81 protein-coding genes and 1 tRNA gene (1 of these 82 running past the window's edge) are annotated in these 115,343 nt (G+C 39.4%); 30 read left to right on the plus strand and 52 right to left on the minus strand.

Annotation, left to right across the window (positions count from 1 at the left end):
• The 4 genes from WG906_RS01170 to WG906_RS01185 all read right to left on the minus strand — a co-directional run.
• Positions 1-246: the 5' end (the start) of a family 78 glycoside hydrolase catalytic domain gene (locus WG906_RS01170; RefSeq protein WP_339990681.1), read on the minus strand. It extends 2,469 nt beyond the left edge of the window; the window shows 246 of its 2,715 coding nt (coding positions 1-246); its start codon is at positions 244-246; its stop codon lies beyond the left edge, outside the window.
• A 61-nt stretch (positions 247-307) separates the two neighbouring features.
• Positions 308-442, minus strand: a complete 135-nt coding sequence (locus WG906_RS01175; RefSeq protein WP_339990682.1) for a hypothetical protein — start codon at positions 440-442, stop codon at positions 308-310.
• Between the two features lie 57 nt (positions 443-499).
• Entirely contained in the window at positions 500-1,030 is a 531-nt protein-coding gene (locus tag WG906_RS01180) for a hypothetical protein (RefSeq protein ID WP_339990683.1), read from the minus strand.
• Positions 1,031-1,040: 10 nt separating this feature from the next.
• Positions 1,041-2,195, minus strand: coding sequence for a zinc-dependent alcohol dehydrogenase (locus WG906_RS01185; RefSeq protein WP_339990684.1), 1,155 nt, complete (start codon positions 2,193-2,195; stop codon positions 1,041-1,043).
• A gap of 189 nt (positions 2,196-2,384) precedes the next feature.
• Between WG906_RS01185 and WG906_RS01190 the strand changes: the two genes are divergently transcribed.
• The 5 genes from WG906_RS01190 to WG906_RS01210 all read left to right on the plus strand — a co-directional run bounded on the left by WG906_RS01190 (position 2,385) and on the right by WG906_RS01210 (position 6,272).
• The gene (locus WG906_RS01190) at positions 2,385-3,005 is read left to right on the plus strand and encodes a hypothetical protein (RefSeq protein WP_339990685.1); all 621 of its coding nucleotides are present in this window, start codon (positions 2,385-2,387) and stop codon (positions 3,003-3,005) included.
• On the plus strand, positions 3,002-3,304 hold the full coding sequence (locus WG906_RS01195; protein WP_339990686.1) for a winged helix-turn-helix domain-containing protein: 303 nt from the start codon (positions 3,002-3,004) through the stop codon (positions 3,302-3,304). The genes WG906_RS01190 and WG906_RS01195 overlap by 4 nt, the downstream gene beginning before the upstream one ends.
• Positions 3,305-3,357: 53 nt before the next feature.
• A complete protein-coding gene (creD, locus tag WG906_RS01200) occupies positions 3,358-4,743 on the plus strand; it encodes a cell envelope integrity protein CreD (RefSeq protein ID WP_339990687.1) in 1,386 nt (461 codons plus the stop codon).
• A 318-nt stretch (positions 4,744-5,061) separates the two neighbouring features.
• Positions 5,062-5,484: a ribosomal maturation YjgA family protein gene (locus tag WG906_RS01205; protein ID WP_339990688.1), complete on the plus strand. Its 423-nt coding sequence runs from the start codon at positions 5,062-5,064 to the stop codon at positions 5,482-5,484.
• Between the two features lie 26 nt (positions 5,485-5,510).
• Positions 5,511-6,272, plus strand: coding sequence for an oxygenase MpaB family protein (locus WG906_RS01210; protein ID WP_339990689.1), 762 nt, complete (start codon positions 5,511-5,513; stop codon positions 6,270-6,272).
• 130 nt (positions 6,273-6,402) lie between these two features.
• Here the strand turns inward: WG906_RS01210 and WG906_RS01215 are convergent, their stop codons facing one another.
• Entirely contained in the window at positions 6,403-7,071 is a 669-nt protein-coding gene (locus tag WG906_RS01215) for a DedA family protein (RefSeq protein WP_339990690.1), read from the minus strand.
• 196 nt (positions 7,072-7,267) lie between these two features.
• On the opposite strand from WG906_RS01215, the gene WG906_RS01220 reads away from it, so the two are divergent.
• Entirely contained in the window at positions 7,268-7,753 is a 486-nt protein-coding gene (locus tag WG906_RS01220; RefSeq protein WP_339990691.1) for a CHRD domain-containing protein, read from the plus strand.
• A gap of 168 nt (positions 7,754-7,921) precedes the next feature.
• Here the strand turns inward: WG906_RS01220 and WG906_RS01225 are convergent, their stop codons facing one another.
• The 8 genes from WG906_RS01225 to WG906_RS01260 form a co-directional block, all read right to left on the minus strand.
• Positions 7,922-8,797: a PAS domain-containing protein gene (locus WG906_RS01225; protein WP_339990692.1), complete on the minus strand. Its 876-nt coding sequence runs from the start codon at positions 8,795-8,797 to the stop codon at positions 7,922-7,924.
• Positions 8,798-9,133: 336 nt separating this feature from the next.
• Entirely contained in the window at positions 9,134-10,525 is a 1,392-nt protein-coding gene (locus WG906_RS01230; RefSeq protein WP_339990693.1) for an NAD(P)(+) transhydrogenase (Re/Si-specific) subunit beta, read from the minus strand.
• 3 nt (positions 10,526-10,528) lie between these two features.
• The gene (locus WG906_RS01235; protein ID WP_339990694.1) at positions 10,529-10,816 is read right to left on the minus strand and encodes an NAD(P) transhydrogenase subunit alpha part 2; all 288 of its coding nucleotides are present in this window, start codon (positions 10,814-10,816) and stop codon (positions 10,529-10,531) included.
• On the minus strand, positions 10,813-11,949 hold the full coding sequence (locus tag WG906_RS01240; RefSeq protein ID WP_339990695.1) for a Re/Si-specific NAD(P)(+) transhydrogenase subunit alpha: 1,137 nt from the start codon (positions 11,947-11,949) through the stop codon (positions 10,813-10,815). Before WG906_RS01240 ends, WG906_RS01235 begins: the two co-directional genes overlap by 4 nt.
• 333 nt (positions 11,950-12,282) lie before the next feature.
• A complete protein-coding gene (locus WG906_RS01245) occupies positions 12,283-13,041 on the minus strand; it encodes a DUF72 domain-containing protein (protein WP_339990696.1) in 759 nt (252 codons plus the stop codon).
• Between the two features lie 130 nt (positions 13,042-13,171).
• Positions 13,172-14,146 carry an ABC transporter substrate-binding protein gene (locus WG906_RS01250; protein ID WP_339990697.1) on the minus strand — a complete coding sequence of 325 codons (975 nt, stop codon included), beginning with the start codon at positions 14,144-14,146 and terminating at the stop codon, positions 13,172-13,174.
• Positions 14,147-14,197: 51 nt separating this feature from the next.
• A complete protein-coding gene (locus WG906_RS01255) occupies positions 14,198-14,659 on the minus strand; it encodes a MaoC family dehydratase (protein WP_339990698.1) in 462 nt (153 codons plus the stop codon).
• Between the two features lie 271 nt (positions 14,660-14,930).
• Positions 14,931-15,299, minus strand: coding sequence for a PH domain-containing protein (locus WG906_RS01260; protein WP_339990699.1), 369 nt, complete (start codon positions 15,297-15,299; stop codon positions 14,931-14,933).
• Between the two features lie 404 nt (positions 15,300-15,703).
• Here WG906_RS01260 and WG906_RS01265 point away from each other — a divergent pair, with 404 nt between their 5' ends.
• Entirely contained in the window at positions 15,704-17,260 is a 1,557-nt protein-coding gene (locus tag WG906_RS01265; RefSeq protein ID WP_339990700.1) for a protein adenylyltransferase SelO, read from the plus strand.
• 204 nt (positions 17,261-17,464) lie between these two features.
• Here WG906_RS01265 and WG906_RS01270 read toward each other — a convergent pair whose 3' ends face one another.
• Together WG906_RS01270 and WG906_RS01275 are read right to left on the minus strand one after the other, a co-directional pair.
• Positions 17,465-18,430: an NAD(P)H-quinone oxidoreductase gene (locus tag WG906_RS01270; protein ID WP_339990701.1), complete on the minus strand. Its 966-nt coding sequence runs from the start codon at positions 18,428-18,430 to the stop codon at positions 17,465-17,467.
• Positions 18,431-18,759: 329 nt separating this feature from the next.
• Complete coding sequence (locus tag WG906_RS01275) at positions 18,760-20,685, minus strand: rhamnogalacturonan lyase (protein ID WP_339990702.1); 1,926 nt, start codon at positions 20,683-20,685, stop codon at positions 18,760-18,762.
• Between the two features lie 445 nt (positions 20,686-21,130).
• On the opposite strand from WG906_RS01275, the gene WG906_RS01280 reads away from it, so the two are divergent.
• Positions 21,131-21,204, plus strand: a tRNA-Ile gene (locus tag WG906_RS01280).
• Between the two features lie 596 nt (positions 21,205-21,800).
• Positions 21,801-22,361 (plus strand): TSUP family transporter, encoded by a 561-nt coding sequence (locus tag WG906_RS01285; RefSeq protein ID WP_339990703.1) that lies wholly within the window; start codon positions 21,801-21,803, stop codon positions 22,359-22,361.
• A gap of 135 nt (positions 22,362-22,496) precedes the next feature.
• On the opposite strand, the gene WG906_RS01290 is transcribed toward WG906_RS01285, so the two are convergent.
• From WG906_RS01290 to WG906_RS01340, 11 genes are all read right to left on the minus strand, one after another.
• The gene (locus WG906_RS01290) at positions 22,497-22,640 is read right to left on the minus strand and encodes a chromate transporter (RefSeq protein ID WP_339990704.1); all 144 of its coding nucleotides are present in this window, start codon (positions 22,638-22,640) and stop codon (positions 22,497-22,499) included.
• A gap of 6 nt (positions 22,641-22,646) precedes the next feature.
• Positions 22,647-23,183, minus strand: coding sequence for a hypothetical protein (locus tag WG906_RS01295; RefSeq protein ID WP_339990705.1), 537 nt, complete (start codon positions 23,181-23,183; stop codon positions 22,647-22,649).
• A gap of 71 nt (positions 23,184-23,254) precedes the next feature.
• Positions 23,255-24,115, minus strand: coding sequence for a chromate resistance protein ChrB domain-containing protein (locus WG906_RS01300; protein WP_339990706.1), 861 nt, complete (start codon positions 24,113-24,115; stop codon positions 23,255-23,257).
• A gap of 633 nt (positions 24,116-24,748) precedes the next feature.
• Entirely contained in the window at positions 24,749-27,583 is a 2,835-nt protein-coding gene (locus WG906_RS01305) for a glycoside hydrolase family 66 protein (protein ID WP_339990707.1), read from the minus strand.
• A gap of 435 nt (positions 27,584-28,018) precedes the next feature.
• Positions 28,019-30,163, minus strand: a complete 2,145-nt coding sequence (locus WG906_RS01310; RefSeq protein WP_339990708.1) for a glycoside hydrolase family 97 protein — start codon at positions 30,161-30,163, stop codon at positions 28,019-28,021.
• A gap of 29 nt (positions 30,164-30,192) precedes the next feature.
• Complete coding sequence (locus WG906_RS01315) at positions 30,193-32,703, minus strand: glycoside hydrolase family 31 protein (RefSeq protein ID WP_339990709.1); 2,511 nt, start codon at positions 32,701-32,703, stop codon at positions 30,193-30,195.
• A gap of 62 nt (positions 32,704-32,765) precedes the next feature.
• Entirely contained in the window at positions 32,766-35,453 is a 2,688-nt protein-coding gene (locus WG906_RS01320; protein ID WP_339990710.1) for an alpha-L-rhamnosidase-related protein, read from the minus strand.
• A gap of 57 nt (positions 35,454-35,510) precedes the next feature.
• On the minus strand, positions 35,511-37,289 hold the full coding sequence (locus tag WG906_RS01325; protein ID WP_339990711.1) for an endo-dextranase: 1,779 nt from the start codon (positions 37,287-37,289) through the stop codon (positions 35,511-35,513).
• A 63-nt stretch (positions 37,290-37,352) separates the two neighbouring features.
• Positions 37,353-38,822, minus strand: coding sequence for a SusF/SusE family carbohydrate-binding protein (locus tag WG906_RS01330; RefSeq protein WP_339990712.1), 1,470 nt, complete (start codon positions 38,820-38,822; stop codon positions 37,353-37,355).
• A gap of 29 nt (positions 38,823-38,851) precedes the next feature.
• The gene (locus tag WG906_RS01335) at positions 38,852-40,366 is read right to left on the minus strand and encodes a RagB/SusD family nutrient uptake outer membrane protein (protein ID WP_339990713.1); all 1,515 of its coding nucleotides are present in this window, start codon (positions 40,364-40,366) and stop codon (positions 38,852-38,854) included.
• A gap of 105 nt (positions 40,367-40,471) precedes the next feature.
• A complete protein-coding gene (locus WG906_RS01340) occupies positions 40,472-43,573 on the minus strand; it encodes a SusC/RagA family TonB-linked outer membrane protein (protein ID WP_339990714.1) in 3,102 nt (1,033 codons plus the stop codon).
• 453 nt (positions 43,574-44,026) lie between these two features.
• Between WG906_RS01340 and WG906_RS01345 the strand changes: the two genes are divergently transcribed.
• Positions 44,027-48,010, plus strand: a complete 3,984-nt coding sequence (locus WG906_RS01345; protein ID WP_339990715.1) for a hybrid sensor histidine kinase/response regulator transcription factor — start codon at positions 44,027-44,029, stop codon at positions 48,008-48,010.
• 451 nt (positions 48,011-48,461) lie between these two features.
• Here the strand turns inward: WG906_RS01345 and WG906_RS01350 are convergent, their stop codons facing one another.
• Together WG906_RS01350 and WG906_RS01355 are read right to left on the minus strand one after the other, a co-directional pair.
• Entirely contained in the window at positions 48,462-49,529 is a 1,068-nt protein-coding gene (locus WG906_RS01350) for an SDR family oxidoreductase (RefSeq protein ID WP_339990716.1), read from the minus strand.
• Positions 49,530-50,301: 772 nt separating this feature from the next.
• Positions 50,302-52,275 carry a TOL_0244 family TonB-dependent receptor gene (locus WG906_RS01355; protein ID WP_339990717.1) on the minus strand — a complete coding sequence of 658 codons (1,974 nt, stop codon included), beginning with the start codon at positions 52,273-52,275 and terminating at the stop codon, positions 50,302-50,304.
• 189 nt (positions 52,276-52,464) lie between these two features.
• Here WG906_RS01355 and WG906_RS01360 point away from each other — a divergent pair, with 189 nt between their 5' ends.
• The 3 genes from WG906_RS01360 to WG906_RS19380 all read left to right on the plus strand — a co-directional run bounded on the left by WG906_RS01360 (position 52,465) and on the right by WG906_RS19380 (position 55,612).
• Entirely contained in the window at positions 52,465-53,049 is a 585-nt protein-coding gene (locus WG906_RS01360; protein ID WP_339990718.1) for a TOL_0243 family YfiR-like periplasmic protein, read from the plus strand.
• Positions 53,050-55,203: a sensor histidine kinase, YfiR-like protein-associated gene (locus tag WG906_RS01365; protein ID WP_489737890.1), complete on the plus strand. Its 2,154-nt coding sequence runs from the start codon at positions 53,050-53,052 to the stop codon at positions 55,201-55,203.
• 256 nt (positions 55,204-55,459) lie between these two features.
• Positions 55,460-55,612, plus strand: coding sequence for a response regulator (locus WG906_RS19380; RefSeq protein WP_431844455.1), 153 nt, complete (start codon positions 55,460-55,462; stop codon positions 55,610-55,612).
• A 204-nt stretch (positions 55,613-55,816) separates the two neighbouring features.
• On the opposite strand, the gene WG906_RS01370 is transcribed toward WG906_RS19380, so the two are convergent.
• Positions 55,817-56,350 carry a YciE/YciF ferroxidase family protein gene (locus tag WG906_RS01370; protein WP_339990720.1) on the minus strand — a complete coding sequence of 178 codons (534 nt, stop codon included), beginning with the start codon at positions 56,348-56,350 and terminating at the stop codon, positions 55,817-55,819.
• A gap of 593 nt (positions 56,351-56,943) precedes the next feature.
• Between WG906_RS01370 and WG906_RS01375 the strand changes: the two genes are divergently transcribed.
• Positions 56,944-57,441: a PAS domain-containing protein gene (locus WG906_RS01375; RefSeq protein ID WP_431844442.1), complete on the plus strand. Its 498-nt coding sequence runs from the start codon at positions 56,944-56,946 to the stop codon at positions 57,439-57,441.
• Here the strand turns inward: WG906_RS01375 and WG906_RS01380 are convergent.
• Positions 57,412-58,533 (minus strand): PAS domain-containing sensor histidine kinase, encoded by a 1,122-nt coding sequence (locus WG906_RS01380; RefSeq protein ID WP_339990721.1) that lies wholly within the window; start codon positions 58,531-58,533, stop codon positions 57,412-57,414. The genes WG906_RS01375 and WG906_RS01380 overlap by 30 nt on opposite strands.
• A 577-nt stretch (positions 58,534-59,110) precedes the next feature.
• On the opposite strand from WG906_RS01380, the gene WG906_RS01385 reads away from it, so the two are divergent.
• The 3 genes from WG906_RS01385 (at position 59,111) to WG906_RS01395 (ending at position 62,435) form a co-directional block, all read left to right on the plus strand.
• On the plus strand, positions 59,111-59,416 hold the full coding sequence (locus WG906_RS01385; RefSeq protein ID WP_339990722.1) for a DUF6794 domain-containing protein: 306 nt from the start codon (positions 59,111-59,113) through the stop codon (positions 59,414-59,416).
• Positions 59,417-59,794: 378 nt separating this feature from the next.
• The gene (locus WG906_RS01390; protein ID WP_339990723.1) at positions 59,795-59,956 is read left to right on the plus strand and encodes a hypothetical protein; all 162 of its coding nucleotides are present in this window, start codon (positions 59,795-59,797) and stop codon (positions 59,954-59,956) included.
• Between the two features lie 1,231 nt (positions 59,957-61,187).
• Entirely contained in the window at positions 61,188-62,435 is a 1,248-nt protein-coding gene (locus WG906_RS01395; protein ID WP_339990724.1) for a tagaturonate epimerase family protein, read from the plus strand.
• Positions 62,436-62,838: 403 nt separating this feature from the next.
• Here the strand turns inward: WG906_RS01395 and WG906_RS19385 are convergent, their stop codons facing one another.
• From WG906_RS19385 to WG906_RS01465, 15 genes are all read right to left on the minus strand, one after another.
• Positions 62,839-62,985, minus strand: a complete 147-nt coding sequence (locus tag WG906_RS19385; protein ID WP_431844456.1) for a DUF559 domain-containing protein — start codon at positions 62,983-62,985, stop codon at positions 62,839-62,841.
• 197 nt (positions 62,986-63,182) lie between these two features.
• Positions 63,183-63,380, minus strand: coding sequence for a hypothetical protein (locus tag WG906_RS01400; protein WP_339990725.1), 198 nt, complete (start codon positions 63,378-63,380; stop codon positions 63,183-63,185).
• Positions 63,381-63,728: 348 nt separating this feature from the next.
• Complete coding sequence (locus WG906_RS01405) at positions 63,729-63,980, minus strand: hypothetical protein (RefSeq protein ID WP_339990726.1); 252 nt, start codon at positions 63,978-63,980, stop codon at positions 63,729-63,731.
• Between the two features lie 187 nt (positions 63,981-64,167).
• Positions 64,168-66,201, minus strand: coding sequence for a TonB-dependent receptor plug domain-containing protein (locus WG906_RS01410; protein ID WP_339990727.1), 2,034 nt, complete (start codon positions 66,199-66,201; stop codon positions 64,168-64,170).
• Positions 66,202-66,245: 44 nt separating this feature from the next.
• A complete protein-coding gene (locus tag WG906_RS01415; RefSeq protein WP_339990728.1) occupies positions 66,246-68,705 on the minus strand; it encodes a bifunctional YncE family protein/alkaline phosphatase family protein in 2,460 nt (819 codons plus the stop codon).
• Between the two features lie 191 nt (positions 68,706-68,896).
• Positions 68,897-69,715 (minus strand): tyrosine-protein phosphatase, encoded by an 819-nt coding sequence (locus WG906_RS01420; RefSeq protein WP_339990729.1) that lies wholly within the window; start codon positions 69,713-69,715, stop codon positions 68,897-68,899.
• A gap of 134 nt (positions 69,716-69,849) precedes the next feature.
• Positions 69,850-72,702, minus strand: coding sequence for a TonB-dependent receptor (locus WG906_RS01425; protein WP_339990730.1), 2,853 nt, complete (start codon positions 72,700-72,702; stop codon positions 69,850-69,852).
• Positions 72,703-72,858: 156 nt separating this feature from the next.
• The gene (locus tag WG906_RS01430; RefSeq protein WP_339990731.1) at positions 72,859-74,070 is read right to left on the minus strand and encodes a helix-turn-helix domain-containing protein; all 1,212 of its coding nucleotides are present in this window, start codon (positions 74,068-74,070) and stop codon (positions 72,859-72,861) included.
• A gap of 142 nt (positions 74,071-74,212) precedes the next feature.
• A complete protein-coding gene (locus WG906_RS01435) occupies positions 74,213-75,253 on the minus strand; it encodes a phytase (protein ID WP_339990732.1) in 1,041 nt (346 codons plus the stop codon).
• A gap of 59 nt (positions 75,254-75,312) precedes the next feature.
• Positions 75,313-76,749, minus strand: a complete 1,437-nt coding sequence (locus WG906_RS01440) for a purple acid phosphatase family protein (protein WP_339990733.1) — start codon at positions 76,747-76,749, stop codon at positions 75,313-75,315.
• A 1-nt stretch (position 76,750) separates the two neighbouring features.
• Positions 76,751-78,592: a cytochrome-c peroxidase gene (locus tag WG906_RS01445; protein WP_339990734.1), complete on the minus strand. Its 1,842-nt coding sequence runs from the start codon at positions 78,590-78,592 to the stop codon at positions 76,751-76,753.
• 170 nt (positions 78,593-78,762) lie between these two features.
• Entirely contained in the window at positions 78,763-81,786 is a 3,024-nt protein-coding gene (locus WG906_RS01450) for a TonB-dependent receptor (protein WP_339990735.1), read from the minus strand.
• A 462-nt stretch (positions 81,787-82,248) separates the two neighbouring features.
• Positions 82,249-83,874, minus strand: a complete 1,626-nt coding sequence (locus WG906_RS01455; protein WP_339990736.1) for a tetratricopeptide repeat protein — start codon at positions 83,872-83,874, stop codon at positions 82,249-82,251.
• A 393-nt stretch (positions 83,875-84,267) separates the two neighbouring features.
• On the minus strand, positions 84,268-85,002 hold the full coding sequence (locus tag WG906_RS01460; RefSeq protein ID WP_339990737.1) for a choice-of-anchor I domain-containing protein: 735 nt from the start codon (positions 85,000-85,002) through the stop codon (positions 84,268-84,270).
• Positions 84,944-85,792, minus strand: coding sequence for a choice-of-anchor I domain-containing protein (locus WG906_RS01465; RefSeq protein ID WP_339990738.1), 849 nt, complete (start codon positions 85,790-85,792; stop codon positions 84,944-84,946). Before WG906_RS01465 ends, WG906_RS01460 begins: the two co-directional genes overlap by 59 nt.
• A gap of 305 nt (positions 85,793-86,097) precedes the next feature.
• Between WG906_RS01465 and WG906_RS01470 the strand changes: the two genes are divergently transcribed.
• The 7 genes from WG906_RS01470 to WG906_RS01500 all read left to right on the plus strand — a co-directional run bounded on the left by WG906_RS01470 (position 86,098) and on the right by WG906_RS01500 (position 97,912).
• On the plus strand, positions 86,098-87,591 hold the full coding sequence (locus tag WG906_RS01470; RefSeq protein WP_339990739.1) for a calcineurin-like phosphoesterase C-terminal domain-containing protein: 1,494 nt from the start codon (positions 86,098-86,100) through the stop codon (positions 87,589-87,591).
• Between the two features lie 218 nt (positions 87,592-87,809).
• The gene (locus WG906_RS01475) at positions 87,810-88,385 is read left to right on the plus strand and encodes an RNA polymerase sigma factor (protein ID WP_339990740.1); all 576 of its coding nucleotides are present in this window, start codon (positions 87,810-87,812) and stop codon (positions 88,383-88,385) included.
• Positions 88,386-88,666: 281 nt separating this feature from the next.
• Positions 88,667-89,686, plus strand: coding sequence for a FecR family protein (locus tag WG906_RS01480; protein WP_339990741.1), 1,020 nt, complete (start codon positions 88,667-88,669; stop codon positions 89,684-89,686).
• Between the two features lie 236 nt (positions 89,687-89,922).
• Positions 89,923-93,366 (plus strand): SusC/RagA family TonB-linked outer membrane protein, encoded by a 3,444-nt coding sequence (locus WG906_RS01485; protein WP_431844457.1) that lies wholly within the window; start codon positions 89,923-89,925, stop codon positions 93,364-93,366.
• 205 nt (positions 93,367-93,571) lie between these two features.
• Positions 93,572-95,125 carry a SusD/RagB family nutrient-binding outer membrane lipoprotein gene (locus WG906_RS01490; RefSeq protein WP_339990743.1) on the plus strand — a complete coding sequence of 518 codons (1,554 nt, stop codon included), beginning with the start codon at positions 93,572-93,574 and terminating at the stop codon, positions 95,123-95,125.
• A gap of 140 nt (positions 95,126-95,265) precedes the next feature.
• A complete protein-coding gene (locus WG906_RS01495) occupies positions 95,266-96,822 on the plus strand; it encodes a DUF5689 domain-containing protein (protein ID WP_339990744.1) in 1,557 nt (518 codons plus the stop codon).
• Between the two features lie 199 nt (positions 96,823-97,021).
• The gene (locus WG906_RS01500) at positions 97,022-97,912 is read left to right on the plus strand and encodes a glycerophosphodiester phosphodiesterase family protein (RefSeq protein WP_339990745.1); all 891 of its coding nucleotides are present in this window, start codon (positions 97,022-97,024) and stop codon (positions 97,910-97,912) included.
• 228 nt (positions 97,913-98,140) lie between these two features.
• Here WG906_RS01500 and WG906_RS01505 read toward each other — a convergent pair whose 3' ends face one another.
• On the minus strand, positions 98,141-98,590 hold the full coding sequence (locus WG906_RS01505) for a hypothetical protein (protein ID WP_339990746.1): 450 nt from the start codon (positions 98,588-98,590) through the stop codon (positions 98,141-98,143).
• A gap of 232 nt (positions 98,591-98,822) precedes the next feature.
• Complete coding sequence (locus tag WG906_RS01510; RefSeq protein WP_339990747.1) at positions 98,823-99,182, minus strand: hypothetical protein; 360 nt, start codon at positions 99,180-99,182, stop codon at positions 98,823-98,825.
• A 138-nt stretch (positions 99,183-99,320) separates the two neighbouring features.
• On the opposite strand from WG906_RS01510, the gene WG906_RS01515 reads away from it, so the two are divergent.
• Positions 99,321-100,166: a UDP-2,3-diacylglucosamine diphosphatase gene (locus tag WG906_RS01515; RefSeq protein WP_339990748.1), complete on the plus strand. Its 846-nt coding sequence runs from the start codon at positions 99,321-99,323 to the stop codon at positions 100,164-100,166.
• A gap of 2 nt (positions 100,167-100,168) precedes the next feature.
• Here WG906_RS01515 and WG906_RS01520 read toward each other — a convergent pair whose 3' ends face one another.
• Positions 100,169-101,164, minus strand: a complete 996-nt coding sequence (locus WG906_RS01520; RefSeq protein WP_339990749.1) for a glycosyltransferase family protein — start codon at positions 101,162-101,164, stop codon at positions 100,169-100,171.
• Between the two features lie 400 nt (positions 101,165-101,564).
• Here WG906_RS01520 and WG906_RS01525 point away from each other — a divergent pair, with 400 nt between their 5' ends.
• Positions 101,565-102,740: a hypothetical protein gene (locus WG906_RS01525; RefSeq protein ID WP_339990750.1), complete on the plus strand. Its 1,176-nt coding sequence runs from the start codon at positions 101,565-101,567 to the stop codon at positions 102,738-102,740.
• 208 nt (positions 102,741-102,948) lie between these two features.
• On the opposite strand, the gene WG906_RS01530 is transcribed toward WG906_RS01525, so the two are convergent.
• Both WG906_RS01530 and WG906_RS01535 read right to left on the minus strand, forming a co-directional pair.
• On the minus strand, positions 102,949-104,304 hold the full coding sequence (locus tag WG906_RS01530) for a hypothetical protein (protein WP_339990751.1): 1,356 nt from the start codon (positions 104,302-104,304) through the stop codon (positions 102,949-102,951).
• An 83-nt stretch (positions 104,305-104,387) separates the two neighbouring features.
• Positions 104,388-107,246 carry a TonB-dependent receptor gene (locus WG906_RS01535; RefSeq protein ID WP_339990752.1) on the minus strand — a complete coding sequence of 953 codons (2,859 nt, stop codon included), beginning with the start codon at positions 107,244-107,246 and terminating at the stop codon, positions 104,388-104,390.
• A 273-nt stretch (positions 107,247-107,519) separates the two neighbouring features.
• Between WG906_RS01535 and WG906_RS01540 the strand changes: the two genes are divergently transcribed.
• From WG906_RS01540 to WG906_RS01550, 3 genes are all read left to right on the plus strand, one after another.
• A complete protein-coding gene (locus WG906_RS01540) occupies positions 107,520-108,989 on the plus strand; it encodes a PhoX family protein (RefSeq protein ID WP_339990753.1) in 1,470 nt (489 codons plus the stop codon).
• A 63-nt stretch (positions 108,990-109,052) separates the two neighbouring features.
• On the plus strand, positions 109,053-110,819 hold the full coding sequence (locus tag WG906_RS01545; protein WP_339990754.1) for a cytochrome-c peroxidase: 1,767 nt from the start codon (positions 109,053-109,055) through the stop codon (positions 110,817-110,819).
• 175 nt (positions 110,820-110,994) lie between these two features.
• Positions 110,995-113,340, plus strand: coding sequence for a response regulator (locus WG906_RS01550; protein ID WP_339990755.1), 2,346 nt, complete (start codon positions 110,995-110,997; stop codon positions 113,338-113,340).
• Positions 113,341-113,395: 55 nt separating this feature from the next.
• Here WG906_RS01550 and WG906_RS01555 read toward each other — a convergent pair whose 3' ends face one another.
• Positions 113,396-114,082, minus strand: coding sequence for a response regulator transcription factor (locus WG906_RS01555; protein ID WP_339990756.1), 687 nt, complete (start codon positions 114,080-114,082; stop codon positions 113,396-113,398).
• Between the two features lie 255 nt (positions 114,083-114,337).
• A complete protein-coding gene (locus WG906_RS01560) occupies positions 114,338-114,505 on the minus strand; it encodes a hypothetical protein (protein ID WP_339990757.1) in 168 nt (55 codons plus the stop codon).
• A gap of 358 nt (positions 114,506-114,863) precedes the next feature.
• Between WG906_RS01560 and WG906_RS01565 the strand changes: the two genes are divergently transcribed.
• Entirely contained in the window at positions 114,864-115,280 is a 417-nt protein-coding gene (locus WG906_RS01565) for a (R)-mandelonitrile lyase (protein WP_339990758.1), read from the plus strand.
• Positions 115,281-115,343: the final 63 nt, after the last annotated feature.

The following is a 115,343-nucleotide window of genomic DNA, read 5'->3' on the forward strand; positions in this document are numbered from 1 at the left end:
CTTCCCGCTGTCCCATATATCGCCTTTATTTGAATTAAGATTATTAGGGCTGGAGGCAACAATAACCTGGTAAGCGGTCTGTACCTCATTATTATCCGCATCGTTTATATACCAGCCGAAATAGGGATTGCTGTCGGTGCCAACCGGATTCACTTTATCGCAGCTACGTAAATTAGATGGTGCCTTCGGCGCAGCAGCGTTTACCAGAAAAGGAAGTGTGCCCACAAATAGACAGACTACGTTCATCTTTAAAACAAAAGAGAAAGATAATTTCATTGTGTCAGAAGATTAAGATTGGTTACAGCGGCTAAAATAGTACTTTAAGCTTATCCGTTCCAGGTGGTGCCGACATTGAGTGCTGTAACTTTTTAAGTACAAGAACTTCCCGGGCGGATATCCCGGGTACAAAAAGAGAAGAGTCTGCCTCAAAAGGCCATTTCATTCTGAATTAACTTTATCAGCTATGTAACTGTCCAGACTTTTGAGACAGACTCTGTAATCAAAGCCTCGTAAAAGATTTTTTATTGTTTCGTAAAATCATTGCCGTGGCTACGACCGCAGAAGTCATTAATGTTCCCACAGCTATTTTTTTAACAAACTCTTTCCTGTTATATTTCCATTCTGCCTTCCATCCGCGTTCGGCAAAAATATTGGGGATATAGCCTCTTTTAAGATCATCAAATATCCCTTCAAATACGTTGATTCGGTCGGCCAGTATTAAGGGTAACCAATGGCCATAACTTGACTCACTATACTTAAAAGCATATCGTCGGATTTTGCCGCTCAACCCTTTAGGTGGCGATGATGTGCCAAAAACCGCTGTCAGGTTGGAACGCTCATTTGAATGGAGAACCTCAACGGTTACCGCTTGCTGTGCAGGCCGCTCCCAGCTGTATCCGTCATGTTCTTCGTTGGTACGTTTCTTAATGGGATACGTCGGGTCGTTCTGAGGATTGGCATCAGATCCCCAACCTTTTATATCCGGATGATCTGTACCTCTTGTACTTCTGAAATCTATTTTATTTTCCATAACAATAAGTTTATATTCTGGCTGATGGTGGAATTAGAACTGTCTTTATACAATTGTCGCGTTTGGCAGAGAAAATATGATATCCTTCTGCCACCTCTTCCAAAGGAATTCTATGCGTGATAATTTCTTTTGGATTCAGATGTCCATTTCTGATATGCTCAATCAATCTTGGCACAAGGCGCTTAACGGAAGCCTGGTTGGCACGAATAGTTATGCCTTTATTTACCACATTTCCAATGGGGATCAATGTATCAATAGGTCCGTAAACGCCAACAATTGATACTATTCCTCCTTTTTTAACAGAATTGATAGCCCAATGCAAAGCGGTTGCTGATCCGCCCTGAAGCAGCATTTTTCTTCCGGTAATAGTTTGCATAGAATCTCCGGCGGCTTCTGCACCCACCGCATCAATACAAACATCAGCACCTAACGAATCTGTAGTCTTTTTTATAAACACAACCGGATCTTCAAGAGACTTAAAATTATAAGCTTCACATTTTGCAAACTTACGGACAAAGTCAAGGCGGTAATCAAGATGGTCTATCACGATTACCCGGCCGGCTCCAAACAGCCAGGCGCACTTGGCTGCCATAATTCCTATAGGCCCGGCACCAAAAACTACAACGGTGTCTCCGGTTTGTATGCCACCCATTTCGGCGGCCTGATACCCCGTTGGAACCACATCGGTTAATAAAACAGCATCATCCTGATCCATCCATTCCGGTATTATGGTTGGCCCCACATCGGCGTAAGGAACGCGTACGTATTCCGCCTGTCCCCCGTCATATCCACCTGCAGTGTGTGAATACCCGAAAATTCCGCCTACAGCCGTAGCCTGAGGATTTGATTCGTGGCAGTTGCCATAAAGCTCCTGTTTGCAAAAGGCGCATTTGCCGCATGCAATGTTAAAAGGCACCATCACATTATCGCCTACTTTTAACTTTTCTACAGAAGGCCCGATTTCTTCAACCACCCCAACAAATTCGTGACCGAAGGTCATACCGACACGTGTATCCGGTACAAGTCCATGATATAAATGAAGATCCGAACCGCAGATACAGGATCGGGTAACCCGCACAATCGCGTCATTGGGATGAAGGATCTTCGGGTAAGGTTTTTGGTCGATGCGCACTCTGAAAGGTCCGCGAAAGTTCATAGCTAGCATAAAAATTCCTTTCTTTTAAATGAGACATGTTTTCGTTAATAGATTATATCGAATATTAATGTTGCAAAAGATTGAAAGTTTTAAAAAAAGCAGAATAGAAACCAGGAGCTAGGATATTCTACTTTATAGAAAAAATATTTTGGAATAATCGTTTATTATAGTTTACTTTGAAATTCAAAGTTCTTTTAAATGAAAGAAAAAGATATTTACTCGGAGCTGAGTTCAATCAGAAATCTGATGGAGCGCTCTACCAAATTTATTTCCTTAAGCGGCCTTTCCGGCATTATGGCTGGAGTGTATGCGCTCATTGGTGCATTCTTAGGTTATAAAACAGTTTACCATGAGAATAGCGGACTGCGCTACAGGGAATATTTTATTAGTGATGATACAGTTTTATGGAAACTCGCGATTATCGCCATCGCAGTGCTAATTTTATCATTAGTAACAGGAGTTCTGCTTACTATTCGTCAGGCACGAAAAAAAGGAGAAAATTTCTGGAACCCGGTGAGTAAGCGCCTATTGATTAACCTGTCTATCCCTTTAATTACAGGAGGTCTATTTATTTTAATCCTTTTATATAGAGGCGACTATGGAATTATAGCATCAGCCTGTCTGGTATTTTACGGCCTGGCTCTGGTATCCGGAAGCCAATATACTTTTACAGATGTAAAATGGCTTGGCTTATGCGAAATCGTATTGGGATTACTAGCAGCCTTGCTACCGGGATTTGGCATTGTGTTCTGGGTGATCGGCTTTGGCTTACTGCATATACTTTACGGATCTATCATGCATTTTAAATATAATCAGTGAAGATATCATTAGACCAGTTCGATAAAGCATTTGAAAACCGGATACGCCTGCAAATTATGAGCGTGCTGGTTGCTAATGACACCTATGATTTTAATTCACTGAAAGAGCTGCTGAATGTGACTGATGGTAACCTTGCCTCTCATTTGAAAGCCCTGGAAAAAGAGGAATATATTATAGTAAATAAAAGTTTTATAGAACGAAAGCCGAATACCCGTTACTCGGCTTCAAAAACAGGTCGTGAGGCTTTTAAAAAGCACCTTGAAGCATTAGAAAATTTAATCAAGCAACAGAAACAATAATATTTTTTTATCTATCAACTTTGTAATTCAAAGCACTTTTAAACATTACAATTATGAATATTCAAATCAAAACAGAAAATGATGGATTTAAATCATGGTTCGGAGAATCAGTTTTAATCAAACTAATCCTTATCGGGATTTTAACTCTTTTATTGCTTATCCCCTTCAGCTGGATACAAGACCTCATAAGAGAACGTCAGGAGCGGCAAGTTGAGGTTATAAAAGAAATATCTGATAAATGGTCGGGAAGCCAGGTATTGGAGGGGCCTGTAATGGTTCTTCCCTACAAAACGCTTGTTAAACAGAAGGATACAACTGGTAAAATTTCCTATAAAGACCTTGTAACTAATATTTACATTTTACCTGAAACACTAAATATCATAAGCACGGTTGAGCCAGAAATACTACATCGGGGCATATTTGATGCTGTAGTGTATAATACCAAAATCCGGGTAAATGGAAGGTTTAGTCCTCTCGAATTAAAAAAATCCGGAATTGATCCGAAAATGATTCTGTGGGACAAAGTAAAATTAGATATAGGCTTAAGTGATTTAAAAGGCCTAAAAAACAATCCTGTTATTAAATTAGGGAACACCTCTTACCCTGTTGAACCAGATTTTACATCGCTCAACCTGTTTAAAAATAACTTAATAATCCTTCCTGATTTAAGTACTCAACAGAGTACCGCCCATAATTTCAGTTTCGACCTGGATCTTCGCGGTAGCAGTGAACTGAATTTCATGCATCTGGGCAAAACCACGACCGTGAAAATTGACGGAAAGTGGGACAATCCAAGCTTTACAGGACGTTATTTACCTGAGGATAGAAAAATCACAAAAAATCGCTTCACCGCAACCTGGAAAATGCCATATTTTAACAGGCCTTTTCCTCAACAATGGGTTGAAGAAAACGCTGTTATGCACACCCCTGCTGCTTTAAATACAAAAAATAGCGAAGCTACTTTTGGTGTGAAATTTATCTTACCTGTAGATCAATATCAAAAAACTATGCGCTCCGCAAAATATGCGATATTAATAATCCTTTTAACTTTTATATCACTATTCTTCACCGAACTTTTGAACAAACGCAAAGTTCACCTTCTTCAATATGTGCTTATCGGAGCAGCTATGAGCATTTATTATACTTTGCTTCTTTCTTTCAGCGAACAAGTTGGATTCAATGCGGCCTATCTTATTGCTTCAGTGGCAACGGTAGTCCTTGTAGGCATTTTTATGGGATCTCTGTTAAAGAATAAAAAAACGGCATTGATCTTTTCCGGGATCCTGAGTGTTTTTTACTGTTTCATATTTGTGATTATCCAATTACAAGATCTGGCTCTCCTTTTTGGAAGTGTGGGATTATTTATAATAGTTGCTGTAATGATGTATTTATCTGCAAAAATAGATTTAAACAAAAAACCTGCTGATGTACCGGGTTAACATTATTGTTTTACAAGCGGTTAATCTTTTGGAAAGAAAAATATAAGGAGGCATTGGGCGAGATACAGGCTACCCGCTTTGTCATTCCCACGATAGGAGGACCTCGAAGAAGCATTTGAGACCTTAAAAAAACAACAAGATCCAAATAATCTTAAAGCGCTTTGTCATGCATATTGCCCAGGATCTCTCCTGCCGTCGAGATGACAAAACGCTTTATTTAAAAATTAAACATATTGTTATAAGAAGATGAAATAGTTCAGAATGACGAGGACAACCTCCCATTCATCTTTTCCTGATATAATATTAATTAAATAGTGTATGCTGAGTTTTAAATTAAACTATTTCATAGCTTCAAATCTATTATTTCTCACAGAAGTATGTATTGCCGTCTTCGCCCACGATCAAATTATCGGGCCGTATTTCGGCGATCTTTTAGTAGTGATTCTGCTATATTGCCTGGTTAAAAGTTTCCTTGATTTGCCTGCAACGATTACAGCTCTTACAGTTCTTCTCTTTTCTTACATGCTCGAAACTTTGCAGTATTTCAACATTGTTCAGCTTCTCGGATTAGGGAACTCCGGAATTGCCAATATCATTATTGGAAATTACTTTGCATGGCTGGATATTCTGGCATACACATTGGGAATTATACTGGTACTTGCGATTGAAAATTTATGGCCTTCAAAAAAGTATAATCATGGCGAGATCAGAAATACTGAGAGGGTTAGATACTTTATTTGAACACGCTGGATACTAAGCAATAAAAAATGGCTGATTTTGTAAGCAAAGATTCAATAGTCCGCAGGATTTGGGGAAAGGGTGATACTATTCTCTTCATCTTTGCCGGAGCTTCTGCCGAATTCGCATTAAACAAGGCGGTGGACTGGCTGTACTATACCGGCAGACTTCCCGCAGATCCTCTGGGAAGATTATTTTCTACAGTATCTTATGCAAGGCTAATAGTTTTTTCCGAATATGATGAAGCTGTTTATGCTATTGATAAAATCACTTCGATTCATAAAGATGTTGAAAATAAGCGGGGCTCAGAAATACCAGACTGGGCCTATCGGGATGTTCTCTTTATGTTAATTGATTATTCTATCAGATCTTTTGAAGCATTGGAAAGAAAGCTTACACAGGATGAAAAAACTGAAATTTTCGATGTATTCAACCGCATCGGCCTAAGAATGGGACTAAAAGGCTTACCTGATAATTATAATGACTGGCTGATTATGCGTAGCGAACATATTCAAAGCAATCTTAGTCGTAGTAATTTCACAGGCGATCTGTATAAACAGTACCGGCGTCATCTTGGATGGATCAGATATCAGTTATTGAAGCAGGCGCAAATTCTGGTTGTTCCGCAAATAGTAAACTCTATGTTATCGTTAGGCAGTATTCCCTTACTGGATCCGGTGTTAAAATTGTATAAGCTTGCAAGGATTTTCAAATTAGAAGAATACCTTAAAAACACCATTCTACCCTCAGAATACAAAAAGCAAATCGCCGATCTGGATATAAAGGATTAATATTTAAGCAGAAATCAATCTACTTAACATCCCGGAGCTTAGTAGGTTTAGATTCCTAAATGATAAAGAAACAACATTGCGATAATACAGATGAATCAAGCGAAAAACGATTGACCGAATAAATTAAACGTTAGTACTTTATTGCCGCTAATGACTTACGTTTTCCGGTTCTGCTTTTTATTGCTGCAATGATGGGAGGAACCGTTGTGACTACAGTAATAATTAAAATTACAACACTGAAATTTTCTTTAATTATAGGGATGTTTCCGATAAAATATCCAAGAAAAAGTAAGCTCAGAACCCATAATAAAGCACCCAAAACATTATATAAAGAGAACATTCTAAACCTCATTTGCCCCACCCCTGCAACAAAAGGCACAAATGTTCGCAGAACCGGAAAAAACCGACTGAATATCACTGCCTTACCACCATGTTTCCTAAAGAAAACCTTGGTTTTTATATAATATTCCAGCTTCAATACTTTATTTTCCGGTTTAAAAATCTTTGACCCGCAAAATCCTCCGATAGTATAATTTAAAAAATTGCCTGATACCGCAGCAATGAATAAAATCAATGCGAGCAGATAAATATTTAAGCCGGTTCCACCAGCTGCCACTAGTGCCCCTGATGCAAAAAGTAATGGATCTCCGGGTAAAAACGGAGTAACCACCAGCCCGGTTTCAGCAAAAATTATTAAGAAAAGAATGAGGTAGGTCCATACACGATAATTTTTAACAATCTCGCTTAGGTGGGTATCTATGTGAAGCAAAAAATCCAAAAGTCCTGTAATAAATTCCATAATAAATAATAAATGTGCAAAATAGAATATCCAATTCAAACTTACCGGGCAGAATTTGTAAAATGACTAACCAGTGTTTGTCTTCTCAAGCTCTGCTCCTCTCATTCAGAACCTTAGCAACAAAAGAAAATTGACCCTTTAAATCAATCAGGCAACTCTATAGCTACCGGATTCGTACCTGCTAAAAACTATGATTATGAAACCTATGTTAAAAACACGTTTTGTCGCTGTTATAACAACGGCAATACTTTTACTGGTATTAAGTTCTTCATGTAAAAAAGACAAAAACCCGGTAGTTGATCAGACCAAGAAAGTTACTGTTCAACTTTCCGGATCGCAGGAAGTTCCGTCAAATAACAGTACCGGAACAGGCACGGCCCAAATAACATTTGATCCTGTCTCAAAAATCATTACCTATAATATGAGCTGGCAGCTTGGATCAACGACGGCAACTACTACTAATATGCATTTTCATGGCGCGGAAAACGGTTCAGACCTAATAAGTTCCGGGGTAGTAATTGGTATTACCGGTTTTACAACCGCCAGTTCCGGCACCATATCCGGCTCGACACGTGCACTTACCGACGTAGAAGTAAATCAATTACTTGCAGGTAAATGGTATTTGAACATTCATAGCTCAACTATTCAAGCGGGAGAACTGAGGGGTAATATTAAGTTTTAGGGTCCCGAATTGCAGCGTCTCTGGCATAGGCGCTGCTTTTTTTATTTTAATAATCCAAAAGCATCTGTAATAAAACTTGTCTGAATTAGTCCATAAAACATTATTGGTTCATACCTGATATGCTATGGCCAAACAAAGGAATATGAATTATCAGAAGTGGGAGATGGATTATTTTAAATTTGGAAAATAGGTTTTATCAGAAACAACCCTGATAATCTTATCCAATTCATGTGCAGAAACTAATAAATGACTTAGCAATTCGCCGTTATCGGAATTTGGAATAGATGGGTCTTGAATTAAGGTAATTAGTCCCATGAGCCTTGCCAGAGGTTCTCTTACCATATGCGATTGCATAAAGGCAATCTCTCGCAGTTTCTTGTTTTGATCTTCTATGGTTTTAATGTATCCTGACCGCTCTGTAACGTCTCTGAAATAAACAGATAGTCCATTTAACGAGGGATAGGCACTTACATCCAACCAGATATTTAATGTTTCATAATATGCTTCAAAATGCTGCGCCTTATTCTCTTCAACTGCTTTATAGTAAAACACATAAAAAGGTGTATCTACTGCATCGGCATACACTTCCCATAAAACTTTACCTGCAATTTCATTTTTGGACCGCCCTAATATTTTCTCTGCCTGATTATTCCAATAAGTTACCACCCAGTTTTTATCTACTGTAAAGAAGGCATCATCAATACTTTCCAGGATAATCTTTTTTTCTTCATATTGAAGGGCAAGGTCTTTGTTGGCGATGACTAACTCCGCTGCCCGGTTTTCTTTCTCCTGGTTTTGAAATACTAATTCTTTGTTAGCGATGATTAACTCCGCTGCCCGGTTTTCTTTCTCCTGGTTTTGAAATACTAATTCTTTGTTGGCGATGACTAATTCCGCTGCCCGGTTTTCTTTCTCCTGGTTTTGAAATACTAATTCTTTGTTAGCGATGATTAACTCCGCTGCCCGGTTTTCTTTCTCCTCGCGTAGAAGCAGAAGTTCCTTTTCAGCATTGATTAACTCATCCGATTTGATTCTTTTATCCATGTTTCATTTTCAATAGGAATGTTTCATTCTTGGAAAAAGTAAGAGCTATTTAATTAGCTTCAGCGAGAATAGTCTTTTAGAATTAAGACCTTATGTCACCTTATAGATGTCTGTACCTTTTATTATTTTTCAGCCTACTCAATCGTTGCTGATATCCTTTCATATTTTATCTTTTATAATTATCATCCCGGGCTTTTCGATATTAGAAAGGTACGTAAAAAGCAAATTATGTTTACATTAATACGTAAGCAAACCCAATAAAAAAATTACTGTTTTTCATAAGGCGATAACTATTTAATAACATCTCCGTATCTCATTTAACCATAAAACTCCCTTTCAGAGCTCTTTCAGCTCCCCTACTACTTTCGCCATGGTTGCCTTTGCATCACCAAATAGCATCAGGCAATTCGGATAACCAAACAACTCATTCTCAATACCTGCATAACCCGCGTTCATACTTCTTTTTGAAACTATAACGGTACGTGCTTTATCAACATTTAATACAGGCATCCCAAAAATCGGGCTTTGAGGATTATTCCTTGCCGCAGGGTTAACCACATCATTAGCCCCTATAATTAAAGCGATATCGGTATTGGCGAACTCCTCATTTATACTGTCCATTTCGATAAGCTTATCATAAGGAATATTGGCCTCCGCGAGAAGCACGTTCATATGTCCCGGCATCCGCCCGGCCACAGGGTGAATTGCAAATTTTACAGAAATGTTCTTCTTCTCCAAAAGGTCTGTAAGTTCCCTTACCACATGCTGAGCCTGAGCGACTGCCATGCCGTATCCGGGAACAATGATAACTGATGATGCGGAATCAAAAAGCATTGCGGTTTCTTCAACCCCCACTTCCTTAACAATTATATCTTCATCTGTACCCGATGATGTGCCAGCAGTTTGACCAAAGCCCCCCAATAATACATTGGTTAAGGAGCGGTTCATTGCCTTACACATGATCTGTGTTAAAATGATCCCGGATGTACCGACCAATGCGCCGGCTATAATAAGGACCTGATTATTTAGAATAAATCCCGTTGCACAAGCCGCGATACCTGAGTAGGAATTAAGAAGAGATATAACCACCGGCATATCCGCCCCGCCGATAGGAATTACAACCAGTATTCCAAGAAGTAAGCCAAGGAATAAAATCACAAGCATCCAGACTTCTGTATTGGGGTTCCGAACAATCAGCCCAGATATCGCTATAATAATTACCAGAATCAGCGCATTGATAAGATGCTGACCCTTAAATGTAATTGCTCTGCCATTTATCAATCCTTTCAGTTTACTAAAGGCGACCATAGATCCTGTAAAAGTTACCGCCCCAATAATCACACTCAGCACAACCGTTATCGCAACGATAGTATCCAGAGTTAATGCTGAATCATTTGCCTGGCGCCAATATTCGGATGTTGCAACCAGAACTGACGCTGCCCCTCCAAAACCATTTAAAATGGCGACCATCTCAGGCATTTGAGTCATTTCAACCTTACGGGCAACCAAAGTACCAACTGCGGATCCAATAATAATGGTGATGAATATTTCATAAAAACTTAAGACCTGCTTATCCAGCAGGGTTACTAATACGGCAATAAGCATTGCAACAGCACTAAGCATATTTCCACGGCGTGCGGTGGAGGTTCTGCCCAGCATTTTAATGCCTATAATAAACAGAATGGAGGCAATTAAGTACGCAATCTTTATTATTAAGTCTTTATCCATGAATTATTTTTTCTTTTTAAACATCCTCAGCATTCTATCGGTAACTACATAGCCTCCTACCACATTTAATGTAGCAAGAAACAAGGCTGCTATACCCATAACTTTACTTATAGAACCATCTGCGGAACCGGAGGCAATTATAGCTCCCACTATAGTTATTCCGGAGATAGCATTTGATCCTGACATCAAAGGTGTATGTAAGGTTGGAGGAATTTTGGCAATAAGCTCAAAGCCAACGAAACTGGCCAATACCAGTACGTAAAGCAACACTATTAAGGTCTCTGCATTCATATTTTATTTTTATTTAAAATTTCCTGTGTGAACTGATGCACGACTTTTCCCTGATGGGTAATAAGCGATCCTTTGGTTATCTCTTCTTCCATTTCCCATTTAAAACCATCTTTATTAGCCAGATGTAATAAGAGTGTGCTTATATTCACAGCATACAATTCGCTTGCGTTTACAGAAACCATCGACGGCAGATTTACCAGCCCGATGATGGTAACGCCATACTTCACCACAGTTCTGTTAAATTCACTAATAGAGCAATTTCCACCACTCTCAACTGCCATATCGACAATTACGGAGCCTGGTTTCATACTTTTGACCATTTCTTCATTAACTAAAACTGGAGCCTTTTTACCAATTACCAAGGCAGTGGTAATTACGATATCAGCCTCAGCAATATGTTTAGCAATTAATTCCTTTTGTTTTTGAAGATATGCTGCAGATACTTCTTTAGCATAGCCTCCTTCAGTTTGAACACCTTCAGCCTGTACCTCTACAAAGCGCCCGCCCAGAGATTCCACCTGTTCTTTTGTTTCGGCACGAACATCTGTAACTTCAACTACGGCACCAAGGCGTTTTGCCGTGGCCAAAGCTTGCAAACCGGCAACACCGGCACCAAAAATGAGCACCCTGGCAGGAGTAATAGTACCTGCGGCCGTCATCATCAAAGGGAAGATTTTGCCCAGGGCATTCGCTCCCAAAAGCACGGATTTATAGCCTGCCAGATTAGCTTGTGAACTTAAAGCATCCATTTTTTGCGCCCGTGAGATACGCGGGACCGAATCCATCGCAAATGTGGAAATATTCTTTTTCAGGCACGCTTCAACAAGCTCAGGAATTGTATAAGCATACATAAAGGAAATAATTACGGCACCCTCTTTTAACAGCAATACCTCATCAACATGTGGCGTGTTAACTTGAAGCAGAATATCTGTGCCGGATAATGCCTGAACCTTATCTGTAAAAACTGTTGCCCCTGCCACTTCGAATACCGAATCATAAAATCCACTTGCCATACCGGCGCCGGTTTCTATGCTGCATTCAAAGCCTGCTTTAACGAGCAATTTTACAACTGTTGGAGTTAGTGCGACCCTGTTTTCGGGTTCCTTTCGCTCTTTAAGTACGATTATTTTCAAGATAGTATCAGATTTAAATTCTATTGTAATTAAAAATTTCTTTAAACTGACGGGGACACTTTATTTTCCAGTGTATAAACACCCAAAATTTCAATAGCTGTTTTTCTAAGGTAGAATGAAAATAAGATTAAAAAATGATTTATAAGGTAAATCATTTAAATGTATGTCAAGATCTTTTAAATAAAAGAAGATATACCTCGCAAACACTGAAAAAGCTACTCAGAGCAGGCAGGTTTTTCTTTTCGTCCAGACCTGTAATCTCAGTATGTCAACCGAAAATTAAGATAAGTATTTTCAAACGGGTATTTTCTCTAAAGAGAAATATGGTTTATGTTAGGTAAGAAGCTGAACAAAATTCTTTAATGTGATCAGATTTCTGAGAGCTTCACCCATGGTATTGTTAAAATACACAAAAACTTCTTTGCCCTCACTTTGCCAGTCAAAAATATATCCGGCATATTCGGATAAAAATTCATCCGGATAGCTTCCTCTGTAACCGCCATTTGGTCCATGGAATCTAATATAAAGGAAATCAGCTGTTTCAATGAGTGGTGTTGCAGAGGCCGGCAAATCCTGAAAAACCAAAGCCGCATGATGATGAATAAGCATATCATAGATATCGTCTTCATACCATGAGCGGTGACGAAACTCTACCGCTACTTTCCATTGATGATCAGGATCTGATTGCCTGATACTAAAGAGAAGATTTTCCAGCTGATGTATTTCTGTAATGGTAAAGCTTGGGGGAAACTGAACTAAAAGACACCCTTTCTTAGTGTCAACATTTGAAATAATCTGAATGAAATGATTTAAATCTTCTTGTTTAAAGCCCGATCCTTTAGTATGAGTAATTTCTTTCCAGAGCTTAAAAGTGAACTTAAAATTATGAGGAACGCTTTCGGCCCACTTTCGCATGGTTGAAGCCATCGGAACTTTATAAAAAGAACTATTAATCTCAATACTATTAAACAACGACGCATAATACGTCAACCGGCTCTTATCCTGAAATTCTGCAGGAAATGACCGTTTAGGAATCAAAGTGGCTAAGCCACTGGTACCTGTATATAATGAGCCTGAAGATATAGGGTTCATTTATTAATAAGCTAAGACGGGCAGGTTTTTAATTAATTTATCCCGGCGTCATTTTTATTAATAAACCAATTCTGTTTATGTTTTAAAATTATCCTGTCGAACCGAACGACAGAAAGAAAAAAATATCCTTTTATTCTACATTTAGAAAATCGGGCGGAACAGCAATTTTGTATTTTCTTGCGGCCCGGGCATTATAGACCCGAATCCTTGTTTTAACAATTTCCCATTTTAAATCATCAGTATTACCAGTTTTTAAAAACCGGGCAGCCTGTATCCCTGACTGATACCCCCATTTATAAATATCAGCGCCAAATGCGACAAGTGCGCCGCGCCTGACAAGCCCGGACTCGCTGGTAAAAATGGGAACACCTTTTTGGTTACAATTTTTCAATATAGTTTCAAATGCTGCAAATACTGAATTGTCAGGATTGGCGAAAAAAGCATCAATATTCTTACTTAACAGCGATTGAGTCACTAATTGAGCATCGCCCGAGCTGTTTAAAGGAAGCGCTTCGATTTGAATGTTTAATGTTTGGGCAAGGGATTTAATTCGCGCTAAAGCATCAACCGATTGGGGTTCCGATTGATTGTAGATCATCCCAACCACTAGTTTATTGCCTTTAGGTTTTAGCAGTTTAGGTATGAAGGAGAATGATGTATCTATATACGATAACTCCTCTGCCACACCGTACAAATTAGCAGGCTCCTTTCCCATATTATCAATTACTTTCATCCGCTCCGGCGTTGGAGACACCATCATAAAAACAGGTATATCTTTTGACCTTTGCAAGGCAGTGATTGTTGAAAGAGTTGTACAGGTAGCCATCAAATCAACGTTTTCGGAAATAAAGTAATTTACGATCTGGGTTAAAGTCGGAATATCCCCCTGAGCATTGCGGTAAATAATTTTAACCGTTTTATCTTTTTCAGAAAATCCATTTTTCGCAAGTGCATCAGTAAAACCGGCGCGAGCCTGCGCTATTGTGGCATCTTCAAAAGCGTCTACAAATCCAACTTCCGGAATAGAGCTTTTCTGCTGGTTACAACCATAAACAAACAGAATTACCAGACATGCAGCGAGAAACTTTCCTATTTTGAATCGCATCTATTTTAATTATAATGCACCAGAATTGTCAATTGAGCCGTCATTTCCTGATCAATCGATAAAATGATATAAGAAAACTGTTTCAGCTATAAATGCTGGTTTTTTTTGATCCTTAATTTCCAGTTCGGCCCCAATAGTTGCCTTTGTTACACCGCGTAGATTTATAATGTTCGATAGCTTAACTTTCAGACGAACTTCGCTATTAACTACAACGGCTTGTGCGAATCTGAGGTTTTCTATCCCATAATTAATCTCCATTTTAAGATTTTGGATATTAATAACCTGCTTCCATAAGTATGGGATGAGAGACAAGGTGAGATAACCATGGGCTATCGTGGCATGAAAGGGGCTTTCAGTTTCGGCTCTTTTAGTATCTGTATGTATCCATTGATGATCCAGAGTCGCATCAGAAAACATATTTATTTGTTCCTGAGTGATGGTGTGCCAATTGGAAACTCCAATTTCCTTTCCAAGGTGCTCCGCAAATTCCTGGTGACTTCTGATTATTAACATTTCTATGTCGTGCTTTAATTATGAATGCATATTAAACATAATTCTTTAAGATCATAAAACTTAAATTAATAATCTTTGGAAAGCTGCCAGCGCGTTTCGAAATAAAGAGCTGAAATGATTTGACACATAGCAGCTTTGATCTAAAAAGGGATAAGATCTAAAAAAAGTAATCGATGGCTTAAGAAAGCACATCAATTACCCGATTGTCCATAAAATAAAACTTTTTTTTGCTGGTGTAATTACCGCAGCTGCTTAGAGATTTTGTGTTTATTTACAAAGTATACCTACTTAAAATCTGATATATTTCATTTACTCCTTCACAGTCCTTAAATTCTTTTTTGATCGGCAATGCCTCATCCTTCAACCAGATTCTGAGTTCAGAGTCCTTATCCATAGCATCCATCCCTTCTTTGGAGAACTTCCTGATACTTGAATACGGGATAGTCATATATTCTAATTTATTTCCCTTCCCGTAAGTAATGAGCAGCAATCGTTTATTGGTTAGAATAAATTTGTCTCTGTTTACTTTGTATGCTTTTTCCACATATTCATCGTCAATCAAAATAAACCCATACTCAAGTGAAATCTGCTTCAATGACACTTCTGCAGGATGACTTAAAAAACCATTAAAAAGTCCCATAAATAGATGTTTAGTAAAACTTAAAATAATCACTTTCCCCAATCAGTTAAACTAAAGCGCTTATAGACACAAGTTTACACACCTAAGATGAAGGCAACATGAAGATTTTCAATTATTTCAATGTATACGCATTCATCAACAAAAAAGATTTACTTATTAATTATTGGTAACAGGTCTACAATAAGTTTTATAACAGGTAAGCTTAAGTCTTGTTAGCATAAAAATTAATTGGTGAAGAACATTGTCATGCTGAAGACCGGAAAACATGTTTTTTTATAAGAGGTTAAAAAACCTAGCCAGGTTCGGAAGAATCATCAGAGAATTTTCCGCCGTGTTGTCCGTTTATATAATCTTAAAAAGATCGATTATTATCATGAAAATTTTCGTATATTCTTAACATCATTATGAAAAGTTTAAGCTCAAAACTATATAAAAACGATTTTGTATCCGCTTTCAAAGGCGATGAAAGCGGTGATAGACAACCAAGGCAAACTCCCGATGTCTTTTATAGTAAATCAATACCGACACCGGTAAAACAGCCTGTATTACTAGCATGGTCGGAAGATCTGGCAGAAGAAACCGGCATACAAAAACCGGCTGATCAAAATGATATATCTATCCTTGGCGGAAACCTGATTACTCCCAGCATGTATCCTTATGCCGCCAGATACGGCGGGCATCAGTTTGGCAACTGGGCGGGGCAGCTTGGCGACGGAAGAGCAATAACCTTAGGCGAATGGGAAAATAATGGAAAATCGTGGGAATTACAGTTAAAGGGCGCCGGACCAACCGCCTATTCACGCAGGGCGGATGGCAGGGCTGTTTTACGATCTTCTGTACGGGAATACCTGATGAGTGAAGCTATGTTTTACCTCGGAGTACCCACGACAAGAGCCTTAAGCCTGGTGTTAACTGGTGACCAGGTTGTCAGAGACATGTTTTACAATGGCAACCCAGAATATGAACCAGGAGCTATTGTAATGAGGGTCGCCCCGAGTTTCATGCGATTCGGAAATTTTGAATTTTTCACGTCTAAAGGCGAGATTTCAAACCTTAAAAACTTAACCGACTGGACCATTGAGCGGTTTTATCCGCACATTACCGGTGAAGACAAAATTCTTACATGGTTGAAAGAAGTTGTTGACAAAACAGCCTCTATGATAGTAGAATGGTTGAGAGTTGGATTCGTTCACGGAGTGATGAATACAGATAATATGTCGATTCTCGGACTCACTATCGATTATGGGCCTTATTCATTTCTTGACGATTACGATCCCGGATTTACTCCCAATACAACCGATTTACCTGGAAGAAGATATGCTTTTGGCCAGCAGGCCTCTATTGCTTACTGGAACCTCGGATGCCTTGCCAACGCCATCGCGCCTCTGATTGATGACAAAGATAAATTAAGGGAAGCAATAGAAAATTATGAAGATATTTTCTGGATTAAATATTATACAATGATGGGTAAAAAACTTGGTCTGGATATGGTGAACGATCAGGACATAGCTTTAATTGACAGCTTCGAAAATGCACTGACTGCGATAAAGCCAGACATGACTATATTTTATCAGTTGTTAGCTGACATCTCCCTTGATTTTGAAACCGAAGAATATATATTTAACCATTTTAAATACAGTTTTTACAAAGAACCCACTCCGGCAGAATTAAAAATACTTTCTGATTTAATTGAAATTTACTCAAAGCGAATAAAATTAAACAAGTGCAGCCGTGAAGAATCACGGGAAATGATGAAAAACAACAATCCCCGTTTTATTTTAAGAAATTATTTACTGCATGAGGCTATAGAAGAATTGGAACGCGGGGAAACACAATTATTCTTACAGTTACAGCAAGCTATCAAAGAACCATATTCTGATAAATTTGATAACTTCTTTCAAAAAAGACCCGATTGGGCGAATGAAAAAGCCGGTTGTTCTATGCTTTCCTGCAGCTCATAAAGCATATTGCTATAAACGAGAAAAGCACCAGTATTCTGGTGCCTTCTCGTTTCATAAGTAGATGAAAAAAAGATATATATGGAACAGTAAGCCGACAGTGTGTATCTCAGCTGATACTGTGTTATATTCTTTTTACACCCATGCAGATACTATGCCAATTTTCACAAAAACTGACGGACAGGCAAAATCTCAAAATATGGAAGACTATACTTCAAGAATGATCTTGCCTGTGTGAATACCGGATTCCATTAATTGATGGGCCTTAGCAGCTTCATAAAGAGGAAAAACTTTATATACTACCGGCTTTACCTTAGCCTCTTCTATTTTAGGCCAAACATGGGCAAGAACTTCAGAAGCCAATGCCGACTTAAACAACAAGTCCCTGGATCTCAGAGTACTACCTGTAATATTCAGTCTTTTTTGCATTATATTAAATACATTTCCCTGCAATTCTTTCGTCTTAGCATTAATTAATATCAGCCGCCCCTCCGGCCGCATTATATTGATTTCTTTGGTAATATAATCCCCTCCAATCATATCAAGAATTACATCCATACCAATGCTTTGGAGGTCCTTTTCAAAATCATGAGTTTTATAATTAATACATCGAGTTGCACCAAAATCAGTACAAGCATGGCATTTTTCATCGCTGCCTGCAGTCGAAAAAACATGCGCCCCGAATACTTTAGCAAGCTGAATAGCCATAACTCCTATCCCGCTTGTGCCACCATGTACTAAAAAATTTTCATCTGACTTTAATTGTCCCCTTTGAAAGACATTGTGCCATACAGTGAACGCAGCTTCAGGTAATGAAGCTGCCTGTATAAAACTCAGTCCTTTGGGAATTGGCAAACAGGAACCAGAATCAGCCACAACATATTCAGCGTAACCGCCTCCGCTTAGTAAAGCACATACACTCTCTCCAACTTTCCATTGTGTTACCTCTGTGCCACACTGTTCAATAATACCGGATACTTCAACTCCAGGGATATCTGCCGGAGCACCTGGAGGTGCAGGATAAAACCCTCTCCTCTGCGCTATGTCCAGACGATTTAATCCGGCTGCTTTTACACGAATCAGAACTTCATTCAAACCCGGGGCAGGTGGTCTTATTTCTACCAGCTTCAATACTTCCGGATTGCCCGGCTGTGATATGATGATTGCTTTCATAATTAACAATTCAGATGTCGGGTAAATTTGGCAAAAAATCTTTCAATCCGGCAGGAAGCAAAAAAGCCTCTCATTTAATAAAGAAGGAAAATAGAAAATTTTGTACATCCGTATTTATTTCCGCTTTACCCTTTTCGGTATATCAGCTATCGGGCAAAAATGGGCCGCCATATCAGCAGCAAGGAAATTAAAAATATCAGGTGCTTTAAAAACCAAAAACCGTGTTAATCTTGATATTCTATTTAGTCCCGAAAAAAAATGGATTTCAAGTCTGGCTGTCATAGCACACCTTCTGGGATAAAATAGCAAGGCTTATTCCTTCATAGATATTATTTACTGCCTGGCGACTGAATATTGATCTTTGACTCTCCGGGTGTTTTCATTCCTTCACCCAAATAAAAGCTGGTATGGGGAGGCTGGTTATAACTTACATTTTGCCACGCAACCCCTAAGCGGTACTGAGGATCATGCATTAACGTACACAATCTATAATCTGTTGGTATTGTTGTAGTATAAATACGAAGCTCTTTGTTATCAGTTGTGCGCCATATAACTTCTTCTCTCCAGTCTCCTAATAAATCGGCGCTCAGCGCCGGGGTAGCCTTCGTACCGTTATTCGAAACGCAGCCCTCCGCGGTTAACAGATTTATGGTCTTTTCATTTTTCCAATCCCATTTATCAATACGATTATTATCCAGAAGTTCGCGCGTAAGGTCAGCATCCCACCAAACTAAAAAGTTCTGAGAAGAGGGTACATTCTCAGTTATAGTTTTCCCATGCACGTCACGCAGCCCCCCGGGACCACCCCAATTTTCAAACCCGGGATGCCCCGGATCAATATCTGCTGCTACCCCCCTGCCGACATCAACTCCGGGCGATTGGCTCCATAGAATTTTGCCTGTCCGTGCATCGAACATAGCCACGCCGGGAGTTTTAAAAACCAGTGTTTTTTCCTCGCTTTCATGAATTCCAAAGACTTCCTGTCCGGGATTTGAAGGATCCATGTCCGACAAATGTATTGCGTCTCCATGACGAAGCCCGGTTGTATAAAGTCCTGTACCATTATCATCTACCGTCATCGCTCCAACGCAGATCTCATCTTTACCATCGTTATCTACATCGGCTACAGAAAGATTGTGATTAGCCATGCCTGAATAAGGATTATCCTTGTCTTTTGAATCAAAGATCCATCTCTGACTCAGCTTCCCGTTTCTGAAATCCCATGCAGAAAGCACCGTACGCCCATACCACCCTCTTACCATCACCGCGCTAGGCAATTTGCCATCCAGATAAGCAACACAAGCCGTAAAACGATCAGGGCGACCACCTGTTACATCATTTCCGCCGTTACCTCCTATTCCTCCCCATCCATCTAAAGGGTAACGTGAAGGGGTATAAACAGTGGTAGCCAATGCTGCGCCGGTTAAGCCGTCGAAAACAGTAATATATTCAGGACCATCCACAATTTTACCATAAAAAGGACTATTAGTTGCTGAAAGATTGCGCCAATCTTTATTGGAATCTCCAATTACTTTCCCCTTACCATCGATGGTTCCGTCGGCGGTTTTACAGATGAGTTCAGCTTTACCGTCACCATTAAAATCGTAAACTAAAAACTGTGTATATGCAGCTCCTGACCTGATATTCTTTCCGAGATCAATACGCCACAATAGTTTTCCCTTCAAAGTATATGCATCCAGAATTTGATTCCCTGTAACTCCCGTTTGCGGCGGATTTTTAGAATTCGAAGGGTCCCATTTTAATATTATTTCATAATTACCATCACCATCTAAATCGCCGACACTAACATCATTCGCACTATAGGAAAACTTCTGACCATTAATTTCTCCTCCTTCAGGCTGCTGAACAGCGATTGCAAGATATGGCAGTATCGCTGAATAAGGCTGTAGTGTAAATGATTTACCTGCGGATAATTCTTTTCCATTTTGTACAGGCTTAATGCTATACGTATTACTCTGAGACAGATCCGCCCCCGCATCCATATAGTTGGTCCCTTTTCCTAAAACCGACCGGTTGAGCTTAACCGGTACCTGATTTCCCGTTACACGATAAATATTAAAACCCGTTTCCTGGTGTTCATTAGCCAGTAATCGCCAGCTAATAAAAACCGTATTTGAATCTTTTCTAACTGCAATCAGCCCTCTGTCAAGGTATTCCATTTTCCGCTGAGAAAATGCCGTATTACAGACCAGAAACGATGTAAAAAACAACAGGATAGCAACCTTTTTTTTCATCAGAATATATTTGTCTTTTAATGGCTATGAAGTCCGCCTGGCTTCGTTCGGACAGGCTATCATGAGCACGTTCATTGCTGTCAGTGAGCGGTATCCCCGCCTGTTTTTCGGCCAGGCTCATGATGGTTTCATCTGGACCATACGCTGCAAACTACTTATTCTCAACAAAATGAATTGTAATTTTCTTGAAACAAGCCATGGTTTAATAATAAAAAGTAAAAAGCAGGTAAGCCTTATGAGATATTTCATATCTATCTGCCAACATCGAAGCCTTTGCGATTCAATTGCACAAGACACATCCTTGTTTTTGTGCTGAAATCCAATTTTTAAATAAAATAATGTTTTGATTGTCAGCAAGCTACTTACATTAAAACTATTTGTTGATAAGATATTTTTATAATTGGTTCAAATAGTTAAATTTGCAACGCAAAAAGAAATTTTAGCAGCGCTCATAGCTCAGTTGGTTAGAGTAGAAGACTCATAATCTTTTGGTCCCTGGTTCGAGCCCAGGTGGGCGCACGAAAAATAGATTACCTAGCCTGTAAATACTTGATTTACAGGCTTTTTTGCTTTTATTCTCCGCTACCATTCTCACTAAGACCAAAAGACTGTTGATCTTCACCTCTATTGAATTATTGCATTCATTATTGCCTGAATATCAATAATTTACACGATCAATAGGATATGATTTTTGTCTGTTTTATCTTATACGAATGGCGTTCCGGAATTCAAAGCGTCTCAAATACGTAACAGGATTCAGGTTGATTAAGGTCTTTTTGTCCCGCCGCCGGAGCAGCACCAGTTTCAAATCTGTAGACTATGGCCACTTGAAGCAATGCGGGCCGGGTTTGCAACCTTCAGATTTATGGGAGGGCTCCCGGGCTCCGTTATCATTATTGCTAATCGTTCAAATTGTCTACTGCGTTCATCACCTCTGAAAGTGCCTTTTCGGGCTATTATCTAAGCAGAAAAGCTGGAGAAATCAAACTCGCGGCACTTGCAACCTCTTACTCATTATTCATAATAGGTTGCGGCAGTTTTTCGGGAGCCATCCATTATCAAACAAAGCTCTAATCAATTTCAAAGCTGCGTTTTACTTCGCATTAAGCTCGGGTTTGGCAATATTTATAATCCGCAAGCTGGTGATTCCGCACTTGCTTAATATCACTGTTTCAGTAGGATCTGCCAGCCTGTCTGAAAAGAGTCTTACAATGATCGCTTTTGCCGTATTGATCATTATAGTATCCAGACAAATGATCACTAAAACGCCCCAGGTTGAAAGTACTGTCGAGCAATTAACTTCTAATTCCTTATCTGTTAAACTTCTTGCTTATGGTTTTCTCACGGGGTGTGTTTCTGGCTTATTAGGTACAGGCGGAGGTTTTTTAATAATTCCTGCGTTATTTTTGTTCTTCAAACTACCTATAAAAAAAGCTGTGGGAACTTCATTATTAATTATTTCAGTAAATTCTTTAATCGGTTTTGCTACCGACCTGGGGCATTTTAATCTGAATCTGATTTTTCTGTGCAAAGTCTCCCTATTAACTATTTCGGGAGTTTTTATTGGGCATTTTTCAGGAAAATATATTAACGGTTATCAATTAAAAAGAGGATTCGGATATCTCGCATTTGGTATTGGGCTGTTCATTCTGTTTAGTGAGCTTGCGAAATTATGATTCCAAGTATTTAGATAAAACATAAAATTTAAGCCACTGGACCAAAAAAACTTGCCAATAGATTTTATTGTCAGATTATACCCATCACTACCGCTCCTATACCGTGAAATACCGCTTGCATCGACGGAAAGCTCATTAAGGTTGCTCCCAATAATCTATATGAACAAAACCAATATAAATTCTTAATTGAACAGCCAAACTACCTGGAGCTAACTGGGCAAGAGCTAAACCTTCTTTATATTCTTCTTCTGTAAGCCATTTTTTATTTTCCACCACCATTGTTCTTTAAAAGCCTAATCCAAATTGAAAAGCAGCAGTAAATGTTGCGGGGTTATCGTTGCCAAATCGTACAGGGAAAGGTAATGCTACAAAATAATTGCTGTGTTTATTCTTTCTAACTACTTTATTTAAAATCGGAGTAAAGCCATATCTGCCAGAGGTTTCGAATGCAGCACGACCAACAAACGTATAACCTTTCCCTAATGCAGCAAGAATTCCGGGATGAAATACGATGTTGGTCATTTTACTAACTCCGTTTTCTGCTCTTATGAATGGAACAGCCTCAAAGGAAAAACCAAACCTGGGACTTTTCCAGATATTAATCCCTGTAGGCATACCTACAATATAACTTTCGTCAAAATTCGCATGTGTGCCATTACTACTAAAAGTAACAATAGGATGAATAATGCCAACATAACCAGCTATACTGGGATATATTTGAACAGGAGTTTGAGCCGGCTGTGGCAATGGTGTTTGACCATAAATACTGAAGGAAGAAACATTCAAAAAAGAAATCAATAATCCAATAAATAAAATTCTCATTTTAAGACCTAGTAAGCTTGAATAAAAGTCCACAATTTTACCAGGATATAATTTAGATAAATAGAATGGAATTAACTTTTGGTATCCTTTTTACTATTTGCCAGATTTTTCTTGTATTCCGATGGACTTTTGCCTGTATGTTTTTTAAATATCCTGGTAAAATGGCTTTGATCAGAGAAGCCAGTCAAGTATGCTATTTCAGATAGAGGGCGTTTTGATTCGATAAGATCTATAGCTTTTTCAATTCTCAGCTTTCTGATATAATCGCCAAAGGACAAATTATCAAAATACTTAGAAAATTCTCTTGATAGGTATGCAGGATGCACGTTGAGTTCCTGGGAAAGGTCTTTCAGACTAAGGCTTAAATTGGTGTCAATTTGATCCTGAATCATTTCCTTAAGCTCAACTGCCCAATCAGGATTTTTTTTCTTCGTATCCTTTTGCTCTTTGATGTATTTATTAAAGACCTCAATCAACAGATGTTCTATGGGGTTTTGCGTGTGTCTTTCCTTTTTAAGATGCTTTGCCCAGCTATATAATGCATCATAGATAACCATGCCTTTTTCCAATAATTCGGAATCATCAGAAGTGTTATATGCAAGCCCCGCTGAAATAGCCCACAAACCTGAAGCCTGGGAAGCAAGGTGGTGTGCATCGGTATCCGCACCTCTTACTATCGTAGCCATGAAAAATAATGCAGGGTCTTTCAGATTGTGTTTTTTCAGGAAGTAATCAAAAGTACATTTGTCTTCATAGTGGGTATATTCGACGTCAGGAATATCAAATGGGATTGCATTCAGTTCTTTAGCCTTCGCAATTACATCATTAAAAGGAACATAAATTATTTCAGCTTCCTGATCTATAAATCGCTGAATAAGCCAAGGGCAAGCAATTCGATCTATCTTAGGACGTTCTCTAGTAATCCACTTCATTGGAGCTCTTTTAACACAAAAATATGAATGCTGTCCCAAAATCAGCTTAATTATTAAAACACGATAATTTTATGATGACAATCTTGGGGATAATGAGGTTAAGGAACTTCAATGTCTTTATGCTATACTAATCAGGCTTGATGTATTTTTGTTCCCCACCATCATCATGTCGAGGTGGACCACTGTTAAAAATGCTCCGGAATAGCAGCCCTCTTTATCTTAATACAATTCAATACAGGACTGGCAGGACATTATCGTCACTAAATAAAATAGATAACAAATTTAGGCTTTGTGTACCCATCGTAAAGAGTCTTGAATAGCCTGCATTAACAAAATATGGATTATCTCCCTCTGATTTAAACCCTTGTAAATGTGAGTTGTTATCAACCAACACCAATGGGTTTTGGTTGAGCCCCCATCTGCTATTAGGATCCTTATTTTATAATAAGTAAGCAAACTTAGTGTAGGACACTAAGTTTGCTTTTTGATTTTTTTTTGAAAAATGTACAGTTTGATTTATAATGCCTTAATTCGGGGATATCCTTTAACTTTCTCCTGGTTATAAAGCAGTAATCATAAAGCTTATACAAAAAAATGCGTTAAGCTTTATTATAGCAACCCATTAAGGAATTCCTATTTTTTTATTAATAGCTTCATAACCTCAACAGTATTAGCTGACTGCACTTTTACAAGATATACACCCGGAGCAAAAGCAGATGTATTTACGTCTATCACTACCCCTCCGTTGGTTCTTTTTTTATATACTACTTTAGAGTCAGTTGTATAAATGCTTAATTCGACTTTCTCATCTGCCCTACCTATTATCCTGATATTTACAGAATTAACAGCTGGATTGGGGTAAATTAGCTGAGCAGAAACCTCTTCGGCTGGTGTAAAACCAACCATATCTAAAGTGTTTGCCTGTTCTGCCGACATTACACCAGGAATTGATGAAACCCCGGCAATAGAAAACTGCTGGTTTAAACCACCAGCATAAGTATACTGCTTAACCGGAGTTTCGTTAGCAGTTCCCGAACCATACACATCCAGAGATTTACCACTATTTCTGTTTACAATTTTAAAGTAGCCGGTACCAACACTGGTAATACTCCAATCCTGGCTGGGAATATCTAATGGAGACCATTGGTGAATTTCCGCTCCATCTAATGTACTAGCCCCAACCACATCCATGGCTTTTTCGCTGTGTAAAGCAATCAATTTATAAAATCCGTTACCGGGTGCGTCTATTCGCCATTTTTGGTTCTGAGCGCCGAGGTAATCATATTGATAGACAATGGTTCCGTCGGCTATTAACTGCTGTTTAACATCAAGAGCTTTTGAACTATGACGAGCCAGAACTTTATAGGTTCCTCCAGCGGTTACTCCTGCTGGAAGCGTGATGGTATAGCTTGCAGTTGAAACAGGTGAATCTACCATTCCGGCTTTTGAAGAATAGGTTTTAATTGTACAACTGCTTGAGATAGTAAACGGCCCAGTATACGTTGGAGAAATGGAAGTTGGAGTACTGCCATCTGTTGTATAACGGATTATTGCACCAGAGGTGGATGAGCTTAGGGTGATTGCAACCGGCGCTGTAAATGAGCTACCCGACACAGGGTTAAAGCCCGGAGCGGCGCAAGTAGACATAGCTGCACCTGTTTCTGCAACAACCATGGACCAGTATTTTAATGATGGCAAACTGAAGTTAACCACACCGTTAGACTGAGTGAAAGTAATCGTCTGTGGCTGTCCCTGATTAAAATCCGGTGATGCTACCCACATGCGTGTAATTGGGGTTGTATAGGGGAAATTTAAAGCAAGGTTGCTAATTATAGTTGGCACAGGCTGTACCTGGTTATCATCTCTCCAGTTAAGCGTTTGTGCATTCGAATAATTAAGCACATGAAAAACCTGGCTGCTGTCCCATTGCGTACCTGCAGTTGCAACTTTGCCTTGTACTGGCGGCCAATAACGCACATTGGTACCACCGGAAAGGGTAACATTATTAAATGTTCTGCCATCTCTTAAGATATTTTCATAAGCTACCGAGAAATCATAATACGCTAATAAATCTTTCTCTAAGGTTGCAGACATCTGCAAATTATTGTTGGGAAAATACTCATTGCCAAGCATGTGCTCGCCAAGCTCAATATGAGCTCCGCCAAAAGCGAAAATTACAGCATCGGCCATTAATACACTGGCGGGGTTAAATAAGCCGGGATTACCAGATTTACCTTTATTTACATAAGCGGCTAAAACCGTATTTACGTTTTTATACCCATTATTTTGCTGAATAACATTCCCAAGACTGTAATATTCTTCATTTCCGGTCCATAATTCTGAATAAGTAAAATCAACCGGAGACTGACCGATCTGCTGCTGGCCGTATTGATTTACAGCATTCATTACCAAAGATTTGCCGGGCTGTGCGGTTTTGGCCGAGCTTAAAAAATCATCAAATGTCTGGTCTGGATAAATTTGTGTGCCATTGTAGTTGTAAACCGTTCCAAAATCCCCTAACTGATCTGTGTGGTATCCGTCAAAATTGAGATTTGTGGCATTATATACTTCGTTATGCGCAGCATTTAAAAAACTCTGCCAATTGGTGTTTCCCGGATCATAAACGTTAATTGAACTTGTTTCCCATGATGCCGGTAAACCTGTATGGGCGTATTGATTAGTATGGGTATTATCGCGAAATAGCCCCCAGGTATCACTAACTCCGGTTGCTCCGGGATAAGCCCCGTAAAGCAGGTTATAAAACATAGCTTTCATTCCCTTATTATGTGCCCTGTCAATATATCCCTTTACCGAATTGAAATAACTTGGGCGATTTGCCAAATCATTCCATTGCGCAGATGGATTTGATGCTGTTCCGGCTAGTGGATCCTGATGCGTATCCATCCAATCATAGAATTGCAATCCATTAATCTGATAGCGCGTAAGCTTATTGATTACAACATCCATATCTCCATCTGTCAGATTCCCAAATTTTGATAAGAAGCCATAGCGTGGAAACTTAGTCCAGTTTGAAGATACGTCTAAGCCTATTGTGGAGAAATCTAAAACTGTATTTCCGTTTTTAAGCTCTGCTTTAACGAGATATCCCTTATAATCAGCATTGGGGGTTACCCAAGCCCATGTTGAACTGGTGCCACTAATTGTTTTCGACTGTGTGGAAATTGCAGTATTGTACTGATAATAGGTTATTTTAAGAGTACGATTAGAAACTGATTGTTTTAAATTTATAGTAAAATTTACCACCGACCCGGGGCTGTAAACAGCTTTATCTTTATCAATACCACTTATGTAATCGCCTATTGCAGCCATGGCATTTCCAGGAAGGATAAAGGCAGCTGAAAAATAGAGTAACGCTATCAGAATATACCGTAAAGAACAACGGGAATTAGTTTTTAAAACTTTGCCCTGTAATAAAGGAGCTTCAGAGATTGTAAAAAATTGGTTCATAATAAATGGGGTTTATAATTTGTATCTAATTAATTGAAAATCTAATCCCCGCATTTATAATTTTCATATTGCAGGGAGGAGGATTTAAATAGCTATAAAATGCTATTTGACTAAAAAAGAGTTAAAAAAGGGATATTGACCACTAAAGCATTCAGGCGTACCCGAACCTTAACAACTTTTCTCATATTATTTGAATTGGTTTTTTTATGAGATTTCAATATTCTTTGGATGAATATTGCAACCCGGTTAGTTTTAAACTAATTTGAGTTTTTAAGTTTAGAAGAGGCAATCGGTGGGAATCAATATAGATTCAAAACGTATCAAAACCACTGAAATACACACAACAGATATCAGGAACATAAAAACAAAAAAGGCAGACACGAACATCCTTGTTCGCATCTGCCTTTGCATTTAGTTAAAATATAATATCCGTATCTACAATTTTTCGATCCCCTTACTTTGAATTTTATCAGCTTCCACAATACTTATTGCATATCCGCCACCCGGGGCAACACCCTGGGACAGTTTCGATTTATTGTTTACCAGAACCTTACGAATAATATAGGCCTGTGGGTTTGTTTTATAATGAGCATCTTTCGCATCGGCATATATGGTGGCGATATAGGTTTTACCTGCGTCTAAAAAGTCAAATGACATTTTAGAAGTACGTGAATTCACCCCGCCTACACTTCCTACAAACCATTTGCCGGTACCTTTTGCCTTGCGGGCAACAGTAATATATTCTCCCGGTTCAGCTTCCAGGTATTTGCTGTCATCCCAATCCACGGCAACATCTTTAATAAACTGGAAAGCATCTGCAAATCTGTTATAATTTTCAGGGAGGTCTGCCGCCATTTGTAAAGGACTGTACATGGTTAAATATAAAGCCAGTTGATTAGCCAGCGTACTATTTACGTGCGAAGTATTACCCGGATTTAGTTTACTGATATTCATTTCGAAAATACCAGGGGTATAATCCATCGGACCACCAATTAAGCGGGTAAATGGAAGCACAGTTACATGGTTTGGTTTTGAGCCGCCAAAAGCCTGGTATTCTGTGCCACGTGCTGATTCATTACCTATCAGATTGGGATATGTGCGGGCAATACCGGTTGGCCTTATTGCTTCATGTGCGTTTACCATAACTTTATAATCAGCAGCTTTTTCAATGGCATATTGATAATGATTCACGATCCACTGGCTATAATGATTCTCACCGCGAGGAAGAATGGGCCCAACATATCCACTTTTCACGGCATCATAGCCATTATCCTTCATAAACTGGTAAGCTTTATCCATATGCCGCTCATAGTTACGTACCGAGCCTGATGTTTCATGATGCATAATCATTTTTACACCTTTTGATTTTGCATAATCTCTTACCTCCTGAACATTAAAATCGGGGTAAGGCGTAACGAAATCAAATACATAATCTTTAGAATTTCCAAACCAGTCTTCCCAGCCCACATTCCATCCCTCTACAAGTACTGCATTAAAACCATGTTCAGCGGCGAAGTCAATATGCTTTTTAACGTTGGCTGTTGTAGCGCCATGCTTCCCATTTGGTTTGGCTTTTCTATAATCGGTCACTCCTAAATGAACAGCCGGATATTCATCCGTATAAGCCCATGAACTTTTTCCGGTAATCATTTCCCACCAAACACCTACATATTTCACTGGCTTTATCCATGATGTATCCTCTATTTTACAAGGTTCATTTAAGTTATAAGTCATCTTCGAAGCCAGGATTTCCCGTGCATCATCACTTACTATTACTGTTCGCCATGGTGTGATCGACGGAACCTGCATATATCCTTTATCACCTCTTGCGTCAGGAGTTAACCACGATTCAAACACCATATTTTTATCGTCAAGGTTTAAATGCATACATGAATAATCAATCAGAGCAGCTTCATGCAGATTAATATATAAACCATTATCAGTCTTCATCATTAATGATGTTTGAACCCCTGTTGGAGAGAAAGACGTTTGTGACAAATTATCGGTTATGGATTTAGTCATTAAGCCTCTTATCTCCGACAGACGGGATTGGATATAATCGTATTCCTGGGTGTCATAGTCGCCCGGAATCCAGAAGGCTGTGTGATTGCCGGCCATAGCAAATTGTGTCCTTTCTTCTTTGATCACAAAATAAGTCAGGTTTTTTTGCGAAGGGAACTCATATCGAAAACCAAGTCCATCATCAAACAATCGAAATCGAATGATCAGTTGACGGTTAGTTTCCTTTTGATTGAGTGTAACTGCCAATTCATTATAGTTATTGCGAATGGCTTTTACTTCTCCCCACACCGGTTTCCAGGTTTCATTAAAAGATGATGTTTTGGAATCTATGCGTGTAAAATCATTCAGAAGAGATTTTTTATCATTCTTTAACTCGAAACCCAGTTTACTAGGTTTCACTACGTCTTTCCCTTTGTAGGTAAGACTGTAAACAGGTGTTCCATCGTTTTGCAATGAGAACTCCATTTTAAATTCCCCATTGGGGGATTGTATTTTTTGTGCATGAGCTAAAGCCGGAAAACTAAGCCACATGAAGGCAATTAATATATACTTGTTCATTTTTGAATATTTTTCTATAAAAAAGAGGATCAACGATTAATCTGAATTTCGCAAGCTGTCCCAGTATCAGGGACTTTCACATAAATAATCTCTGCTTTTTCATCCCAGCTCCATGATGAAGTTTTGAAATCAGAATCAACACTACTTACTAACTTTTCCGTTTTAACACCCTTCAATCTGGTTGAATTAACCGTAAGTGTTCTAGGTTTAAAAGAGGAATGAATTTTCAAAATGTAATTCCTTCCACCCTGGGGTTTATATCCTTTTGCTTCCCTTGCATTTACTTTTATCATTAAACCGTCTTTAGTGGTTTGAGCGCTAAATCTGGTTCGGCTGTAAATATCTTTTTCATAATCTCTGCTTTCGCCGTCATCTTCATATAAAGTAAAAGCAGCTTCCTTATTTAAAGCAGCAGGAAAAATCTCAAGACTAAGCGGATAAGAGGATTTTTCATGAATATACTGCATCACAGGCATGGTCGGAATGATTGAGCCCTTCTTAACAAAAAGAGGAATTACACTTAAAGGTGCATCAACCTTAATCCATTGTCCGCCTTTGTAAACAGTCTTACCGTCATTGAAATTTATCCATTCTCCTTCAGGAAGATAAACATCTTTGGTGACCGCTCCTTTTTCTACAACGGGAGCTACTAGCAACTCTTTGCCAAAAAGAAATTGCGCATTCAATTTATAGGTTTCTAAATCATTGGGGTATTCAAGCAGAAGCGCACGCATAAGAGGAATACCACTCTCATGTGCTTCGCGGGCATAGGTATAGATATAAGGGAATAGTTTGTACTTGAGTTGAATAGCCTCACGGGAGAGATTTTCAGCTTCTGTACCAAAGGCCCATGGTTCGGATGCGTTTCCTCCCTCGTGATGAGCCCGGCTCAGGGGGTTAAATACACCAAACTGCATCCAGCGAATGTAGAGTTCAGCCATGGCAGAAGGTTCTTTAATCTCACCACAATAACCCGAGATATCGCAGGCCCAGAATGGAATTAATCCCATGCCCGCAGACAGGCTTACTGGAATTTGATTAGCAAACTGAGTCCATCCTTCGACTACGTTATTCCCATTTCCAGAATCACCGGACCAACCAAAAGTATAACGCTGTAATCCGGCATAAGCAGCCCTCGTCATTTGAAATATGCGCTTATTCGGATTATGCTTGTTAAATTGTTCGGTTACCACTTTATCCCAGGTTAAACCGTACACATTATGGATTTCATCATGCTTTCCCAGGTGATGCTTCATATTCAGCCTGTCGGTAGCATCTTCATTGCTCCATGCAGGTTCACCCATATCTGTCCAAAACCCTTTCACGCCATCATTTAAAGGTTTTTGCTGGTAGCTACCCCACCAATCTGCAACAGCCGGCTTTGTAAAATCCACGACTCCGCAGTTTCCTCCCCAGGGCCAGGGCATGTCATACGATTTCCCGGTTCGAATATCTGTAGCAAAAAACTTTAATGAATCTGCCTCTTTCCATTGCACTTTGTTTGCCTGCGATATAACAGGATCCTGAGAAATAATCATTTTATAACCCATTTTACTAAGGTCATGAACCATTTGCTTAGGGTTAGTATAGTTATTCTTTTTCCAGTTAAAATCTTGCAATCCTTCTACCCAACCAATATCCTGGTAAATAATATCACAGGGAATCTGCCTTTTTCTAAATTCATCCGCAGTATTGCGGGCCAGAGTCTCACGGGTATAATCACCTCTGCATTGAGAAAAGCCGAAGGCCCACTTTGGAGGCATAATGGGCTTTCCTGTTAGCTGAGTATAGTTCTGAATGATTTGTTTATAGTCGTTACCAAAAATGAAATAGTAGATCATTTCACCGCCAGGCGCTTCAAAAGAATAATAATCGTTTGATTCTGTCCCGAATTTAAATTCTGATTTATACGTATTATCAAAGAAAACACCATACCGGTAACTGCTCATAAAAAAAGGAATGCTTTTGTAAAGCGGATCATCATTTACACCATAGCAGGGGTTATCGCTGTTCCACATTTTGTAGCTTCTTCCTCTCCTGTTTATAGGACCCGCTTTTTCTCCTAAACCGAAAAATTGCTCGTCCGAACGAAGAGTTTTGTATGCTGTGATGCGATTATTCTCTTTCACGAAGCCTCTTTCATTAAAATCGCTGAAAAGCAGCTTTTGATATTTGTCGAAAACTTGAAGCTTGAAAGGGATCTTATTTACGCGGATACGGAGCTGATCGGTAAAGATCTCATACGCTGCAGCTTCATCATTTAAGTTAATATTTCCCACATCGCTCAGCTTCTCATTTACTACGGCAAACGATTCGTTATTCCGCTTAAAATTCCCGTCGGCCGATACCCATACTTTAAGTACCTGCCCGCTGCATAACTGTAATAGCACCTTGACCTTATTCTCACAATTAAATACCACCTGATTACCAGTGATTTTATACGAGGAACAATTGCCTAAGGTCTGCGGTTGAGTCTTGTTCGTCTGCCCAAAAAGTTGAACAGACAGAAGTAAAAATATTGCTATTATATTTCCTTTCATGAGATGAGTTTACTATTGAAGAGGGAAAGCTAAATAGCCGTCCCCCTCCAAGCTTTAATCAATTAGTTTATTTTAATTATTCGCACATAATCAAGCATAGCCTGATTGATATCACCATTCATATTCTCATTAGACAACTCGTAAGTTAAGGCCAGTCTATGTAATCCTTTTTCAAGTTTAACTTTCCGGGCATTACTGAAACCCCAGTTTGACCATTCCCCTTTTCCCCTTTGTGGAAAAACAAGAGTTCCAACTACAGAGTTATTGATGGATAAAGTCCGGAAAGCACATTTATTTTCTGTGTTTGTAGGGCCATTACCATTGGCGTATCTGAAATCAATTGCATAAAATCCGGATTCCGTAACAGTGAAATTTATTGAAAGAGATTTATTTTTCCCGGTCGTGATTTCCGCAAAACCATTTCCTGAGAACCCTTTATAAGGAAGTTCGGCCTTTGCCACAATGTCTTCTATTTCAATAGCCTGGATCAAAGCTTTGGGATACACATCCAAAGGCTCACTTGCGAAAGACAACACACCCTTTGGGTCAATCGCTATTACCTGGTATTCTCCGGGATCAGGCGCTGGGAATTCTGTTTGTTTGGTTTTAGCATGAGGCGCCCCATTCCTGACGATTGCATATTCGACAGCACCTTCCACTTTATCCCATGACAACAAGTGGGTTGAGTAGTTTACAGCAGGAGCAGTTACTGAAGTATAATCAGGAAGGAGGTTAACTTTAGCTTTTTCTAAATCATTATTAGCAAGAATAATTTTCAGCGAATGCTTTCCAGTTAAACTGGAAGGAACTTCTGCATTTGCCAAAGGTTTTCCATCCAGAGTGATTGACTTAATTACATTTCCAAAACCCATCATCTCAATATCCAGTATAGAGTTGCGGTATTTGAAATTTTTAAGATTCCGGTTTCCATCAAACGCCTTTGGGACGAATGGAGTGAATATTAAACTGTTTGCCTTAAAATCCATTCCAAAAAACACTTTATAAATCATACTTATATTTCCCGAAAGGCTCCAAAGCATATTGCTAGAGTTGATCTGGGTTCCGGCAAAATCCCCACTGCTGGCTACAAAATTCTCCTTGTTGGTTAAGAATAGAGCAGCAGGACGGTAAATCGCACTGATGCTTTGAATTAAAGATTCTTCATTGCCAATTTTTGCAGCTGCTAATGCCCAATAGGATTGTACAAAAGGCCAAACTGCATTGTTATGGTAAGGAGGAATATTTGGAATTTGCGGATAAATACATGGGATACCAAAAGCATTCACCGGAGTATTGGCAACAACTTGCTTTGCTCTTTCCGCGTCAGCGATATTAAAAATTACTGCAAGCGCTTCACCTAATGCCTCCGATCTCGGAGAAAGCATTTTGTATTTTCTGCCATATAAAAACTGTCCGTAATACCCTTTTTCGGGCATCCATAAATAGTTGTTAATACCTGCTTTAATCCTGCCTGCAACTTTTAAATATTTCTCTGCAGAGTTTTTATCTCCCAGGAGTTTGGCCATCTCCGCTAAAACCGTATTAGTTTGGAAATGTACAGCGCTTGTTCCTAAACATTCCGACTCATAAATATCTGCTGATTGCATCCATTTCGGATAGGTTTGTTCCCGCCAGTCGAGAAATGATGACTCACCTTTAACAAGCCCGGTTTCTTCATCAAAAACAATTTTCAAATCATCATCCACCGAATTCTTAATAATTGCATAAGCTTTTCTAAGCCAGTCATGATTACCGGTGGTTTTATAAACTTCCCAGGCGGCAACCGCCCATATCATTCTGTCGGATGAAACCGGGTAAGAACCACCTGTTCCGGTATCCTGAATCACACGGTTGTTCTTTACTTTTCGTAAAAGACTATATTCTGCGACCTTAGGCTGTAAGGTCGCCATAGAAAGAATTATGCTGTAGCTGATATCTCTGGTCCACACACCAGCCCACTCCTTCCCGGTTCTGAAGGTACTATCCGGCTCGACTGCATTCTGCATTTCTTCCAGCGCCATATTATATAAAGCGTCTGCCAAAGGATAAGTGGATTTGTATTGCGGAAATGCAGAAACATCTTTAGATAATTTCCATGAAGATGCTGTTGACTTTTGTTCTTCCTGTTTGTTTAAAACAAGAGTTACTGAGTAAATTCCATCCCCATCTAAATCTTTGAGTTCTAAAGCAGGGTTGTTTACAAGATTGTCAAAATCCCAGATTAAAGGGCTTATACCTCCGGCCACATAAACCGATTTAAAGTCTTCTTTATATATTCTGTTTCCATTGAAGGCGGTATAAAAACCTTTCGTTCTAAACGCATCCAATACTTCTCTCATATCCAACCGGATTGTAACACGGGTATCAGGTTTTAGAAAAACATTAGCCGGAACTGCAGTTTTGTCTGTATAAAGCTGTCCGAATTTTATTACCGGACTTATAAATTCGCCACCCTCGGGTATAATAGTAAGCTGGTGATCTTTGCCAGAAACCATTTCATTATCTTTCCCATTAATACTGAATTTAAAAGATAAAGCAGGACTTTTGAATAAGTTAACCGGACTTTTATAATTAGAGAAAAGTTCAGTAGAAGATAAGGCTTTTGCACTGAACTCACCCTGTTTTACCTCATCTGAAGAGATGCTGTAGGCGCCAGATTTATATATAACTTTTTTGGTTGTTTGAGCCTTACAAGAATATGCAGTCAGAAAAGCCAGGCCGATAAATATCCTGATATGAATTGATTTCATAGTAATTTTTAAGTGTGTTATTATTATCTAATTGTTTTCTGTTGAATAGGCATTGTTTTAATATTCGACAACTATCATACTCCAATACTGCAGTTCGGGCAAGGTGAAACTTACTTTATCGCCACTTTGGGTAAAGTTTACCGATCTTGAAGCTCCCCCGATATTATCGGGGGATGCTACCCAAACTTTCTTAACAGGAGCTGTGCTGTTAAGCGCCAGTTTTGCATCCTTTATTTGTATTGGTGCTGGCTGAATACCTGTATTATCTCTCCAATTGGTCGTTTTAGAATTTTTAAAATTGATTAAATGTATTACCTGGGATGACCCAACTTTTTTGGCTACCACCGAAACAGCTCCCTGAATATTTGGCCATGGGCTCGGATTTACTTTACCATCAATTGATGTAAGACTTACCGTGTTAAATGTCCCTCCGTCTCTCAGTAAGTTTTGATAAGCAACCAGAAAATCATAATAAGAAACCATCGCTTTTTTAAGGTCTTCTTTCATTTCCAGGTTATCATTTGGAAAATATTCCTTGCCTAACATATGCTCTCCCATTTCAAGGTGTGAACCGCCAAAAGCAAAAATCACAGCATTTGTCATAACTACCGAGGCTGTATTAAAGACCCCCTTGTTGTTAGCAAGATCATAATTCATATAAGCCGCTAAAACTGTGTTTTTTGTATTGTTACTGTACGTGTTGTTCGCTTTTATAATATTGACCAGATCTGTATAACTATTATATGGATCCCAAACTTCGGTGTATAAAAAATCAGCGGCAGATTGAGCAATACCCGTTTGGCCATATTGTGAGACAGCATTCATAACAATATCCTTATTGGGTTCATCTGCCCTGATTGCATCAATAAAGGGTTTATATGTATCCGCTAAATTTAAAACTGAACCATTGTATTTATACTTAGTGCCCCGTCCACCTAACTGATCCATGTGAAAACCATCGAAAGCAAGATGTTGATACACCTTCTTGTTCTCGTTCTTAAGATATTGCTGCCAGGATGTATTTGACGGATCCAATAAATAGATATTACTCAAAAAAGGAGGTGAAGGCAGAGGATGGAAATCTTTACTCCCATGATTAGCATCATTATATACATACCATTCTTTTGCAACTCCATCCGCCTCGCCATCATCCCAGGCGCCATAAATGAGGTTATAAAACATAGCCTTCATGTTTCGGCCATGAGCACTGTTGATGTATTTTTCTACTGTGCTTAAATAAATATCACGGTTAAAAACATCTTTCCATGAACTCTCCGGTATTGAACCATTCATAGGAAGTGGTTTGTGATGCTTATTATGCCAGTCGTAAAACTGTAATCCGTTGATATGATACCTGTTAAGATTATTAATTATCCCGTTAACTTCAGCATCAGCCAGCTGGGGAAATTTCGAAAGAAAGCCATATCTCGGAAACTTCTTCCAGTCGGAAGATACATCCACTGCGATAACAGCATAAATAGTTTCTGTATTATTATTTATTGCATACACCTCTGCTATATAACCTCTGTAATCGGTAGCGGGAGCCTTCCATTTCCATGTAGCATTTGTTATAGGAGCATCTGAAAGGATAGTATTCAGATACTTATAACGCACTTTAGCACTTCCGGGAAGCGCTGAATTATCTATTGTAAATGTGACATCATCGCCGGGCGAATAAGCAGCCTTATCTGTAGAAATGCTTAGATTATTAAAAGAGGGAGTCGCCTGGTTGACCGGCGCATCTGGTGAAGTTGTTGAACCGGAATTATCTTTCCCTTTTTTACAACTTATGCAAACGCCCAATATCACCAGTAAATAAAGAGTTCTAAACTTCATATAAAAAAATTTGTGTAAAACCGGTCACCAATGGGGTAACCGGTTATATTATTTTACCAAAATCTATTGCTTTTCGAACTTGATAGTTTCACGCAATACATCAACAGTGATCTTATAACTGCCAGCTTGCGCAGCAGTAATTTTCCATTTTTTATCAGGACTACCTCCGGGAACAAACTTGATCTCTGTGCTTTCCGTTCCTTCATTTTCAATTACCGGCATGTAGAAATCTCCGCCCCAATCACCTTTGGCAACCGGCATCTTAAATTCTCCGGCTTTTAATGCTCCGGTATAAGTAAAGATGTTTGCGTTGCCGGCATCTTTTACCAGAAGTGTCGGGTTATTAATATCCCAGCCCGCAGGACTTGCATCACCCACTAAATAAAGCTGTGCTGGTGCTGTAAAGGGCTTAATATCAATTTTCATTGTTTCCAGATTCAGCCGGATCTTATATGCTCCCGCAGTAGTAATTTTCCATTTATTGTCAGGACTGCCTCCCGGAGTTAATTGAACTCCTGTAGAAGTTATTGCCGGATTATTTGTCAGCGGCATATAAAAATCAGTTCCCCAATTACCCTTCGCTGTTGGAATCTTGAATTCGCCTGCTTTTAGTAACTCGTTATAGGTGAAAACAAAAGGGTTTGACCGGTCAACACGCATTTGGTTGGGATTATCGATATTCCATCCGTTTGGTGTAGCATCCCCAACAACCCATAGCTTATCATATGGCGGGGCACTTCCTTCGGCAACAGAAATAGTCAGGTCAAGAAGATTTACAGAGATTACGTACCGGCCTGGGGTAGTTATGTTAAATTTATTATCCGGCTGGCTATCAGAAGTGCGCAGTACCAATTGGGCACCCGTTGCACCCTTATTATAAGAAGGCGAAAAAGATCCCTTAGTGGTAATAAACTTAAACTCTCCTGCATTTAATTTTCCTTCATAAGTAAATCTTCCCGGAATTGCATTATTTAAAATAAGCCCGGTTGCATTATCGGCGCTCCAACCGTTTGGAGCGGCATCACCAAGCAGATATAATGTGGTAGAAACAGGCTTGTATGGAGTTACTTTAAAAGTAGTGGTTGTTGAATCCCTTAGTGTTGTTCCTGATACATGAGAAACTATTTTTGCCTCTACTGTAGCTTCAACACCAGGAGTTAAATTTAAATCTGATAAAATGGTATTAAGCTCTCTTACATTATACTTTTTCTGAAAAATGGTTTTCCCGAGATCTTCAATCTTAGCATTTATAAAGTTATTGCCCTGTTTGTCGATATAAAGCTTATAAGAGATTGATGCATTGGTGCCATAATTCGATCCGCTTGTCCAGCTAAGTGTGAAAATATCTTTTGCAAACTCAGCTTCATTTAGTATCAGCGATTCATTACTTGCAGTTAATTCCAGGGGTTTATTTACACTTTGGTCAAACTCCTCATAAATATCTTTTTTACATGATGAGGCAAAGACAGTCGTTACCAGCAAAAGTATAACTGAAAACCAGCCCTTATTGTGCATTGTTAAAATTCGTTTCATATCTGTATTATATGTTAGTTAATACGTGATTAATATCCAGGATTTTGAACCAGGTTCTTGTTAGCATCCATTTCCTTCTGGGGAATTGGTAATAGCATATGTTTAGTACTTGCGTTTGTTCTTCCGATTGAGTGTAAAAACGAGACGAAATATTGTCCGTTATCATATCTGATAATATCAAACCAACGATGACCTTCAAAAGCCAGTTCTAAGCGACGCTCTTTACGAATTCTGTCTCTCAGGGCACTTTGATTTAAGCCGGTGATATTTCCTAGACCAGCCCTCAAACGTACACGATTCAACGGTCCGCCATTATTGATGCCGGTAGCCGGAGCCTGAGCTTCCGGTGTTCTGCCAAGTTCGTTTAACGCTTCTGCATGCATTAATAAAACATCCGAATAGCGCAGTACAGGAAAATTAGCAGGGCTTGTGTTATAATCGGGAGAAATTGATTTTGGGACGAGGAACTTCCGGAGATTAAATCCTGTATTTGAAAAAGACTTCTTGTAAGTTTTGCCATCAAAAGCAGGAGCTCCTTCATAAAGAATGGTTTTGTCCTTTCTTAAATCCCCAGATTCATACTGACTCACAAATTCCTGAGTAGGCTGATTCCATCCATAAGAACCTGCTACAAAATCAGAGTTTCTTGGACCCGTAAATGTGCTAACCCATGAAGCCATGTTGTCGTTATTCCCAAAGAAATCCACGTCACTTGCCTTCCCATAATATTGCACTTCAAATAGCGATTCTGCTCCGTTCTTCTTTAATGGATTAAAATTATCACTGTAATCAGGCAATAAGGTATATCCAAGAGAAGTTACCTGCTCGCACAGCTCAACTGTTTTCTGATAATTACCCAGAGTAAGGTATACCTTGGCCAGCAGACCCGCAGCAGAACCTTTTGAAGCTCTTCCAATATCACTTCCGCTGTAGGATTCTTTTTGAGGCAGCATTGCAAAGGCATCGGTAAGATCATGAACAATCGTTTCATAAACCTTTTCTTTAGAAGTTCTTACAGGATATAAAAAAGAATCATCGGGAGCTGAAGGAGCCTCAGTATACAATGGAACGTCACCAAATGCTCTAACCAGAATGAAATAATAGTTGGCTCTTAAAAATTTCGCTTCTCCAATAATTCTGTCTTTGATTCCTTGAGAAATTGCCATATTAGGAACCTCTCGTAATATCACATTACAACGAAGAATTCCCGGAAAAGGCCCTCTCCATAAATCTATGGCTGCTTCATTCGCTGTTGTGGTTAAAAAGTTTGAGACGTCTTGCGTTGCAATACCGTCATTAGCGCCGCCCGCTCCAACTATACTGTTTCCGGCCCAAATATCAGTTCCCCAAATCTGAAAGTTATAAAGCTTCGGCCATTGTAATGGCTGGTAAGCACCATTTATAGCGGCGAATGCATCGTCTTCGGTTTTGAAAAATGTTTGAGGGTTAATACTATCAAGAGGAACCCGATCCAGATACTTCTCACAGCCAGCGAAACTGATCATTAGCACTATCGCGGCTGTATATTTTGCGAATATTTTCATTTGAATATAATTTTTTTTTAATGGTTATGAAGCTATCATGAGCATATTCATCTCGGTTTGTGAGCGGTATGCTCATGATGGTTTCATTTTCTTAATTTCTTTTGATTAAAAGCCTATATTAATTCCAGCACTTACAATCCTGGTAATAGGATATAAGCTCATATCAATTCCGTTTGATGAAACTTCCGGATCGAATCCGGTATATTTTGTGAAAGTCAGTAAGTTCTGACCTGAGACATAAAGCCTTGCTGTGCTCATTTTAGCATGTTTAATCAGGCTTTTAGGCAGAGTATAACCTAATGTTACATTTTTAAGCCTTAAATAGGATCCGTCTTCAATAAAGCGCGTAGAAGGCCGGGTATTTTTATTAGGGTCATTAAAAACTGCGCGGGGAACTGTGTTGCTTGTATTTGGTCCGGTCCAGCGATTTAACACAGCAGTTGTCTGATTTTGAGCAACGGCCATGCCCTCCTGGTATATGCGGTTTCCGTTTAAGATGTCGTTACCTTCAACACCTTGTAAAAACACACTAAAATCCAGGTTCTTCCAGTTTACTGAGTTATTCAACGCAAAAGTAAAGCGGGGGTTAGGATCGCCAATGAATGTACGGTCTGCATCATTGATCTGCCCGTCATTATTAATATCGAGGAATTTCAAATCGCCGGGAGCAGTACTGTTGTACAAATCATCTCCTTGCTGCTGTTTAGCGTAATTGTTCACTTCTTCCTGATTTTGGAAAATTCCGCTTGCTATTACACCGTAAAAAGAGTTAACAGGATATCCGTTCTTTTGAACATTGGTATTCTGGCTGGCAAGATTTCCACCATAAATAGGCACATCTCCATTCAAACTTACCACCTTGTTCTGGTTGTATGAGACATTAAAGTTTGTACTCCAGTCAAAAGATTTCGATTTTATGTTTTGAGAGCTTATGGAGAGCTCAATCCCTTTGTTACTAACTTTTCCGGCATTTATACTTGGTACAATCTGATCCGAATAACCTGTCAAAGCAGGTACGGCCATCGGCACAAGCATATCATTTGTATTCTTAATGTAGGCTTCTGCAGTAACATTCATACGGCCATGCAGTAAGGATGCATCAAGCGCTATATTAGACTGGGCAACTTCTTCCCAATGTACATTGCCGTTTGGCAATACCAATGGCACAACCGAATTAACTATTGTTCCATTAAATACATATTGATTAGTTGACAAAATTGAGGCATATGCATAATTGCCTATGTTCTGGTTACCAGTAACTCCGTATCCGGCACGAAATGCCAGATCCTGTACGAAATTGCCCTTCTTGAAAAAGCTTTCGTTAGAAATACGCCATTTTACCGAAGCAGAAGGGAATGTTCCCCAGCGGTAGCTTGAACCAAAACGGCTGCTGGCATCGCGTCTGACTGTTGTTGTTACCAAATACTTATCCTTGTATCCGTAATTGGCCCTGGCTAACAGAGAGAACAAAGCCCAGTCGCTTGCATTTCCACTCGCTGTGGGCAGCATAGTTCCGTTATTAAGCTGTTGCGCTCCGTCACTGATAAAATTTGCTTTGGATGCGCTTACAAAATCAAATCTGTTATCCTGTGCGCTTGTTCCGGCTAACACTGTTAAATGGTGATCCTCATTGAAAAAAGAATCATAGGTTACCGTATTATCCCATAAATAGGTCAGATTCTTATTGAAAGATGAATTCAATGTACTGAATGGCTGACTTATAGGCCTCCAATTATATTTTGGTGACCAGCCTCTGCTGTCCCAGAAAGACGCCTGAAGACCAAATGTTGATTTGAACTTTAACTCCGGGATAATAGTTACCTCTCCGCTTAAATTACCCAACACATTATAGCCCAGCGTTTTATTATCATTAATCGTTGCCTCTCCTATGGGATTTCGGACATCTCCATACCAGCTGCTTTGCCCTTCTGGACCTGACCATGTACCATCTGCATTGTAAATCGGCTGTACAGGCAGCGCAGCCATAGCATTCCGTATATTAATAGAACCGCTTGATTTTCTGTCGTGGCTTAAAGTAAGGTTGTTACTAAATTTTAACCAGTCGAATACTTTTGAATCAGCATTTACCTGTATTGCAAACCTTTTGTATTTGTTATTAATCGCAATTCCGGCTTCATCTAACAGGGTTCCCGATACGTAATAAGTGGATTTTTCTGTACCTCCCGAATATGACAGTGAAAAAGAATTAGTTGGTGTTACCTGCAATAACTCATTAAGCCAGTCCGTACTAGTAGAAAATGAAGCAGGGTCTGCGTATGCGGGATTCAAACTCTGTCCATTTGCCGCCATCATATCATTATGAAGCGCTGCAAACTGAGAAGCATTAAGCATTTCTACGGTATTGGTTGCAGAACGTATGCCGCTCATCGCTTTAAAGTCAAGATGACTTCTACCGGCTACACCCTTTTTAGTTGTAATAAGAATTACCCCGTTTGCCCCTCTGGCACCGTATATTGCCGAAGCCGAAGCATCCTTTAATATGTCCATGGTAGCAATATCATCCGTGCTTATTGTATTCAGAGGAACATTCGAAGGCACCCCATCAATAACAATCAAAGGGTCGCTGTTATTTATAGTTCCTACCCCTCTAACCCGTATGGTTACGTTACTGCCGGGCGCACCCGACGAAATAACCTGAACTCCCGCGGCTCTTCCCTGCAATGCCTGGCCGGCATCAGAAACCGGAAGAGACTTTACATCCTTCATATTAACTGAAGATATAGATCCGGTCAAATCACTTCTCTTTTGGGTACCGTAACCTATTACCACCACTTCGTTTAATAATTTCGAGTCTTCCTTCAAGGCAACCGCAATAGTTGATCTTCCCCCAACGTTTAGTTCAAGTTTTTCAAACCCGACAAAAGAAAACATAAGTACTGCCTGTTCATTGGCTACAGTAATGGAAAAACTTCCGTTGATATCTGTAATTACTCCATTAGATGTGCCCTTCTCTATTACAGAAACACCAGGTAAGCCAGCCCCCTTTTCGTCAGTTACTTTCCCCTTAACAGAAAAAGCCTGCGAATTTTTCGAGTTTACACCAATAGTTTTAACTGTTATTGGTTTAATTTTTATATCTGAATTTGAAAAGGCAAGTGATGGTAACATCACTGCTATAAGAACCTGATTGATGGTAAGTCTGCCACCGCTCAGCCATTTACTATTTTGTAGCGTACAAAATTTCATGATTATAATTTCTATTGATTAAAGAGGTTTATATAGTTTCAGAGAAAAGCCTGTCAGGATTTATGTTAATACTAATAGTATTAACAGACAGGATTAGCCAGAATTGAATGAGTAATTAATCTTCATATTTTTTTTAGTTTAAATGGGTTGGTTGTGTAATTAGCACTCTTGCCCTGATTATTTAGGACAGGAGTTTATCTAACAATTACTATACGAAAATGAGCTTTTGAATTCACACATGGTAATCAGTCATTATCAATAAACATTCAAAATGTATCAATTTAAAATGCTCCTAATTATGGTTTTGTAAGAGAGATTTACGACCTCAAGAAATAAAACAATCACGATAAATCAATTTAAAATCAAATTGTCTCGATTCTTAAAATTAAATTGTAATGCTCCCTGAGAGATAATATCTTTATTACCAACCATTATAAATTCTGTAAAGCAGATTTGAAATTATTCTATCACATATTCATCCTTCTCTTATTTGCTAAACCCTGCTTTTCGCAATCATCCAACTATTATTTTAAAAATTACCAGGTATCCAACGGATTATCGAGCAATACAATCACAGCCATTACTCAGGACAAAAAAGGTTTTATGTGGTTTGGCACCCGAAACGGATTAAACCGGTTTGATGGCAACTCTTTTAAAGTTTTTAAAAATAAACTTTCAGATAGTTCCAGTATTGGCAGTAATTCTATTTTAAGCTTATATGAAGATGAAAAAGAGACTTTATGGGTAGGAACATATAAAGGGATTTATATTTATGATGCAAGGGAAGAAAAATTCACCTCCTTTAAACTCATTCCTGCGGCAGAGGTGCGGTATGTGCAGGGCGACAAAAAACACAATGTCTGGATAATATCAAATCAAATACTTTACCAGTACAATTTAAACACCCATAAACTAAGACAACACAATTTCAACAACAATCCAAGCATAGCACTTCATATATCAGAAAAAGGAACTATATGGGTGGCAACAGTTAACGGTTTTGTAAAAAGGTTTAATAGCATAAGAAACACATTCGACACATATGACATTGTAGGTCTTTTCAAGAAGGATCTGACATTAATTAATGCAATGCATTCAATAGGTGATACATCTTTGATCCTTGGAACCATAAAACATGCACTCTTATTAAACACCAAATCACTCCGGATAGACAACCTGTTTGAAAAGAACTCTCCAATAAAAACGGTGCACGTTCATACTATATTAAAGGAATCGGATTCTAACTTTTGGTTGGGAACAGAAGCTGGATTAATCATAACGAATTCAAAAACCTTAAAAACCACCGTTGTTTCAAAAGAAATAAGTAACCCTTATTCAATAAACGATAACATCATCTCATCAATTTATAAAGATATTGAAGGAGGAATATGGATCGCGACATATTTTGGTGGTATAAATTATTACTCTAAACATTTCAATAACTTCCGCAAATACTTTCCCGAACCTGGAAAAAACAGCATAAGCGGCAACCTGGTTCATGAACTCTGCAAAGATCAGTATGGAAAACTGTGGATAGGTACGGAAGATGCGGGTTTAAATCAGATGGATCCTAAAACGGGGCATATTAAACATTTCATGCCCGACAACAAAAAGGGAAGCATATCTTATCATAATATCCACGGACTTGTAGCAGACGGAGATAAATTATGGATAGGCACCTATGAACATGGCCTTGATGTATTGGATTTAAAAACCAATAAAGTTATCAGGCACTATAACGCCGGACCCAACTCTTTTACCAGCGATTTTATCATAACCTTATACAAAACCAGGCAGTCTGAAATCCTGGTAGGAACCTGGAACGGATTATTTAAATACAACCGGAAGGATGACACATTTTCGCCTTTACCCTATTTTAACGGGCATATACAAACCATAGTTGAAGATGATGAAGGAACTTTATGGGTAGGAACATATGGCGGGGGCTTATATTACCAAAACTTTAAATCAAATAAAAAAGGAAAGATTGAATATATCCAGGGAAAACCAAATACCCTGATTAATAATTACATAAACAACCTTTATCAGGATAGGAGAAAGAATTTTTGGCTTTGCACGGAAGGTGGTCTTTCCAGATTAACACCTTCTACCGGAAAAATAACAAATTATACATTTGAAGACGGTTTGCCCGACAACCAGATTTTTAGAATTATTGAGGACAGCAACGGTTCATTTTGGATCTCCACATCAAAAGGTTTAAGTCATTTTAACCCAAAGACTTTAACGTTCAATAATTATCACACCAGCCATGGCCTGCCAACCGAGCAATTTAATTACAACTCTTCGTTCAAAAATGATGACGGCACCATATTTTTTGGTACAGTCAGAGGGTTGATCAGCTTTAAACCGTCCCAGTTTATTAGAAACAACTTTATTCCCCCGGTTTATATTACCGGAATTAAAGTAAACAATGAAGATGTCGAAATAAATAAAAAAGGCGCCTTATTAAAACAGGCCCTAATGTATTCAAAAAGCCTTACCCTTCCTTATGATAAATCAAATATCAGCCTTGATGTTGCTGCTTTAAGCTATGTAATTCCTGAAATGAATAACTATCTGTATAAGATGGAAGGAATTGATAAGAACTGGATAGCTTTAAAAGATTACAGAAAAATTTTCTATACAAACTTACCTCCAGGAGATTATGTTTTAAAAATCAAAGGATCGAATAACGAAGGTATCTGGAATCAAAAAGAAACAAGCCTGGAAATTAAAATCACTCCCCCTTATTGGGCTACAAACTGGGCCTATTTATTGTACTTTATAATTGTTATTTCCATTATTTCAATCATATTTTGGTATTACCGGCTCGCACTGTTTGAAAAAAGTAAACGAAAGATAGAAATTATAGAAATTAATAAAGAACGTGAGATATATAATGCCAAGATCGAGTTCTTTACCAATGTCGCGCATGAAATCAGAACTCCTCTAACCTTAATTAAAATGCCTCTTGATAAATTAATTTCAAAGCAATCAGATGATCCGGAAACTAATGAAAGTTTGAACATGATGAAAAAGAATACCAACAGGCTTATTGATCTAACCAATCAATTACTCGATTTCAGAAAAGCTGAGGCGAATAAGTTCAGTCTGAATTTTTCGAATACTGACATCAACGAACTATTAAATGATGTCTTTTTTACCTTTAAACCAGCTGCCGAACAAAAAAACCTAAATTATAAATTAGAACTACCTCGAATTGCACTGCAGGCTTTTGTTGATCAGGAGGCTCTTAAAAAAATTATAAGCAATCTAATAAATAACGCTATTAAGTATGCCAATGAAAAAGTTCTGGTAAAATTACTACCCTTTAATAGTGACGACATAGCCTTTAATATAGAATTCAGGAATGATGGACATATAATTCCGGATGAATATAAAGAAAAGATTTTTGAACCATTCTTCCGCCTCGAGCAAAGCTCGAAAGAAGCCGGAACAGGCATCGGCCTCCCTTTATCCCGCTCGCTTACAGAACTCCATAAAGGCTCACTTGAACTTAAAAGAGCGGGAGACGATATAAACGTTTTTCTGCTTTCTATTCCTATTCATCAGGATAATGAAATAAATCTGCCAGATTACAGTGTCAATGAACCCAATGAAAATAAAACGGAGGAAGCTGATGATTCTGAAAAAAACATACAGACATCAAAGCCGGCTATTTTAATTGTTGAAGACAATAAAGAAATTCTTAATTACCTGCAAAAGGAACTTTCAATTAATTACAATATTAAAAAAGCGTACAACGGACAGGAAGCTTTAGACATTCTTTTAAACGACCATATTCAGTTAGTAATCAGTGATATCATGATGCCTGTTATGGATGGAATAGAGCTTTGTAAAAAAATGAAGAATGATTTTCAGTTTAATCATATTCCAATCATTTTACTTACCGCTAAAAACTCTATTAATTCAAAGATCGAAGGATTAGAAGTAGGTGCTGATGCTTATATAGAAAAACCATTTTCTTTTGAATACCTTTTAGCTCAGATCAACAACCTGCTTATTAACAGAAATATCATTAAGGAATATTTTGCCCGCTCACCCTTAAGTCATATTAAAGGTATTGCTTATTCAAAAGCAGATAAAGATTTTTTAGAGAAATTAAACTCAGTCATTTATGCACACATTACTGATATGGATTTAGATGTTGACCAATTATCAAGTATGATGAATATGAGCAGACCGACTTTATACAGAAAGATTAAGGGCTTATCCAATCTTACACCCAACGAACTGATCAACCTTTCCAGATTAAAAAAAGCAGCCGAATTGCTCGCTGAAGGCGAATATAAAATAAATGAAGTTGCAAATATGGTTGGGTACAGTATGCCCACAAATTTTTCCCGTGATTTTCAAAAGCAGTTTGGTGTCAGTCCCTCAAATTATATAACGAGTTTAAAAAAGGATCAGGATTAAAATTTAATCACCGTTGCTCAGGGCAAGAATAAGATGATAAAAGATATTTCCTAATAAAATCCTCCGAAGTCGGATTTCTAACAACGATTTAAGGCGAGTAAAATGTAATGGGCTTACCCTCCATACTGAGGGTGCTAAATTATACTTCCGGCAGCTAGCGGTAGAGCCCTCTCGTCCCCTTCTTGAATAATTACGAGTCGATCTTCAGATGTGAAGGTCCTTCTTTCTTTTTCCATGATTCCCTTATTTAATGGCTATAAATTGTACGGTTTTGGCTCGCACGAAATCGCAAAACAAATGGAAAACTTATCCGTCATTAATTTAAAAGCCTGAACAAACTTGGGATGTAATTATACTAGGTGGTAAAATAAACACTAAGTCCTGATTTAAACCTATCATTCGATATATATATATATAGCAGTAATTAAATATGAGGTTCCAAGATTTTCAATTATGGAATCAATTTTTCTGCTCTTAGCTTTTCAAATAAATCAAAAAATGACTCTCGGGTATCCTGATAAAGAGTAAAGCCTAATTTTCTGCTCTTCGACATATCGGTCATTACTTCTATCGGCCGTCCCAAATCCAAATCTGTATGCCAAGCTGATGCTAAGCGGTTAAGATCAAATTCTTGCAAATGGTATTTATTAGCTATCTCTTTCCAGAGTGGAGCGTCATTTGCTAGTTCAGCTTCCAGCGAATGAATAGAACCATCAAAGCCAAGGGCTTCAATGTGAAACCAATCTGCCAGTTTAAACCATAGCCAGTTCCAGCGGAACAGCTCTCCATTAGTGATATTGAAGGCTTGGTTAGCCGCAATATCGGAAGTTGACGCCCATATTAGGTGTTCAGCAAGTATACGTGCGTCAGTTACATCAGACAAACCATTCCATTGAGCAGCCGACCCAGGGAATCGAAATGGCCGGCCCGATTCTTTACAAATTGTAGCGTAAACAGCAAGCGTAGTACCCATATTCATCATGTTGCCTACGGCCTTGCCGATTACGGTATGCGGACGATGGATACTCCATGTGAATCCATCCCGTTCCGCTGCTGCATATACCTCATCTTCCTGTGCATAGTAAAAGTTCTCAATGGCCAGGCGGGGATGCTCCTCACGGACTGGGGTGACAGGCAGGGTGCCCGCCTTTGCATAAGCTTCAAAAGGACCCAAATAATGCTTGAGTCCGGTAACAAGAGCTACATGTTGCACAGACTTTTTAGAGGACAAAGCATTCAAAAGGTTACGCACCATCAGGCTGTTTACCCTAATGTTCTCCGCTTCGGTTTCGTTACGCATCCAACTCGTAATAAAAACATGCGTTGGGGCTATATCTATTAATGCTTCGTTTAATATTTCCAGGCTTAAAAGATCGGCGGTAATAGGCAACAGTCCTTGAATCTCAGTTTTTGGATTACGGGCGAGTCCATAGGTCATCCATCCTTGAGAAATTAGCTTTTCGGCTAAATTGCTCCCGGTGATGCCGCTGGCACCAACCACTAATGCTATCTTTTCCATATTCTAACTCAGCGTTTTAGAATTCATTTTGTTTCATTAATTAAAAGAATAAGCAAAAAAGCTATAATGGGATAAAAGGCAAAGAAAACCCAGCTAAACACTCTCAGATCTTAATGTTTCCTGAGAGTAATGCGGCATTAGTTTTTTTGAGCTGAAGCATCCTTAACCCATTAACTAAAATCTAGTTATAGCCCCCATTGACGACATAAAAAGCGGTGGCCCCGAAACGGGTTAGATGATCGGGCATCAGTGGATTATGCAAAACCACTAAGTTTTGTATTTAACAGGAGCGTTTGTTCTGATTGTCTTTAAAAAGGGTGTTAAACTACCTCAATGAGGGGAAGGTTATCTGGGTTATAAGCCCTTTCGTTAATAAAGGCAAATGGGGCGGCCTTCCATATCTGCTGGTACTGAATCCACCACTAATTTTCATTAGATAGTAACATAACGAACAAAGTGCATTGTTTTTATAGAATTATATTCCGACCATTTAGTAAATAGCGTTGCTGACCGATTCTTAACTGATGTATTGAATATACAGGCAAATCTCATACTTGAGAAAGACTTTGGTGATTAATCCTGTCAGGTACAGCATGCCCCGAAATAAATAAAGCCATAAGCTTTTTGAACTCAATATCAAAATGCTTCATTTTCAAAAGACCGGAGATCTAAAGTATAATGTTTATAGCAACAAAAAGAGCCTCTGAAAAGGAGGCTCCTTTGATCGGTAGATGGTAAATATTAGGGCCTTTTTTGCAGACTTAAGCTTAGCCTAATATCTGAATGAAAGCTTTCCGTAGACGCTCCGCTCCATTTCTCGTGCAGAAGGGCTGGCAGGAATAAATTCAAGATGACGATTATCCAACAGATTTTGCCCTACTATGCTCAGTTCCAACATCCTGGTTAGATGGCATCCTAGTCTTAGATCAAGCTCCGCGTAATCCGTAACAGGAGGGGTAGTTAATTTTCCAACATACCGCATCACTGACCCCAATTCGAAGCCTTTGGCAAGCTTAAGGTTTGATTGTATCAGGAAACGGTGTCTCGGGTCGTTGCTTTCCGCCGAAGCGCGGTTTAGGTCTTTGCTGTCGGGTTTCAAAGAAAGCTCTCTTTTGAAAAATGAGTACCCCCCTTTAATGCTCCACTTGGGAGAGACAATATAATCACTAGCTATTTCTAAGCCATACGTGTTACCCTTTACACCATTGCCTAGAGTTACTATTGGGAAAATGGCTGGTGGTGTGGGCGGTTCTGCAGTTCTGATATTATCGTAAATATTATAAAATGTGGAGACGGCAAGTGAAATATTCCTGATCGGCTGAAGCCGCCATCCTAGTTCATACGCAAGGAGGGTTTCTGCCTTAAAATTTTTGTTTCCTATGAAAAAGACGGTAGAAGGGTCTAAAAACAAACTTATGTCCCGGTCCAGTCGGGACGGTGTTCTCACCGCCCGGGAAATCGCTGCCCATACTGTGTGATTGCTCGCAGCCGTCCATGTTAGTCTGCCATTGGGTTGATGTTGAAAGCCTGTATATGTATGATGTTCAATTTTTGAACCGAGAGTCAGTCGCAAACGTTCTTTTATCAGGAGGATTTCGTCCTGCAGAAAAACATTGAAGATATACAGGTTCTTGCTTCCCGGGAGAAACTTGAAGTTTCCGACATTATTGACATAATGATCCATTAGACGCGCTCCGGAACCGAATGACAATGCATGCCGGGCGCCCAGCTGATAGCGTCCGTCTATCTCGATATCGGAGGTATTCAACTCTTCTTTGAAACGGGATGCGTTATCACGAATAGTTTTGTCCCAATAAGCTTGAATTGCAAAATCGAATCGTTCTGACACTTGGTGATTCCAGCGAAATAAAATATTGTTTCCGGTCGCAATCGCGCCCCCATCGACTCCCTCAGGATCTGGTGTTGCTTTAAAGAGATTTTGTTGAAGTGTAAAGTTGTCTTTTCCCGATTTGTTCCAATCCAATCGCATCCCACCCTGAAGAGTCCACCACCTATCGTTTGCGTTAGTGCCTATCGTGTCAATAGTACTTCCAATCCGAAATCCGGTGCCATAAATTTTATATGTTAAGTTTTCGGCTAACTTACCTCCATATCGCAGGCTTCCTAACCCTCGCATGGCAGTACCCACAGCTCCTTCAGCAAACAGCCCCTGCGTTGCTTCGCTACTTTTGGTGGTGATATTTATAACGCCGTTTACTGCATTTGCACCCCATTGCGTGCCTCCCGGGCCGCTTATTACCTCTATCCGCTCAACATCTTCCAACACCAGGTTTTGTATATCCCAAAATACACCAGCATACAGGGGAGTGTAAATAATACGGCCATCAATTAATACCAGGAGCTTATTTGCAAGTACATTGTTAAAACCTCTGGCACTAATTGCCCACTCTTCAGCGTTAACTTGTGCTACGTGCAGGTTAGAAGCCAATCTTAATGCTTCAGGAAGTGTTTTAACACCAGAATTATGAATGTCACTTTGAGTAATCACCTGTATGGCGGAAGCTACTTCAGTTAACTTTTCCGCACGTTTTGATACAGAGGTAACTTCAGTGTTCAACAGCTCTTCCAGGCTCAAATCCTTCAGTTCAGCAGTAGGAAGGCGGTCGGTTTGAGCCAAAATTTTCGGCGAATAACCTATAACAGTAGTGAAAAGAAGAAAAGTGAAAGTAAACCTTTTTTGGAAGGCCATGACTGATACAAATGTAGGTCCGGTTGTTATGGTCATTGAACAATTAATTTGAAGCTATCACATAAGACCAACTAAACACAGGTGGCGGATAGCAAAGGTGCTAAATGTGAAATTATTATCCTAATCATAGAAAAATCTATTTACATGTAAATTTTTGATAAATTTGGTGACCTGCATAATATTGAAAAACAAGGTAATAAATACCTTAAATTAAATAAGACAAGTTTGAGTTTAAAAGGGGAAGTGTTGATAAAAAGCTTAAAAATTTCGTATTTATGGATAAAATTCTCCCTCGTCTGCATGTTTGTTCTGGGGGCCACCTTCATCAGTGCACAACGGAGCCCGGCAAGCGAAGACCAGCTTAAAGCTGCTTTTATCTACAATTTTACACGTTTCGTGGATTGGCCACCAGACTATTTCAGCACATCAAGCTCTCCATTCATTATTGGAATACTTGGTGATGAAAGTTTCAAAAGTTATATCGATGAAATAGTTAAAGGAGAAAAATTGGGTGATCGGGCAATAGTGGTTCAGCGGTATCGAACTGTTAAAGAGATTAAACACTGTCACATCCTCTTTATCTCAGCTTATGAAGCCACACGAATCAAAGGTGCTATTCCCGCCTTAAATCGTCGTGGAATCCTAACGGTCAGCGATGGAGCGGAATTTGCTAAGTGGGGCGGAATTGTACGTTTCTTTAAAGACGATAATAAATTACGACTTCAAATAAACATAGATGAGGCGAAATCCTCCCAGTTAATTATTAGCTCTAAATTATTAAGCCTCTCATCTATTTACAGCAAGAATTAGATGGTGTTTCGCGATATACCTATTAAAAGAAAGTTGGTTCGGATAATCCTCGTGATTTGTTCGGTAGCCTTGTTGTTGATGTCTGCCTTGTACATTCTGGTCGAATATTTTAGCTTCAAGGAGGCCGAAAAGTCGAAAGTGTCTACACTGGCTGTAGTTATAGCATCAAATAGCTCCGCTGCCCTAGCTTTTCAAAGTTCGGAGGATGCAACAGAGATTTTAGGAGCATTGCGGGCAGACAAATACATAAAAGCAGCCTGCCTTTATGATGTTGATGGTAAGGTCTTTGCGACATATCCAAAAAATTTAAATCATCAGGCATTACCGGTTAAACCCAGGGAGGACAGCTACTTTTTCAAAGGAAAATTTATTGAAGGTTTTCAATCCGTGAAACAGGGGAATCTTCACCTGGGAACTTTATATATAAAATCGGACCTGGGTGGTCTCTATTCAAGAATCAGTTTCAATATACTCGTTGCATTTATATTGATTTTAGTCACTCTTGGAGTAGGTTATTTATTGTCAAATGTCGTTCAAAGAACCATTTCACAGCCAATTATAGCGCTGGAGCAAACTGCAAAAAGCATTTCAGAGAAAGGTGATTATTCTATCAGGGCTATTAAAACCGGTAACGACGAGTTAGGCTCATTGACTGACGCGTTTAATACCATGTTAAACCGGATAGAACACCAGAATTACGAAATCATACAAGTAAATCGTGAGAGTTCAAAATTGGCGGCTATTGTTGAGTCATCCGGCGACGCAATTATCGGAACCTCCAGCGAGCTGCTTATCACCAGCTGGAATAGCTCTGCGGAAAGGATGTTAGGCTTTACGAGTGAAGAAATGATGGGCTTGCCGGTTTCTATAATTCTTCCCCGGGAACAGCTGAACCTTGAAGCGATTACAGATAAGCTAAAATCGGGGGAACAGTTGGAACCGATCGAAACGTATTTTGTGACAAAAAATAAAGAATTGGTGGATATCTCCCTGACTATATCGCCGGTTAAGGATCAGGTTGGAAAGGTTATCGGTATGTCTCAAATCGCCAGAGATATTACGCACCAAAAGAAGACCGAACGAAAAATCGTTGAAAATGAAGAGCATTTAAGGCTCGCTACACAGTCTGCAGAACTTGGAACCTTCGATTTAGACCTAATTGCAGGAACGATGCTCTGGGATAAAAGATGCAGAGAATTGTTCGGCATTAACCATCAGGAGCCTGTTATATATGAAAAAGATTTCGTTAAAAGGCTCCACGAAGAAGACCGGGAACGCATAATAAAGGAAACAGAAGCAACATTTGATAAGGGACTTACCAGCGGAATTTATGATGTAGAATATCGAACCGTTGCAGAAACAGACAAGCGAGTGAGGTGGGTTAAAGCCAAGGGAAGGGTGTTCTTTGATCCACATGATAAGCCGATACGATTTATCGGTTCGGTGCTCGATATTACAAGGCAGAAACAGGATGAACTAAGAAAGAATGATTTCATTGCTATCATCAGTCATGAGCTGAAAACACCACTGACTACTATTAAATCTTATATTCAGTTACTCCTTGCCAGAGCCCAAAAAGAAACTGATGCCTTTGGTATGAATGCGCTTACCAGAGCAGATAGTCAAACGAGTAAAATGGCGTCTATGATAAAGGACTTTTTAAATTTAGCCCGCATAGAGGAAGGCAAGCTCGTACTTGTAAAAGAGATATTTGATGTGGGTATTCTAATGGACAATGTTGTTTCCGAAGCGAATTTTCTTAGTAATACTCACGACATTAAGGTCGACTACTGTAAAGGGTTTAAAGTAAATGCTGATAAAGAAAAAATCAGCCAGGTTCTTATTAATCTGATTAGCAACAGTGTTAAATACTCGCAGCCCGGAACCTCGATAACTGTGGGCTGTGCTCAGGAAGGAAATCGTTTAAAGATATTCGTTAGCGATGAGGGTGTCGGTATCAGTCCAGGGGATCAAATTAAGCTATTTACTCGTTTTTATCGGGTAGAAAACGATAAGATTAAGACCGTTTCAGGCTTTGGGATAGGTCTGTACATCGTCTCAGAAATACTAAAGTACCACGATACTAAAATAGAGGTCGATAGCCAGGAGGGAGTGGGATCTACTTTTTATTTTTACCTCGAAGCCCTGGTATAACATTTACATCTATGAGCAATTATAAAGTTTGATCGCTACGTTCCGTGCGACGCTTATTTTAATGAATTTTGCAGATTTCTGTATCGACTGCTTTTGCTTTATTTTGATGGACTAAGCTCTTTAAAAGGTATATGTAATGCTTGTTAAAGCAAGAGAAACAAGAGTTATCAGGTGATATTTATGGATAGCAGATGCTGGTGATGGATGGGCTTAAGGCCACAGTAGAAATAGAAAACTACATATCGAACAACCATACATCATTGCAGTTACCGCTAATGCGATGCATGAGGATCGTGAATTATGTCTTCAGTCAGGTATGGATAACTATTTATCAAAGCCATTAAGATTTGACGAGCTCGTAAATACTTTAAGGAAGTCATCAGAAGCATTGGCAAGTAGGGTAAGATAGGTACCACGTCAGGTATCAGTCAGAGCTTTTTGCATGCAAATATGTTTAAATACATAAGAGCGTCATACATCCACTCCTTTCTCTGATCTCATTGAGATGGGGAACACATAAACATTCAGCAGTTGGCTCATCTATAGGATTAAGCCGAATAAAAAAGCCGAATCCAATGAATTCGGCTCCTATTTTTTTTATTCACTATTTTTTTTATTCGGATGCTGCCTGTTCATTGACAAAGCCTTCGGCCACTTTAGTTAAAGCAACATCGGTCAATTTTTCGTTATCTAAGGTTTGCTGCAAAAGATTAGCAACTTCAGTATGACCCATTGTTTCAGCAAGAGTCCTTAAGGTTCCGTAGGTTGCTATCTCATAATGTTCAACCTTTTGAGCAGCCAGAATTAAACCCGCGTCTCTGGTCATAGTACCTTTGTCGGTATCTTCCATTATACTCTTTGCTTCCTCAAGAAGCCCTTCCATTGCCTCACATTTTTTGGCCTGGGGTTTCTCTTCCATTAAAGCAAATACCTGTTCCAAAGAATCAATGTGCATCTGAGTCTCTTGGGTATGCTTTTCGAACGCAGCTGAGAGATCTGTGCTTGTAGCTGCTTTCTGCATTTTAGGAAGCGCCTTTACAAGATGCTTTTCAGCCCAGTAAATATCTTTCAATTCGTCTACAAAGAATTTATGAAACTCAGAATCTTTCATTTTACCAGTTAGTCCGCTTGGTTTTTTAGTAGCCATTTTTATTTAATTATTTAGATAGTATGTATAATCGTACGTCCTACCCAAAGGGACGCTTTTATAAGTAGATGTAGGGTGTAAATAGTACAACCCTTTTTTAATAATGTTTTGCTTAATTGCTCTTAGGTAGTCGCAGGAGTCTATGTGCAAATTAATCGGAAAGTCATCAGCTATTTAGCGCATCCTCCTTTAAGGTCTGGCTTCAGCAAAAGGCTCCAAATAAAATTTATTCCAAATTACCTCGAGGACTTGCCCCTATTTCCATAAATCTGTCGTTAACTATCTCGACGATTAAGGTTGGCCTCTAAAATACAAACACCAGATGGAGCTGCAAGACCTGTGATGAAGCCATCCGTAGCAAAAGCATTTTTCAACTGGAACATAAAGTAATCAGGGCTGATAGAACACCGGGCTGGACGTTTTCGCGGGCAGTTCCAGTTCTGGATGATGAGGGTAAAATTAAAGAATGGTTCGGCACGGCTAGTGATATTAAGGATAAAAAACAGGCCGAAGATGCTTTAAGAGAGTCTACAGAAAAATCAGAACAGCAAAAACGATTATATGAAACCATTACTTCCGACACACCGGATTTGATGTATGTATTTGATTTGAACTACCGCTTTACCTATGCTAACAAGGCGTTGCTTGATATGTGGGGTAAAACATCGGAGGAAACTATTGGTAAGACATTATTAGAAAACGGATGCGAGCCCTGGCATGCAGAAATGCATGAACGAGAGATCAACCAAATAAAGGAAAAAACCAAGCAGCCCATACGCGGTGAAGTGTCTTTCCCGCATGCAAGTCTCGGTTGGCGCGTTTACGATTACATCATTAATCCTGTTCTTAACGCAGAAGGCGAAGTTGAAGCTGTGGCTGGCACAACCCGGGATATTACAGAACGGAAGCTTTCGGAACGGGCCCTGGCATCTAATTCAGAAAAACTCCAAATTATAAATGAAGAGTTGGCAGTTGCAAATGAAGAACAGGCCGCATCAAATACCAATGAACAATTGGAATTCTTGAATCAACAGCTGATTGAGGCGAAGCCACCTTTTTTGTCATTTAGGAATTGTGAACCAAAAAGTTGAGCCATTTCCTAACTCGCTTTTTACGCCTATTTCTCCTTCATGTGACCTGACTATTTCAGCTGATATGTACAAACCAAGGCCCAGACCCGGATTTTTACCCTTCTTATTTACCTGATAGTAGCGCTCAAAAAGATGGGGAATATTTGCTGCGGAAATACCTTTTCCTTTGTCAATAACTGAAATTCTGTGAAAGTTTTTCAGACTATCTACTTTTATTATAATTTCTGTAGAGTCAGGAGCATATTTGATGGCATTGTTTACCAGATTTACCAATACCTGGTCAATCTTATATTTATCAGCAAATACCTCCACAAACTGGTTCCCCTTAAAAGCTATAGTATACCTTCCTTCCAGACGAACATGATGGCAACATTCGTCTAAGAGATCAGAAAGCTTAAACATAGTTTTATTAAGAGTCATTTGACCTTGCTCAAAATTGCTCAGATTAAGCAAATCGCCTACCAGATGAGATAGTTTGGCTGTATACTTTTCCGCATCTTGCGATAGCTTTAAAATTTTTGAGGGAAAATCCTTCTCATCGCCAATCATTCTGTTCATTAATTGCAAACTGGCCTTCATAGTTGTTATAGGCGTTTTAAGTTCGTGACTTGCTACAGAAATAAATTCCTCCTTCTTTAACTTCTCCTGGTATTGCCTGGTAATATCTTCAAGAAGCGTATACCCATAAGTTTCACCCTCGTCTTTAAACAACACGGATGTAACATGAACCCACACCATGGAGCCGTCCTTTCTAACAAGACAGGTTTCTAAATTGAAATATGGAGTTTCTTTCTCCCACAATTCTTTCTGAAGAGTTGACCAATGTTTTTGATGATCTTCCGGGGAGTAATCTAGAATTTTAGTTCCGATAACATCTTGCTCATCATCATACCCTAAAAGTTTCACCAGAGCGGGATTAACCTCTAGTATAACCAGCTCTGAAGAGATGATTTTGTTGCCAAGTTTCGATGTTTCGAAAATGGTTTTAAATCTATTTTCTCTATTTTTCTTATCTGAAAGCTCAGAATTTAATTTTCTGTTCTCTTCTCTCAGTTTTTCGATCTGGTCTTTCAGAGATTTAGTGCTTTTCATATACAAATTTAACTAATGACATTGGGGTATTCCTGCAAGGGGAACGATATAAAATGTATACATTTCAGGGATATCAACCGTGGGTTAACTTATTTGCATGGAAAAAGGGATCAGATATGTTCTAACATAAGACACTTGGAGTTTGATTAAGTTTTCGCAGCAGCCCTGAAAGCTGAATTGAGCGAAATGATTTAGAAACTGGGATTAAAGTATTCATTACTAAGCGAGAATTTTGCCTCTCCCTCCTACCCGCACTCCTCCTATTCCTGGCTGACAGTTTTTTCAGCAACTGAAAGAAATGGCAGTAAAGATACCTGCAAGTTCGGTTAGCAAGGCGTTTCATGTCCTTGGTTAGCGGAATTTGGATACGTGATTTCGTTCCATTGCCCTGTGACTTTGGGATATTAGCATCCTAATATTTTGTCCATTTTCTTGTTGCAATCCCATGCTTATCTTTAGCGAGGATGCTTTATAGATGGAAACTCCTATAGTGAACACGAAACTAGGTTTCTCATTTATCTAATTTAAGCCAGCCTGAATACTAGTAACATTTCCTTCTGGCCTACGTTAACTGACTATGTTTATTCCCGCGAACCTACCCGAAGCCATTGAATCAATGATTGCAAGGGTAACTCCCGAAGATCAAGTCGAAATAATGGAAATGTCTGAGGTCGAATTTCTAAAAGGCTGTCGCTTTGGGGGTGGATTATCCATAAGCAATGAATTTGGCTTATGGAGTGGTGAAAGCGGATTAGCTAAATGGTTTTCTGAAAAAGGAATAGAACAAGCAGATGATATGAATGCAATTGTTCTTACTTCATTCTATAGAACTATAACCAATAACCCAATTGATTTGGATGCACAGGTAAAAGATGTTATATAGTAGAGGTCCTAAATCCACTCTTTTCCTTAATCACATGTAAATAAATCTGTAAACTTCTCTGCTCCCGTGCCAGAGGTACAAAATTTAGCAGAAGTTTAATACCAGAATTCTTTACCAACAAAATAAAATGATCCGTATCTATACATGATTAATAAATCAGACATATTTCAAATAAAACTATATGATATTCTCTGATAGCTTTAAAATTATCTGGATCTTGAGAATTACAGGACGATTTTAAAACTTCCTGTCTCATTTACCGATCATTTTTTGTGCTTACTGTTTGGAACACACACGAACACCCATCACAAACACATTGATAGTAAACCAGTTACCATTTAATAACTCGTTTGGCATATTAAATGTATTGTAAGTTATATGAAAGTATTTAACCTAAAAATTTCGCCCGCATTAAATGAAACTCAAAAGTTATTTAAGGCTATTTTAGAAAAAGATAGGAACGCGTTTAAAGCTACCAGCATACAATTTCTTAGAAATAATCATGCATATAATTCCAAGTTTATAGGATTTATTGCCTAAACTAAAATGTTTGCCATCTACCTATCAAAAGAGCCCCTTTTTAGAGGCTCTTTTGTGTTTTACATACATTTGACTTTAGATCTCCAATCTTTTGAAACCAAGAAGCATTTTGATTATTGAGTTTCAGAAGCTTATGCCTTTATTTATCTAAAAAAGGCATTCTCAATGTCTTTCGAGGCCCGTATATTCAACACATTAGTGAAGAGGCGGTCAGCTGCGGTAATATTAAAAGCCTAAGAATATCAAAACAAAATGCACTTTGTTGGTTATGTTACTATGGAATGGAAATTAGTGATGAACTCAATACCTTTAGATATGGAAGAGGTATTATTGTTTGACGATATAAAAGGTATGGCAATTGGATACTATTTCAAGTCTCAGAATTGCTTTATTCAAGCAATAGATGGGCTTAGACTAACTGAAGTATATAATTGGACGTATCTACCTGTCCACCCCATTTGTCGGTATTAAAGAAGTGCTGATTTAACCTTCAGAAATAAGCAACAAAACTTTTTTAATCCTCTTAAAAAATTCATAAATTCTCTTATTGTATATCAGAAATACAGTTTTTGCCCCTAAAAAAGGTATACCCGAAGACTCATAATCTTTTGGTTCCTGCTTCGAGCCCAGGTAGGCCCGCACGAAGGACCTTCCAAGGAAGTCAAACACCTATAAATTATCTGTATTACAGTCGCTTATAGTTTATGCCTTCCAATTTTTCCCAAATTTGCCCAATCTGTCCGGTACCTATTAGAGCACTCATTTTAGAATCCTATGGCTACAGAAAAGCCCATAAATCACATCGACATTCTCCTCCCTCTGCCATTAAAGATACTACAACATTGATCCTGTCTTTAGGTATTCAAATGGGCACCCCTGTTTGTGATCTGGCGGTTAATCCGGCAAAGCATGGAGGCTGGCTAAGATTATTGCAAGGGGATAATGGGTTGGTTCTAAATTAAAATGCTCAACATATCCTCGTTCGCGCAATTAGTTTAGTGTTTTTGAAAGTGTTACAAATGTCCCCTGGCAGTATTTCGGTTTATTATAACAATAAATAGTTTTGATTGCACACTCGCCTGTTCAAACCCGTTTTTGTTCTATACCGGTAGACGCTTTGCTAATTGCCGGAATCTTATTATTACCTGCTCCCGAATGGTCTTTGCGTCGAAACAATCTTACCAAACAAATCTAATTAATAGCCGTTTTATCTACTTAGTACAGACATGATATGGAATTGGAAAAATTTTCCTTCGGCATGGGCGATCGTTTTGCACATCAGGGTGAAGCACAGTTAAAAGCCATTTTAAAGGCTAAAGAACAGGGTGTTAATATCACCCCGGTTTGGAACAAATCAAACCGGGAACACAAAGCGGTTAAAACCTATCCTGCAGAATTACGTGCAGAAGCGGATGCTGCGGTAAAAGCTTTAGGCTGGACAGGTCCATATCGGGTGGACGCTGATCATATCACATTATCTACTGTAGATGGCTTTATCAACACTTCTGATTTTTTCACTTTAGATGTTGCGGATTATATAGGTAAAGCTGCTTCTGAAAGCGAGATCAATGCATTTATAGAACGTCGTAAAAAATATACAGGAAGTCTTTCTATCCCGGGTATTGATGAACAATTTGAAATAACTGACGATATGCTTCGTGATATTGCCAATAAATTTTTACTGGCAGCTATTGAAGCCGGAAAGCTCTATAAACATATTGCCGCTGCCAAAGGCGAGGATAATTTTATCGCAGAGGTTTCTATGGATGAAGTAAACGATCCGCAAACACCGGTGGAGTTATTTTTTATTTTGAGCGCGCTTGCTGATAATGAAATAAAAGCTCAAACCATCGCTCCAAAATTCACCGGCCGATTTAATAAGGGCGTCGATTATGTTGGGGATTTACAGCAATTCGCTAAAGAATTTGAAGAAGATATCCTCGTTATCAAACATGCGATAAAAGAATTCGACCTTCCTGAGAACTTAAAACTGAGCGTACATTCCGGAAGCGACAAGTTTTCGCTTTATCGGCCGATAAGCGGGCTGATAAAAAAACACAATTCCGGAATCCATTTAAAAACCGCGGGAACAACCTGGCTGGAAGAAATGATTGGTCTAGCCGAGGCTGGCAATGAGGCCCTGGAACTTGCCAAAGAAATTTACGCCCATGCCCTGGGCCGTTTTGATGAACTTTGCGGACCATACGCTACGGTTATTGACGTAAATAAAGGCAAACTGCCAGGTGTAGAAGAAGTAAGCGGCTGGAGCGGTGAAAAATTTGCCAATACCCTTCGCCATAATGAGCAGCACCCCGATTTTAATCCGAATTTCAGACAATTGCTGCATGTTGCGTACAAAGTTGCCGCAGAAAATGGTGATCGTTATTACGCTGCGCTAAAAAAATATAAAGATATTGTTGCTATCCATGTAACCCAAAACCTGTATGAGAGACATATTGTGCCTTTGTTTTTAAGCTAAATAACCGGTAAACTACTTCATGTCCATTTTTAAATATCTTAATAATCTGCGTTTTTATTATTCAGCTGCCGTGGCGTTATGCCTTTCTATCGGAAACATAAACAGCGAAATGCTGGGATTGGTGAAAACACCAATGTTATTAAGTTAAGGCGTTTGTCATGGTGGGGGAGCCTTTCTCTCCCTCTGGAAGAGATGCCGTAGGCAGAGAGGGTATCAGACTTTGCAGGAATAACCATCTTGTTATTCTTCTTTCATTTGAGGCATTAATGTCCCAATTCATCCTTATCCATTCCAATGCAACCTCTGTATAATCAATTATGGAGGCGTTATCAATTCTAAAATGCTATAGCCTTCGAACTTTAGCACCTGATCTCGAAAGTCATCATCATTTGACTGTCCCTGATCATCGTGAACGCTTTAGTTCATCGATATAGAAGTCTGCTACGAAATTTTCAAATAGGATGCTGCCGTCGATTTTCAAATCCAGAAATTTCCGATTCCTAAAATGAAACCATAAAATCTTTCCCCCAGTAGTGGATTCTTTTCTCAGGTATCTTCTGAATTGTTATTCCATGAATTGAATGTAGGTAAATCTTGTAACGCGTAAACCCTCTCTGTCTTACGACATCTCTCCCTTAGGCGAGAAAGCCCATCGCTCCTTCCAAACTCCATAATTACAATCGACTGGTGTTACTACTCAGATACATGCAAAAGTACTTGAAAATGATTGGTGAGGATCTTGCACCGTTAAGCCACTTCCAGTATCTCAACATCTTGACGGCTGATAAAAAGTTTACGCCCACGATAGGCTACCCAAATATCATCCCATCCCTGGGTATCGTATCCTAAAAAATCCATATAAGGAAAATCAATGTGAAACTGCTCGAAACCTTTTCCAACGTACACAAGTTTTACTCCTTCTGTTAATTGTTTTTTGTAGTTCATGGTCTTTGATTAATGGTAAATCCTCTGATTCAATTGATCTTCTGGCAGGGATGATGACCACCCCTTAGGAAGAATTTTCAAATCAAAGAAAAGGAACAGATGTTAACTGATCTTAACTATTCTATTAAGCTAAGCACTTCTTAAAAATAAATAAGAGAGCCGAAAGGGGGAAGCCGGGCACATTTAAATAAACGTAAATTCAGATCTACCACCTTACACCAGAAGCCAAATAGACCTTGTGTTCTAATCTTAAAGTAGTACTTTAAATTCTTTCAATCCTCGCCTCTTTTTCCATAAACTTTCCGAAGATCTCTATGATATTTAAATAAAGAGGTGGATCAACTTTGCTCAGCCTGCAATTCTAAAGAAACTGACCGGCCCAAAAACACATTCTTCAATTGCCAACCCTATTGCTTGACTGGCATTCGCTGGAAGTGTTTCATCCATGTCTTGCCATTTTTCATCTTTATCTCTATAAATTCTGCCAAGCTCCTGATCATCTAATAAAATTTCAAAATGTTTTCTTCTCGGTATAACCAGAAGAGAAATATTTCCTCCTAAGCTTAGAACTTCAACATTTATCCAAAATTCATTTTCCATGAAATAAAATAAGGCATTTACTATGTCGCTTACTTTAACATCATATTAAGTTATATGCTTAATAAAAACCCGACATTCTTAAAGAGACTTTAGCTACATCATCCATTCGGGATGAAGAAGAATTGCTTTGCACAATGCAATAAAGTTGTCATCCTGGGCAAATGAGGCCCTGATCTACTAATGTCTCTTAAAATGATGCACGCAATTCGATTAAGACACTTCTGCCTACACTATTTATTCCACTACCATGTGTTCGATAATCCTCGTTCAGCAAGTTTTGACCACTTACCCTGAGTTGTAGCATTTTATATTGATAGCCTGCAAAGACACTTAGTACTTTCCACCCGGGAGTACCACCCTGGGGAATTCTGTTGTCATCTCTATCTCCCTGCGCAAGTCTGCTTTGCTTAGAAGCCCAGCAAAGCTGAGTAGTAAGGTAATATTTGTCAAGAGAATATCTTACAGATGCACTTCCATTAAAAGGAGGCATCCTTCTTAAGGGTTCATTTTTAGTAATATTCTTTCCATACGTATAAGCCGTAAAACTGTTAAGAGTCCAGCTTTTGTCGGGTTGCCATTGCAAAAATGCCTCCCCCCCTTTAACAGACGCATTTTCGACATTTTCCTTACGGTATACATTATACCCCTCTATCATTTCCCCTTCAGACTTAACCCTGGCTATCAGATTACTAAGTCCGTTATGGAATAATGCAAATGAGCTCTTCCACTTATCTGATTGAAACCTATAACCTATTTCTGTATTATTACTTCTTTCCGGCTTCAGGCCAAACGATGGGATTTCATACCTGAAATCAACAATCCCTAAAGTGCCCATATCATCAATATTGGGAGCGCGATATCCACTGCTGAATGAAGCATACACATGATGTAGCCCTGACCCGTAGCTCACACCGGTGTTTAATACCATTGCACCTGGGGTAATTTTCACTAAACCAAGTTTTTCATCAGTTATAGAAGCATTAAACCAATTATATCGGATACCAGCTTCTACATTCAACTTTTTTATTTGAAGGTGATGAAGGCTATATATGGAAGCATTGGAATACGCAGATTTATCAGGATATAAGCCGCGACCACGCAGAGATATGTTGTTGCCTGTATTTAATTCTTCTTTAAAACTGCCAATCTTATCATAATAATATTCGAATCCGCTATTTGCAGTCCAATACCTTGTTAGTTCAGAAAGAACATCCATTGAAGCATTTGCTGTACTTATATCATCCCGTTCTTTGCGTAGCGTGACATTACCATTCTTCTGACTATTACGTTCTTCGGCACTTTGCTGAAATGAGCCTGTAATAACTACTGATTTGAAAAAAGAATTGGAGTGATTGAGGTTCAGTTTCAGATAAGACAAATTCCTGCTTTGGAGTGCCATCTCATTAATTAAAAAATTTTCCAGTTGCACCTTATGATATACAGACACATTACGTTGGTTTACTAGTTGATGTGCGACAGTTAATTCCGCATTATCAGCTAATTTCCATTTTAATTTTATATCTGCATCTGTTTCGGTATACCCTGAAGGAGATTGTCTGCCTGTAGTATCTCCACCTATTAAGGCGCCGAATTTTTTTAAACTTAGTCCCCCTGTTACAGCAAATTTCCGGGTCGAATACATCGCCTGGCCACGACCTGTTCTCTCCATATCTCCATTCCAATACCTGCCCGTTATACTACCTTTAAGCTGAGATTTCGGCGAATACACAGGGTCGTTAGTTAATACCTGAATTACACCTCCCATTGCGTCTGAACCATATTGCACAGATCCGCTGCCTTTAACAACTTCAATTCTGTTAACAGTAAAGTGATCAATTGTATTAAGGTATTGATTGGGGCCGTACCGAAAAGTAGAATTATTCAACCGAATGCCATCAACCAGGATTAGCGTCTGGTTTCCGGTTAAGCCTCTTACAAATGCCGAGCCACCGCCATGATTTGTTTTTTGTACAAAAACGCCCGGCACACTCATAAGAGCTTCGGGGGCAGACCGATACATAAAGTCGCTGATCTGTTCTCCTTTTAACACACTAATGGAGAACGGGCTGCTTATCACCGGTGAAGCTTTTCGGGTTGCGGTGATTACTACTTCGTTCAGTGTACCTGCTGTATCAGAAAAAGAACTTCTCTCTTCCTGAGCTTGTAATGCAAAAGGTACAGCTAAGACTAAAAAGAATAATGAAAATTTATCAAGTTTCAATTTGGATTTTTTAAGGTGATAATCACTTAAAGCTTAAACCGATGCTAATCATCATCGTCATCAGCTTTTGCTTCAAGTTTTACAAACGCGCTTCTCTTTGGAGCAGGCATGATAGAATTTTCGCCCTTAACATATTTCCATACTACCTCATTCAAATCCAGATCGGGGGCTAAATCTTCTCTTGAGAAATCGAAGGCTTCGGAGCGTATTGCACTTGTATTATTTGCTGTGTTTTTTACGTCTAAACTAACACCTGCAGATCGCAGTTTGTATGCCGTTAAATCAGGCTGATTGGAAAAGCAGTCAAATAAAGGTTTTGCTGCAGCATCGTACTGGCTCATAGGTGGTAGGCCTAAAATCAATTCCATTGTTCTCAGCATTCCTGAAGTAGAATACATCGTATGATTTACCGAACCCATTTTTATATAGGGGCTGATAACAAAAGCCGGAGAACGGTGCGCATCAACATGATCCGGTCCGTTCTGAGCATCATCCTCTAAAACAAAAATGGCAGATTCCTTCCAAACAGGACTATTTGATATATGCTCTATCAATTGACCTAAAGCCAGGTCGTTATCAGCAACCATCGAAATAGGGCTTAACTTTCCCTTCCTCTGTCCACTGGTATGGTCGTTCCCTATTCGAATAGTATTAAATTGGGGAACTTGACCAACAGCCAGCAGAGAATCAAAATCGTGTTTAAATACTTTTATCCTGTCGACATCTTTTATATCCAGATTATATGATGGGTAGTTAACACATATCTTCCCTTCTAATGATTTAATACTTGCCTTTCCGGTCGAAGTAAATTCGCCGTAAGAACGGTAGCTTACACCGGCACGATTACAATAATCCCAGATAAAACCATCCCTCGGGTATGCAATTTTGCGGCTGCCTTCATAATCATAGGTCCCGCCTCTGTTACCATAACTTATGGGCCATGTTTTTTCAACATAGTCGTTAGCATATGCAGCCGTGCTCCAGTTATGTCCGTCGGCACTCACTTCTGCATCTACATAAAAGTTATCCAGCAAAACAAATTGTCGGGCAAGAGCATGATGGTTAGGAGTAATTTTCTCCGGAAAAATACATAATGAAGTATCTCCGTTCCCTTCCGGCATATCACCCAACACCTGATCGTATGTGCGATTTTCTTTAATTACATAAAACACATGCTTTATCGGAGATTTATCTCCTGGTTTAGCCGGAACCGGATTTCCTAAAGCATTATGAGCTTCATTCTCTTTTGCCTTATTAAAAGGCGTATTTGCGTACACCTGTTTAGAATAGGTGTTTAGCCTTGCAGCATTGGGCTGATCTATAAAAGACAATGTCCCTTTAAATAAACCGCCGATATATTGCAGCCTTGAATTTGTATTCCCTAAATGCGAACCGCTGTTATCAGTCTTCTTAACCGGCTGAGGTCCTTGAGGATTGGGCATTGACGAAAATCCTTTCCCATTGCTTACCAGTATTTTATTATTTACCGTTTTTACATTGGTGGGATACCAGCCAGTGGGTATAAAGCCCATAGAGACGCTTTTTCCCGGTTGAGATACATTGAATACTGACAGGCAGTTGTTATCGGCATTGGCTATATATAAGCTTTTTTCATCTGCTGATAAGGCAAGGCCATTAGTTGTAGAGCCGGTTAACTTTGTCGGAAAAAGTGTAGCCGAGATTGTTTCTATGACTTTACGCTGTGCCCTATTTATTATCGATACAGAATTATCATTGGCATTTGCAACAAAAATGTATTCCCCTTTTTTTGTAGTAAGAATCTCATTCGGATGATTCTCTGTAATAATTGCAGCAACCATTCTTTCTTGTTTTATATCATATACAGCAAGCTTGTCACCTCCCCAGATTGAAATATAAAGCTCCGATTTATCGGGACTTAGTACACAGGCATACGCTTCGTGAGAAAGTTTTAGCTTTCGAATGGTCTTTTTAGTAATAAGATCAACTATGTACAAGCTACTATCTTCCTTTGTAACCGTATAAAGCCTGTTATTTTTGTTGTCGACATCAATTCCAGCAGGACTTATCTTTTCTTTCGGCCAGGCTTCACCTAATTTGATGGTATCGGGCTTAGTAAACTTTTTATTCTTAATAGTAAATGAAATAATAATATTGTCATTCCCGCCAGACACATAAAGCTTCGTATCATCATTACTAAACTTTAAACCATACCAGGATTTGGCGATAGACACCGAATCTAATTGCTTTTCTGTTTTTGGATCTATGAGTTGTAAAAACTGAGTGCTTTGTCCATTATTTGTAACGGCCAGAAGTTTTTTATTTGCCGACAAAGCCATATTCAGAGGCAGGTCTCCTAATGCTATTGATCTTCCGGCAGGACTTAATGACCATCCATTAGGAAGAAGCACCTGTTTATTAGCAGAAGGTCTGGTTGGGGTTTGAGCATTAGTTACACCAACTACTGCAAGGCATAATAAGGCCTGGTTAAAAATTCTGAAACTATTTTTTAAAAGAAAACTCATAAAAAAATTAATTTATTCTGCTGATATACAAACTTCAAAGAAAGGGAACAGATATTAACTGATTTTAAATAATCTGTTAAACTAAGCTCTTTAAAATAAAAACAGAGCCGAAATTCAGCTCCATAATTCCTGTTTATGATATTGGGGTAAAACACAAGGAGCAAAACGCCTCCTTGTGTTTTCACATTAAACTAATAGGTGTATTTAACCTTTAATTGTTTAATCTCCTTTTTTCCTATTCCTAACTCCTTTTCCATGAATTTTTCGGGAGTACCGTATTCATTAGAAAGGGCGGCAAAGAAAGTTCTAAGCAACTCTGGTCTTAACGCCATCATTTTTTTCCACTGCTCGTTAGTTAATCCGTTTACACTGGCCATTTGCGACATCATCTTACTATTCCGGGATTCTAAGTATACATTAGATGCAACGAAGTCTTCTTCAATTTTATTCATAGGTACGCCAAGAGCATATAAAAATAAAGCTGTTGCCATGCCGGTTCTGTCCCTTCCGCCAGTACAATGATATAAGAGAGCTGACGTATCAGGCAATACCAAAAGCTTTTGAAACAGCGCTTTGTTTCTACCACCGAAATATTGCACATTTGGAGCGCCATAAAAGTTCGTCAGCATATCGCCTTTTTCAATTTGCTTTGCCCATTCTTCTTTGGAAGGGAGACTTTCACTCCCTGCCGGACAATGAATGTATTCCACGCCCACAGGTAATTTATCTGGCGCTGCAGCCGCTTCCTTTGTGCCACGGAAATCTACAACTGACACTATATTTCTTTCTCTCAGTGTATCCAAATCACTTGTTGTTAAGTTGCTGATATCCGCACTGCGAAACACTTTTCCCCATTTTACTTCTTTTCCATCAATGGTTTTATAACCGCCGACGTCTCTGAAATTAGCAGCTCCCTTTACATGTACCAACCGTTTGGTACTGTCGGCTAATTGAGCGTTTGAAATTAGAGGTAGCGAAATGATTGCTGATAAGATAATTTTTTTTAACATAACGTATTTTTAAGTTTGTGACGCTGGTACTCACATAAATTGTCTATACCAGCTGCTGTGAATGCATTTAGTTGAACTAGCACACTCGTGATTATGCTTGTTCTTTTTTTTGAAATAATCCGAATGTTGGAGAATTAAGGAATAATATTCCATCTTAAACCTATTTGACCTCGGGAGCCGTACCATTCTGTCATGGTAACTCGCCTTCTGTCGCCCATATAGGTTCTTAGCGGTTCGTCTGTAAGATTATTAAATTCCGCAAAGGCTTTCATCTTTTTATTAATACTAACTGTGGCCGAAGCATCAAGAGTAAAGTTTTTATCTGTCCAGATGTAGAAGTCAGGGCCTAATTGCTGATTGATACTCTCTACTGATTTTCCCCGGTAGTTTCCTGCCAGACGGAGCATCAAGCCACTCCTTTCATAAAAAAGAATAGCATTGTATAAATTTTTTGATTGGTTAGGCAAACTTGTTTTATCCAGGAAACTTGCGGTAGCTGTTGTGCGGGGAATTTCAATTTCACTATTTATATAAGTGTAATTAAACTCTACTCCCAAGCCACTCCAAATTCCTTTTAGAAAATCAAGACGTTTATTTATGCCCGCTTCAAATCCAAACAGAGAACCGTCTTTAATATTTTTCGCCTGTGTCAGTACATAGTTATCACCTTCTGAGGTATAAAAGGTTTTATCAGTAAAGACCGCGTTTTTAATGTTTTTATAAAAAACTCCTCCCGATAATAATCCGATATTATTAAAGTAATGCTCACCCATTAAATCCAGATTGTTAGAAAAAGTTGGTTTTAAATCAGTATTACCTTTTGTTAAAGTAATAGGGTTTCGGGTATTATCAATAGACTGGCCAGGAGTCATGTCATTGAAATTAGGCCTTACAAAGGTTCTGGTATATGCGGCCCGGATATTTGAATTTTTATTTACAGCATACTTTAAATGAAACATTGGCAGGAAGGCATTATAGCTCGTGTTAACCTCCGCGGGTGTTATGGTAGTTTGTGCCGGTGTTCCTGCAGTTACCGCTTTTGAACCATTAAGGTCCATCTGGGTAAATTCATTTCTAAAGCCGCCTACAAACTTCAGCTTCTCAGTGAAATCAAATTCAGCCATGATATATGCGGCGGCTACCTCCTCAGTACCGCTATACAAACTGGTTGCATTAGTTGCTGACGTTAGCTCTCTGAATCCATTATTGCTGATTGATTCAGGACTGTATAAGTTAAACAATTGTTGTTTGCTGACAGGATTGACGATATATTGGTTATACGACCCATTCATTCCTTTGAAATAGCCATCGCCTTCAGGAAAATCTCCTCTGTCGAGCTGGTTTAAGGACATTGCAGGCGAATTAGTTCCCGGGGCAAATACTAAGTTTGAACCATAAGTGTTTCGGCGAAATTTATGACGGTATTTCCCACCAAACTTTAAATTTAAAGTTGAAGAAACGTTTATTTTGGTATTTATCTGAGCGGTTCTGTCCTCCTCTTTGGTATCTAATTGAGCAATTACAAGCTGTTGTAACATAAGCTTACTATCATCCATTACTTCTGAGGGATTTTTTAATCCCGCATCAAAACTTGTTGGTGTTCCGCCAATAGCGTCAGGAGAATCAAATTCCCAATATCTTTTTCCATCAGATGAAAGATTATTAAACCCGCCGTTAATTTTCTGCCTGAATGTTGAAATGGGAAGTCCGTTAGAAGAATTCGTGGACGGGGTTTCCAAGAAATAATTACTAAGATAGTTACTTGCGGTCCAATCCAGTTTAATGTTGCTAGTTAACTGATGTTCGCCACCCAATTCGGCGCCGTTTAATTTTGTCTGATAATGGGAATACCTGTAGTTATACTGATATCTGCTATTGGTATAATCAACATATGATTCATACACCGGGCGTATATCATTAAATTTATCCATTAAACCTCTGAACAGTAATTTGTTGGATACATTAAACTTGTATTCCAATCCCAGATTCGCACCGTACGTTTGTCTTTTACCCATATACCGCTTAAACATCACAGTGTTAATCGACCGTTGTTGTACGGGATTTGCTAAGCCGGTATTGTAATTAACATCATAACTATCTGTACCCCATTGCCTGTCCCAGATGGCGCCAGCTAGAATTACTCCAAGTTTATTCTTAAAGAAGCGGTCGCCATAAACACCTGAAGCATTGTATGTTCCGTTTTGAGAAAATGTGTTATACCCCCCGGCGCCACTAATATTGAATTGTCGTTTTACAGGAGCTGTTCGTGTAATAAAATTGATAGCCCCTCCAATAGCATCTCCCTCCCAGTCGGGTGTTAAGGCCTTTGCAACCTGCACATATTGTATAATTTCTGAAGGGACCGCATCCAAAACTGATGACCTGTTTCCCAGAACATTAGAACTAGGCAGGCGCGTTCCGTTAAACAGGGTCGATGTCCATGCAAAAGGAGTCCCCCGAACGGTCGCCTGATCGGCTTCACCATGATAGCGGGCAACAGCTACTCCCTGCATGCGCTGAACCGCTTCCGCAGCGTTACGGTCTGGCAATTTACCGATAGCATCTGCAGCGATTACATCAATAACCGCTAAGGAATTCTTTTTTATATTATACGCTTTAGCTTGTGACGGAGCCATTGTGCCATTGATGGTTACTGCGCCAAGCGTGTTTGCAGCCGGAAGTAATTGAATAACTCCCACATCATTAACACCCTGTTTTAGGTCTAAATCTATTCTCTTAGATTCATATCCTATATAATCAATCAGGATGGAAACCCTTCCGGTTGTTTGAATATTTAGGGTGAATGATCCGCTTAGATCTGTAGCAGTGTTTTTTTTGAGTGCCGGTGTTAATATATTTACACCGGGTAAGAAACCATCGCTCCCTGTAACTGACCCCTTAATTACCTGAGCCTGCAAGGTTAAAGGAAGGTATAGAACTAAACATAACGCGATTTTAAATAGTTTGCTGGTAATAATCTGGTGCATAACGAATAATATTTTTTTGCAAAGTTGGGGGTAGGATTGTTTGCAGTCGTCCGGCTCAGCTAACCCGGACTTTTTTTACCATAGATTTTATTATTTCGCACGCATCGTCACTGATTTACAGTAAGTTATGTTAGTTATGCAATTATTAACAAATAGTTAGCTTATTAATTCATACCGATCAGCTACCGTATCAGTGCCAACCTGATTATTATTCCCGGTCTTTTTTAAGTAGGACGATGGAGTGTTACCAGTAATTTTCCTGAAATAATTATTGAAGGTAGATTTTGAATTAAATCCCGATTCGTAGGCAATAACTAAGATATTGGGATGAAGCTCTCGTCTCTTATATTCATCTAATAAACGTATTACCTCATTAATTCTAAACTCGTTTACCACCTGATAAAAAGATTTGCCAAGGTATTGGTTAAATGCTTCCGATAAATGATGGCGTGGTATTTTAGATATCGCCGATAGTTTATCCAGGCTCAGCTCCGGATCGGAATAAACTTTTTTTATCTGCATTAGGCGATGAACTTCTTCAATAATCGCCGCCTGGCGCTCCGGATGGAGGAAAGTTTTCTTTATTTCAATGCCGCTCTGGCTTAATTGTTTTATTCCTTCAGGATTATCTTCATTATTTTCCACATCGACATGAGCGTCGTTTTTGATATCAGCAAAATCAAGCATTCCCGAAGTGTTTTCAAGAGTGAAATATATTTTATAATAAAGGATAAGAAGACAGATGCTTGACAGGATGCTGTAACATATTATTCTAGCTATAAAGTGTGAAGAAGTAAAGTCAAAGATTTTGAATGTGGTTATAAGATTTAATGACAAACAAATCCCCCCAAACAAAACGAACAGAGCAGATACCCTTTTTATAAGTATTCCTTCCGCTTGCCAGAAACCCGAAAGGTTTTTAGCTTTAGCATAGCTAAGGAGCGGAAGAATGATCATTGAAACACTGATTAGATAGTTTGTTGTGTAATTATATATAAAAGTTAGAGTTTTAAAAGCATGTGATCCGGACAAAACACAATACAAAATATACAGATATACAATTGCTGCTAAAGAAGCAGGCAGTAAAAGGTATAAATGCTTATTTGTTTTGAATTTATGGTCTTTTATCTTACTGGCGTACATCCAAAATAAAGGGGCATACGCTAAATCTATAAAAGTATTAAAACCTGATTTAAATACAGCTACTTCACTTAGTGTATATATTACAAATTTCAGAGAGAGATGTGTAAAAATGCAGATCAGAAGCAGTGTGAGAATCTTTTCCGCCGGTCGTCTGCGTTTATAAACAACAAACAAGCTTAATGCCAACAACGCTTGAAATACCCCTATAATTATTACATAATCCATGCAGTAAAGATAGATTCCGGCTATTAAGCTATGGTTAAGCTAAGTTTATCTAGTTATAGAATACTACACCAAATGTATATGTCTCTATTTAAAAAATTCCACCTCTTTTAAATCCGTTCTAACCTGTCTGAACAGCCTCAGGTTAATTCAATAAAAACGATTCGATATCTCTCCAATCATAATAGTGAAAAACCTTACCGTTACTCATTGCAACAAACATCCCTTTAGGAAATTTACCTCCCAAATTAAAATTTGTAACATCCGAACCATCACTTTCTATTGTCGAAAATGGTATTTCTTTTATTAATTTATGACCATTCGGGTTCTTTTCATCTCCCTCACGTTTATAAACCATAAAGCTGTTAATTTGCTGATTAGATACCAGGATATAACCCGTACTATCTGAAGTCTGATAAATTGAAATGCCCTCGTTATCTTCCTTGAAGTCTTTATCGCCAAAGAGAGCCAGTTGCTTATTATCCTTTTTTGCCGGGTCTGCATAATATTTACGAATTCCAACACCTTCGTCCGAATAGTACACATACCCCATCTGATTATCAACTGCAATAGCTTCTATTTCCTTGGTGCCGCTGTAAGAGCCAAACTTTCTAATTAACCGGGCACTAACACTTCCGTTGAAATTTGGAACAAGTTCGTATTGCCATAAATAGTTTTCTTTAGGTCCGGACTTCCTGCCCACAATTGCAAAAATCTTTTTGTCCGACGGTCGGGTATAAAGTGCTACGCCCATTGGACCACGTTCTGTTTCGTCAGTAAATACTTCAATACCTCCGTTATCGATTGGCGTTAAATCGGGCATGGAAAAGATCCTGATCTTATTACTTTCCCTTTCTGTTGTCACGGCAATGGCGGTTGATAATCCCTTAATCATCATACCGTAAGCAATATCCACGTTATTTGGTCTTTTTAGCCCAATCGATTTCTTAATGACCTTCCCATTCAAATCATACAAATACAAGGCACCATCGCTGTCTTTATCTGTGCCTACGATAAGACTATTCGTTGCGTTCTTCCGATTAATCCATATTGCCGGATCATCTGTATCATGAGAGGCTACTTCAGTAATCACAGAAGGCTTTAATGCATTTTCAGCTACCCGAGCCAGCTTTTCTTGGCAGGAGAGTAAACAAATAGGAATTAATAAAAATGTAAGGGTTCGCATATTTGAAAATCAAAGCGGTCGGCGAAAACTCCAGACCGCTACATTATTGCCAGGCTTAATTATCTTGTTACTTTTTTGTCTTGTTTTAGCACTTTCAAGTCGTTTTTCTCGACATCTTTCATCATAGTGAAATGATCACCTATCTTTCCGTTCGAACAAACCCATTTCAAGTCCAATCTGTTACCCTGAACCTCAAGCATCACAACACCTCCCACCTCATTGTTTGAATAAAACATGGCATTATGGGGATAAGTGGGTTTATGCCCCCCTAATGCCCCTGCAGATCCGCTAACCACATAAACGGTTCCCTGATTGTCTTTTTTACTTTTTATATAAGGCGCAGAGTTTTTACTGCCATCGAATAACGCTGTAGAATTGCTTATCTCATGTTTTTTAGAATCGAAATCTGATTCCATACCGTAATAACCTTTAATAAGTTTTGTACGCTCGTATACATGACTATGGCCGCAAAGCACCAGGTCTACGCCATATTCTTCGATAGTTTTAAGAAAGTGTTCTCTGATTTTTACCAGCAAAGACTCTTTATCAGAATCATGAGAGCCCATCGTATACGGGGGGTGATGCCAGTAGGCTACAACCCATTTACTTTTGTTTGCTTTCAGATCTTTCTTTACCCATTCTACCTGCTCACTCATTTCGTCGTACATATGCAGACCTTTACTATCCGGACCATAAGAATCCAGGGCAAGGAAATGCACATTGCCAATATCATAGGAATAATAGGATTCTGTATTGGATGGCACTCCTCCCGCTTCTCCTTTGGTAGGTACTGAGAAGTTCTGATAATAGGCCATTTTATTCTGATCTGTTGCAGATGCGGAATGAAAATCGTGATAATCATGATTTCCGGGAACGGGATATAAAGGGTACTTCTTCAATAAATCATCTTTATAAATATTGAAAAATTTAGCCTGAAACTCCGCGTCGGTACCATCAGAGTAAGCGTTATCTCCCATTAATATCCAGGCATTTAAATGATTGTTCCCAAGATATTTTAGTACCTGGCTTTTAACAGTCCTCTGGTTCAGAGAATTGTTTCCGCAATCTCCAAAGCCTGCAATTCGAATCAGCTGTTCGCTGTCTTTTTCGGGGAAAGTATAGAAATAATTCTCATCATTACCCTGCAGGGTTGTATCTGCCAAGTTCCCCACCGTGTAATAATATTTAGTAAAAGGCTTTAGTCCTGTTAGAGTAATAATATGTTCGTTAACCAGTGTAGAATCGTCAGTTCTCATACTTAAATTATCACTGCTTAAACCGTATTTTACCCTGCTTCTATCGTATACATTGGTTCGCCATCTAATGGTCATACTTGTAGGAGTAGCCATTTGAAGATAAGGGCCACGCAGCAGATCTGCCTGAACTCCCATTAAGGCGCGTCTTGCTTTAGCAGCTGGCTTAACAGGCGTGTTTTGCGACAAAACTGCAAATGGACTAAGGATTAGGAAAAAAAATAGAATGTTTATTGGTTTCATATCAATTTTGTTGTTTGTAAGTTTTATTTGGAGAATCCGTAAGTGATTCGATAAAGGAGATAAGATCTTTGATTTCTCTTTCGGATAAGTTTAATTGTGTCGCAGAAAGTGTTTGCTCAGGAACATCTAATCCTAGGCCTTTACCTCCTCCCAGATTATAAAATTCTACTACTTTGTTTAATGAGGATATTGAGCCATTGTGCATATAAGGGGCGGTCCTGGCTGCGTTTCTAACCGTCGGAGTTTTGAAAGCTCTATCGTAATAGCGGATGCGAAAGACATTATATCTCCCGAGGTCGTTATCTAAAACAGCTAATTTAAAGTTCTCTGTTTCTGCCGTCCCCAGAACTTCCACTTCAGAAAGATCATATAATGGTGGTAATAAAGAATTAAAATAGGGCGGAAAATGACAGGTTCCGCATTGCGCCTTTCCCATAAAAAGGTTAAATCCTTTAATTTGATTTGTGTCCATGGCATTAACGTCCCCGCTTATATACTTGTCGAAAGCAGAATTCATTGGATTTAACTCATTTACAAAAGCTGCGATTGCTGATGTAACTTCGGTCATTCCCATGCTCTCTGGTTTTTTATCAGGAAAAGAAGCAGAGCCAAGTTGCTGATAGGTTTTTTTTGAAAAGATATTCCTATAAAGATTTTCCGGCGAACCCTTCATTTCAAGAGGATTCATAATAACGGTATGAATTTGACTTGCTAAATCTTTTGCGCTGCCTTCCCAAAACTGCGCGTGTTGTCTTCCTGCATAAAGAAGTGTCGGCGTATTGCGCTTCAGAGTTGAATCAGGAATCAGAGAGGGACTTCGTGGCAACAAATCGGCAAAGTACTTGTCGGGCTGATGACAACTGGCACAACTAACTGCTAAATTTCCTGAAAGGGATTTATCAAAAAATAGTTTTTCTCCAAGTGTTACGAGTGCTATATGAGCTGAGCTATCAGATCCATTATTTATAAAGGATTTTATCGCATTGGGGCTGTAAATATGATCGGAATTATAATTTAAAAATGCTGTAGTATTCAACTCAAGATTTTGCTCTTTTACAAACGCAGCGAAATGCTTTTGAAGCGGCAATGCGAACCTCGTCAGGTATTCCATTCTGTTGAATGAATCAAAGTCAGGATGGGCTTTCAGATATTTCAATGAGCCGGTCAGCAAGCCATTAACTCGCTTACTTTCTTCAGAAGATGAAGCTAAGTACGGCTTTAAAACCTCTTTCAATGCTTCTGTAGATTCGGCTACCTCTACTATTCCCGACCTGAGCAAGGGGGCATCATAACCAGAAATTGATAAAACAGACATTCTAATCAGTTGAAGCCTTATGCTCTCAAGGATCTGCATATCATTTGCTTCAAACCCGTAAAGTAAGGTTGGAAGTACCTTTGCAGAAGATATTAATACCTCCGAGTGAGCAAGTAATGCAGCTTTATTCGCGAGCACATTGGGCTCAAACAGCAGTGTCTCAATTTGCTGTAATCCCATGGGTTCAACTAACTCGAGTGTTGGCTCCTCTACTTCAAACTTTGGGGCAGCATTATAAAAACGGGTTTCGCTGGGAAAGAAATAGGAAGTAAAAAATTCTATGCGCTTATATTTTAGCCTGCATGTTATTAAAGCTTGTCTGGCTTTTAAAATGCTGGCGCTGTCTGCATCAATTTGCTGTATAGCTGTATTCAGATTTTCGAGAGCATTCACAAATAAAGATGCTTCCTTTGTGTAGAACCCCAAGGTTGCGTCAACCCCGATAGCGCTTTTTTTGTGATGGCTAAATCTGAATGATAGCAATACAAAGCCCAACACTACAGAAAGAATAAAAATCTTAGTTCGCATGTGATATTATCAATACTTAGGTATTGTGTTATGATGCAATCTTTTTACAGTATAAATAAGAGCCCGGCAATGAACGATAATTTTTCCATTTGAATTTTATCGGGGAGAGAAGCTTAAAAAACAGCAATAGCCCATTATTGGCTATTGCTGTTATTAAGAATTAATAAGTTTTACAGATTTAAAGCCATACCTAAGAAGAAACTTCTTCCTGTTAGATCGTGACGATCGTAACGATTGGTTGCACCCTGGTAGCCTTGTTCAGGCGCGTTTGATAAGTTTCTTACTTGCGCAGAAATACTAAGCTTCTTATTTGGGAACATATATTTTCCTGACACATCATAAGTTGTTCTGGCCGCTTCGTATCTGTCAAAATCTTTCACGGAGAAACCTGCCTCTACAGCTCTTATAACATTAGCGGCTTCGGGGTTTGCGGTTTGAATTAAAAAGTCACTTCTATGGCTGGTAGCAAAACGTAGCTCAACACCCTTCTTCTGATAGTATAAAGATCCGTTATAAACGCTATTAGCCTGTCTGAAAAGGGGCAGTTTTTCATTCGGACGATTCTCAATCTCGACTTTAGAATCAATTATCGCAAAATTTGCGGACAGCCCCAAACCATTTAACATTCCCGGCAAAAACGTAAGTGCCTGATCGTAAGTAAATTCCATACCATAAAGGTCTGCGGGTCCGGCGTTCAAAGTTTGTGAAAACGTCAACCTATTGAAATCAGTTCCTTCATAATTAAAGTTTTGACCATCTGCTGCTAAGCCTCTAACAATTGACTTCCGATAAATCTGATTTAATATACGTTTATAGAAACCACCAATTGCTATAATACCACCGTTCGGAATATAATATTCCAGGGCAAGGTCAAGGTTTGACGAAGCGTATGGTTTCAAACCTGGATTTGCCAGAGAAACCGAACCAGTATATGTTGGCAGTGTACTACCTGCTTGTGGAGGTCCTTCAGAATAATTTAGATTAGTAGCACCAGATAAATCAGAATAATTTGGTCTTCCGATCGTATTTGTCCACGAAGCTCTGGTGATTACATTCTTAGTAGCGTTATATTTTAATTGAACTGAAGGTAAAAAGTTGGTATAATTATTTTTTGCTACTGTAGTACTTAGATTAGCACTTCCTTTAAATGTAGACACACTAGCATTTTCAGACCTGGTACCAGTATTTTCAACTCTTACGCCAGTAATAATAGAAAGCTTTTTAAAATCAAGCACTCCCATCACATATCCTGCGGTTACTGTTTCATTATTTGTAAAATCATTCAGCCCCAATTGTTGATCAGTTACCAGTTTATCAAAAACCAGCTTTGATGTGTTGTTTATGTTAGTGGGATCATCAACGAAAGCTTTAAATTTATTTACGTTACCATGAACAAATGGAGTTGCTCCGCCCTGTGCAGGCACAGAAACAGGAAAATGGAAAGGCGTAAGTGAATAGCCATTCGCGTGTGGTACGGTTACGCCACCGTAGCTTAGATCATAAGAATCTCTGCTGCGGTCAGATACCTTTGCGCGGTCTCTGTATCTGCCACCAAATTTAATAAATGCATGTGCCTTACCTAAATTAGTGTCGTATTTAAAATCGGAACTCACTTCGTAAATATTCTCATTCAAGAGCCCATCAGTAAAATTCAGGGCTCTCAATTTATAAATCTCCGGATCGCTGGCTACAGAAGTATTATCTGGGTTGATCTCGAAGAAAAATGGCGCTGTGTTATACGTTGATGATAAAGACGGCTCGGTTGCTGTTGGATTTTCAAATGTAGCATCGAAATTATCTAAGAATGTTTTTGCTTTAGAAAATGTTCCGTATACATTTAGGTCCCACTTTCCAAAATGGTTTTTAGTACCCAGGGAGTAGCTGTACAGATTCTCAATTTCGTCTGTAAACGCCTGATCTAACTCGCCGGAACCTCTGGCAAATCTACCTGACGTCGCAGTTTGATCTGTAGGTACGACGGCTGAACTTGTTTGCAGCGTCATCTCAAATTCAGAGTTTAGTGCAACTTCTTTAGTTCTGGTGTAAAGTGTTTTAAGATATATTGAGCTGTTTTTGCTAGGTCTGTACTCAAAATCTGCCGAAAGGCCCAAACGGTCTCTTTCAATATCTTCTATTTGAAGTTCAATCTCATTTGGATAGAAATAGTTGCTGAATTCCCAGCCATCCGGATCCAAAATTGATGCGCTGAAATCCCTTCTGAAGAAGTTGGCCGACCCAACTACTCCAAACTTTTCAGATTTACCGAATTTCTTACCGGCTGTAACAGCACCTCTAAAAGGAGCTCTTGTATTATCAAAGCCACTTAAATCTACCTGCTGGGTTTGAATCAGACCATCTACCGCAATGTTTACAAAGGGCTTGGACTTATCAAAAGCCGAGAGGGTGTTGACATTAATGGTTCCTCCAATGGCATTACCTTCCATGTCCGGAGTAGTTGTTTTTACTACTTCGATGCTTGAAATAATTTCCGTTGGTAGAAGATCCAGACCTGTGGCCCGGCTATCTCTGGTAGATGCTAAAGTGGTATTATTTAAAGTAACATTGTTTAAGGAAGGTTGGATACCCCTGATGGATACGAACTGTCCTTCTCCGCGATCGGTTTCGATGGATACGCCTGATACCCGTTGAGTAGCTTCGGCTACATTTATATCTGGCAATCTGCCAGCTTCATTAGCCGTAATAACTTCGGAAACATTTAGTGCCTGCTTTTTTTGATTGATACTCGTTATCTGACTTCTTCTTAATCCGGTAATAGTAACCTGTCCAAGACTTGTTGCACTTGATTCGAGAGTAATATTTAAGTCCCGACTTGATTCGGAATTAATGTCTACAGATTTTGTTTTGTACCCAAGGTAAGAAACTATTAAAGTTTGATTGCCGACAGGCAGTTTAGAAAATCTAAACACACCTTCCATATTGGTTACTGCTCTCAATGGTGTTCCTTTTAAAGCCAGACTAACACCGATAAGACCCTCGCCAGTTTGCTTATCAGTTACTTTACCCAAAATGGCTGCTACCGCATCATTTGATTGTCCATCACTAATCTTTTGTGCAGGATTAGTCTGTGAATTAATTTGTGCACTGACACTGGCAGAAAGAAACAAGGCCAACAGTAGTAATGATTTTTTAACTACGTTTAATAACCCGTCTAAACGATTGTAAACTTTTCCCATGATTCTAATTTTTCTTTTCGATTTAATTGTACTTGAGTGTTTTGCTCGTTATTTTTTTTGTTGTGACAAAGGTTACATGGAAAAATGAAAGAGAAAATTTTTGACAGTGGCAAATCATCTACAGGGTATTGAAATGCGTATACAAGGCGTCTACAAGAGCTAAATAAATACTTCAATCAACTAGTAGCCAATTGGTTACGAATACTTTCACAGCCATTAAGTTTATATTACCAATTCATTAAAGAATCGATTAATTCTTTACTATTTCAATAAAGCACATTGCCAATAAGTATAAAGTTTGAAAATGCCTGATATTAGCCTTACAGCTGATGGATTGATGACTTGAGTAATACAATCCTGAAGGGAGTACTGCAAATTCAACTAAATCGGATTGCAACAACTGATTAAAAAAATAATAGCTACCGTTGAAGATCTTAAATTGAAAAACAGGGCTTTGCGACGTTAGATCCCCTGAATGAAATTGTGGAGGCTGCCTTCTTCCGGTAGTTGCAGCTTTTTTCTAATTCGATATCGGGTGGTGCGCAAGCTATCAGGTGAAACTCCAAGCATAGTCGCGATGTCGGATGAACTCAGGTTCATTTTTACTAAAGCCAAAAATCGAAGGTCGGTAGCTGTTAATGAAGATGAATGCTGATTTAATTTTTCAAAAAAGTTTCGATGAACATTTTCGAAGACAGTTCGAAAATCCTCCCAGTTTTTATCCTGATTGCTGTTTAAGTTAATCAGGTTTATAAGTTGTTTTAATTCTTTTCTTTGATCCCGCTTATCGTCTTTAATTATCCTGGCGATCTGGTTTTTCAATTCGTCAAGGAACTGGTTCTTTTGAATAATATGCAAGGTATGACTGGTTAACTCCCGGCTTTTTAATTCTAACTCGTCTTTCAGGCTCTCTTCCAGCAAATGTTTGTTGTTGAGTTCAAGCTGCATGGACTTTTGATCAGATTGATGGAGCCTTCTCTCGTTTTGCATTTTTAACCGCTGTCTGCTTATAATGCTAAAGCCTAAAAATCCTACAAGCAATCCGATAATTGTCATCGATATTGAAAGAATTCTATTCCGGTTCCGCTCATTTTCTAATACAGATATCTCGTTATCTTTTTGCTGAATATCAAAGAGGGTTTGCAATAGATAGAGTTGCTCATTGTTTTCCTGATTGAATGTTCGGGCGTAGGAATAACGTGCCTTTTCACTATAATAATATGCACTATCGTAGTTGCCTAAGGCTGCGAAAGTTTTTGCTAAATCACGATGAGCGCTGCTTAACTGACGCACATCATTTATTACAAGTGCCCGTTGTTCCGCTTTTTTGCTATAAGTTAAAGCTTCTTCGTAATTGCCCTTTTTCCTGTAGACATCACCAATATTATTTAGTAAACCTGGTGTTATAACTGTATTATTTTTAATGTGGAGACTTTGGGCAGACAAGAAGTTTTTTAGTGCATTGTCGAAATCTTTAAGGTCCTCATAAATACTGCCCATTCTTTCATAAACCCTTATTGTCTCCGAACCCTTCTTCATCTTTTTTAATTCATTTAAGGCGAGGTTTAGAAAATAAGAGGAACTATCATCAAGATGCTTTCTTTGATAAACAGTCCCAATGGAAGAATAAGCATCAGCAATGCCGTTTGTATGTTTTAGTTTTTTAAAAATGCCAAGAGCTTGTTTCAAGTTCGCCAAAGAGTGAGAATATCGCTGACTTTGAAAGTGAATGATACCTATTCTATTTTGAGTTTCGGCTAAATTTAACAGGTCGTTTTCTTCCTTAAACAAATTGTACGCCCTCAAATAATATTCTAAAGCTTGTACAATGGCGCCCTCCTTATACAGTATTTCCGCCATGTGCTTATAATAAACACCGACTTGCTTAACATCCTTCCTCGCTAAGGCAACATCCAGCATTCTTTTAATTTTAATAAATACAGAGTCCGGCTTGGATTTAACCCTATTGTCAGAATTATCATCCGTTTGCCTCGAGGATACCTGTTGAGGCAATAAGAAAAATGTAATAATGAGAATTCTTAGGAAAGATTGTAAACTAACGGTCAAACCCGACAAAATCTCAATCATTGATGCACAATCATATGAGATAAAGATACTGGTTGAATATTAAGTGAAATTTAACAAACCGTGTTTTTTACATGAATAAACATATCAGAATAAAGAGCAACCCACCTGTTTTTATCCGTCAATAAGAATTTTTTACACGGGGTTAGAGGTTCTTCACCAAACTATTGTCGCATCGTTAACAAATCAAGAGGGGTGAGAGATACAGAGTTTTCCCTCTTGAAATTATCTAACATCTATGCATAATATTTATTCCCCTTACTTTTCCTCTCAATCCCTTAATCCCAAGTGTTCACGGACCATCAGATTTTCCTGCTTTTTGTCCTAAAATGAAAAAGCACAGTCTTCGTATGTGAAAACTGCGCTTTTTGTAACCCTTAAGGGGAAGAATTTTGATTAAATCTTATCGGGCTGATATAGCTTTACTGTTCCATCGCCTTCGCTGGAAACCACCAGAATACTTCTGCCGTTAGGACTGTCCTGAGGTTTAATATATAACAGCCCCTCTGGTGCATCACCGGTGGAGAACAATTGTAAGAATACCGGGTTCGAAGGAACGCTCACATCATAAACAGCTATCATATCTGCCCGCTCCATGCCGATAAAAGCTATCATCTGACCATTCACTTTAGATACAGTAACCGCTTCAACTTCGACTCCCTTATTATCCGAACGGGTATCATCATATTTATTCGCGGCAATTACACGCTGTTCAAGGTCCTTCCCTATCTCGGCAACTAATTGGCCGTTACTCGCATTCAAAATAGTAATGCTTCTTCCACCTGTGGTGTACAAATCGTCGTAATCGCCATCTCCATCAGTATCGCCATTATACTTTGAAACCACAAGACGACCTAAATTGGCATCTAATTTTAGCACGGCCGCAGTTGGAAAACGCAGCGGATCTAATGTCAATGCCGACACTTTAACTTCTTCATTAAAAGCAGCACCATAATCACGTGTATTGCCTTCATTTGCTAAAGCAAGGTATGAGTTATCATTCACAGTAAACATTGATATAGCATCAGGCAGGTAAAAAGCTTTTATAGGCCAGGTACTGAGTTCTATTTTGCTATCCTTGTCGCTTACGTCGAATGCATTCGCCGCCAGGCTTATATCTTTTACCCCCAAAGGTAAAACTCTGATAAATAGCACCTGAACTCAGGTCAATTTCAGCAATTGCATTATTTTCCTGCAAGGTCACCCATGCCCTTTTTGAATTGGCAGAAATCGCTACATATTCAGGCTCAACATCTTTCGCCATGGTGGCATTTAACCCATAAACTCTGAATCCTCCGGCTTTTAACATCGTAAGAGAAGATTCAAAAGCTGAAAAGTCCAGGGTTTTTACTGAGTAATTGTTTTTAATATCTATAATTGAAACTGAACCAACAGGATCAACAGAATAATCAGCATTAGGCTCACCTTCATTTGCTGTTACAATGTACTTGCCATCCGGACTGAATGTTACCATATCGGGCAAGGCACCCACAGTAATACGTTTAGTTTCGGAAAGAGTAGTGGTATTAATAATCGCAACGCTTCCGTTATCTGTTTTAACAGTGGCTTCCAATGCTACTGCCAGTAAGCCATTTGACACTGCAACACTATTTGCTACACCACTGGTAGAAGAGAAATCAAGAGTTTGAATTTTGGAGATAACTGGTAATTGACTTATATCTATCACATCTACCTTTGAACTTACTGCGTTATTTACAACAAACAGCCTTTTTGTCAAAGGATCATATGCTGAAATTTCTGCTGCACCAGTAGTTCCAAGAGTGATGGTCGAAACTTCTTTAAAGGTCGCCGGATTCTCCGGAATGATCAATTCTTCAATAGGTCCATCCTTCTCTTTTTTACAAGCCGGCAGAACCGTTATGATATAAATAATAAACAGTAATGATTTAAAAGATTTCATACATTTTTATTTCGAAGGTAATTGCGATATCATGTATAATCTTCATTTAGAAAAATGTTAACACAACAATAATGGTGGATTTACAATACCTCATGTATTGTTATATTAGTATTAAGAGTTCTATCGCTGAGCTTTGATTTTCCTTTTCCTCTCCTTACTCCAAAGACAAGGCACTAAGTCTGCCAGACTTTACACGTCCTTAATAAACCTTTTCAATTATCTTTTAATGTTAATATTGCCTTAGTACCTGATTAATACAGCCAAAATACCTTTGCCCGAATTAAAACTATACAATTCAGCAAAGAATGATTAGAAGAGATTTCTTAAAAAACGTAGGGATACTGGGAGCAGCTATCGCGGCACCTGTTAGTATAACAAAAGCATCTGAACTTGAGTCAACCGTAAAAAATCTTTCAACAACTGTTCTAAAAGGACGTATTAGTTCTTCCGGAAAAGGTATTCCAGGAGTTGCAGTGACAGACGGAATTAATAGTGTAAGAACCTCGGCAAATGGGAATTATGAATTATTGAGCAACAAAACCACTCAATTTGTTTATATCTCTCTGCCCTCGGGATATGAATTTCCTCATAAAAACAGCATTACACAGTTTTTCAAAACCATTGATCATTCAAAAAACAGTTTCAGTGCGGATTTTGAATTAAAAAAACTTAACGTTAATGATGATAAGCATGTTTTTGTAGTTTGGGCCGACACCCAGATACAGAATAAAAAGGATGCTGATTTATTACTCACTCAATCTGCTCCCGACCTTAAAGCTTTGGTTGATTCTTACGGAAACGATATGCCGATGCATGGCATAGGTTGCGGTGATCTGGTATGGGATAGGTTCAATTTGTTTCCCGATTACGAAAAAGCCATCAGCATTAGCGGCATTCCGTTCTTTAATGTAATTGGTAATCACGACATGGACCTTGAGGCCCGTTCAGACGAGAAATCTGCTGAAACTTTTAAACAACATTTCGGACCTACCTATTATTCATACAACCGTGGTAAAATTCATTACGTCGTGTTAGATGATGTGTTTGCCATGGGAGTTGAAAAACGTTACATGGGATATATCACCGAGAATCAGTTGCAGTGGCTGGAACAGGATATTAAACAATTGCCGGCTGGTTCTACAGTAGTAGTAAGTTTGCATATACCAAGCAATACGGGACAACGTGCACGTAACAAAGAAACAGAACCTGAACTTGGAGGAGTGGTAATTAACCGTCAGCGCTTATACGATATATTAAAACCTTTTACGGTTCATTTTATGTCTGGCCATACTCATTTTAATGAAGTTTGGGTAGATGGTAATATGACTGAACATAACCATGGTACAGTTTGCGGAGCATGGTGGACCGGTCCGATTTGTAGCGACGGAACCCCTGGCGGTTATGGCGTGTATGAGGTAGATGGTGATAAACTCAGCTGGTATTATAAATCGACAGGTAAACCTAAAACCCATCAATTAAGAATATACCCTGTGGGCAGACACAAAGACTTCCCTGAAGAGGTTTGTGTAAATATTTGGAACTACGATAAGAACTGGAAAATTGAATGGTTTGCTGATGAGAAATTAATGGGCACACCACATCAACGAACTGCTTTAGACCCCTGGGCATTCGAGCTGTTTGCCGGTGTCGAAAAGCCAAAGCCCCGCGGCTTTGTGGAACCCACCCTTACGGATCATCTTTTCTTTATTAAACCAGAATCTGCAGTGAAATCACTAAAGGTTACTGCTACTGATCCTTTCGGAAATGTTTATACAGAAAGGCTGGCCCTCAACTCATAAGATGGTCTGTCGAAAGATGCCGCTACGAAGTCCAAGGGCAAATCTCGAACCGTTATTAGTTCAGGCTACAGCTGGCGTTCTAGTTACAGATTCGTATTTGCTTTGAGGCTGGCGGATTACGATTGACCGCCCGCCCCTCTGATAATTCTCTGACGACAAAAGTTTTTTATACCCATTAGCTTAACATTGAACTAATGTTAACACTTTAATTTCGCCGCATGACTGAAAAGGATCTTATCAGATTGACTGACAAAGAGTTATTACAATTAATCAAAAAAAATGATTCGTTGGCACTCAATGCTTTATTCAAAAAGTACTATAGTAGTTTATGCAAGTTTGTAAGTATTTATATTAAAGACGAGGCCTTAACGGAGGAGCTTATTGCTGATTTATTTATTAAAATCTGGGATAACAGAGAAAACTACAATATTTCTGATATAAAAAATTACCTGTTCGTTTCCGCAAGGAACATGGCAATTAACTGCCTGAAAAAGAAAATATTACCGATTAGCTATGTAGAATCCATAGAGGATTACCACGAAGTACTGTATCATGAGGAATCTCCATTCCAAATCATGAAGAATCGTGAGTCATATGATGCAATTCTAAAAATTATTGACACTCTTCCCGCAAGGCAGAGAGAAATTTTTTTAATGAGCCTTATAGACGGTTTCGAAAAATCAAAAATAGCCCTCATTCTGGGGATTTCTATACGAACAGTTGAAACTACGCTGTATACTGCCTTAAAAGAACTTCGTTATCTTATTTCCAATTCAGGGAAATCTCTTACTTAGTTTCTGATCTGTTCGATCATTATCTTTTTAAATCAGGTTGGTGCATTACATCTTTTTTCCTGCAAAAAGGTAAAAAGATTTTCAGTACAATTCTGACACAATGTATGAATGCCCCCCTTCCCCACTCTCATCTGAATGAGAATCAGGGTGATCAGCATCCTGACCCTCCACACCATTCTTTCCAGCTGACTTTCCCTAATAATTTCTTAACAGAAGCTTAACTGAGCTCACTACGTATTCGCCCTTTAATAAACTGTCTTTACCAGTGAAGGACGTACTTAATGGAAGAAGAACACTACCAAAAGCTTATAATTGATTATTTTGAAAAAAGGATCAGTGATGAGGGCTTTTCCGAGCTCACAGAATGGATAGAATGCAGCTCAGAAAACCTGGATCATTTCAGGGAACATCTACAGATACTAGAATCATCAAAATATTATTTTAAGGAGCCGGTTTTACAACAAAAGGTTTGGGATAGGATAAGCCGGCACGTACTGACGGAAGAAAGCAATACAAACTCTCCCGTTTCATTTAAGCCTTCATATTCATGGCTGGCTTATGCTGCTATTATCTTGCTGACATCTGTTACTTCTCTCCTTTTCTACAGGAATTCATTTAAAGTAAAAGAATCGCGTCCGGTTTATACAGAGTTTAACAATCAAAACGGAAAACGGTCGCGTATTACCCTCCCGGATAGTTCGATTGTCTATCTAAATGGGGCTAGCAAATTGCGCTATCCTAAAGCTTTTAGCGGAGATACACGTGAGGTTTTTTTGGAAGGGGAAGCTTTTTTTGAAGTTGTTCACGATAAAGAAAGGCCCTTTATTGTGCAGAGCGGGAAAGTAAATACCACGGTATTGGGAACCAGCTTCAATGTAACAGCTTTCAAGGGAGATAACAGGGTTGCTGTAACTGTACAATCGGGTAAAGTTGGGGTAAGTATAAAACGTGAAGGAAATAGAAAATTTTTGCAATATCTCTTTCCGGATCAGCAGCTCGATATCAATACAATAACAGGCGATTTCTCCTTTAATACCCTGGATGCAGCAAATATTACTTCATGGAAAGATGACAGGATCGTTTTTAACAACAATTCATTAGAGGAAATCGGCCGCACTTTGGAGCGATGGTACGATGTAAAGGTGGTTCTATCGAATCCGGAAAATTCATCATCCAGATTTACAGCAAAATTTGATTACCTGCCGCTTAACCAGCTTATGGAGATATTCGCGCAACTATCAGGCTGTACTTACACCATACAACAGAATCAATTAATCATTAACAATAAAAACTGCAAATAGGAGGAATATGTATTAGGTTTCAATTAAAAAAACCGCGGCTGCTGGAACGGCCACGGCTCTTTCAAAAAAGTTTTTCACCCATCGTTAAATAAGTATAAAACAAAGTAAATATATGAAAAGTCAGAACGTGCGTCAAAAATATCATGAGGCAAACTTCTTCATTGCTACTTAAAAGAACAACAAAAATGAAAATACACGTTCGACGGAAAAAATGTATCCAAACGAATTTTTTAAAAGTGCTGATATTGACGGCATTAGTAATCCTGCAGCCCTCCTTTATTTTTTCAAGTGTTCGGGCCCAGTCTGTTATTAATCAAAAAATCAATTGGGGCGCCAGCAACGTCTCTCTGAAAAATGCCTTTGAAGAAATTGAAAAATTAAGCGGTACTTCTATTAATTATAACAATGCTCAGCTTAACGATCAGGCGATTATTAAGGTTCCAAAAGCAGAGCGGACGGTTTCAGAAACCCTTAATATTTTGTTAAAGGGAAGGAAATTAACCTTTAAGCTGGCAGGAGAAAAGAACATTTTAATAATTGCAAATGCGAGCGGAACATTGTCGGGAAAAGTTACCGATGAAATGGGAGATCCCCTGCCCGGAGCCTCCGTTAAAATAGTTGAATTAAACAGGAGTGTAATCACAAAGGCTGATGGATCTTATTCCTTAATTGTTGAGCCTGGTATTTACACTGTAGAAGTAAACTATATATCTTTCCATACAGAAAGGTTTCAGCGCGTTGAGGTTAACGAAACTAAAAGTACTATTTTAAATATCAGATTAAGACCTGATGCCCTCGCATTACAAGAGGTTATTATTACTACTGCTTTAGGATTAAAACGCGAGCAAAAATCGCTCGGTTTCGCCACATCTACAATTGATAGCACGGCGCTTACAAATGCGGTTTCCAGTAACTGGACCGACGCGCTATCCGGGAAAGTTGCCGGTTTAAACCTTGTTCGTAATAGCGGTCCGGGCGGTTCAAACAAGATCATCCTTCGTGGTGAGAATAACCTTACCGGTGATAACGAGGCGCTGATCGTTATTGATGGTGTGGTTGCCAGCGCCAGCAGTGCCCGAAGAGGATCTCCATCAGGAGGTGTCTATGGTGTATCAGGCGACAATATGCCGGTGGATTATGGAAGCGCCATCAACGACATAAATCCCGAAGATATAGAGAGTGTAACCGTACTGAAAGGACCAGGGGCATCTGCACTTTACGGACAACGCGGTGCCAATGGTGCGATATTGATCACAACCAAATCAGGAAATAATAAACGGAAAACGTTAGGCGTCAATTTTACTCATAACACAACGTTTGAAGACATTAACCGGAAACCTGAGTTGCAGAGGGAATATGGACAGGGCCTTGGGGGCGCCGCTTATTTTTCGAGGGGTGCATCAGCCGATGGACCTAATACCAATTCGACAAGTTCTGCCTGGGGTCCGAAATTCGACGGACAGTCTTATTTTCAGTATGATCCGGCAACTCAGGCTACCGGCTTAACCCGTACACCCTGGGTTGCTAAAGCTAACCCGATAAATGCTTTTTTTAAAACAGGGTACGAAACCAGTAACTCAGCTAGCCTTGATGGCAACGTAAAAAACACGAATCTTCGCCTGGCTATAAACCACAATATAAACGAGTGGATTGCGCCAAATACCGGCTACGATCGTACTTCCGTTGCTTTATCGGCTAATTCAAAGATCACAAAAAAGCTGACGCTTACTGCTAAAGCTACTTACAATAACAAAAACAGTGACAACCTGCCCACCACGGGTTTTGGTAACCAGGCTTATATGTACTGGGTATATTTTTCACAACCTAACGTAGATCCAAATTATTACAAAGATTATTGGGTCCACGGGTCGGAGTATACCAAGTTTATTAATATCACTACCACTACACTCGAGTCGCCGTATGCAATATCTTACGAGTATCTGAACACACAGCGTCGTAACGGAGTTCTGGGTAATATCCAGCTTTCGTATCAGCTTGCAAAAGGACTGATGTCACAAGTGCGCACCTCGCTCGATTTAAACAAAAATGCAACCGAGCAGCTGCGGCCTTATGATGCCGCCGGAGCAAAATTCGCACAAGGTTCATACCGTATTCAGGATGCTACAACCTACGAGCAAAATACTGATGTTCTGCTAAAGTACGACAGGGAGATCAACAAGGATATTAACCTGACTGTAACCGGAGGAGGCAGTATTCTAAAGAACGAATACAGGAAAGGTGAGAGCCGGGCAGATGGTTTGAAAGAGCCGAACATTTACGATCTCTCTAATAACATAAATCCAATCATTTCAGTGCCTGATACTGCAAGATACCGGTTTAATAGCGTATATGGGTTGATTTCGGCCTCGTATAAAGACTACCTCTTTGTGGATGTTACCGGCCGTCAGGACTGGAGCAGCGTTTTGGCTTCGCCTTTACGGACAGCGGATGTCGGGTTCTTTTACCCATCGGTTAACATGGCCTTTATACCGTCAGATTTTTGGGACCTCCCAAAAACCTTCAATTTTGTTAAGTTAAGGGCATCCTATTCACAGGTAGGTAGCGGCAGTACGGTGCCTTACCGTACTGCGTATAACTATTTACCGGCTAACAACGGATTGTATCCTAATGGCTCTACAACCAATCCCACACTCCTTCCGGCATTAAACCTGAAACCGCTCATGACCACTACCTATGAGGTAGGAACAGACGTTCGGATGTTTAAGAACCGGTTGAATGTTGACGTTGCTTTATACACGGGAAACACAAAGAACCAGATCCTTAGCCGTGTAGTTGACCGGTCGTCGGGTTATGCGAGTGCCGTAATCAATGCCGGCCGAATCAATAATAAAGGTATCGAAATCGGCATAAACGGAACTCCACTCCAAGTGAAGGGCAAAAACGCTTTCAAGTGGACCGCCACAGCTACATTCTCTGCTAACCGAAATGAGATTAAGGAGTTGCTGGACAGCTCGGTAGTTCTTCGTAATAGCCCGATCGGTAACGCCCAGGTTGTTGCAAACATTGGAGGCAGTATTGGAGATATGTACGGGCTTGGATTCGTTCGTTCGCCCGACGGGCAGATGGTTTATAAAGATGGAATGCCACTGATCGCTCCGGATCCGGTTTATCTTGGTAACTCCCTCCCGAAATTTAAAACCAGCCTTGGAAGTACATTCAGCTACAAAAGTGTGAGTTTAAGTGCGTTATTCGACGCTCAGTTCGGTGCGGTTGGCAATGCATTTTCACTAGCCCGTATAGCTGAAAACGGAAAGTCAGCTCTTACTCTTCCCGGACGATACAATGGTATTATTGGAAATGGAGTTATGCTGGATTCCGAAGGAACTTACCGTCCGAACGATGTGATTGCAACAAATATTCCAGCATATTATAAAACCGTTTATTACGATAATGCAGAAGGTACTATGTACAGCACCGACTTTGTTAAGTTCCGTGAAGCGAACCTGAACTATTCGTTACCAACGCGTTTTGTTGAGAGAATGGGACTGAAAAAAGTTACTATCGGTGGCTTTGGACGTAACCTATACATTTGGTCGCCATGGCCTGTTTTCGATCCTGAGTTTGGTTCATTATCTGGTAACGATATCGTAACAGGTTTTGAGGTCGGACAACTTCCATCAACACGCACTTACGGATTTCGTCTAGTTGTGGGTCTTTAACAGATAAAAAAATGAAACCTGCATGAGCTTCCTTTTACAAACTAAGATAAATAAGCTCATGCAAGCCCTTTCGAACGAAGCCGGGCGGACTTCATTGCCATTAAAACAAATTATATTCTAATGAAACCATCATGAGTTTGCTCTCACAAACGCAATGAATAAAACTCATGATGGCTTCATCTCAGTTAAAAACAATTAGATTCTAATGAAAAATATTAAGATAAAATTAACCTGTATTGCTTTAATTGTCAGCAGCATTATGCCTTCGTGTGAAGACTTCACGGAAGTTAACACCGACCCGATCGGTAACAAAACTACCTCGCCCGCCCAGCTTTTGGCTCCCTCACTGGTGAATTTGCTTTCAGTGAATATGCTGCGGGGGCGCACATTCAACAATGAGCTTATGCAGGTATCGGTATCCCTCAGCGATGCTGAGGGAACAGTAAACCGGTATGATTTTCGCCGTAACTGGGCCGATTATACCTGGAACGGTTTGTTCACCGAGCTAACTAACGTCAGGGATATCTATACGCTGGCCAGTCAGCCAGAGTACCAGAATAGTTCGCTCATGGGTATTTCAAGAATTCTCGAAGCTTATGCGTTCTCCATTTTAACAGATACCTATGGCGATATTCCTTACACTGAGGCTAACAAAGGTAAAGAAGGAATTGTAGAGCCTAAATTCGACAGGCAAAAAGATATTTATCTCGACTTGTTCAAAAAACTGGAAGAGGCAAATACCCTGTTAACAGCCGGAACCCCCATTAGTGAGAGCAGCGACCCGGTTTTCAATGGCGACATTGCGAAATGGCGCAAACTCGGCAACTCGTTGTATCTGCGCTTATTACTTCGTATTTCAGGTAAGGCTGAAGTTTCAGAAACGGTTGTCGACAAATTTAAAGAGATTGTTACCAATCCGGCCAAGTACCCGATCATGAACTCCAATAGCGACAGTGCGAAACTCCTTTGGACCACTTCCGTCACTAGTACCGCCTTGTACTCGTCGCCTTATACAAGTATTCGCGGACTTGATTTCAGGAGCGCCATATCAAAGTTCTTTATTGACAACTTACGTGATTGGGGGCACCCTGTTTTAAATAGCGCGGCGTATGGAAAAAACGGTGTTAACCGCTGGGGTATAAGTACGGTAGGAGGAAACCTGATTGGTGTGCCAAGCGGATTTAGTCCTGGCAGTGTAAGCGCTGGTCTGTCTTCGTTTTATTCTTACGACAATGTTCCGGGCACCGGTACAGCAAACGCTGGGCATAGCCTCCAGGTTGACCCATACACCGGCATTATCATGAACGTAGCTGAAGTTGATTTTATCCTTGCCGAGGGTGTTTTAAAGGGATGGATAAGCGGTTCGGTGGCAACATACTATAATAAAGGGGTTTTAGACATGATCCAGTATTGGATCCCGGCCTATCCAGCCGGTAATTTATCCGGCTATATGACTAATGCAGACATTCTGTGGGAGGATGCTCAGCCATTGGAAAATAAAATGGAGGCGCTTCACCTGCAAAAGTATTATGCCTTGTTCCTGGTAGATTCAGAACAATGGGCCGAGTATCGTCGTACCGGTCATCCGGCTCTCCCAATCAACGTGGCAGGGACCACCTTTGAAAACGGTGGCATTATGCCAGCACGCTTATACTACCCTGTTATTGTTCAAACGGCCAACCGCGATAACTATAATGCGACTATAGCTATACAAGGGCCAGATCAGATCAATACGCGAATTTGGTGGCAGAAACCGTAGTAAACTGATAAACTTATAAATCACGAAACCTGCATCCCGTCCGAACGAAGCCGGGCGAACTTCATTACGATAAAAAACAACCTGCGAAGCAAGCATGAGTCGCCATTAAAAAAATAAATAGTAACGAATAATTATATACAATGAAAAAGATATTAATTAATTATTTTCTTCTCATCTCCTTCGCTGTAGCCTGGTTGGGATGTGATGATAAAAATACATACGAGGGCGGCATGGCCAGCCCTTATATTTTTACTTTCGATCTGCGTAAGATCTATAAGGACGCTGACGTAGTGCTTACTACCGAGAATATGGCAGGCGCAAATTCGGTAGAAGGAGTTGTTGTTTCCGATCACACCTCTAAAAATATGCTTGCAGGTTACCTGATAGTTCAAAATTCCCGCAAGGCATCTTCAGGAGACTCGATCAGAGGCATTGCAATCGCTGTTGGTTCTGCTGCAGCAAATTATAAATCGGGCGATCTGGTACGCGTGAAACTTGAAGGAAAAACACTGGCCCTGCGTAACGGAATGCTCCAGGTGCTGGATGTTCCGGAATCAGACATCATAAAAGTGTCGTCAGGAAATACGATCCAGACAACTATGGCGACCACAGCCGCAATTCTGACTGACCCGAAACGCTACGAAAATACACAGGTTACCGTAGCAAAAGCTACCTTTAATCCGCCGTTAGGCCCTGCCGGAACCTACTCAGGAGATAAACTGATAAACGATGCGTTCGGCGATCTCATCCTCAGGACAGATGCTGGTGCAACTTTTGCGAATGATAAGCCAAACGTTTACGCCAACTACACCGGTGTAATAGTATTGACGGCCGATGATTACGGCAAACTTACTCCACACTTAAGGATGCGCAATACGGCAGACGCAAAGGTACTTACACCACCAGAACAGCCACCATTCGTTATCACAGGTATTTGTGCTGACCCTAAAGGTTCGGATGCTAATTATGAATATATACAGTTCAGAGCCTTGCGGGATGTTAATTTCGCAACCGAAAGTTACTCTGTGGTAACTACTAACAATGCGGGAACTCCAGGGACTCCGCCTTACGGATGGGGTACAGGCGGTGCAAGAACCTACAAGATAAATATGACTTCCGGTACAGTAGTTAAAGGCGACTATTTTTACGTCGGAGGTACCCTTAAACGGATCAACGGCCCCGGTTCTACAGATATATCGACGTCTAAGTGGATCCGGTCATATGACTACAATAGCCTTGCCAGTGATCTTCTGAACGGTTCTAGCCCGGCAGGTGGTACCAAAACCGGTAATTTGCTTGCCAATAGCGGCAACGCCTCTGGTGTAGCGGTGTTTAAAGGCATCGTGGTGGATATAAACTCCGTGCCCATAGATGTGATCTTTATTGGAACAGGTGGTACTATCTATAGTGCGGGTCCGCCCGCAGGTGGCTATCGTATTACAACCACCGATCTTTACGACAGGTTTGATCCGAGTACAGGAGCTCCCCAGGAATTTTATCGTGCGGGAACCAATCTTACCGGTTTTCCTTATCTAACACCCGGAGATGCGGGATTTTTTCAGGCCTTTGGCGGTGCTTACGATACCGGCCTTGGGAAATGGACTAAAGTCAGATCACAAAAAGGTATCCTGATGACACCTGCCTCAACAGTAGCTGAGATAGAAAACGTAGCTGATATAACTACCGAAATTAAGTAGCCTTAATCAGACCTCATCATCTAAACGGAAGCTCAATTGAGCTTCCGTTTTTCAATACCTCTTTATTGCCGATCCGAAGGCAACGAGGCGCTTTTTTATCAGTCATTGAAATCGAAACAAGGTGGTCGCAACTAACTTATTCGGCGAAAAGTACGGGCGCACCATCGATGAGTAACAAAAGTAACCGAATTACTGTGCTATGAAAAAAACACTATATATTGTTTTGGCAGTCCTTCTCTCAACAGGAGGCTGTAAGACCCGACAGCCTTTGCAGATTCAGCCGCTTCCGTCTTTTGATCGTGAGGCGCATCGTGGTGGGCGTGGATTGAATCCCGAAAACACGATTCCTGCCATGTTGAAAGCCATTGACCTGGGCGTTACTACCTTAGAGATGGATGCACATATAACAAGTGATAGAAAGGTTGTTTTAATGCACGATGACCAGATTAACCCTCTTTTCACCCTAAATAATGGTAAGGAGCTGACTAAAGAAGAGGCCAAAAAGTCGGTAATTTATCAAATGAATTATACAGACCTGGATAGATTTGATGTTGGTTCTAAATATTATTCTGCATTTCCTCAGCAAGTAAAACAGCAAGCTCAAATTCCCTTATTAGAAGATTTAATTGTTTCGGTACAGAATTATTTAAAAGCTACGGGTAAACCACAGGTATTTTATAATATCGAAACCAAATCAAGTATAAAGGGAGACAATATTTTTCATCCCGAACCGGAAATATTTGTGAAATTATTAATGAATGTAATCGAAAAAAAGAAAAATATTAGCCCATGGGTAATTGTTCAATCTTTCGACCCAAGAACTTTAGAGGTTCTCCATACTCAATATCCCGAAATAAAAACGGCTTTCCTGGTATCAAACAATTCTTTGGAAGAAAACTTAAAACTATTGAGTTTTTTGCCAACCATTTATAGCCCCAATCTGAAACTGGTAACGGCCGAGCTGATCAAAGACTGTCACTATAAGGGGATGAAAATAATCCCCTGGACGGTTAACGAGAAAAATGAGATTACACGATTGAAGTTATTGGGTGTGGATGGAATTATTACGGATTATCCCAACCTTTTTTAATGACATCTCTAAAAGTTAATTTTTGGAACGCGGATTTATGGCAAATTCTATTTTGTGATGTTTGCAAATCCATTTTTTACCCCTATTTATAATCCGCGTTCATTGTTTTTTTGATGAGTCTGGCGGTTTTTTATCAGGGGCCGCAGAGTTCTTCCTGAAAAACCTCTGTCATTCAGGTAAGATAACATTAATAAAATAACAAGCCGACTAACAAAAGCCTTATCACGTTCAAGAAGTCCCTATCTGAATTTCTGAATCCTGTTCCTCGCTGGCGGCTTTCTCCCTGGCATCTTGCTCAGCTAAGTCAACGTGGTCTGATTTTATATCTTTGGAATTAGCTTTAACAGCCTTTTTTCCTTTTCTCTGGCTCTGCAAAAGGCTTGAGTCAAAAACTTTCGGGGTGACATCAGCAGAAGAGGCCTCTCCATCCCATCTTACATCGCCCTGAGCAGTTGATAGGGCATTTTCTGCTGTGGTCTTCAGCTCATTTATTTTTACTTTTTCTGCAAGCTGTTTTGCAATTTTCCGGGAAGCTTTTGCTATATGAAGTTTTGCTTTCCCGGGGTCGTAACCTAAGCTAACTACAAGTCCTTTTAAGCCTTCCGACAGATTCTCTTCAATAGATGCGCGAATAGCTTTCCTGGCTTTTGCCGCGGTTTTTAAATTTCCTTTTTTCATTTGAATATATTGTTTTTTTAGGCTATGAATTCCGCCCGGCTTCGTTCGGACCGGCTATCATTAACCTGCCCAAAAAACAGGCGGCCATATTTTCCCTGTTTTTATTGAATTAATCGTACCGAAGAGAACGCTTCGCTAAGTCCATTGCTTTTGGTGAGAGATATGAATAATAGCTTCATATCTTCCGGTAAATAAAACACACTTTTTAAGAGGGATGTTTTAGTGATTTTAATCAGACTTTATTATTGAGATAATTAGTGAAAAATTCTTCCTGTTCCACAGGAAGCTCATGCGGAAGCTGCTGAACTGTATTTTGGATAATCGCCATACAAGATGCTCTTAAATCATCATCAGGATTACCATACTCAAGAGTCAAATATGCCGACCAAAGTTTCATGAAATATCTGCCTTCTGTCAGATATTGAACGATCGGCTCGTATAAACCAGCAGAAAAATAAGTTTTTGCTAATCCGACCAGGGTCTGGTAACCCTCTTTTTCTGTCGACTGCGGGTCTGCCGGTAATATTCCAAGGAAGTAATTCTCTTTACAGGTGTAAAAAAAAGAGGTATTTTTCGTGATTTGAACCGGCATACCGAGAGATTTAGAATTCTAAATTACTAAATCAAATGTTAATTTAATATTAAATTTAATGCTCATTTTCAGCATATTAGATAAATAACATCATATTATTTTAACATTAGCTTAACTACTGGTGATGTACTTTAGTATATGTCTAAACGAGATGTTGACCTGGTAATCATATCTGATGTTCATCTGGGAACTTATGGCTGCCACGCCAAAGAATTACTTTCTTATCTGAAGAGTATAAATCCAAAAGCAATCGTATTAAACGGTGATATAATAGATATCTGGCAGTTCAGCAAATCCTACTGGCCCGAAAGCCATATGAAAGTAGTCAGGCGAATAATGAAGTTTGTTACCGAGGATATACCCGTTTATTACCTTACCGGAAACCATGATGAAATGCTCAGAAAGTTTGCGGATCTGGAAGTTGGAAGCTTTAAATTGGTAAACAAGCTGGTTTTAAATTTAGATGGAGAAAAAGCATGGCTGTTTCATGGAGACGTTTTCGATGTAACTATGCAAAATTCTAAATGGCTGGCAAAACTCGGAGCCATTGGATATGACAGCCTGATTTTGATTAACAGTTTTGTTAATCGGTGCCTGTCTTTATTAGGGCGCGAAAAAATGAGTTTTTCAAAACGGATAAAGGCCCATTTTAAAGACGCAGTAAAATTCATCAATGATTTCGAAAACATAGCTGCTGAACTTGCTATAGAGAAAGGATACAGCTTTGTAATATGCGGACATATTCATCAGCCCGAGATACGCCGGATCGAAACAGAAAAGGGTTCGGTATTGTATCTCAATTCGGGCGATTGGGTAGAGAACCTGACATCACTTGAATACCACAACGGCGAATGGACGATATACAGGCATGAACCAAAATTTGATGCCATAGAAGCAGATCTTTCGGATATTAGCGACACCCAGGACCTGAATGATATGCTAAATATTAAAATCCTGCTGGAAAGCATTAAGAGTAACGACTGATACTAAAATAAAATAGCATGCTTTGCTACAATGCTATCGATAATCTCCTGGGTTTGGTTGGGATAATTCACCGGAATCACCCTGCCCCTATCAAGCCACTCTCTAATCTCCGCTTCATTTTTCGGTTTAAGGTTCTTAACTACCGAGACATCCATAGATTTTAAGGCGGCAGCATTTAAATGCTGCTCATACTGATTCTTCATAGGTATAACGAGAAGCTTCTTTCCTAAAAACAAAGCCTCGGCAGGAGTCTCAAAACCGGCGCCGCACAGAACTCCGCTTGATGAAGCCATGCTGGCTGTAAAGCCTTTATTATCAATCGGAAAGATGGTTATATTTTTCGACTCGTACTTCTTTTTGTTGTGTTTAGAAAAAATCTGCCAGGTGATTTCTTTATATTCCGACAGTTGTTTAATTAGTCTTTTATCATCATACGATGGCAGATAAACTGTATAGTGACCCTCGTCTGATACAATATGTTCCCTAACCTGCTGGCGGATAACCGGTGTGAATACATTATCGCCATCTGCAGAAAAATGAAACCCATATTTATGATTCACGGGGGCATAGTGGTCAAGAATGAATCTGCCCATTCGATCCACGCTCTCGGGTAAAGCATAACCTTCGGTCAAAACCGCTGCCTGATGACTTAAGCCCACGCAGGCTTTCCTTTTGAAGTAACATGCCCAGGCAGACACAGGCTCAAAATCATTTAAGATCAGGTTGTATCCCTCCAGAGGCAGGTCATTCAGGTTTTTAAAAAATCTCCTGAGATTCGTCCGGGCAAAGGTCTTCCAGAGATTAACACCTCCGGTTTTACCGAAAATAAAACTCAGTCCTCTGTATTGATAAGTGATGGGAAACGGCAGATTGAGATCTCCCTGAATACCGCTTACCAATATATCGACTTCTCCATGTTTTTGGAGACAAGGAATGATATCCATGGCGCGGCTTAGATGGCCATTACCTGTTCCCTGAATTGCGTAGAGGATCTTCATTATATATAATTTAGCGTCTGATCAGCTTGTAAGCGCTTGTTATTTTGTGTTATTAAAAGATAGCTATCATGAAGATGTATTTAAGTTTGAGTGGGATATGTTCATGATGGTTCCGTAAATTAAATAATTCCCCCGGGCTTCTCAGCTACCGGGGAAATTGAATTGTCAAACACTGTTCCTAAAGGTGCACATTCCACATAAACAGATTGTTTCTCCAATATTACCTTTAAGTAAATTAATTTTATCAGAACTGAAACAAAATAATATAGCTGTGAGACAATTATCATACAACATATCCAAACTCTTTTCGTAAATTTAATATTATCATCATGTAAACTAATCGTTAAGTATCTGAATGAATTCCCAGGGCTCTAAATTTTGGGGTAAGCTATTTAAGTTAATGCTAGTACTGCTCGTTTTAACCGTAACGGAAAGCAGAGCACAGAACTATAGCCTTGAATTTTACGGCAATACGTTCAATTTCGAACTTGACAACTCAGCAAACATTAAATTCCCAACGTCGGTAAGTGACTCATTAATTCATTCTTTTTATAAAAACATTACCAGGGGAAAATATCAACCGGTTATTGAAGCTTTAAATACTTACAGAAAAAAACACCAGCTTAATGACTGGCTGTATTATCAGCTAATTCGTAAAACTGCTCAGCAAATAGCACCAAAGGCAGAAAACTATTACAGGTATACGCTTTACAAATGGTTTCTGCTTTGCAAAAGTGGCTATGATGCCCGGCTGGCACTGGAGAGAGATAAGTTACTTTTTTATGTCAGAAGTGACGATGATATCTCCGACATCCCCTTTTATCTGAGTGATGGCAATCAGTTCGTTTGCTTAAATATTCATGATTATCCCGGAATTGATTTAAAAAATAATAAGATTTTTCCGGTCGACTTGCCAATCGCTGAGAGCAAACAAGCTTTTTCGTACAGAGTAACCCAAATGCCCGATTTCAGAGCGGAGAATTATGCCGTAAAAAATCTTCAGTTCAGGTATCACCAAAGGGTTTACCACTTTGATGTGAAGTTAAACCCGGAGGTTCAATCTATCTTCGCTAACTATCCGGTAGTTGACTTTAAGTCCTATTTTAATATTCCGCTCAGCCGGGAAACACACAGCTCTCTGATTCCTACTCTTAAGGCGACCCTTTCTGGTATGAGTCAGAAGAAAGGCGTGGATTACCTGATGCGCTTTACCCGAAATGCATTTTTGTATGAAGACGATGAACGGAACTTTGGCAAAGAAAAGCGCATGACACCAGAGCAGACCTTATTTTCAGAATACAGCGATTGTGATGACAGAGCGGCTCTCTTCTTCTATTTGGTAAAAGAAATCTACAATTTACCGATGATAGCCCTATTGTACCCTACACATATTACGATGGCGGTGCAATTCGATAAACCTACCGGTAAGCCGATAATTTATAACGGCAAGAAATATTCGGTATGCGATCCTACACCTCAACTACAGGACTTGAGAATTGGAGAAGTTTCGAATAAATTTCGCAATGCGCGTTATGAAGTTGTGTATGCTTATGAGCCTCAATTACACTTCAAGTAAATTTATAGTTATTAAACGCCCTAGAATAAGTTAACTTTTGTGTCAACTGCTTTAGGCCAGAATTTTTTTTGGTAGATATTTTTTCATGGTTTTCTATTACTTCAAATCTAAAGGCCATGTATTATTCAAAATGCAATTATAATTAAATGACTACCAATAAAAAACCCCGCCTTTTTCAAGGCAGGGTTAACTAAATTATAATATTAGACTATTTATATTCTGTAGTCTTGGGGCTCCAATTAGCCCAACCAGTAGTCCAGTTAGTTGTACCCATTGCACCAGCAAACGTTTCAACAGTAAAGCCTGCAGAAAGATCAGTACCAGCAAATGATGCCTTTCCGATTGCAGGTGAGGTTGATTTTAAAGTAAGGTTAGGCGAAGCCAGATCGATACTGTTAAATCCGGCTGCCTCTGCATTGGCAATAGTTGTGTTTCCTTTTGTGCCTGCAAAGGCGGTCAAAGCAGCTACATCTGCGAACGAAGTTACAGTTCCTGACAAACCATAATTAGCTGTATTACCAAACACAATGTTGTTAGAGAACCCTGCTCTGCCTGCAAGTGCCTCAGCAGCCGGAAACTCTGTAAATTCCACAGCATTTCCTTTAGCGTTAACGATAATTGAATTTGCTAAAACTAATCTGCTGTTAAGTCCGTAATGAATACCCGCGCCGTGGTTAGCGTTTGAGCTTGCTCCAGGACCTATAAAAGTAAAGTTAGACATAATAGGTTTTGTATGTTTACCACCTGTAACGGCACCTTTATTCTCAAGCTCGATAGCTCTAGAAACGCTTTTATCAGCCAGATTAGGATCCTTTATAGAAATACCGTACTGGATTTTTCCGGTATAACCGTGATCGAAATCGAAATCGTCATCAACAGTTCTGTAAACGATTAGGTGGGTTGCATTAACGGTTCCGCCAAAAAACTCGAAACCATCATCGCCACCGTATGATACCTGAACGTGGTGAATTGTTGTTCCGCTACCTACACCGCAAAGAGTTAGGCCATTCAATTCTTTGTCAGCCTCCACAGGATAACCGGCAAATTCGATACGAACGTAGGTAAAGCTTCCTGAATTATCAGCCGGATTGGTTCCACCATATTCGGCAACACCCGCTCCTAAAATTCCTCCTTCGTATTTAGCAGTTCCGTCAGCAGTATTTACCGTAGAATTTCCGGAGATAACGATTCCTGCCCAGTCACCTTCTTTTCTCATACCAGCCTCTTGGTCAGACGTGAAAACAATCGGGTTAGATGCTGTACCATTTGCTTCAATGTCGCCATCCTTTTCGATAAAAAGTGCGGCTTTAGAGGCCTTTTCACCTTTAATTACTGTACCTGCAGGAATAACAAGTTTTCCACCGCCCGTTACTCTAACATATCCTCTTAATAGATATATTTTATTCGCACTGAGGGTCTTAGTAGAAGTTATATTACCTTCTATAATTTCCTGTTCTTTCACTATAATCTCGTCATCAACGGGATCATTATTTTTACAAGCACTGAACACAGTTAGCACTGCAAACAGCATAACTGTAAAAAATTTAATTCTTTTAATATTCATAATTTTCTCTTTTATAAGATGTTTCAAAAATAAGTTTGTTGTGTTATCACGGATTTAACCCTATGTTACCTTATGATTAATTCTTAGAATTTATATCCAAACCCCAGGGATATTGTTCTTCCAAACTGAACCGAGTTAATCAACTGATCTGAACCAGAATCGTAAGTCTTGTTGGTATTAATATCCTGGTAAAAATTTGCATCGCTATCAAGAAGGTTACTGATACTTAGTTTCAATTCTCCTTTGCTTTTAATTATTGATTTTGACAGCTGAAAGTCAATCAAATCGCGGGGTGCCTCATAAATGTCCGGATAATCGGCCTGGAACGTGTCGCCGCTGTACTGACCAAAGCCAACAATCGCTATCCGTCTTCCAATTCTGTTGTAAAGTACATTGGCCTGTAAACCGCTCTTAGGTTCCGAATATTGAAGACCAGTATTAATAAGATAAGGCGATTGACCCTGTAGCGGTCTTTTATTTAATATGGTTACTGCATTACCAAAGTTTACCTGCGATTTTATTGCAGCAGCATTGGCCGTAAAAACAAGGTTCTTAAAAAAACTTGAACCAGAATTAATAAACCCAAGGTTATGTCTCAATTCTACCTCCGCCCCGAAAACGTCAGCCTCAGGTGCATTTATATACGATATTGATTTACTTGCAGCAGTCGATCCCGATAGGATGTTGGTTTCTATAGGCTTTATCAAATGCTTGTAAAACACCGAAAATGAAATCAGTTGTCCTGTGGAAGGATAAAGCTCATACCGAAGGTCGATATTGTCGATAGTGGTTCTCTGAAGTTCGGTGTTTCCTATTTTCACAGTACCTGTAACGAAGTCGTAAAAACTGAACGGAGCTAGTTCCCTGAACTGGGCACGGGCAACGGTTCTTCCGAAGCTTGCCCGCAGATTAGATGCATCGTTAAGCCCGTAGGACAAATTAATTGAGGGAAGTAAATCAAGATAGTTGTTGTTGATGTTCACTGCACCTGAATTATCGCGGGTATCAAGTGTTTCAATGTAGTTTTCAACACGCAGACCCCAGGTCGCTTTCAGCTTATTAAACAGCTGATTTGTCATCATTAAATAGCCTGCATTTAAATCGCCTGAGCCATCATACGTATTGGCGGGATTGGTGATATCATCCAGGTAAAACTTATCCTGAGCTATATTAGCAGGGCTAAAAAGTTGGCCCTGAGGAAGACTTAACAAAGCTTCTGAAGCAGTGAAGTCGTCGGTATTTATCACATAACCAAGAACCCGGGCCGAAACGTTACGCTGTTTATACTGCTTCAATAATCCAGCCTTAATAGTTTGGCTTTGCCCTTTAATTTCGACCGGCAGCGTATAATTTACCGAAGCTCCAAAGACATTTTCACCTAACTCGCTAAAAAAGCGGCCTGCAGTAGACGGCGTGGCAACCGACGGCACCTGTGCCTGATAAGGGACGTCAGCGTTATCGGTAACTTTTTTCACATAGGCAAGTCGACGCAAATCGGGTTGGTCGTTTGTAATTCTGCTAAACGAAGTGTTCCAATTCAAACGTGATTTATTCTTTTGCGACAAAAGATGCTCGCCTTCAAGAACGGAGTTTATAAGTGATTTGTCAGTTACCTCTTGTTGTGAGACATTTTGTAGCGACTGTATATCGAATGTTCCGGAGCGTTGAAGGTAATTATCCTCAAAGCTTTGGTTGAACACGTTTTTCAAGGCAAACTTGTGGTTTCCTTTGATGTATGAGATATTAGCCAACACGCCCAGCGTAGAGCTGAAATTATAATAGTTGTCGTTATATTCAAACAAGGGAATACCGCGACCGGTAGCACCGGCTTCATTATAATCATTCCGCTCTTCCTGCGAAATTGTTGCAGCATTTCTATAATTGGTCGAAAGAATCAACCCCAGCTTACTGTCATTTTTAAAATGGAAGGAATTACCATATATCAGTTGAATGCTTTGGGTAGGCATTGTGGTTCCGAGATTGTTTATTCCCCATGAATTATCAAACTGTTTGGTTAAAGCAATTCGTCGATCGATGGGCTGGTTGACATACCGCTGGCGCGATGCAGGAAAAGACGAAGGCATGGCTCTTGAAGATGCGCCGAAGCCTGAGAAGTCTAATACATTTCGTGAATTGCCATAGAATGGCTTAAATGTTGAGATGCTATTGTAACCAGCGCTATAGCTAATTTGCAGGTTCTTTAGGTCGGGAAAGTCTTTAGTCTTTATCTGAACCGCACCTCCTGCAAAATCACCAGGAAGATCAGGTGTGGCGGTCTTGCTTATAATAACATTGTCGATAAGCGCCGAAGGGATAACGTCAAATGAAAAGGTTTTCCTGTCTGCTTCAGAGCTTGGCAATGGCGAATTGTTTATCATCGCATTGTTATATCTGTCGCTCAGTCCCCTTACAATGATGAATTTATTATCCTGCACACTGGCACCACTCACTCTTTTCAATACCTCACCAGTATTTTTATCAGGCGAACGACGGATGACATCCGCAGAGATTCCGCTAGACATACTAATTGCATTTTTCTGCTGTACATATAATCCGCTAACTGACTCCTGCTTAGCTGTAGCCGTAATTACCACCTGCTGTAATTGAGTACCAGATTCTTCCATAACCACATCGAGTGTGGTAACTTTTCCGGCAGTAACACTGATATCAGATATCTTTTTAGTGGGATACCCCACATACGAAAACTCTAAAGTATAATCACCTGTCGCTAATCCGCCCAGGCTGTAACGACCTTCTACATCGCTCGTAGTACCTTTTGTAGTTCCTGAAACCTTTACAGAAACACCGATAAGCGTTTCCCCGGTTTTCTTGTCGGTAAGCTTACCAACAATTTTCCCGGCACCTTGCGCGAAAGTATCTGGTATTAATACTCCAATAAAGAATAGAACAGTTAAAATTCTGATAATGAGATTGTGTTTCACTTTACAATGTTTTTGATTCATTGCAAAAGTATTACCCCAATATTACCCCGACGTTACCCCGTGATTAAACATTGGTAACTTAAATGTTAATTTCATGTTAATATCCGCTGGAATACAGGGCTTTTAAAGGGTAATTGATTGCCCGGCTTTAATCTCTAGATGACTCATTAAACGAATGCTAACAACAGCTCCCGGATGTTCATCTAAATTTAAAGCAAAGATAACCTTCTGATTATAGTAGTACGATAGCTTTGGCACAAACTAAATTAGACTATGAAATATTTTGTACAAAGTAAGTTAGGGGTCCTATCCTTATCGGCAATTACAGCGGCATCAATTTTCGTTGCCTGCCAAAAGGACAAGAACAATGGTAGCAAGCAGGAAATCGTTACGCTTAAAAATCACTCTGTAACTCCTTCACTTGTCAAAGCTTTAACAGGATTTGAAGGACTTCAGATTTATCCGCTGATCAGCAGTGATGACAAACTCGACGGAAGTCCGGATTTCATTTACGGCGCCCAACCTGATGGGGCGGGGATATTAAAAGATCCCAATAGTGATGGATATGTAATGATTAATAATCATGAGATCCTTTTCTCGGTATCACGTGTATATCTGGATAAAAACTTTAAGCCTCTGAAGGGAGAATACATTGTTGATGCAAAAGGTGGTGGCATGCGTCTCTGCTCAGCAACTATGGTAACACCAGAGGAACATGGGTTCGGTCCGCTATTTCTGACCGCAGGTGAATCAGGCTCTGAATCGATGATTCACCAGATCGATCCCTTTGGCTCAACAAACCTGAAAACTACTAACAGGACAATTCCTGCATTAGGAAAATGTATTGCTGAAAATGCTGTTCCGCTTCCTAAAAATGTTTATCCTGGCAAAACAGCAATTTTCGTTGGAGAGGATGACAGTAACGGACAGATAAATCTTTATTTATCCAATACTGTGGGTGATCTTGTGAATGGAAAACTATACATGATGCGCCGTACCAATTTGAATTCTGTAGAAACTGACATGGCCGTTAACAGCTCTTATGATGTCGAATTTGTTGAATACGACAATGTAAGTACTAGTACGGGTGTCCAACTAGCGGCTCAGACTGTTACTAAAGGAGCGCTCCAGTTAGCACGCGTTGAAGATTTGGATTATGGAAAAGGAAGCGTAGAAGCTAACAGAACAATATATTTTGTTTCTACAGGGGTAAGCCAGTCTGACAAAATAACACCTGTAGGCGGGAAAACCATGTGGGGCAGAGTTTACAAGTTAGAATTGGATGCGAATAACATCCTAAAAGGTAAACTAACTCCTCTGATGGATGGAGCTGTTGATCCGGGAAATCATATCGTGAATCCAGACAATATCTGCGTAACCAAAAACTTCCTATATATTCAGGAAGACGGTGATTCTTTCTACAAGGAAACCAAGCATGATGGCAGAATCTGGCAATATAACATCGCAAGCAAAGCTATGAAACCAATGCTTGAAATGGATCATCGCAGGTCTGATGCAACCTTCAATGCAAAATACAATCCCGCTAATTCAACGAATCTAAGTTCATGGGAGTTTGGTGCTATGTATGATATTTCCGACCTTATCGGTAAGCCAAACACCTTTGTAGTAAATCTTCATCCACATACCTGGACCGACAATAAATTTGCAAACGCAGATGGTAGCGGTCTAACCACTAATAAAGAAGGTGGACAAACCCTAATCCTATCCGGAGTAGATAAATAATTTTGCTTCCCTCCTTTCCAGGCCCTTCCACAATTTGTGGAGGGCTTTTTTACTTCAAATACTATGATTAAATTCAGGATACCTGCCTTTTTACTATTATTAGGAATACTCACCTATTGTTCAGTTAAAAATGAGTCGCCCATAGAAAAGGTTAGAGATATACTTGAAAAGGATTTTTCAGACCTTGAATCAATTACAGAAGATAAACTTCTGCCTCTTGCCCTTAAAGGAAGCGAGACTGAACTTCAAAAGGCATTTATAGAAACAAGGCAAGCCTATAAAAAGCTTGAATGGTTTACAGAATACTATGCTCCCGGAGCCAGCAGACTCCTTAACGGACCTCCCTTACCCGAAATAGAGATTGAAGAAACCAAAGTGTTTGCACCGGGCGGATTGCAGGTAATTGAAGAACATCTGTTCCCTTTTAAAGAAACTGAGAGAAAAGAATTAGTGCGTGAAACAACTGCCTTTCTTGCAAAAGTTCGTTTTGCTCATAGCATTTTGGAAGCAACAGAGTTTACAGATACACACATACTTGATGCCTGTAAGCTTCAGATTTTTCGAATAAATTCTTTAGGCATATCGGGTTTTGATACTCCCTTAACTAAAACGGGGCTAAGTGAAGCAAAGACTTCATTAGATGCCCTTTTAACTGTTATGAAAGTATTTGGAAACAATCAGAAGATTGAAGAATTAATCGCATCTGCAGGTAAGTATATAGACAGCCATCCCGATTTCGACACCTTCGACAGAATGGAGTTCATTTCGAGTTATTCTAACCCTATCACCAGGGAAATGAAAAAATGGGAAAGGGAACTAAAGATTGAGCCGCTTAAAACTGAACTGGCGATTTACAATAACACCGAAACTCTATTTGATGCTAATGCCTTTAATCCGGATTTTTTTGCTGATAATAATGAATCTGCCTATAATCAAATCAAGGTGGCCCTGGGTAAGCAGTTATTTTCCGACCCGGTTCTGTCGGGAACTACCCGCACTTGCCAAAGCTGCCATAAACCAGAGCTGGCATTCACTGACGGACTTGCCAGGAGTGAAGCTTTAATTCCAGGTACATTTGTTAAGCGAAATGCTCCTACCCTAATGTATGCGGGTTTGCAACAGGCTCAATTTTACGACATGCGGGCCCCTTCACTGGAGAACCAGGCTATGGATGTATTATCCAACAAAGACGAAATGCATGCTTCTGTTGAAGAAGCCGCGGCGCGAATGAATGCATTACCTGATTATCTTAGAAAATTTAAAGCAGCTTTTCCTGCGATGGAAAAAGAGATAAAGCCAAGATTTGTAATGATTGCTCTGGCAACCTATATAAGGTCATTAAGCCCTTTTAATTCGCGCTTTGATAAATATATGCGCGGAGAAAAAGGACAAATGAATAAGGAAGAAATAAAAGGATTTAACCTCTTTATGGGCAAAGGAAAATGTGGCACCTGCCATTTCATGCCTTTATTTAATGGAACAGCTCCTCCGGCGTTCAGTAATACAGAGGCGGAAGTTCTGGGCGTTCCCTTGTATCCTAAAGGTAAAAGCATAGATCCTGATTCGGGGAGATTTATTCACAATAAAATCGAAGAATTGAAATTCTCTTTTAAGACACCAACACTTCGGAATGTAACGAAAACTGCTCCTTATATGCACAATGGCAATTTTAAAACACTCGAAGAAGTAATTGATTTTTATAATCAGGGTGGTGGCGCTGGCTTGAAAATCAACCTCGGGAACCAGACTTTATCCACCGATGAACTGCAGCTCTCCAATCAAGAACAAAAAGCCATAATTGCGTTTTTAAATACATTGACTGACAATTAAAACTGCAATGAAAATCCGGCTGCTTTTAGGTGGGTTAAAAAATTTAACAATAACATAATAGCGGTTGTACCACGCGGGTAGAAAGGTCTTCGTAAACTTGATCTAAATCCATCAAACAATTGTCTTAAGGGGTTCATCAAACACGAATCGATCCATTATCATTTTTCTATAATTTATGAAAAAGTTAACTTTCCAGGAACAGGTATTTGCAGGTTTTGCGATAACCTTAGCCTTTGTCTTTTCGGTGGGAATTATTTCCTATATCCGGATAACCGAAATGGAAAAAGATAATATATCTGTAGATCAGGCACAGGAAGTTATCAAATTCTCAAATGTTGTACTGGTTAATATCAGTCAGGCAGAAAGTAGCTGCAGGGCATATATAACCACAGGTAATACCAGGTATCTGGATCTGTACAATGAGTCCCTCAGTAAAATAATGCCTTCTATAGACAGGCTTAGCTCGCTGGTTGTAGATGATGGAAGACAATCGCAACGTGCAAATTCAGTAAGAATCCACGCTTCTCAAAAACTTTTTGCACTAAGTAAGATTCTTTGGGCCTATAACCGCGGCGGTCTGGAAGAAGCAAAAAAGGAAATCAATGCTGATAGTACGATGGCCGAAGTTGAAAACAGTATTGATAGTCTTAAACTGGTGGAAGCAAAAGTATTGGGGCAAAGAAGGGTTGACAGTAAAGATAACGCCCGGAATACTTTGGTATTTCTGGGGATTGCCCTGTCAGTTATTCTATTCTTAGTGTATATACTGTTCCGTTATATAAAAAGGACGTTTGGGCATCAGAAATTGGCTGAGGAGAGAACAAACCGGGCAAACATCAAACTTCAGGCTTTGTACGAAACCACTCATTTGCAGGCTGAAGAACTGGAAGCTCAACAAATTGAACTTGTTCAAATTAATAATGCTTTAATTACTCAAAAAGAACAGGAACAACAGGCCAGAGAGGAAGCAGATAAAGCGAATCAGGCTAAGAGTGCTTTCCTTGCAACTATGAGCCATGAAATCAGAACACCGATGAATGGTGTATTAGGAATGACGGCGCTATTATCCGAATCTATACTCAGCAGAGAGCAACAGGAATACTTAGAAGTAATTCATACGAGCGGCGAAAATCTCTTAACAGTTATAAATGACATCCTTGACTTCTCCAAAATCGAATCCGGAAGTCTTGAACTGGACCCGCATAATTTCGAGTTGAGAAGTTGTGTTGAAGACATAATGGACTTATTTTCAGTTAAAGCCTACGAAAAAGGCCTGGACCTGATTTATCAAATAGATCCTCAAATACCTGCACAAATTATAGCGGATGGTATGAGGCTGCGTCAGGTCCTTATTAACCTTATTGCTAATGCCACGAAATTCACTGAAAATGGGGAAATATTTATAGATGTTAAATTGATAGAACAAAATTCCGAAGATTTGCTAACAATTGGATTCCTGGTAAAAGACAGTGGAATAGGGATCGCTGCCGACAAACAATCGAGCCTGTTTAAAGCATTTTCCCAGGTAGATTCTTCCACAACCCGGAAATATGGTGGCACAGGTTTGGGTCTGGTAATAAGTGAGCGCCTTGTGGATTTAATGGGGGGTAAAATCTCTGTGAAAAGCATAGAAGGACAAGGCACTTCCTTTAATTTTACAATCAAGGGTGTAACTGGGGCGCAACCGTTAAAAACGTACGTGAATCATAATCTTGTCGGCTGTGAGGGTAAACAAGTACTTATTATCGATGATAACAAAACTAATCTCACTATCTTAAAGGGGCAATTAGAAAATTGGGGTCTGGCGGTTCTCACCGCTCTTTCGGGGCAGGAGGCCTTATTTGTGCTTAACCATAACAGTAATTTTGATCTGGTAATCACAGACATGCAAATGCCCAAAATGAGTGGTGTGGATCTAAGCAGAGAGATAAAAAAAGTCGCTCCCGCACTTCCGGTTATATTATTAAGTTCAATCGGTGATGAAACCAGGAAAAAGTATTCCGACCTTTTTTCGGCTATCCTGACCAAACCCGTTAAACAATTACAATTACTTAAAGCAATTCAGTCAGGCCTGAAAAGAATAAATGAGCCTGAGACCTCAGAGATCCCATCAAATAATGTACTTTCTCAAATATTTGCATTAAGTCATCCTTTGGAAATATTAATAACTGAGGATAATCTAATCAATCAAAAACTAATATTAAAAATCCTGAACAAACTCGGCTATAATCCTGATTTGGCGAATCACGGTAAAGAAGCCCTTAAAAAATTAGATGAAAGGAATTATGACGTTATTTTAATGGACATGCAAATGCCCGAACTTGACGGACTTGAAACTACTCAGATAATTCGAAGCAAATACCACAACCAACCTGTTATTATTGCTCTAACAGCGAATGCGCTTCCTGAAGACAAAGAGAAATGTTTCAATGCAGGAATGGACGATTATCTACCAAAGCCAATAAATATAGACGATCTGTTAAGAGCGTTAAAGAAGGCCTCCGAACTTGCAAATGTTTAATTTTTAAGAATGGCCGTTTCGTTAAAGATCCGGCCTACAGGGGGACTTAAAGTAATCAAACTTCAAATTTATAGCCTACACCCTTAATCGTGCTTATATACTTCTCCCCCAGTTTTTCCCTGACTTTTCGAATATGAACATCTATAGTCCGATTGGTTACTACGACGGTATTATCCCAGATTGAACTCAAAATCACTTCCCTGGTGAAAACTTTTCCAGGCCTTGATGCCAGCAAATAAAGAAGTTCGAATTCCTTTTTAGCAAAAGTTATTTTGTCATCTCCTCTATACACAAGATAAGTCTCCCGGTCTATCATCAAATCCAGAATCTGGAGTTTAAGAACACTGGGCTCAATGGCTTGAGTATTCCGTTTAAGGATGGCATTAATCCGTGTAACAAGAGCTTTTGGCTTCACTGGTTTAGAAATATAATCATCGGCACCAACATTAAAACCGGCAATCTCAGAATACTCCTCGCTTCTTGCAGTGAGAAAAACAAGGAATGTATTATTAAATTCACTCATGCCTCTCAAAACTTCACAAGCCTCAATACCATCCATTTTCGGCATCATTATATCCATTATAATTAAGTCGGGCTTAGATTTCAACGCCTCAGCAATCCCTTCTTGTCCATTTGTAGCTTTAGAAACAAGGTATCCTTCTTTGTTAAGATAATATTCAAGTAACTCTCTTATATCCGGTTCATCATCGACTATGAGGATTTTTTTCTTCACAGAACTCATACTTTTTTTTAACACTAAAGTATAAGTCCGGGCGTCTAAGTAAGTTAAGGCTGTATTAAGAAATTGTTATGTTCTGCTTCTGTATCAAAAAACGATACAACCAATTAAAGCCTGTTCACTAATAAAGATCTGACTTTTGGAATCCAAGTAGCACTTCTGCTACCCGTATTCTTTAAAAAAAACACGAATGTAACACAAGAGCCCGCCCGGACATTTTACTACCTGCAACGGTCGGTGTTAAGTTTATAATGTCCCCTACTCTCGGGCAATGATAATTTCCTTTTGTATGTTGGTGATAAGAACCTCTTCACCACATACCGGACAAGTATATATTAAGCCGTGCATGTCACTTTTAAGGCTCGCAAGTAACTTTTCATCTGGCACATCGATCAATTCTTTGTGGCCTGGGCAGATAATTTTCATAGTCCAAAAATATCCATACCGTGTAAATTAAATCTTAACGATTTATTAAGTTTGCGACTGATGAAGCGATTCGGAGCTTCAATCCTTATACAAACAAAGATCGGGAACATCTATAAACTCATCCCAACCAGGATCAGCTTACCGGCACCTAAACCTCTTTTGGAGAGCGCCTTGCCCGCGGTGCTTATACTTTTTATTGGAGTGGTTTCCAAATAATCAGGCCCTTGTCTATTGGATTTTCTTAAATTTGAAATATGTAGATTCACTCGAGAGTTTGCATGCGAGATCCCTTCATATCTAGGCTTTAGATATAAGCATATTCATCAGAATCTTTTAAGCGCAAGTAAATTAAACGGCTATGAATACAGAAAATCAAAACGTCATCTTCCCCAAGGGGGATAAAGCACCGGCAGATTATTTTACAGGAACAGCATGGGTGAAGATTTTAGTTTCGCAGGACGAAACAGAAACTTACTCCGTTGGCAATGTAGAGTTTGAGCCTGGTTGCAGAAACAACTGGCATACCCATCCGGCAGGGCAAATACTGCTTATTACAGATGGGAAAGGATATTATCAGGAAAAAGGTGAACCGGCAAGGTTACTTAAGAAAGGCGACGTAGTAGTTATACCCTCTCTCGTTGAGCACTGGCACGGCGCGACATCCGACAGCAGTTTCACCCATATCGCTATAACCAATACTGCCGAAGGTCCGATTGAATGGCTGGCGCCTGTAACGGACGAAGAATATAACAAGTTACCCTTAGCAAATCTTTAAGAAAGATGGTTCATTAAGTTATGCGAATTTTCCCGTTCAAATTTTCTAGGGAATTTAAAGAAG

The organism is Pedobacter superstes, from assembly GCF_037622515.1.
GTDB classification, from domain to species: domain Bacteria; phylum Bacteroidota; class Bacteroidia; order Sphingobacteriales; family Sphingobacteriaceae; genus Paradesertivirga; species Paradesertivirga superstes.

Bases quoted from the DNA above. Each gene is read 5' to 3' on its own strand.
- WG906_RS01540 (WP_339990753.1), top strand. From the start codon at position 107,520: ATGAAATATTTTGTACAAAGTAAGTTAGGGGTCCTATCCTTATCGGCA.
- WG906_RS01185 (WP_339990684.1), bottom strand. From the start codon at position 2,195: ATGCTAGCTATGAACTTTCGCGGACCTTTCAGAGTGCGCATCGACCAA.
- WG906_RS01560 (WP_339990757.1), bottom strand. From the start codon at position 114,505: ATGAAAATTATCTGCCCAGGCCACAAAGAATTGATCGATGTGCCAGAT.
- WG906_RS01480 (WP_339990741.1), top strand. From the start codon at position 88,667: ATGGAAGAAGAACACTACCAAAAGCTTATAATTGATTATTTTGAAAAA.
- WG906_RS01405 (WP_339990726.1), bottom strand. From the start codon at position 63,980: ATGGAAAATGAATTTTGGATAAATGTTGAAGTTCTAAGCTTAGGAGGA.
- WG906_RS01295 (WP_339990705.1), bottom strand. From the start codon at position 23,183: ATGAGAATTTTATTTATTGGATTATTGATTTCTTTTTTGAATGTTTCT.
- WG906_RS01230 (WP_339990693.1), bottom strand. From the start codon at position 10,525: ATGGATAAAGACTTAATAATAAAGATTGCGTACTTAATTGCCTCCATT.
- WG906_RS01420 (WP_339990729.1), bottom strand. From the start codon at position 69,715: ATGTTAAAAAAAATTATCTTATCAGCAATCATTTCGCTACCTCTAATT.
- WG906_RS01430 (WP_339990731.1), bottom strand. From the start codon at position 74,070: ATGGATTATGTAATAATTATAGGGGTATTTCAAGCGTTGTTGGCATTA.
- WG906_RS01180 (WP_339990683.1), bottom strand. From the start codon at position 1,030: ATGGAAAATAAAATAGATTTCAGAAGTACAAGAGGTACAGATCATCCG.
- WG906_RS01315 (WP_339990709.1), bottom strand. From the start codon at position 32,703: ATGAAAGGAAATATAATAGCAATATTTTTACTTCTGTCTGTTCAACTT.
- WG906_RS01335 (WP_339990713.1), bottom strand. From the start codon at position 40,366: ATGAAAATATTCGCAAAATATACAGCCGCGATAGTGCTAATGATCAGT.
- WG906_RS01435 (WP_339990732.1), bottom strand. From the start codon at position 75,253: ATGCGAACCCTTACATTTTTATTAATTCCTATTTGTTTACTCTCCTGC.
- WG906_RS01565 (WP_339990758.1), top strand. From the start codon at position 114,864: ATGAATACAGAAAATCAAAACGTCATCTTCCCCAAGGGGGATAAAGCA.
- WG906_RS01355 (WP_339990717.1), bottom strand. From the start codon at position 52,275: ATGACCATAACAACCGGACCTACATTTGTATCAGTCATGGCCTTCCAA.
- WG906_RS01550 (WP_339990755.1), top strand. From the start codon at position 110,995: ATGAAAAAGTTAACTTTCCAGGAACAGGTATTTGCAGGTTTTGCGATA.
- WG906_RS01425 (WP_339990730.1), bottom strand. From the start codon at position 72,702: ATGCACCAGATTATTACCAGCAAACTATTTAAAATCGCGTTATGTTTA.
- WG906_RS01495 (WP_339990744.1), top strand. From the start codon at position 95,266: ATGAAAAAGATATTAATTAATTATTTTCTTCTCATCTCCTTCGCTGTA.
- WG906_RS01245 (WP_339990696.1), bottom strand. From the start codon at position 13,041: ATGAACCCTATATCTTCAGGCTCATTATATACAGGTACCAGTGGCTTA.
- WG906_RS01505 (WP_339990746.1), bottom strand. From the start codon at position 98,590: ATGAAAAAAGGAAATTTAAAAACCGCGGCAAAAGCCAGGAAAGCTATT.
- WG906_RS01450 (WP_339990735.1), bottom strand. From the start codon at position 81,786: ATGGGAAAAGTTTACAATCGTTTAGACGGGTTATTAAACGTAGTTAAA.
- WG906_RS01470 (WP_339990739.1), top strand. From the start codon at position 86,098: ATGATTAGAAGAGATTTCTTAAAAAACGTAGGGATACTGGGAGCAGCT.
- WG906_RS01445 (WP_339990734.1), bottom strand. From the start codon at position 78,592: ATGCGAACTAAGATTTTTATTCTTTCTGTAGTGTTGGGCTTTGTATTG.
- WG906_RS01555 (WP_339990756.1), bottom strand. From the start codon at position 114,082: ATGAGTTCTGTGAAGAAAAAAATCCTCATAGTCGATGATGAACCGGAT.
- WG906_RS01275 (WP_339990702.1), bottom strand. From the start codon at position 20,685: ATGAAAAAAAAGGTTGCTATCCTGTTGTTTTTTACATCGTTTCTGGTC.
- WG906_RS01190 (WP_339990685.1), top strand. From the start codon at position 2,385: ATGAAAGAAAAAGATATTTACTCGGAGCTGAGTTCAATCAGAAATCTG.
- WG906_RS01490 (WP_339990743.1), top strand. From the start codon at position 93,572: ATGAAAAATATTAAGATAAAATTAACCTGTATTGCTTTAATTGTCAGC.
- WG906_RS01500 (WP_339990745.1), top strand. From the start codon at position 97,022: ATGAAAAAAACACTATATATTGTTTTGGCAGTCCTTCTCTCAACAGGA.
- WG906_RS01510 (WP_339990747.1), bottom strand. From the start codon at position 99,182: ATGCCGGTTCAAATCACGAAAAATACCTCTTTTTTTTACACCTGTAAA.
- WG906_RS01475 (WP_339990740.1), top strand. From the start codon at position 87,810: ATGACTGAAAAGGATCTTATCAGATTGACTGACAAAGAGTTATTACAA.
- WG906_RS01210 (WP_339990689.1), top strand. From the start codon at position 5,511: ATGGCTGATTTTGTAAGCAAAGATTCAATAGTCCGCAGGATTTGGGGA.
- creD (WP_339990687.1), top strand. From the start codon at position 3,358: ATGAATATTCAAATCAAAACAGAAAATGATGGATTTAAATCATGGTTC.
- WG906_RS01530 (WP_339990751.1), bottom strand. From the start codon at position 104,304: ATGAATATTAAAAGAATTAAATTTTTTACAGTTATGCTGTTTGCAGTG.
- WG906_RS01300 (WP_339990706.1), bottom strand. From the start codon at position 24,115: ATGAAGTGGATTACTAGAGAACGTCCTAAGATAGATCGAATTGCTTGC.
- WG906_RS01250 (WP_339990697.1), bottom strand. From the start codon at position 14,146: ATGCGATTCAAAATAGGAAAGTTTCTCGCTGCATGTCTGGTAATTCTG.
- WG906_RS01290 (WP_339990704.1), bottom strand. From the start codon at position 22,640: ATGGTGGTGGAAAATAAAAAATGGCTTACAGAAGAAGAATATAAAGAA.
- WG906_RS01225 (WP_339990692.1), bottom strand. From the start codon at position 8,797: ATGGATAAAAGAATCAAATCGGATGAGTTAATCAATGCTGAAAAGGAA.
- WG906_RS01310 (WP_339990708.1), bottom strand. From the start codon at position 30,163: ATGAACAAGTATATATTAATTGCCTTCATGTGGCTTAGTTTTCCGGCT.
- WG906_RS01350 (WP_339990716.1), bottom strand. From the start codon at position 49,529: ATGGAAAAGATAGCATTAGTGGTTGGTGCCAGCGGCATCACCGGGAGC.
- WG906_RS01415 (WP_339990728.1), bottom strand. From the start codon at position 68,705: ATGAGTTTTCTTTTAAAAAATAGTTTCAGAATTTTTAACCAGGCCTTA.
- WG906_RS01390 (WP_339990723.1), top strand. From the start codon at position 59,795: ATGAAAGTATTTAACCTAAAAATTTCGCCCGCATTAAATGAAACTCAA.
- WG906_RS01175 (WP_339990682.1), bottom strand. From the start codon at position 442: ATGAAATGGCCTTTTGAGGCAGACTCTTCTCTTTTTGTACCCGGGATA.
- WG906_RS01395 (WP_339990724.1), top strand. From the start codon at position 61,188: ATGGAATTGGAAAAATTTTCCTTCGGCATGGGCGATCGTTTTGCACAT.
- WG906_RS01215 (WP_339990690.1), bottom strand. From the start codon at position 7,071: ATGGAATTTATTACAGGACTTTTGGATTTTTTGCTTCACATAGATACC.
- WG906_RS01440 (WP_339990733.1), bottom strand. From the start codon at position 76,749: ATGAAACCAATAAACATTCTATTTTTTTTCCTAATCCTTAGTCCATTT.
- WG906_RS01220 (WP_339990691.1), top strand. From the start codon at position 7,268: ATGAAACCTATGTTAAAAACACGTTTTGTCGCTGTTATAACAACGGCA.
- WG906_RS01465 (WP_339990738.1), bottom strand. From the start codon at position 85,792: ATGAAATCTTTTAAATCATTACTGTTTATTATTTATATCATAACGGTT.
- WG906_RS01235 (WP_339990694.1), bottom strand. From the start codon at position 10,816: ATGAATGCAGAGACCTTAATAGTGTTGCTTTACGTACTGGTATTGGCC.
- WG906_RS01455 (WP_339990736.1), bottom strand. From the start codon at position 83,874: ATGATTGAGATTTTGTCGGGTTTGACCGTTAGTTTACAATCTTTCCTA.
- WG906_RS01380 (WP_339990721.1), bottom strand. From the start codon at position 58,533: ATGAAAAGCACTAAATCTCTGAAAGACCAGATCGAAAAACTGAGAGAA.
- WG906_RS01545 (WP_339990754.1), top strand. From the start codon at position 109,053: ATGATTAAATTCAGGATACCTGCCTTTTTACTATTATTAGGAATACTC.
- WG906_RS01370 (WP_339990720.1), bottom strand. From the start codon at position 56,350: ATGGCTACTAAAAAACCAAGCGGACTAACTGGTAAAATGAAAGATTCT.
- WG906_RS01305 (WP_339990707.1), bottom strand. From the start codon at position 27,583: ATGAACCAATTTTTTACAATCTCTGAAGCTCCTTTATTACAGGGCAAA.
- WG906_RS01325 (WP_339990711.1), bottom strand. From the start codon at position 37,289: ATGAAGTTTAGAACTCTTTATTTACTGGTGATATTGGGCGTTTGCATA.
- WG906_RS01515 (WP_339990748.1), top strand. From the start codon at position 99,321: ATGTCTAAACGAGATGTTGACCTGGTAATCATATCTGATGTTCATCTG.
- WG906_RS01255 (WP_339990698.1), bottom strand. From the start codon at position 14,659: ATGTTAATAATCAGAAGTCACCAGGAATTTGCGGAGCACCTTGGAAAG.
- WG906_RS01385 (WP_339990722.1), top strand. From the start codon at position 59,111: ATGTTTATTCCCGCGAACCTACCCGAAGCCATTGAATCAATGATTGCA.
- WG906_RS01525 (WP_339990750.1), top strand. From the start codon at position 101,565: ATGCTAGTACTGCTCGTTTTAACCGTAACGGAAAGCAGAGCACAGAAC.
- WG906_RS01270 (WP_339990701.1), bottom strand. From the start codon at position 18,430: ATGAAAGCAATCATCATATCACAGCCGGGCAATCCGGAAGTATTGAAG.
- WG906_RS01375 (WP_431844442.1), top strand. From the start codon at position 56,944: ATGTATGTATTTGATTTGAACTACCGCTTTACCTATGCTAACAAGGCG.
- WG906_RS01320 (WP_339990710.1), bottom strand. From the start codon at position 35,453: ATGAAATCAATTCATATCAGGATATTTATCGGCCTGGCTTTTCTGACT.
- WG906_RS01330 (WP_339990712.1), bottom strand. From the start codon at position 38,822: ATGAAACGAATTTTAACAATGCACAATAAGGGCTGGTTTTCAGTTATA.
- WG906_RS01260 (WP_339990699.1), bottom strand. From the start codon at position 15,299: ATGGGACTTTTTAATGGTTTTTTAAGTCATCCTGCAGAAGTGTCATTG.
- WG906_RS01520 (WP_339990749.1), bottom strand. From the start codon at position 101,164: ATGAAGATCCTCTACGCAATTCAGGGAACAGGTAATGGCCATCTAAGC.
- WG906_RS01265 (WP_339990700.1), top strand. From the start codon at position 15,704: ATGAAAAGTTTAAGCTCAAAACTATATAAAAACGATTTTGTATCCGCT.
- WG906_RS01400 (WP_339990725.1), bottom strand. From the start codon at position 63,380: ATGAACTACAAAAAACAATTAACAGAAGGAGTAAAACTTGTGTACGTT.
- WG906_RS01205 (WP_339990688.1), top strand. From the start codon at position 5,062: ATGCTGAGTTTTAAATTAAACTATTTCATAGCTTCAAATCTATTATTT.
- WG906_RS01365 (WP_489737890.1), top strand. From the start codon at position 53,050: ATGGTGTTTCGCGATATACCTATTAAAAGAAAGTTGGTTCGGATAATC.
- WG906_RS01340 (WP_339990714.1), bottom strand. From the start codon at position 43,573: ATGAAATTTTGTACGCTACAAAATAGTAAATGGCTGAGCGGTGGCAGA.